117 protein-coding genes and 2 tRNA genes (2 of these 119 cut by a window edge) are annotated in these 110,753 nt (G+C 70.9%); 57 read left to right on the plus strand and 62 right to left on the minus strand.

What is annotated here, in order from left to right:
* The 7 genes from sufB to K8F61_RS03765 all read left to right on the plus strand — a co-directional run.
* Positions 1 to 471: the 3' end of a Fe-S cluster assembly protein SufB gene (gene sufB / locus K8F61_RS03735; RefSeq protein ID WP_067244536.1), read on the plus strand. The gene continues 948 nt to the left of window position 1, outside the view; 471 of the gene's 1,419 nt are visible here — the last part of the coding sequence; the start codon falls outside the window, past its left edge; the stop codon is at positions 469 to 471.
* Positions 472 to 1,674 carry a Fe-S cluster assembly protein SufD gene (gene sufD / locus K8F61_RS03740; protein WP_231820726.1) on the plus strand — a complete coding sequence of 401 codons (1,203 nt, stop codon included), beginning with the start codon at positions 472 to 474 and terminating at the stop codon, positions 1,672 to 1,674.
* The gene (locus K8F61_RS03745) at positions 1,671 to 2,006 is read left to right on the plus strand and encodes a non-heme iron oxygenase ferredoxin subunit (RefSeq protein ID WP_067244531.1); all 336 of its coding nucleotides are present in this window, start codon (positions 1,671 to 1,673) and stop codon (positions 2,004 to 2,006) included. The genes sufD and K8F61_RS03745 overlap by 4 nt, the downstream gene beginning before the upstream one ends.
* Before the next feature lie 54 nt (positions 2,007 to 2,060).
* Positions 2,061 to 2,831 carry a Fe-S cluster assembly ATPase SufC gene (gene sufC, locus K8F61_RS03750; protein WP_067244529.1) on the plus strand — a complete coding sequence of 257 codons (771 nt, stop codon included), beginning with the start codon at positions 2,061 to 2,063 and terminating at the stop codon, positions 2,829 to 2,831.
* A gap of 9 nt (positions 2,832 to 2,840) precedes the next feature.
* Positions 2,841 to 3,170, plus strand: coding sequence for a metal-sulfur cluster assembly factor (locus K8F61_RS03755; RefSeq protein WP_067244526.1), 330 nt, complete (start codon positions 2,841 to 2,843; stop codon positions 3,168 to 3,170).
* Between the two features lie 98 nt (positions 3,171 to 3,268).
* Entirely contained in the window at positions 3,269 to 4,429 is a 1,161-nt protein-coding gene (locus K8F61_RS03760; RefSeq protein ID WP_231820727.1) for a MalY/PatB family protein, read from the plus strand.
* A gap of 13 nt (positions 4,430 to 4,442) precedes the next feature.
* The gene (locus K8F61_RS03765; protein ID WP_231820728.1) at positions 4,443 to 5,816 is read left to right on the plus strand and encodes an MFS transporter; all 1,374 of its coding nucleotides are present in this window, start codon (positions 4,443 to 4,445) and stop codon (positions 5,814 to 5,816) included.
* Here the strand turns inward: K8F61_RS03765 and K8F61_RS03770 are convergent.
* Positions 5,785 to 6,393 (minus strand): TetR family transcriptional regulator, encoded by a 609-nt coding sequence (locus K8F61_RS03770; RefSeq protein ID WP_231820729.1) that lies wholly within the window; start codon positions 6,391 to 6,393, stop codon positions 5,785 to 5,787. The genes K8F61_RS03765 and K8F61_RS03770 overlap by 32 nt on opposite strands.
* Positions 6,394 to 6,478: 85 nt before the next feature.
* Here K8F61_RS03770 and K8F61_RS03775 point away from each other — a divergent pair, with 85 nt between their 5' ends.
* The 4 genes from K8F61_RS03775 to K8F61_RS03790 all read left to right on the plus strand — a co-directional run bounded on the left by K8F61_RS03775 (position 6,479) and on the right by K8F61_RS03790 (position 10,046).
* A complete protein-coding gene (locus K8F61_RS03775) occupies positions 6,479 to 7,066 on the plus strand; it encodes a biotin transporter BioY (RefSeq protein WP_231820730.1) in 588 nt (195 codons plus the stop codon).
* Positions 7,056 to 7,733 (plus strand): energy-coupling factor ABC transporter ATP-binding protein, encoded by a 678-nt coding sequence (locus K8F61_RS03780; protein ID WP_231820731.1) that lies wholly within the window; start codon positions 7,056 to 7,058, stop codon positions 7,731 to 7,733. Before K8F61_RS03775 ends, K8F61_RS03780 begins: the two co-directional genes overlap by 11 nt.
* A gap of 25 nt (positions 7,734 to 7,758) precedes the next feature.
* On the plus strand, positions 7,759 to 8,355 hold the full coding sequence (locus tag K8F61_RS03785; RefSeq protein WP_231820732.1) for an energy-coupling factor transporter transmembrane protein EcfT: 597 nt from the start codon (positions 7,759 to 7,761) through the stop codon (positions 8,353 to 8,355).
* 92 nt (positions 8,356 to 8,447) lie between these two features.
* Positions 8,448 to 10,046 (plus strand): ABC-F family ATP-binding cassette domain-containing protein, encoded by a 1,599-nt coding sequence (locus K8F61_RS03790; RefSeq protein ID WP_067244511.1) that lies wholly within the window; start codon positions 8,448 to 8,450, stop codon positions 10,044 to 10,046.
* Positions 10,047 to 10,088: 42 nt separating this feature from the next.
* Here K8F61_RS03790 and K8F61_RS03795 read toward each other — a convergent pair whose 3' ends face one another.
* The 4 genes from K8F61_RS03795 to K8F61_RS03810 are packed head-to-tail and all read right to left on the minus strand — an operon-like array spanning position 10,089 to position 12,147.
* A complete protein-coding gene (locus tag K8F61_RS03795; RefSeq protein ID WP_067244508.1) occupies positions 10,089 to 10,934 on the minus strand; it encodes an SURF1 family cytochrome oxidase biogenesis protein in 846 nt (281 codons plus the stop codon).
* Complete coding sequence (locus tag K8F61_RS03800) at positions 10,931 to 11,128, minus strand: hypothetical protein (protein WP_231820733.1); 198 nt, start codon at positions 11,126 to 11,128, stop codon at positions 10,931 to 10,933. The genes K8F61_RS03795 and K8F61_RS03800 overlap by 4 nt, the downstream gene beginning before the upstream one ends.
* Positions 11,125 to 11,502 (minus strand): DUF3099 domain-containing protein, encoded by a 378-nt coding sequence (locus K8F61_RS03805; RefSeq protein ID WP_084344429.1) that lies wholly within the window; start codon positions 11,500 to 11,502, stop codon positions 11,125 to 11,127. Before K8F61_RS03805 ends, K8F61_RS03800 begins: the two co-directional genes overlap by 4 nt.
* 36 nt (positions 11,503 to 11,538) lie before the next feature.
* On the minus strand, positions 11,539 to 12,147 hold the full coding sequence (locus K8F61_RS03810; protein ID WP_231820734.1) for a DUF4190 domain-containing protein: 609 nt from the start codon (positions 12,145 to 12,147) through the stop codon (positions 11,539 to 11,541).
* A gap of 116 nt (positions 12,148 to 12,263) precedes the next feature.
* Here K8F61_RS03810 and K8F61_RS03815 point away from each other — a divergent pair, with 116 nt between their 5' ends.
* A complete protein-coding gene (locus K8F61_RS03815; protein ID WP_067246278.1) occupies positions 12,264 to 12,974 on the plus strand; it encodes a beta-ketoacyl-ACP reductase in 711 nt (236 codons plus the stop codon).
* 54 nt (positions 12,975 to 13,028) lie between these two features.
* Here the strand turns inward: K8F61_RS03815 and K8F61_RS03820 are convergent, their stop codons facing one another.
* The 3 genes from K8F61_RS03820 to K8F61_RS03830 all read right to left on the minus strand — a co-directional run bounded on the left by K8F61_RS03820 (position 13,029) and on the right by K8F61_RS03830 (position 15,724).
* Positions 13,029 to 13,736, minus strand: coding sequence for an alpha/beta fold hydrolase (locus K8F61_RS03820; RefSeq protein ID WP_231820735.1), 708 nt, complete (start codon positions 13,734 to 13,736; stop codon positions 13,029 to 13,031).
* Positions 13,737 to 13,809: 73 nt separating this feature from the next.
* Positions 13,810 to 14,445 (minus strand): phosphoserine phosphatase SerB, encoded by a 636-nt coding sequence (serB, locus tag K8F61_RS03825; protein WP_067246284.1) that lies wholly within the window; start codon positions 14,443 to 14,445, stop codon positions 13,810 to 13,812.
* 34 nt (positions 14,446 to 14,479) lie between these two features.
* Positions 14,480 to 15,724 carry a glucose-1-phosphate adenylyltransferase gene (locus K8F61_RS03830; protein WP_067246286.1) on the minus strand — a complete coding sequence of 415 codons (1,245 nt, stop codon included), beginning with the start codon at positions 15,722 to 15,724 and terminating at the stop codon, positions 14,480 to 14,482.
* Positions 15,725 to 15,770: 46 nt separating this feature from the next.
* Here K8F61_RS03830 and glgA point away from each other — a divergent pair, with 46 nt between their 5' ends.
* The 3 genes from glgA (at position 15,771) to K8F61_RS03845 (ending at position 18,118) form a co-directional block, all read left to right on the plus strand.
* Positions 15,771 to 16,955, plus strand: coding sequence for a glycogen synthase (glgA, locus tag K8F61_RS03835; protein ID WP_231820736.1), 1,185 nt, complete (start codon positions 15,771 to 15,773; stop codon positions 16,953 to 16,955).
* Between the two features lie 17 nt (positions 16,956 to 16,972).
* A complete protein-coding gene (locus K8F61_RS03840; RefSeq protein ID WP_231820737.1) occupies positions 16,973 to 17,773 on the plus strand; it encodes an ABC transporter ATP-binding protein in 801 nt (266 codons plus the stop codon).
* A gap of 93 nt (positions 17,774 to 17,866) precedes the next feature.
* Positions 17,867 to 18,118 (plus strand): type B 50S ribosomal protein L31, encoded by a 252-nt coding sequence (locus K8F61_RS03845; RefSeq protein ID WP_231820738.1) that lies wholly within the window; start codon positions 17,867 to 17,869, stop codon positions 18,116 to 18,118.
* A 149-nt stretch (positions 18,119 to 18,267) separates the two neighbouring features.
* Here the strand turns inward: K8F61_RS03845 and K8F61_RS03850 are convergent, their stop codons facing one another.
* The 3 genes from K8F61_RS03850 to K8F61_RS03860 all read right to left on the minus strand — a co-directional run bounded on the left by K8F61_RS03850 (position 18,268) and on the right by K8F61_RS03860 (position 19,840).
* Positions 18,268 to 18,684: a hypothetical protein gene (locus K8F61_RS03850; RefSeq protein ID WP_231820739.1), complete on the minus strand. Its 417-nt coding sequence runs from the start codon at positions 18,682 to 18,684 to the stop codon at positions 18,268 to 18,270.
* 77 nt (positions 18,685 to 18,761) lie between these two features.
* Entirely contained in the window at positions 18,762 to 19,082 is a 321-nt protein-coding gene (locus tag K8F61_RS03855; protein WP_231820740.1) for a hypothetical protein, read from the minus strand.
* 53 nt (positions 19,083 to 19,135) lie between these two features.
* Positions 19,136 to 19,840, minus strand: coding sequence for an exonuclease domain-containing protein (locus tag K8F61_RS03860; RefSeq protein ID WP_067246301.1), 705 nt, complete (start codon positions 19,838 to 19,840; stop codon positions 19,136 to 19,138).
* A 62-nt stretch (positions 19,841 to 19,902) separates the two neighbouring features.
* Between K8F61_RS03860 and K8F61_RS03865 the strand changes: the two genes are divergently transcribed.
* On the plus strand, positions 19,903 to 20,811 hold the full coding sequence (locus K8F61_RS03865) for an alpha/beta fold hydrolase (protein WP_231820741.1): 909 nt from the start codon (positions 19,903 to 19,905) through the stop codon (positions 20,809 to 20,811).
* Here the strand turns inward: K8F61_RS03865 and K8F61_RS03870 are convergent.
* Complete coding sequence (locus tag K8F61_RS03870) at positions 20,783 to 21,274, minus strand: Lrp/AsnC family transcriptional regulator (protein WP_067246307.1); 492 nt, start codon at positions 21,272 to 21,274, stop codon at positions 20,783 to 20,785. The two genes, K8F61_RS03865 and K8F61_RS03870, sit on opposite strands and share 29 nt — an antisense overlap.
* A 163-nt stretch (positions 21,275 to 21,437) precedes the next feature.
* Between K8F61_RS03870 and pdhA the strand changes: the two genes are divergently transcribed.
* From pdhA to K8F61_RS03885, 3 genes are read left to right on the plus strand one after another with little or no spacing between them, the layout of a single operon-like run.
* Positions 21,438 to 22,550 (plus strand): pyruvate dehydrogenase (acetyl-transferring) E1 component subunit alpha, encoded by a 1,113-nt coding sequence (gene pdhA / locus K8F61_RS03875; protein WP_231820742.1) that lies wholly within the window; start codon positions 21,438 to 21,440, stop codon positions 22,548 to 22,550.
* Between the two features lies 1 nt (position 22,551).
* Positions 22,552 to 23,604, plus strand: coding sequence for an alpha-ketoacid dehydrogenase subunit beta (locus K8F61_RS03880; protein ID WP_231820743.1), 1,053 nt, complete (start codon positions 22,552 to 22,554; stop codon positions 23,602 to 23,604).
* Positions 23,601 to 25,043: a dihydrolipoamide acetyltransferase family protein gene (locus K8F61_RS03885; RefSeq protein ID WP_231820744.1), complete on the plus strand. Its 1,443-nt coding sequence runs from the start codon at positions 23,601 to 23,603 to the stop codon at positions 25,041 to 25,043. The genes K8F61_RS03880 and K8F61_RS03885 overlap by 4 nt, the downstream gene beginning before the upstream one ends.
* Positions 25,044 to 25,091: 48 nt before the next feature.
* Here the strand turns inward: K8F61_RS03885 and K8F61_RS03890 are convergent, their stop codons facing one another.
* Together K8F61_RS03890 and K8F61_RS03895 are read right to left on the minus strand one after the other, a co-directional pair.
* Entirely contained in the window at positions 25,092 to 26,363 is a 1,272-nt protein-coding gene (locus K8F61_RS03890) for an MFS transporter (RefSeq protein WP_231821508.1), read from the minus strand.
* Positions 26,364 to 26,485: 122 nt separating this feature from the next.
* On the minus strand, positions 26,486 to 27,106 hold the full coding sequence (locus K8F61_RS03895; protein ID WP_067246320.1) for a TetR/AcrR family transcriptional regulator: 621 nt from the start codon (positions 27,104 to 27,106) through the stop codon (positions 26,486 to 26,488).
* 147 nt (positions 27,107 to 27,253) lie between these two features.
* Here K8F61_RS03895 and K8F61_RS03900 point away from each other — a divergent pair, with 147 nt between their 5' ends.
* The 5 genes from K8F61_RS03900 to K8F61_RS03920 are packed head-to-tail and all read left to right on the plus strand — an operon-like array spanning position 27,254 to position 33,297.
* Positions 27,254 to 28,813 carry a carboxyl transferase domain-containing protein gene (locus K8F61_RS03900; protein WP_231820745.1) on the plus strand — a complete coding sequence of 520 codons (1,560 nt, stop codon included), beginning with the start codon at positions 27,254 to 27,256 and terminating at the stop codon, positions 28,811 to 28,813.
* Between the two features lie 4 nt (positions 28,814 to 28,817).
* Entirely contained in the window at positions 28,818 to 30,803 is a 1,986-nt protein-coding gene (locus K8F61_RS03905) for an ATP-binding protein (RefSeq protein WP_231820746.1), read from the plus strand.
* On the plus strand, positions 30,793 to 31,983 hold the full coding sequence (locus K8F61_RS03910; protein ID WP_418888070.1) for an acyl-CoA dehydrogenase family protein: 1,191 nt from the start codon (positions 30,793 to 30,795) through the stop codon (positions 31,981 to 31,983). Before K8F61_RS03905 ends, K8F61_RS03910 begins: the two co-directional genes overlap by 11 nt.
* A 10-nt stretch (positions 31,984 to 31,993) precedes the next feature.
* Positions 31,994 to 32,497, plus strand: a complete 504-nt coding sequence (locus K8F61_RS03915) for a MaoC family dehydratase (protein WP_231820747.1) — start codon at positions 31,994 to 31,996, stop codon at positions 32,495 to 32,497.
* A complete protein-coding gene (locus K8F61_RS03920; RefSeq protein WP_231820748.1) occupies positions 32,494 to 33,297 on the plus strand; it encodes an HpcH/HpaI aldolase/citrate lyase family protein in 804 nt (267 codons plus the stop codon). The genes K8F61_RS03915 and K8F61_RS03920 overlap by 4 nt, the downstream gene beginning before the upstream one ends.
* Before the next feature lie 26 nt (positions 33,298 to 33,323).
* On the opposite strand, the gene K8F61_RS03925 is transcribed toward K8F61_RS03920, so the two are convergent.
* Both K8F61_RS03925 and K8F61_RS03930 read right to left on the minus strand, forming a co-directional pair.
* Complete coding sequence (locus K8F61_RS03925) at positions 33,324 to 33,920, minus strand: histidine phosphatase family protein (protein WP_231820749.1); 597 nt, start codon at positions 33,918 to 33,920, stop codon at positions 33,324 to 33,326.
* Positions 33,917 to 34,744 (minus strand): Sir2 family NAD-dependent protein deacetylase, encoded by an 828-nt coding sequence (locus K8F61_RS03930; RefSeq protein WP_231821510.1) that lies wholly within the window; start codon positions 34,742 to 34,744, stop codon positions 33,917 to 33,919. Before K8F61_RS03930 ends, K8F61_RS03925 begins: the two co-directional genes overlap by 4 nt.
* Before the next feature lie 123 nt (positions 34,745 to 34,867).
* Between K8F61_RS03930 and K8F61_RS03935 the strand changes: the two genes are divergently transcribed.
* On the plus strand, positions 34,868 to 35,710 hold the full coding sequence (locus K8F61_RS03935) for a TrmH family RNA methyltransferase (RefSeq protein ID WP_231820750.1): 843 nt from the start codon (positions 34,868 to 34,870) through the stop codon (positions 35,708 to 35,710).
* Here the strand turns inward: K8F61_RS03935 and K8F61_RS03940 are convergent.
* Entirely contained in the window at positions 35,697 to 36,527 is an 831-nt protein-coding gene (locus K8F61_RS03940) for an SGNH/GDSL hydrolase family protein (protein ID WP_219086802.1), read from the minus strand. The two genes, K8F61_RS03935 and K8F61_RS03940, sit on opposite strands and share 14 nt — an antisense overlap.
* A gap of 112 nt (positions 36,528 to 36,639) precedes the next feature.
* On the opposite strand from K8F61_RS03940, the gene K8F61_RS03945 reads away from it, so the two are divergent.
* The 3 genes from K8F61_RS03945 (at position 36,640) to K8F61_RS03955 (ending at position 40,347) form a co-directional block, all read left to right on the plus strand.
* Complete coding sequence (locus K8F61_RS03945) at positions 36,640 to 38,382, plus strand: DEAD/DEAH box helicase (protein ID WP_067243412.1); 1,743 nt, start codon at positions 36,640 to 36,642, stop codon at positions 38,380 to 38,382.
* 152 nt (positions 38,383 to 38,534) lie between these two features.
* Positions 38,535 to 39,623: a VIT1/CCC1 transporter family protein gene (locus K8F61_RS03950; RefSeq protein ID WP_219084658.1), complete on the plus strand. Its 1,089-nt coding sequence runs from the start codon at positions 38,535 to 38,537 to the stop codon at positions 39,621 to 39,623.
* Positions 39,624 to 39,702: 79 nt separating this feature from the next.
* Positions 39,703 to 40,347 carry a hypothetical protein gene (locus tag K8F61_RS03955; protein ID WP_231820751.1) on the plus strand — a complete coding sequence of 215 codons (645 nt, stop codon included), beginning with the start codon at positions 39,703 to 39,705 and terminating at the stop codon, positions 40,345 to 40,347.
* Positions 40,348 to 40,374: 27 nt separating this feature from the next.
* On the opposite strand, the gene K8F61_RS03960 is transcribed toward K8F61_RS03955, so the two are convergent.
* The 10 genes from K8F61_RS03960 to K8F61_RS04005 form a co-directional block, all read right to left on the minus strand.
* Positions 40,375 to 41,103 (minus strand): aldo/keto reductase, encoded by a 729-nt coding sequence (locus K8F61_RS03960; protein ID WP_336246452.1) that lies wholly within the window; start codon positions 41,101 to 41,103, stop codon positions 40,375 to 40,377.
* Positions 41,104 to 41,129: 26 nt separating this feature from the next.
* A complete protein-coding gene (locus K8F61_RS03965; protein ID WP_231820752.1) occupies positions 41,130 to 41,354 on the minus strand; it encodes an aldo/keto reductase in 225 nt (74 codons plus the stop codon).
* A 66-nt stretch (positions 41,355 to 41,420) separates the two neighbouring features.
* Positions 41,421 to 42,173, minus strand: a complete 753-nt coding sequence (locus tag K8F61_RS03970) for an ABC transporter ATP-binding protein (RefSeq protein ID WP_067243408.1) — start codon at positions 42,171 to 42,173, stop codon at positions 41,421 to 41,423.
* Complete coding sequence (locus K8F61_RS03975; protein ID WP_231820753.1) at positions 42,170 to 43,006, minus strand: ABC transporter ATP-binding protein; 837 nt, start codon at positions 43,004 to 43,006, stop codon at positions 42,170 to 42,172. Before K8F61_RS03975 ends, K8F61_RS03970 begins: the two co-directional genes overlap by 4 nt.
* Complete coding sequence (locus K8F61_RS03980) at positions 43,003 to 43,824, minus strand: ABC transporter permease (protein ID WP_231820754.1); 822 nt, start codon at positions 43,822 to 43,824, stop codon at positions 43,003 to 43,005. Before K8F61_RS03980 ends, K8F61_RS03975 begins: the two co-directional genes overlap by 4 nt.
* Complete coding sequence (locus K8F61_RS03985) at positions 43,821 to 44,783, minus strand: ABC transporter permease (protein WP_067243405.1); 963 nt, start codon at positions 44,781 to 44,783, stop codon at positions 43,821 to 43,823. The genes K8F61_RS03980 and K8F61_RS03985 overlap by 4 nt, the downstream gene beginning before the upstream one ends.
* 78 nt (positions 44,784 to 44,861) lie before the next feature.
* A complete protein-coding gene (locus K8F61_RS03990; protein WP_067243404.1) occupies positions 44,862 to 46,361 on the minus strand; it encodes an ABC transporter substrate-binding protein in 1,500 nt (499 codons plus the stop codon).
* A 39-nt stretch (positions 46,362 to 46,400) separates the two neighbouring features.
* Positions 46,401 to 47,156: a DUF1684 domain-containing protein gene (locus tag K8F61_RS03995; RefSeq protein WP_219084665.1), complete on the minus strand. Its 756-nt coding sequence runs from the start codon at positions 47,154 to 47,156 to the stop codon at positions 46,401 to 46,403.
* A gap of 126 nt (positions 47,157 to 47,282) precedes the next feature.
* Positions 47,283 to 48,065, minus strand: coding sequence for an ABC transporter ATP-binding protein (locus K8F61_RS04000; RefSeq protein ID WP_231820755.1), 783 nt, complete (start codon positions 48,063 to 48,065; stop codon positions 47,283 to 47,285).
* A 67-nt stretch (positions 48,066 to 48,132) separates the two neighbouring features.
* The gene (locus K8F61_RS04005; RefSeq protein ID WP_219084667.1) at positions 48,133 to 49,074 is read right to left on the minus strand and encodes an ABC transporter substrate-binding protein; all 942 of its coding nucleotides are present in this window, start codon (positions 49,072 to 49,074) and stop codon (positions 48,133 to 48,135) included.
* Between the two features lie 39 nt (positions 49,075 to 49,113).
* Here K8F61_RS04005 and K8F61_RS04010 point away from each other — a divergent pair, with 39 nt between their 5' ends.
* The 3 genes from K8F61_RS04010 to K8F61_RS04020 all read left to right on the plus strand — a co-directional run bounded on the left by K8F61_RS04010 (position 49,114) and on the right by K8F61_RS04020 (position 52,014).
* On the plus strand, positions 49,114 to 50,163 hold the full coding sequence (locus K8F61_RS04010; RefSeq protein WP_231820756.1) for a FecCD family ABC transporter permease: 1,050 nt from the start codon (positions 49,114 to 49,116) through the stop codon (positions 50,161 to 50,163).
* Positions 50,160 to 51,197 (plus strand): FecCD family ABC transporter permease, encoded by a 1,038-nt coding sequence (locus K8F61_RS04015; protein WP_231820757.1) that lies wholly within the window; start codon positions 50,160 to 50,162, stop codon positions 51,195 to 51,197. Before K8F61_RS04010 ends, K8F61_RS04015 begins: the two co-directional genes overlap by 4 nt.
* A 73-nt stretch (positions 51,198 to 51,270) precedes the next feature.
* Complete coding sequence (locus K8F61_RS04020; RefSeq protein WP_231820758.1) at positions 51,271 to 52,014, plus strand: siderophore-interacting protein; 744 nt, start codon at positions 51,271 to 51,273, stop codon at positions 52,012 to 52,014.
* A 66-nt stretch (positions 52,015 to 52,080) separates the two neighbouring features.
* Here the strand turns inward: K8F61_RS04020 and K8F61_RS04025 are convergent.
* Positions 52,081 to 52,165: transfer RNA gene (locus K8F61_RS04025), tRNA-Leu, on the minus strand.
* 121 nt (positions 52,166 to 52,286) lie between these two features.
* Between K8F61_RS04025 and K8F61_RS04030 the strand changes: the two genes are divergently transcribed.
* Both K8F61_RS04030 and K8F61_RS04035 read left to right on the plus strand, forming a co-directional pair.
* Positions 52,287 to 53,588, plus strand: a complete 1,302-nt coding sequence (locus K8F61_RS04030; RefSeq protein WP_067243397.1) for a M20/M25/M40 family metallo-hydrolase — start codon at positions 52,287 to 52,289, stop codon at positions 53,586 to 53,588.
* Between the two features lie 51 nt (positions 53,589 to 53,639).
* Positions 53,640 to 54,464 (plus strand): undecaprenyl-diphosphate phosphatase, encoded by an 825-nt coding sequence (locus K8F61_RS04035; protein ID WP_231820759.1) that lies wholly within the window; start codon positions 53,640 to 53,642, stop codon positions 54,462 to 54,464.
* A gap of 19 nt (positions 54,465 to 54,483) precedes the next feature.
* Here the strand turns inward: K8F61_RS04035 and K8F61_RS04040 are convergent, their stop codons facing one another.
* Positions 54,484 to 55,341 (minus strand): PAC2 family protein, encoded by an 858-nt coding sequence (locus K8F61_RS04040; RefSeq protein ID WP_067243395.1) that lies wholly within the window; start codon positions 55,339 to 55,341, stop codon positions 54,484 to 54,486.
* A gap of 142 nt (positions 55,342 to 55,483) precedes the next feature.
* Here K8F61_RS04040 and K8F61_RS04045 point away from each other — a divergent pair, with 142 nt between their 5' ends.
* From K8F61_RS04045 to lnt, 9 genes are all read left to right on the plus strand, one after another.
* Positions 55,484 to 56,146 carry an HAD family hydrolase gene (locus K8F61_RS04045; RefSeq protein ID WP_067243419.1) on the plus strand — a complete coding sequence of 221 codons (663 nt, stop codon included), beginning with the start codon at positions 55,484 to 55,486 and terminating at the stop codon, positions 56,144 to 56,146.
* Between the two features lie 68 nt (positions 56,147 to 56,214).
* The gene (locus K8F61_RS04050; protein WP_233459703.1) at positions 56,215 to 57,156 is read left to right on the plus strand and encodes a tRNA (adenine-N1)-methyltransferase; all 942 of its coding nucleotides are present in this window, start codon (positions 56,215 to 56,217) and stop codon (positions 57,154 to 57,156) included.
* 10 nt (positions 57,157 to 57,166) lie between these two features.
* A complete protein-coding gene (locus K8F61_RS04055) occupies positions 57,167 to 58,138 on the plus strand; it encodes an FKBP-type peptidyl-prolyl cis-trans isomerase (RefSeq protein ID WP_219084686.1) in 972 nt (323 codons plus the stop codon).
* Complete coding sequence (locus tag K8F61_RS04060) at positions 58,138 to 59,142, plus strand: helix-turn-helix transcriptional regulator (RefSeq protein WP_231820760.1); 1,005 nt, start codon at positions 58,138 to 58,140, stop codon at positions 59,140 to 59,142. The genes K8F61_RS04055 and K8F61_RS04060 overlap by 1 nt, the downstream gene beginning before the upstream one ends.
* Positions 59,139 to 60,122, plus strand: coding sequence for a helix-turn-helix transcriptional regulator (locus tag K8F61_RS04065; RefSeq protein ID WP_231820761.1), 984 nt, complete (start codon positions 59,139 to 59,141; stop codon positions 60,120 to 60,122). Before K8F61_RS04060 ends, K8F61_RS04065 begins: the two co-directional genes overlap by 4 nt.
* Positions 60,123 to 60,156: 34 nt before the next feature.
* Positions 60,157 to 60,411 carry a twin-arginine translocase TatA/TatE family subunit gene (gene tatA, locus K8F61_RS04070; RefSeq protein WP_231820762.1) on the plus strand — a complete coding sequence of 85 codons (255 nt, stop codon included), beginning with the start codon at positions 60,157 to 60,159 and terminating at the stop codon, positions 60,409 to 60,411.
* 59 nt (positions 60,412 to 60,470) lie between these two features.
* Positions 60,471 to 61,232, plus strand: coding sequence for a twin-arginine translocase subunit TatC (tatC, locus tag K8F61_RS04075; RefSeq protein WP_219084688.1), 762 nt, complete (start codon positions 60,471 to 60,473; stop codon positions 61,230 to 61,232).
* Positions 61,229 to 63,703: a DEAD/DEAH box helicase gene (locus tag K8F61_RS04080; RefSeq protein ID WP_231820763.1), complete on the plus strand. Its 2,475-nt coding sequence runs from the start codon at positions 61,229 to 61,231 to the stop codon at positions 63,701 to 63,703. Before tatC ends, K8F61_RS04080 begins: the two co-directional genes overlap by 4 nt.
* Before the next feature lie 9 nt (positions 63,704 to 63,712).
* Positions 63,713 to 65,332, plus strand: coding sequence for an apolipoprotein N-acyltransferase (gene lnt / locus K8F61_RS04085; protein ID WP_231820764.1), 1,620 nt, complete (start codon positions 63,713 to 63,715; stop codon positions 65,330 to 65,332).
* A 23-nt stretch (positions 65,333 to 65,355) separates the two neighbouring features.
* Here the strand turns inward: lnt and K8F61_RS04090 are convergent, their stop codons facing one another.
* From K8F61_RS04090 to K8F61_RS04105, 4 genes are all read right to left on the minus strand, one after another.
* The gene (locus K8F61_RS04090; protein ID WP_067243387.1) at positions 65,356 to 65,739 is read right to left on the minus strand and encodes an RNA polymerase-binding protein RbpA; all 384 of its coding nucleotides are present in this window, start codon (positions 65,737 to 65,739) and stop codon (positions 65,356 to 65,358) included.
* Between the two features lie 124 nt (positions 65,740 to 65,863).
* Complete coding sequence (locus tag K8F61_RS04095) at positions 65,864 to 66,652, minus strand: glycerophosphodiester phosphodiesterase family protein (RefSeq protein ID WP_231820765.1); 789 nt, start codon at positions 66,650 to 66,652, stop codon at positions 65,864 to 65,866.
* Positions 66,649 to 67,575: an SPFH domain-containing protein gene (locus K8F61_RS04100; protein WP_067243385.1), complete on the minus strand. Its 927-nt coding sequence runs from the start codon at positions 67,573 to 67,575 to the stop codon at positions 66,649 to 66,651. The genes K8F61_RS04095 and K8F61_RS04100 overlap by 4 nt, the downstream gene beginning before the upstream one ends.
* A 20-nt stretch (positions 67,576 to 67,595) precedes the next feature.
* Positions 67,596 to 68,072, minus strand: coding sequence for an NfeD family protein (locus tag K8F61_RS04105; RefSeq protein ID WP_067243384.1), 477 nt, complete (start codon positions 68,070 to 68,072; stop codon positions 67,596 to 67,598).
* Positions 68,073 to 68,210: 138 nt separating this feature from the next.
* Here K8F61_RS04105 and K8F61_RS04110 point away from each other — a divergent pair, with 138 nt between their 5' ends.
* On the plus strand, positions 68,211 to 68,975 hold the full coding sequence (locus K8F61_RS04110; protein ID WP_231820766.1) for an SDR family oxidoreductase: 765 nt from the start codon (positions 68,211 to 68,213) through the stop codon (positions 68,973 to 68,975).
* A 62-nt stretch (positions 68,976 to 69,037) separates the two neighbouring features.
* Here K8F61_RS04110 and K8F61_RS04115 read toward each other — a convergent pair whose 3' ends face one another.
* Positions 69,038 to 69,634, minus strand: a complete 597-nt coding sequence (locus K8F61_RS04115; RefSeq protein ID WP_231820767.1) for an HdeD family acid-resistance protein — start codon at positions 69,632 to 69,634, stop codon at positions 69,038 to 69,040.
* A 137-nt stretch (positions 69,635 to 69,771) separates the two neighbouring features.
* Between K8F61_RS04115 and K8F61_RS04120 the strand changes: the two genes are divergently transcribed.
* Genes K8F61_RS04120 through K8F61_RS04135 form a run of 4 tightly spaced genes read left to right on the plus strand, consistent with a single transcriptional unit; the run spans position 69,772 to position 73,833 of the window.
* The gene (locus tag K8F61_RS04120; RefSeq protein WP_231820768.1) at positions 69,772 to 70,209 is read left to right on the plus strand and encodes a helix-turn-helix transcriptional regulator; all 438 of its coding nucleotides are present in this window, start codon (positions 69,772 to 69,774) and stop codon (positions 70,207 to 70,209) included.
* Between the two features lie 10 nt (positions 70,210 to 70,219).
* The gene (locus K8F61_RS04125) at positions 70,220 to 70,630 is read left to right on the plus strand and encodes a VOC family protein (RefSeq protein ID WP_067243380.1); all 411 of its coding nucleotides are present in this window, start codon (positions 70,220 to 70,222) and stop codon (positions 70,628 to 70,630) included.
* Positions 70,631 to 70,659: 29 nt separating this feature from the next.
* Positions 70,660 to 73,014, plus strand: a complete 2,355-nt coding sequence (locus tag K8F61_RS04130; protein ID WP_231820769.1) for an ATP-binding cassette domain-containing protein — start codon at positions 70,660 to 70,662, stop codon at positions 73,012 to 73,014.
* A gap of 6 nt (positions 73,015 to 73,020) precedes the next feature.
* Positions 73,021 to 73,833, plus strand: coding sequence for a TrmH family RNA methyltransferase (locus tag K8F61_RS04135; RefSeq protein ID WP_231820770.1), 813 nt, complete (start codon positions 73,021 to 73,023; stop codon positions 73,831 to 73,833).
* A gap of 36 nt (positions 73,834 to 73,869) precedes the next feature.
* On the opposite strand, the gene K8F61_RS04140 is transcribed toward K8F61_RS04135, so the two are convergent.
* Positions 73,870 to 74,583, minus strand: a complete 714-nt coding sequence (locus tag K8F61_RS04140) for a tyrosine-protein phosphatase (RefSeq protein ID WP_231820771.1) — start codon at positions 74,581 to 74,583, stop codon at positions 73,870 to 73,872.
* A 405-nt stretch (positions 74,584 to 74,988) separates the two neighbouring features.
* Between K8F61_RS04140 and K8F61_RS04145 the strand changes: the two genes are divergently transcribed.
* The 3 genes from K8F61_RS04145 (at position 74,989) to K8F61_RS04155 (ending at position 76,636) form a co-directional block, all read left to right on the plus strand.
* A complete protein-coding gene (locus tag K8F61_RS04145) occupies positions 74,989 to 75,375 on the plus strand; it encodes a hypothetical protein (RefSeq protein WP_231820772.1) in 387 nt (128 codons plus the stop codon).
* Positions 75,376 to 75,486: 111 nt separating this feature from the next.
* Positions 75,487 to 75,969, plus strand: coding sequence for an NUDIX hydrolase (locus tag K8F61_RS04150; RefSeq protein ID WP_231820773.1), 483 nt, complete (start codon positions 75,487 to 75,489; stop codon positions 75,967 to 75,969).
* 232 nt (positions 75,970 to 76,201) lie between these two features.
* The gene (locus tag K8F61_RS04155; RefSeq protein WP_231820774.1) at positions 76,202 to 76,636 is read left to right on the plus strand and encodes a GNAT family N-acetyltransferase; all 435 of its coding nucleotides are present in this window, start codon (positions 76,202 to 76,204) and stop codon (positions 76,634 to 76,636) included.
* Between the two features lie 291 nt (positions 76,637 to 76,927).
* On the opposite strand, the gene K8F61_RS04160 is transcribed toward K8F61_RS04155, so the two are convergent.
* Positions 76,928 to 77,281 (minus strand): ArsR/SmtB family transcription factor, encoded by a 354-nt coding sequence (locus tag K8F61_RS04160; RefSeq protein ID WP_231820775.1) that lies wholly within the window; start codon positions 77,279 to 77,281, stop codon positions 76,928 to 76,930.
* Between the two features lie 19 nt (positions 77,282 to 77,300).
* On the opposite strand from K8F61_RS04160, the gene K8F61_RS04165 reads away from it, so the two are divergent.
* The 3 genes from K8F61_RS04165 to K8F61_RS04175 all read left to right on the plus strand — a co-directional run bounded on the left by K8F61_RS04165 (position 77,301) and on the right by K8F61_RS04175 (position 79,953).
* Entirely contained in the window at positions 77,301 to 78,686 is a 1,386-nt protein-coding gene (locus K8F61_RS04165) for an FAD-dependent oxidoreductase (RefSeq protein ID WP_231820776.1), read from the plus strand.
* Positions 78,687 to 78,767: 81 nt separating this feature from the next.
* Positions 78,768 to 79,166, plus strand: a complete 399-nt coding sequence (locus K8F61_RS04170; RefSeq protein WP_231820777.1) for an arsenate reductase ArsC — start codon at positions 78,768 to 78,770, stop codon at positions 79,164 to 79,166.
* A gap of 241 nt (positions 79,167 to 79,407) precedes the next feature.
* Positions 79,408 to 79,953 (plus strand): GNAT family N-acetyltransferase, encoded by a 546-nt coding sequence (locus tag K8F61_RS04175; protein ID WP_231820778.1) that lies wholly within the window; start codon positions 79,408 to 79,410, stop codon positions 79,951 to 79,953.
* Between the two features lie 22 nt (positions 79,954 to 79,975).
* On the opposite strand, the gene K8F61_RS04180 is transcribed toward K8F61_RS04175, so the two are convergent.
* Positions 79,976 to 80,719: a formylglycine-generating enzyme family protein gene (locus tag K8F61_RS04180; protein ID WP_231820779.1), complete on the minus strand. Its 744-nt coding sequence runs from the start codon at positions 80,717 to 80,719 to the stop codon at positions 79,976 to 79,978.
* 60 nt (positions 80,720 to 80,779) lie between these two features.
* On the opposite strand from K8F61_RS04180, the gene K8F61_RS04185 reads away from it, so the two are divergent.
* Entirely contained in the window at positions 80,780 to 81,280 is a 501-nt protein-coding gene (locus K8F61_RS04185; RefSeq protein WP_231820780.1) for a DUF2127 domain-containing protein, read from the plus strand.
* A 191-nt stretch (positions 81,281 to 81,471) separates the two neighbouring features.
* On the opposite strand, the gene yczE is transcribed toward K8F61_RS04185, so the two are convergent.
* The 5 genes from yczE to polA all read right to left on the minus strand — a co-directional run bounded on the left by yczE (position 81,472) and on the right by polA (position 88,445).
* Positions 81,472 to 82,125 carry a membrane protein YczE gene (gene yczE, locus K8F61_RS04190; RefSeq protein WP_231820781.1) on the minus strand — a complete coding sequence of 218 codons (654 nt, stop codon included), beginning with the start codon at positions 82,123 to 82,125 and terminating at the stop codon, positions 81,472 to 81,474.
* Positions 82,122 to 82,898, minus strand: coding sequence for an SGNH/GDSL hydrolase family protein (locus K8F61_RS04195; RefSeq protein ID WP_231820782.1), 777 nt, complete (start codon positions 82,896 to 82,898; stop codon positions 82,122 to 82,124). Before K8F61_RS04195 ends, yczE begins: the two co-directional genes overlap by 4 nt.
* Before the next feature lie 73 nt (positions 82,899 to 82,971).
* Entirely contained in the window at positions 82,972 to 84,012 is a 1,041-nt protein-coding gene (locus K8F61_RS04200) for an LLM class flavin-dependent oxidoreductase (RefSeq protein WP_219084700.1), read from the minus strand.
* A gap of 93 nt (positions 84,013 to 84,105) precedes the next feature.
* A complete protein-coding gene (locus tag K8F61_RS04205) occupies positions 84,106 to 85,791 on the minus strand; it encodes a DUF885 domain-containing protein (RefSeq protein ID WP_231820783.1) in 1,686 nt (561 codons plus the stop codon).
* Positions 85,792 to 85,811: 20 nt separating this feature from the next.
* Entirely contained in the window at positions 85,812 to 88,445 is a 2,634-nt protein-coding gene (polA, locus tag K8F61_RS04210; protein ID WP_231820784.1) for a DNA polymerase I, read from the minus strand.
* 45 nt (positions 88,446 to 88,490) lie between these two features.
* Between polA and K8F61_RS04215 the strand changes: the two genes are divergently transcribed.
* Complete coding sequence (locus K8F61_RS04215; RefSeq protein WP_219084703.1) at positions 88,491 to 88,919, plus strand: hotdog fold thioesterase; 429 nt, start codon at positions 88,491 to 88,493, stop codon at positions 88,917 to 88,919.
* A 13-nt stretch (positions 88,920 to 88,932) separates the two neighbouring features.
* Here K8F61_RS04215 and K8F61_RS04220 read toward each other — a convergent pair whose 3' ends face one another.
* From K8F61_RS04220 to K8F61_RS04230, 3 genes are all read right to left on the minus strand, one after another.
* Complete coding sequence (locus K8F61_RS04220; protein ID WP_231820785.1) at positions 88,933 to 89,265, minus strand: hypothetical protein; 333 nt, start codon at positions 89,263 to 89,265, stop codon at positions 88,933 to 88,935.
* 71 nt (positions 89,266 to 89,336) lie between these two features.
* Entirely contained in the window at positions 89,337 to 89,873 is a 537-nt protein-coding gene (locus tag K8F61_RS04225; RefSeq protein WP_231820786.1) for a GNAT family N-acetyltransferase, read from the minus strand.
* A gap of 2 nt (positions 89,874 to 89,875) precedes the next feature.
* Positions 89,876 to 90,502, minus strand: coding sequence for an ANTAR domain-containing response regulator (locus tag K8F61_RS04230; RefSeq protein WP_067243365.1), 627 nt, complete (start codon positions 90,500 to 90,502; stop codon positions 89,876 to 89,878).
* A 93-nt stretch (positions 90,503 to 90,595) separates the two neighbouring features.
* On the opposite strand from K8F61_RS04230, the gene K8F61_RS04235 reads away from it, so the two are divergent.
* Positions 90,596 to 91,105 carry a GNAT family N-acetyltransferase gene (locus K8F61_RS04235; RefSeq protein WP_231820787.1) on the plus strand — a complete coding sequence of 170 codons (510 nt, stop codon included), beginning with the start codon at positions 90,596 to 90,598 and terminating at the stop codon, positions 91,103 to 91,105.
* 560 nt (positions 91,106 to 91,665) lie between these two features.
* Positions 91,666 to 92,796, plus strand: a complete 1,131-nt coding sequence (locus tag K8F61_RS04240) for a radical SAM protein (RefSeq protein ID WP_231820788.1) — start codon at positions 91,666 to 91,668, stop codon at positions 92,794 to 92,796.
* Between the two features lie 107 nt (positions 92,797 to 92,903).
* Here K8F61_RS04240 and K8F61_RS04245 read toward each other — a convergent pair.
* The 17 genes from K8F61_RS04245 to fmt all read right to left on the minus strand — a co-directional run.
* Positions 92,904 to 92,986: transfer RNA gene (locus K8F61_RS04245), tRNA-Leu, on the minus strand.
* 84 nt (positions 92,987 to 93,070) lie between these two features.
* On the minus strand, positions 93,071 to 94,519 hold the full coding sequence (gene pyk, locus K8F61_RS04250) for a pyruvate kinase (RefSeq protein ID WP_067243363.1): 1,449 nt from the start codon (positions 94,517 to 94,519) through the stop codon (positions 93,071 to 93,073).
* 59 nt (positions 94,520 to 94,578) lie between these two features.
* Complete coding sequence (locus tag K8F61_RS04255; protein WP_231820789.1) at positions 94,579 to 96,045, minus strand: glutamate synthase subunit beta; 1,467 nt, start codon at positions 96,043 to 96,045, stop codon at positions 94,579 to 94,581.
* The gene (gltB, locus tag K8F61_RS04260) at positions 96,038 to 100,558 is read right to left on the minus strand and encodes a glutamate synthase large subunit (protein WP_219084737.1); all 4,521 of its coding nucleotides are present in this window, start codon (positions 100,556 to 100,558) and stop codon (positions 96,038 to 96,040) included. Before gltB ends, K8F61_RS04255 begins: the two co-directional genes overlap by 8 nt.
* 136 nt (positions 100,559 to 100,694) lie before the next feature.
* Positions 100,695 to 101,693, minus strand: coding sequence for a prolipoprotein diacylglyceryl transferase (gene lgt, locus K8F61_RS04265; RefSeq protein ID WP_231820790.1), 999 nt, complete (start codon positions 101,691 to 101,693; stop codon positions 100,695 to 100,697).
* An 18-nt stretch (positions 101,694 to 101,711) separates the two neighbouring features.
* Positions 101,712 to 102,500, minus strand: a complete 789-nt coding sequence (trpA, locus tag K8F61_RS04270) for a tryptophan synthase subunit alpha (protein WP_231820791.1) — start codon at positions 102,498 to 102,500, stop codon at positions 101,712 to 101,714.
* Entirely contained in the window at positions 102,497 to 103,711 is a 1,215-nt protein-coding gene (gene trpB / locus K8F61_RS04275; protein ID WP_231820792.1) for a tryptophan synthase subunit beta, read from the minus strand. Before trpB ends, trpA begins: the two co-directional genes overlap by 4 nt.
* A 31-nt stretch (positions 103,712 to 103,742) precedes the next feature.
* Positions 103,743 to 104,549, minus strand: a complete 807-nt coding sequence (gene trpC, locus K8F61_RS04280) for an indole-3-glycerol phosphate synthase TrpC (protein ID WP_067243414.1) — start codon at positions 104,547 to 104,549, stop codon at positions 103,743 to 103,745.
* Between the two features lie 2 nt (positions 104,550 to 104,551).
* Positions 104,552 to 104,782: a DUF6704 family protein gene (locus K8F61_RS04285; RefSeq protein WP_067243358.1), complete on the minus strand. Its 231-nt coding sequence runs from the start codon at positions 104,780 to 104,782 to the stop codon at positions 104,552 to 104,554.
* A 95-nt stretch (positions 104,783 to 104,877) separates the two neighbouring features.
* The gene (locus K8F61_RS04290; RefSeq protein ID WP_231820793.1) at positions 104,878 to 105,465 is read right to left on the minus strand and encodes a Trp biosynthesis-associated membrane protein; all 588 of its coding nucleotides are present in this window, start codon (positions 105,463 to 105,465) and stop codon (positions 104,878 to 104,880) included.
* Positions 105,462 to 105,833: a phosphoribosyl-AMP cyclohydrolase gene (gene hisI / locus K8F61_RS04295; RefSeq protein WP_231820794.1), complete on the minus strand. Its 372-nt coding sequence runs from the start codon at positions 105,831 to 105,833 to the stop codon at positions 105,462 to 105,464. The genes K8F61_RS04290 and hisI overlap by 4 nt, the downstream gene beginning before the upstream one ends.
* The gene (gene hisF, locus K8F61_RS04300; protein ID WP_231820795.1) at positions 105,830 to 106,591 is read right to left on the minus strand and encodes an imidazole glycerol phosphate synthase subunit HisF; all 762 of its coding nucleotides are present in this window, start codon (positions 106,589 to 106,591) and stop codon (positions 105,830 to 105,832) included. The genes hisI and hisF overlap by 4 nt, the downstream gene beginning before the upstream one ends.
* Positions 106,591 to 107,433 (minus strand): ATP phosphoribosyltransferase, encoded by an 843-nt coding sequence (hisG, locus tag K8F61_RS04305; protein ID WP_231820796.1) that lies wholly within the window; start codon positions 107,431 to 107,433, stop codon positions 106,591 to 106,593. The genes hisF and hisG overlap by 1 nt, the downstream gene beginning before the upstream one ends.
* 40 nt (positions 107,434 to 107,473) lie before the next feature.
* The gene (locus tag K8F61_RS04310) at positions 107,474 to 107,737 is read right to left on the minus strand and encodes a phosphoribosyl-ATP diphosphatase (RefSeq protein WP_231820797.1); all 264 of its coding nucleotides are present in this window, start codon (positions 107,735 to 107,737) and stop codon (positions 107,474 to 107,476) included.
* Complete coding sequence (gene rpe / locus K8F61_RS04315) at positions 107,734 to 108,435, minus strand: ribulose-phosphate 3-epimerase (protein ID WP_219084712.1); 702 nt, start codon at positions 108,433 to 108,435, stop codon at positions 107,734 to 107,736. The genes K8F61_RS04310 and rpe overlap by 4 nt, the downstream gene beginning before the upstream one ends.
* A 59-nt stretch (positions 108,436 to 108,494) precedes the next feature.
* On the minus strand, positions 108,495 to 109,976 hold the full coding sequence (locus K8F61_RS04320; protein ID WP_418888071.1) for an RsmB/NOP family class I SAM-dependent RNA methyltransferase: 1,482 nt from the start codon (positions 109,974 to 109,976) through the stop codon (positions 108,495 to 108,497).
* Positions 109,973 to 110,753, minus strand: the 3' portion of a protein-coding gene (fmt, locus tag K8F61_RS04325; protein WP_231820798.1) for a methionyl-tRNA formyltransferase. 134 nt of this gene lie beyond the right edge of the window; 781 of the gene's 915 nt are visible here — the last part of the coding sequence; its start codon lies off the right edge, out of view; it ends in the stop codon at positions 109,973 to 109,975. Before fmt ends, K8F61_RS04320 begins: the two co-directional genes overlap by 4 nt.

Below are 110,753 nucleotides of genomic sequence, written 5' to 3' on the forward strand. Positions count from 1 at the left end.
AAGGGCGAGACCCTCTCGGTCGCGTTCGCGGGCCCGGGCCAGCACCAGGACGCCGGCGCGAAGATGATCCACATGGCGCCCTACACGCAGTCGTCGATCGTCTCGAAGTCGATCGCCCGCGGCGGCGGACGCGCGGGGTATCGCGGCGAGGTCCGCGTGGACGCGAACGCCCACCACTCGGCGAACACGGTGCGCTGCGACGCTCTGCTCGTGGACACGAAGTCCCGCTCCGACACCTACCCGGCGATCGACATCCGGGTCGACGACGTGCAGCTCGGGCACGAGGCCACGGTGTCGAAGGTCAGTGAGGAGCAGCTCTTCTACCTGCAGTCCCGCGGCATGCCCGAGGACGAGGCGATGGCGATGATCGTGCGCGGCTTCATCGAGCCGATCGCGCGGGAGCTGCCCATGGAGTACGCGATGGAACTGAACAAGCTCATCGAGATGGGCATGGAAGGATCGGTCGGCTAGATGACGGCCTCGACGACGGCGCCCTCTGCGGCGCAGGACACGCACGCCCACATCGACCCCGCGGCACAGGTCGCCGCGGCGGGGAGCTTCGTCCCCGTCCAGACCCGCTCGGAGCGCCCGCACTCGTTCGACCCGGCGGACTTCGACGCTCCGACGGGCCGCGAGGTCAACTGGAAGCACACGCCGGTGGAGCGCCTGCGCGCGCTGCTGGCGGACGAGCCGGGCGACGAGCACGCGGTCTCGATCGATCTCGACGCGGCGGAGGCCTTCCTCGTCCCCGACGAGGAGGACGCGTACGGGCAGTTCTTCCGTCCGGAGGACCGTGTCAGCGCCCTCGCCTGGAGGCACGCCCGCCGCGGTCTGCACCTGCGCATCGAGGAGGGCGACGAGGTGGCGGAGCCGGTCGTGCTCCGCATCGACGGGACGGGCGCCGGCAAGCGCGCCTTCGGCCAGCTCCTCATCGAGGCGATGCCGAACGCGCAGGCCACGGTCGTGCTCGACCACCACGGCTCGGCGCAGTACGCGCAGAACGTCGAGATCATCGCGCGGGAGGGATCCCGCCTCACGGTGGTCTCCGTGCAGCGCTGGGCGGACGACGCGATCCACGCCGCGGCGCACCAGGCGCGGGTGGACCGCGATGCGGCGCTCACGCACTTCGTGGTGAGCTTCGGCGGGGGCGTCGTGCGCGTCAACCCCAGCCTGGAGCTCGCCGGCGCGGGCTCCGAGGGCCGTATGTACGGGCTCTCCTACGCGGACGCCGGTCAGCACCTGGAGAGCCAGGTGTACCTGCACCACAAGGGCCCGCACACGACCGGCGACGTTCTCTACAAGGGCGCCCTCCAGGGGGAGAGCGCCCACAGCGTGTGGATCGGCGACGTCCTGATCGGCCCGGACGCGACCGGCACCGACTCGTACGAGGCGAACCGCAACCTGGTCCTCACCGAGGGCGCCCGCGCGGACTCGATCCCGAACCTCGAGATCGAGACCGGCGACATCCTCGGTGCGGGGCACGCGAGCGCCACGGGGCGTTTCGACGACGAGCAGCTGTTCTACCTCCAGGCCCGGGGCATTCCGGAAGAGGAGGCGCGCCGGCTGGTCGTGCTCGGCTTCCTGAGCGACATCGTGCAGCGGCTGCGCATCCCCGCCCTTGAGGAGGAGCTGCTCGCCGCGATCGAGGCGGAGCTCGCCGAGGTCTCCGCATGAGCGCCCAGCGCGCCTGCGGAGTGAGCGACCTCGAACAGGACACCCCGCTGCGGGTCGAGCTCGACGGCGTCCCGATCGCCGTCGTGCTCGACGCGGAGGGCACGATCCACGCGATCGGCGACACCTGCACGCACGGCGACATCTCGCTGTCCGAGGGGTTCGTCGAGGGGCAGACCCTCGAGTGCTGGGCGCACGGCTCGGCGTTCTCGCTGTGCACGGGCAAGCCGCTCAACCTCCCCGCCTACGAGCCCGTCCCCGTCTACGTCGTCGAGATCGACGGCGACGACGTGCTCATCGACCCCGCCGTCACGAAGGACGTCTCCGCGCTCTGACCAGCGCGCCGTCCCGACGCACCACGACGTAAAGAACCGACGAAGGAGAACAGAATGTCTGTCCTCGAGATCCGCGACCTCCACGTGACGGTCGAGACCGATGCAGGGACCACCCCGATCCTCAACGGGATCACCCTGACCATGCGCACGGGCGAGACCCACGCGATCATGGGCCCCAACGGCTCCGGGAAGTCCACGCTGGCCTACACGATCGCAGGCCACCCGAAGTACACCGTCACGAGCGGATCGATCACGCTCGACGGCGAGGACGTGCTGGAGATGAGCGTGGACGAGCGCGCCCGCGCGGGCCTGTTCCTCGCGATGCAGTACCCCGTGGAGATCCCCGGCGTCACCGTGACGAACTTCCTGCGCACGGCCAAGACCGCCCTCGACGGCGAGGCGCCGTCGATCCGGCAGTGGACCAAGGACGTCAAGGCCGCGATGGCGAACCTGCGCATGGACGGCAAGTTCGCGCAGCGCAACGTCAACGAGGGCTTCTCCGGTGGCGAGAAGAAGCGCCACGAGATCCTCCAGCTCGAGGTGCTCAAGCCGAAGATCGCCGTGCTCGACGAGACCGACTCGGGCCTCGACGTCGACGCGCTCAAGATCGTGTCGGAGGGCGTCAACCGCGCCAAGGCGGAGACGAACCTCGGCGTGCTGCTCATCACGCACTACACCCGGATCCTCCGTTACATCCGCCCGGACTTCGTGCACGTGGTCGTCGCGGGCAAGATCGTCGAGGAGGGCGGCCCCGAGCTGGCCGACCGGCTCGAGGACGAGGGCTACGACCGGTTCCTCGACCCCTCCGCGCCGATCGAGGCGTAGGCTGAAGCCATGACCGCGACCCTCACCGAGGAGAAGTACGACGAGGTCACCGAGGCGCTCAAGGACGTCATGGATCCGGAGCTCGGGATCAACGTCGTCGACCTCGGACTCATCTACGACCTCGCCTGGGACGACGAGAACGACGCCCTCGTGATCCACATGACGCTCACGAGCGCCGGCTGCCCGCTCACGGACGTGCTCGAGGAGCAGACCGCGCAGGCACTGGACTCGGTCGTCGAGCGGTTCCGCATCAACTGGGTGTGGATGCCGCCGTGGGGCCCGGAGCGGATCACCGACGACGGACGCGACATGATGCGCGCGCTCGGCTTCGCGATCTGACCCGGCCCTGACGAAGGCCCGACGCCGCCTGGGCGTCGGGCCTTCGTCATGCTCCGTCCGCGCGGTCGCGACCGCTCCCGGATCGCTAGGCTCGGAGGATGACGTCCGCTCCGCTCCAGGCCCTGCCGATCGACCAGCTCCGTCAACGATCCAGCACCAAATGGCGGACGTATCCCGATGACGTCCTGCCGCTGTTCGTCGCGGAGTCCGACTTCCCCCTCGCCCCGGCGATCACGGAACGCCTCATGCGCGCGGTGGAGCGGGGCGACACGGGCTACACGCCGCCGGACCCGGGCGTCCGCTCCGCGTTCTCCGCGTTCGCGGCGCGCCGATTCGGCTGGACCGTGGACCCGACGCAGGTCCGCACCACGGGCGACGTGATGATGGGCGTCGTCGAGATCCTCCGCGCGGCGCTGCAGCCGGGCGACCGCGTCGTGATCGCACCGCCGGTCTACCCGCCCTTCGTCGACTGCATCGAGGAGTCGGGGGCGGTCGTCGAGCCGGTGCCGCTGCGCGACACGGGCGACGGATGGGAGCTGGACACGGCGGGCATCGAACGCGCCCTCGCCGGCGGGGCGCGGGCGGTGCTGCTCAGCAACCCGCACAACCCGACCGGCACCGTGCACGCGCGGGAGGCGCTCGCACGGGTGGCTGAGATCGCGGCCGCGCACGGTGCGATCGTCGTGAGCGACGAGATCCACGCGCCGCTGGTGCAGCCGGGCGTCGGGTTCACACCGTTCCTCGCCGCCTCCGCGCAGGCGGCGGAGGTCGGCTTCACGGTCACGAGCGCGAGCAAGGCGTACAACCTCGCAGGACTCAAGTGCGCCGTGATGGTGACCGCGGGGGAGCGCCCCGCAGCCGTCGTCCGGGGTCTTCCCGCCGAGGTCGAGTGGCGGACCGGCCTTTTCGGCGCGCTGGCCGCCGTCGCGGCGTGGGCGCCGGAGAGCGACGCCTGGCTGGACGGACTCCTCGCGGCGCTCGATCAGAACCGCCGACTCCTCGCGCGCCTGCTGACCGAGCTGCTGCCCGAGGCGGAGTACCGCATCCCGGATGCCGGTTATCTCGCCTGGGTCGACCTGCGCCCGCTCGGCTGGGGCGACGACCCGGCCGGACGGATCCTGCGGGAGGCGAAGGTCGCCCTGAACCGCGGCCCGACCTTCGGCGCGGAGGGCGCCGGACACGTCCGGATCAACATCGCCTGCTCTCCCGAGGTGCTGACCGAGGCCGTCACGCGGATCGCCGCGCTGCGGTCGTCATGAGCACGAGGGCGTCGTGACGGCGGCCGAGGCCGCGCCCCGCGCGGACTCGATCTGGAGCGCGCGATACGCCGGCGTCACGCTCGGGGCCGTCGCACTGATCTTCCTCGCCGCGATCGAGGCACTCGCGGTCACGACGGTGATGCCGGTGGTGAGCGCCGAGCTGCACGGCGAGTCGCTCTACGCCGTCGCGTTCGCCGGGACGCTCGCGACCGGGGTGATGGGCATGGTCGCCACGGGCGCCTGGTGCGATCGCGCCGGTCCCCGCCTCCCGGTGTACACGGCGACCGCGCTGTTCGTCGTCGGGCTCGTGATCGCCGGATCCGCGACGGACATGACGGTGTTCCTGATCGGCCGCCTCGTGCAGGGGCTCGGCGCCGGAGGCCAGACCGTGGCGCTGTACGTGGTGGTCGCGCGGCTGTACCCGTCGAGACTGCACGGGGCGATCTTCGGCGCCTTCGCCGCCGCGTGGGTGGTCCCCTCCATGATCGGTCCCTTCCTGGCGGGCGCGGTGACCGAGTACCTGCACTGGCGCTGGATGTTCCTCGGCGTTGCGGTCCTCGCGCTGCTGGCGCTGCTCCTGGTGGCGCTCCGCCTGCACGGCGTGGACCTCGGGCAGGGGGAGGCGGAGGGGACCCGAGGGATCGGGTCCCGGCTGATGCTCGCGGTCGTCGTCGCGGTCGCCGCCGTCGCGGTCGGGCTGGCCGTGGACGCGCCGCCGCAGTGGCGCTGGCCCGGGGCCGTCCTCGCCGTCGCCGTGATCGGGGCCGCGATCCTTCCCCTCCTGCCGCGGGGGACCCTGCGAGCCGGGAAGGGACTCCCCAGCGTGATCCTCATGCGCGGGCTCGTCGCCGGGGCGTTCTTCGCCGCGGAGGCCTACATCCCGTACGCCCTGATGGACCGCTTCGCGTTCCCACCGACCCTGGCCGGGCTCGCGCTCACCGGGGCGGCGCTCGCGTGGTCGGGGGCGTCCTGGCTCCAGGGGCGGATCGGGGATCGGCTGGGCAGCACGCGCATCGCGGTGATCAGCCTCGCCGCCGTGCTTGCGGGCGTCCTCATCGTTCTCGCGACGGTGAGCGTGCCGCTGCCGCCGTGGCTCATCGTCGTGGGCTGGACCTTCGCCGGCGGAGGCATGGGCCTGGTCTATCCGCGCCTCAACGTGCTCATGCTCGCGTACTCCACCCGAGGGAACGAGGGCTTCCACTCCTCAGCGCTGTCCATCGCCGACTCGACGGGATCGGCGGTGGCGTTGGCGGTCGCCGGCCTGCTGTTCGGGGCTGCCGCGGCCGGCGCTGCCGCGTTCTCGGCCGTGTTCCTGCTGTCGATCGCGATGCTCCTGATCGCGCTCCTTCCCGGGCTCAGGCTCGGGAATCCGCCGCTGCGGGACTGACCGCCGAAGCCGCCTCGCCTCGGAGACCCGCGCCGAGCATCCGGATCCCGAGGTCGAAGACGACGGCGTCGGCGGCGGAGCCGTCGTGCTCCGCCGCCGCACCGTGGCTCTCGGCGTGCATGCGCTGCTGGACGAGCGTGGTGTGCCCGAGGATGAACTGCAGGATCGCCGTCGCGGCCGGAGCGTTTCGGGCGTCGACCCCCGGGAGGGCGTCGACGATGGCGTCGTGCGCGCGGGAGGCTCCCCGTCGCATCGCCGCCGTGCTGAGGACGACCTCGGCGCCGTCGCGACAGGCGAGCAGCGCGTCACGGATGCCCCGGGCGACCGTGAGGAGCCGGTCGTCGGGCCCTGCGCCCGGAGGCGACGGCGGAAGCGGCCGTTCGAGGATGCGGTCGGCCACCGCAGCGAGCAGGTCCTGCTTGCTGGCGAAGTGCCAGTACAGCGCGCTGGCCTGAACGTCCAGCTCTCCGGCGAGTCTCCGCATGGTGAGGTCGGGGAGTCCCACCCGGTCGAGGAGGTCGACGGCGACCGAGACGATGCGCTCCCGGTCGTGCCGCCCGGGGGAGGGAGGGGTCATGCCCCTTACTATACTGAACAGCGTTCTAGTGAACGCTGTTCAGGAGATCGCCTCTCGCGATCCGCATCCGAGTCGAGGAGGAATCATGACCTCACCCACCCGTCCGCTGGGGGCCGAGGCCGCACGCATCGCCGTCTTCGCCGCTCTAATTGTCGCGCTCGGCCTGGTCATCGTGCCACTGCCGGCAGGCGTGCCGATCACGGGACAGACGCTCGGCGTCATGCTCGCCGGGCTGGTGCTCGGTCCGCGGGTCGCACCGTTGGCGGTGCTGACCGTCCTCGCCCTGGCTGCGGTCGGCCTCCCGGTGCTGGCCGGAGGACGAGGGGGACTCGGCGTGTTCGTCGGCCCGAGCGCCGGATACCTGCTCGGGTGGGTCGCGGGCGTGGTCACGATCGGCCTCATCGCCGGAACGGGGCGGCGGAGCGTCTGGCGGACGGCCCTCGCGACGCTCGTCGGCGGCGTCGGGGTGGTGTATCTGTTCGGGATCCCCGTCCAGGCCCTGGTCACGGGGGTGCCGCTCGGGGCAACGGCGCTGGCGTCGCTGGCCTTCCTCCCGGGCGATCTGCTGAAGGCGGTGGCCGCGACGGCGCTCGCGCTCGCGCTCCGCCGGGCGTACCCCCGTGCCTTCGCTCCCTCGCCGAGGCACCCGGACGCGCCCGCCCATGTCGGCTGACATCCGGCTCGACGGGGTCGGGGTCCGCGCGGACGGCCGGTGGATCCTCCAGGACGTGAGTCTCCGCGTGACCGCACCGCGCACCGCCGTCCTCGGCGCGAACGGATCGGGCAAGTCGACGTTCGCCCGCCTGCTGAATGGTCTGCAGCACGCCACGACCGGGTCGGTGCGCGTCGGAGGGCTCGATCCCGTCCGCGACGCGCGGGAGGTCCGGCGTCGGGTGGGATTCGTCTTCGCCGATCCGGAGGCGCAGATCCTCATGCCCACGCCCGCGGAGGACGTCGCCTTGTCCCTGCGCGCCGGACGGCGAGGGGCCGCCGATCCCCGCGTCGGCGCCGTTCTCGACCGCTACGGCCTCGGGGGCCTGGCCGACGCCCCGGCGGCCGAGCTGTCGGGCGGCGAGAAGCAGCTGCTCGCGCTGGCGGCGGTGCTCGCGACGGAGCCGGACCTCGTCGTCGCCGACGAGCCCACGACGCGTCTCGATCTGCGCAACACCCGGCGGATCGCCGAGCTGCTCCTCGAGCTGCGCCAACCCCTGGTGCTGGTCACGCACGACCTGGACCTGGCGCTCCGGTGCGACGAGGCGGTCCTCTTCGAGGACGGGCGGGTCGTCGCCGTCGGATCGCCGGATGCCGTCGTGTCCGCCTACGTCGCCCAGTGCGCATGAGCACCGGCGAGAGGAGGGACCGCCCGTGAGACAGCTCTATCGCCCGGGCCGGAGCATCGTGCACCGTACGCCCGCCGGGGCCAAGATCGCGCTGCTCGCCGGCGCGGCGCTCCTGCTCGCCCTCCTGCCGCTGAGCGCCGTCGGCGTCGGCGGCGTCCTCGTGCTCGTCTCGCTGCTGTACCCGCTCGCCCGGCTTCCGCTGTCGGCGCTGGGCGCGGCGTGGTGGCAGCTGCGCTGGATCGTCGTGGTGCTCGGCGGCGCGCTCGGTCTGCTCGTCTCCTGGGAGGCGGCCGCCGTCAGCACCGGCCGAGTGGTCGCGCTCATGCTCCTTGCGGAGCTGGTCACGGCGACCACGACGATGGCGGCCGTGACCGAGGTGCTGCGCAGCGTCCTGACGCCGCTCCGTGCCATGGGCGTCGACCCCCATGCGGCCGCCCTGGTTCTCGCCCTGACGATCGCCACGGTGCCGGTGGTGTCCGGATTCGTCCAGCAGACGCGCGACGCCCACCGGGCGCGGGGCGTGCGGATGGGTCCGCGCGGTGCGGTGCCGATCCTGGTGCGGACCCTGCAGCATGCGGACGCGGTGGGAGAGGCGCTGACGGCGCGCGGCCTCGCCCCCTGACCGCGGACCGGTCGGCGTCCGCACGGCGCGGCGCCCTATACTGGGAGGCTGGCCATCCGGCCGCTCACCCTCTTCCAGAACGGACGTCTGCTGTGCTCGCCGTGCACGACCTCGAGATCCGCGTCGGAGCGCGCCTGCTCATGGAGAACGTCTCCTTCCGCGTCGCCGACGGTGACAAGATCGGCCTCGTCGGCCGCAACGGCGCCGGCAAGACCACGCTGACGAAGGTGCTCGCCGGGGACACGCTGCCGTCCGACGGCCGGGTGGACCGCAGCGGCGAGATCGGCTACCTGCCCCAGGACCCGCGCTCCGGGGACCCGGAGATGCTCGCGCGGACCCGGATCCTGGACGCCCGCGGGCTGGGATCGCTGACCCTGGGCATCCGCGAGGCCTCCGAGCTGATGGGCTCGGACGACCCGGCGGTGGCGGAGAAGGCCATGCGTCGCTTCGGGAACCTCACCGAGCGGTTCGAGTCCCTCGGCGGCTACGCCGCGGAGGCGGAGGCCGCGTCCATCGCACACAACCTCTCCCTGCCGGACCGCATCCTCGACCAGCCGCTGAAGACCCTCTCCGGCGGACAGCGGCGGCGCATCGAGCTCGCACGGATCCTGTTCTCGGACGCGGACACCATGATCCTCGACGAGCCGACCAACCACCTCGATGCCGACAGCGTGGTGTGGCTGCGCGAGTTCCTCAAGGGCTACAAGGGCGGCCTGATCGTGATCAGCCACGACGTGGAGCTCGTCGGCGAGACCGTCAACCGCGTGTTCTACCTCGACGCGAACCGCCAGGTCATCGACATCTACAACATGAACTGGAAGAACTATCTGCGTCAGCGCGTCGCCGACGAGGAGCGGCGCAAGAAGGAGCGCGCCAACGCCGAGAAGAAGGCGACCCAGTTGCAGCTGCAGGCGGCGAGGTTCGGCGCCAAGGCGTCGAAGGCCGCCGCGGCGCACCAGATGGTCGCCCGCGCCGAGAAGCTGCTGTCCGGGCTGGAGGAGGTCCGGCAGGTGGACCGCGTGGCCAAGCTCCGGTTCCCGAAGCCGGCGCCCTGCGGCAAGACCCCGATGAAGGCCTCGGGGCTGTCGAAGTCCTACGGGTCGCTCGAGATCTTCACCGACGTGGACCTGGCGATCGACCGCGGGTCCAAGGTGGTCGTCCTGGGGCTCAACGGTGCGGGAAAGACCACCCTGCTGCGGATCCTCGCCGGGGTGGATCAGCCCGACACCGGTCAGCTGGAGCCCGGGCACGGCCTGAAGATCGGGTACTACGCCCAGGAGCACGAGAACCTCGACGTGTCACGATCCGTGCTGGAGAACATGGTGTCGGCCGCGCCGGACCTGACGGAGACCGAGGCGCGCAAGGTGCTCGGGTCGTTCCTCTTCACCGGAGACGACGTCCACAAGCCCGCGGGCGTCCTCTCCGGAGGGGAGAAGACGCGGCTGTCCCTCGCGACCCTCGTCGTCTCCTCGGCGAACATGCTGCTGCTGGACGAGCCCACGAACAACCTCGACCCCGCGTCCCGCGAGGAGATCCTCGGCGCCCTGGCCCACTACGAGGGAGCCGTCGTCCTCGTCTCCCACGATCCCGGTGCGGTGGAGTCCCTGAACCCCGAGCGGGTGCTCATCCTCCCGGACGGCGTGGAGGACATCTGGAGCCGCGAGTACCAGGACCTCATCGAGCTCGCCTAGGGGCGTGCGCGCTCGGGTCCGCCCCTTTCACCGTCGGTACGGTCAGCGGTGGCCGGCCGCGTCGAGGAGCTCGTCCTCGTCGTGCATGTCGCGATCGCGTCGGCGGCGCGGCTCGCGGGCGGGCCGCCCCTCCGCCTCCTCGCGGTGCTTCACGACCTCGGTGCGGATGATGTACCCGATGAAGATGAAGCCCATGAGGGCGAACAGGATCCACTGGATCGCGTAGGACAGATGCGGCCCCGGGTCCTCGGACGGCGCATCGAAGCCGTGCGGTCGTGCGGACGGTGCGGGGTCCTCCGACACGAGCGCTCCGTACGCGCCGGCGTCGACCGGGGCGGACGGGTCCTGAAGGCCCTCCGACTCCAGGAGGTCGGCGACGAAGCCGAGGTTGATGCTGGGGACCTGCCCCTCCGGCGCGCCGCGGCCGGAGGGCGGCAGGGGCTCCTGCGGGCGCAGACGCACGACGGCCTCGACGGGCCCCGTCGGGGCGGCGGGGACGACGTCGGGAACCTCGCCCTCGCCGGGGGCGACCCACCCGCGGTTCACGATGAGGGTCCGGCCGTCGTCCGTGCGGAACGGCACGAGCACCTCGAACGCGCTGGTGCCGCCGTGCGGACGGTTCCGGACGAGGAGCTGACCCTCGGGGACGTACTCGCCGCGCAGGAGCACCGGGCGCCACTCGTCCTCGGGGTCGAGGGCGGCGCCGGCCGGCAGCAGATCACCCAGGGGCACCGCCGGGGCGTCATAGTTCTCCTCGACGAGGCGGATCTGCGTCTCTCGCCCTTCGTTGCGCGCGAACTGCCACTGGGAGAGCAGGACGCAGACGACGGCGAAGACGAGGGCGACGGCGACGTACCCCGCCCATCGCAGGAGCCGACGGCGCATCATGAGAACCCCTTCCGCACGTCCACCGGGAAGTCCCGGGCACGCAGGTAGTCGCTGAGGAACGCGACGTGCTCGTCGCAGGCCGTCCACACCTTCTGCCGATCCGGGGCGTGGATGCGCGGATTGCGCCAGAGCACGCGGTGGGTGGCGACGGAGCGGCACCCCGCGCGCGAGCACTCGGGGACGGCGTCCGTCATCGGGCGGCTCCGGGATCGGGGTCCGCCGGCGTCGATCCGGTCTCCTGGATCCTCAGCGTGGGGCGGCCCTCGTCCGAAGCCGGGGGAGCGGGCTCGGTCGGCGCGGCGGTGATCCCGAGCTGGGGCGACTCGATGACGGTCTCGGTCGAATCGTCCCCGGCATTGGCGAACACCACGGCGATGTAGGGCAGCACGATCGCGGCGAGCGCGAAGAGCCAGGTGTACCAGCCGTACGGGGTCACGACCACCATGAGCAGCAGGCAGGCCACGCGGATCGACATCGTGACGATGTACTGGCGGGCTCGCCCCTTGGCCTCATCGCGCGGCGCGCGCGGCAAGGAGGTCAGCGAGGGGGCGGTGCGGGACTTTCTCACGGTGAGTCCAGCCTACGCCGCCGCACCGCTCTCGGATCACGACATGAGCGGGATCATCGACAGCGAGAACGCGCCGAAGAAGAGGAAGCTGATGATCGACAGGGCCACGATCACGATGAGTCCCGCCACCCCGATGTAGCCCAGGATCAGCCCGGCGATCGCCATGCCCCGTCCGCCCAGCTGCGGGTTGCGCTTGCACTGGCCCAGGGCGATGTGTCCCGTGATGACGGCCGCGATGGAGGCGAGCAGCGGGACGACCACCCAGATCAGCACGAGGCCGGCGATGCCGAGGATCATCGAGGTCACGGCGAGCCCGCTGGTCGGCGCGGGCGGAGCATACGGCGCCGCGTACCCGTACGCGGGCGGCGTGCCGTACGCCCCGGGCCCGCCGTATGCCGACGGGGCGCTGGGCGAGGCCGGGGGGACCGTCGGCGTCGGCGCCGCGAAGGGCGTCCCGTGCTCCGGCGCGGCCGGGGCGCCGTAGGTCGGGAACGCCGGAGAGACGGGCGCGGGCACGATGGCGGCGGCGGGCGAGGCGGCCGCGCCGTCCCACGGGCCGGGCGGCGGCGGGGCGGGCTGCTCGGGTGCCGGCGGCACGGGGGGCCGCGGAGGCTGCTGCTCTTCGGCGTTGGTGTTGTCGCTCACGATGTCCGTCTCCCTGGTCGTCCCCAGACTCCCGGCAGGGCCGTCGGATGTCAATTCCCGCCGCGCTGCTCTGGATAGGCTTGCGAGGCTGGAGAACCTGAGAGTGGGAGTCTGTGATGAGCACTGACCGTGTCGTCCTCGTGACCGGTGGCAACCGCGGCATCGGCCGCGCGATCGCGGAGCGCTTCGTGCGCGACGGCTACCGGGTGGCGGTCACGGCGCGCAGCGGCGAGGGGCCGGACGGCACGCTCACGGTGCGGGCGGACGTGACGGACGCGGAGGCCGTCGACGCCGCGTTCACGGAGGTCGAGCAGAAGCTCGGCCCCGTCGAGATCGTCGTCGCGAACGCCGGGATCACCAAGGACACCCTGCTCCTGCGCATGAGCGAGGACGACTTCGACAGCGTCGTGGCCACGAACCTGGGCGGCGCGTTCCGCGTCGTCAAGCGCGCGTCGAAGGGCATGCTGCGTGCGCGTTTCGGCCGCGTCGTCCTCATCTCGAGCGTGGTCGGCCTCTACGGGTCGGCCGGTCAGATCAACTACGCCGCCTCGAAGAGCGCCCTCGTCGGCTTCGCGCGTTCGCTGACCCGTGAGCTCGGCGGCCGCGGCATCACCGCCAACGTCGTCGCCCCGGGATTCATCGAGACGGACATGACCGCCGAGCTCCCGGAAGAGACGCAGAAGCAGTACAAGGCGAGCATCCCGGCGGGGCGGTTCGCGTCGGCGGACGAGGTCGCCGGGGTCGTGACCTGGATCGCCTCCGATGACGCCGCGTACATCTCCGGCGCGGTGATCCCGGTCGACGGCGGCCTCGGGATGGGGCACTGACGGGCGCCGTCGATACCCGCCGCGAGCAGGCACCCGCCGCAGTGCGGGGAACGGTCAGCGTCCTGCTGAGCGATCGATCGCGGCCACGAGGAGCTCGGCGAGCCGATCGGGCACGGAGAACTGCGGCCAGTGTCCCGACCCGATCCGGACGACCTCGGCGTCCCGGATGCGGCCGTACTCCTCGGCGTAGTCGCCCCACTGCCGGATCTGCTCGCCGAACTCCGCTTCGGTCATCCCGCCCATCAGCAGGGTCACCGGCACGTCGTATCGTCGCGGGTCCGCCAGACGGATGGGATCGGTCGGGACCCGTGCCGGCACGCTCCGGGTGAGCGGGGCCGTGCGCGCGCGTGTGGCCTCGTCGAGGTCCGAGACGTCCTCGTCGGGGAAGAAGCCCCACCCGGGGAACGGGACCACGCCGTCCACGATCTCGAACTCACTGATCCCGTACCCCGGCGCGGGCGGCGCGGTGTCCACGAAGACGACGCGCGCCACTCGCTCCGGGCGGGCGTCCGCGGCTCCCCACACCACGTTGCCGCCGCCGGAGTGGCCGACGGGCACGACGGGGGCCTGGGCGCGGTCGATCTCGGCGACGACGGCGTCGACCCAGTCGGCGATGCCGACCTCCGTGGACGACGCGCCGGGCTCGCCGACGGCCGGCAGGGTGAGGGCATGGGGCCGGTGCCCGGCCGCGACGAGACCGGGGAGGATCGAATCCCACGAGGAGGCGTCGAGCCAGAGGCCCGGAACGAGGATGATGTCCATGTCCCGACGCTAGTGCCGGCCGCCGACATCCTGAAGGGACGGGGATGGGGGTGCGGGCAGGGGGGATCGCGCCTCAGGGCAGGAGCGGGATGACCTCGCGGAGATCCTGCGGCCCGACGACGAGGTTCGCCGCGGCGCGCACGGCCGGCTTGGCGTTGAAGGCGAGACCGAGCCCCGCCGCGTCCATCATGCGCAGGTCGTTCGCACCGTCGCCGATCGCGACCGTGCGTCGCCGGGGCACGCCGAGCTCGTCCGCCCAGGCGAGGAGGGTCGCGGCCTTCGCCTGCGCGTCGACGATCTCGCCGTCCACGGTTCCGTCGAGGGCGTCTCCCGCGAACGCGAGGCGGTTCGCACGCCAGCGGTCGACGCCGAGACCGGGGGCGAGGTGATCGAGCACCTCGTGGAAGCCTCCCGAGACGACGCCGACCACGCCGCCGCGTGCGTGCACCGCTGCCGTGAGCTCGGTCACGCCCGGGGTCGGTCGCACGCGAGCGCGCACCCGGTCGAAGGCGGCGGACGGCACACCGGCGAGCGCCTCCACGCGGGAGCGGAGGCTCGTGGCGAAGTCGACCTCGCCGCGCATCGCCGCCTCCGTGGCCGCCTGCACCTCCGCACGGCGACCCGCCTCATCCGCGATCAGCTCGATCACCTCGTCCTGTAGGAGCGTGGAATCGGCATCGAGGACGACGAGGAAGCGCGCAGCGGTCACGCGACGAGCGTAGCGGCTCCTCGGGGCGGGCCGATCACGGCTCGATCAGGACGCCCTTGCCGACCACGGTGATGCCGGACTCCGTCACGGTGAACCCGCGGGCGAGGTCCCGCTCGCGATCCACGCCGACCGTCGCTCCGTCCAGGAGCACCACGTTCTTGTCGAGGATCGCCCGGTGCACGCGCGCGCCCTGTCCGACCCGGACGCCGTCGAACAGGACGGAGTCGGTGATCGTGGACCCGCCGCCGGCGAGGGTCCACGGGCCGACGACGCTCCGCTCCAGATGGGTCCCCGACAGGACCGAGCCGAGGGAGACGATCGAGTCGATCGCGTTGCCGATCCGCCCGACCGAGTCGCGGACGAACTTGGCCGGGGGAGAGTTGACCGCCTGGGCGTGGATCGGCCACTCCATGTTGTAAAGGTTGAACACCGGGAGCGTCGAGATGAGGTCGCGATGGGCGTCGTAGAAGGAGTCGATGGTCCCGACGTCGCGCCAGTAGGCCCGGTCCCGCGGGGATGAGCCGGGCACGTCGTTCTGTCGCATGTCGTAAAACCCGGCCTCTCCACGCTCGACGAAGAAGGGGACGATGTCCCCGCCCATGTCGTGGCTCGACGTGGCGGACTCCCCGTCGGCCTCGACCGCGGAGATCAGCGCGTCCGCGTCGAAGATGTAGTTGCCCATCGAGGCGAGGACCTCGTGCGGGGCGTCCGGGAGGCCGGTCGCATCCGTCGGCTTCTCGAGGAACTGGTGGATCCGTCCTGATCCGTCTGTCGCGACGTCGATCACGCCGAACTGCGAGGCCAGCGCGAGCGGCTGACGGATGCCGGCGACGGTGGCCTTCGCCCCCGAGGCGATGTGCGCCTCCAGCATCTGGCGGAAATCCATCCGGTACACGTGATCGGCGCCGATGACGACGACGATGTCCGGCTTCTCGTCGTTGATGAGGTTCAGGCTCTGCAGGATGGCGTCCGCCGAGCCGGAGAACCACCGCTTTCCGAGCCGCTGCTGGGCCGGCACCGAGGTGACGTACGAGTCGAGCAACGCGGACATCCGCCAGGTCTGGGAGATGTGCCGGTCGAGGCTGTGCGACTTGTACTGCGTCAGCACGACGATCTGGCGCAGGCCCGAGTTGATGAGGTTCGATATCGCGAAGTCGATCAGCCGGTACTGGCCGCCGAAGGGCACCGCGGGCTTGGCCCGGTCCGCGGTCAGGGGCATGAGGCGCTTTCCCTCGCCACCGGCGAGGATGATCCCGAAGACCTTCTTTGGTGCCGACATGGCTCCACCATAGATGCCCTGTGAGCGCTTGTACTAGCGTGCAGTCATGCGCGTCGACATGATCACCAGGGAGTATCCGCCGGAGATCTACGGCGGGGCGGGCGTCCACGTCGCCGAGCTCGTCCGCGCGCTCCGGGAGGCCGTCGACGTGCGCGTGCGCGCGTTCGGCGCGCCGCGCGGCGAGGCGGGAACCACGGCGTATCGCACGCCCTCGGAGCTGGACGGCGCGAACCCCGCGCTGCAGACGCTGGGGACGGATCTCGTGATCGTCCCGGACGTCGCGGGCGCGGACGTCGTGCACAGCCACACCTGGTATGCGAACTTCGCAGGACACCTCGCTTCGCAGCTGCACGGCATCCCGCACGTCCTGACGGCCCACAGCCTGGAGCCCCTCCGTCCGTGGAAGGCGGAGCAGCTCGGCGGCGGATATGCGGTCTCGAGCGGGATCGAGCGGCTGGCGTACGAGAACGCGGCCGCGATCGTCGCGGTGAGCGCCGGGATGCGCGCCGACATCCTGCGGGCGTACCCCCAGGTCGACCCCGCACGGGTGCGCGTCATCCACAACGGCATCGACGTCGACGCGTGGCACCCCGTCGACGACGACGCGTTCCTCCGCGCGGAGGGGATCGACTCCGCGCGGCCGTCTGTCGTCTTCGTCGGGAGGATCACGCGCCAGAAGGGGCTGCCGTACCTTCTGCGTGCCGCCGCGGAGCTGCCCGCCGACGTGCAGGTGGTGCTCTGCGCCGGCGCGCCGGACACCCCGGAGATCATGGCGGAGGTGCAGGGGCTCGTCCGCGGTCTGCAGCAGTCCAGGGACGGCGTGGTCTGGATCGAGCGGATGCTGCCGCGGCGCGAGCTGTCGGCGATCCTGACGGCCGCGACGACCTTCGTCTGCCCCTCCGTGTACGAGCCGCTGGGCATCGTGAACCTCGAGGCGATGGCGTGCGGCGCCGCCGTCGTCGGCACGGCGACGGGCGGCATCCCCGAGGTCGTCGACGACGGGGTCACCGGCCGGCTGGTGCCGATCGAGCAGGTCCAGGACGGGACGGGGACGCCCGTGGATCCGGAGCGGTTCGTCGCGGATCTGGCGCGGGTGCTCACCGAGGTCACCGGCGATCCCGCCCGTGCCCGCGACTACGGTCGGGCAGGGCGCGACCGGGCTGCACGCGAGTTCAGCTGGGCCGCCATCGCCGACACGACCCGTGTGCTCTACGCGGAAGTCGTCGGCTGAGCCGATAGGCTGGCGGCATGCCTGACGACTCCGATCTCACGGTGCTCGATCTCACGGATGTCGTCGTCCGTCGGGACGGGCGGAACATCGTCGACCATGTGACCTGGTCGGTGACCGACGACCAGCGGTGGGTCATCCTCGGGCCGAACGGCGCCGGCAAGACCACGCTGCTCCAGCTCGCGGACACGCTGATGCATCCGACCTCCGGCCGCGTGGACATCCTGGGGGAGACCCTGGGGCGCACCGACGTGTTCGAGATCCGCCCGCGGATCGGCTTCGCGTCCAGCGCCATGGCCCGCCGCATCCCGCGCGAGGAGACGGTGCTCAACACGGTCATGACCGCGGCCTACTCGGTGATGGGGCGGTGGAACGAGGACTACGACGGCGTCGACGAGCGTCGCGCGATGCGGGTGCTGGAGCAGTGGCACCTGTCGCACCTGGCGGATCGGCTGTTCGGGACCCTCAGCGACGGCGAGCAGAAGCGCGTCCAGATCGCCCGCGCGGTGATGACCGACCCCGAGCTGCTGCTGCTCGACGAGCCGTCGGCGAGCCTCGACCTCGGGTCCCGCGAGGAGCTGCTGGCGCTGCTGAGCGGCTACGCGCAGTCGCCCACCACGCCGGCGATGGTCATGGTGACCCACCACGTCGAGGAGATCCCCGTGGGCTTCACGCACGTCCTCCTGCTCCGGGAGGGCCGCGTGGTCGCCGCCGGGCCGATCGCGCAGACCCTGACCGCCGAGACGCTGAGCGAGGCGTTCGGCATGCCCATCTCCCTCGACCGGGTCGACGGCCGCTACGCCGCGCGTGCCGCGTCCTGACGCGCTCGTCTGCTAGAATCGATCCTTGGTGTTTTCCGCACCGCAGACTTCCCTCGCCCCTGGCAGAATCCAGGGCACCACGTAAGGAATCCCATGAAGACTGACATCCACCCCGACTACCAGTCCGTCGTGTTCCGCGACCTCGGCTCGGGAGAGACCTTCCTCACCCGCTCCACCGTCACGAGCGACAAGACGATCGAGCTGGACGGCGTGGAGTACCCCGTCATCGACGTCGAGATCTCCTCCGCCTCGCACCCGTTCTACACGGGCAAGCAGCGCATCATGGACTCGGCCGGTCGAGTCGAGAAGTTCAACCAGCGCTTCAAGAACTTCGGCGCGAAGTAACGCCCAAGTCAACAAACGCAGAAGGCCCCCGGCTCGGGATGAGCTCGGGGGCCTTCCGCTGTGCGGCCGGGGGCGTCGCACGGCGAATGGCCATGACGATCGGCGCCCGACGGGGAAGCCTCGGGACTCGGCCCGCCGTTCAGGAGTCGCTAGGCGTCCCGGCCGGCCGCACGGTCGCGGAGGCTCTGCCAGCCGGAGAGTCCGGACGTGTCGGCGGCGGAGACGAGGAACTCCGTCGCGGACGTGTCCAGCGCCTTCCACCCCGCGCCCTCGCACAGCGCGACGATGCGTCCGACGATCTCGTCGCCGGCGCGGACGTGGAGCATCAGGTGCTCCAGCGGGGCGTCGCCGTCCCTGCCCAGACTGAACTCGATCGAGCCCTCGAGGCCGCGCCAGATGCCCCAGCGCGGATCGGACCAGTCGGTGTCGGGGAACGTCGCGTCGATGTGTCGCCGGACGTCCTCGAGCGTGCCGAGGGGCAGCATCGGGTCACTCTCGCACGCCGACAGATCGTCGTAGGTCTGGATCTCCTGCGGAAGCCGCATGATCAGCACGTCCCAGCTCATGACGGCGAGTCTAGGTCCACGGACAATGCCACGTTCGCTCTTCGTCGGGTCGGCGGAGCCGTGCCGCCCCGGAGCGGTCAGCGTTCGGGGGCGACGTCGATCCGGATGCGCGTCGGCGCGCCGCCGGCTCCCCGGCGCATGATCCAGTCGGGATCGGGCGTCGGGGCGGGGATCGCGCGCCGGGTCTCGCGATCGCGCTCCATCCCGGCCTCGTGCGCGCTGGGCGACCAGACGCTGTCGAACACACCGACGAGGCCGCCGCCCGCGCCGCGGTAGCGCTCCTCGATGGGCCTGCGCGAAGCCGCGTGTGCGACTCCGGTGACGATGAGCACGATCGGCAGGACCAGCACGAGCGCGACCGTGCCCCACCCGAACACCGTGCCGATGACCGCATCCATGATCACAGGCTAGCCACGGTCCCGACGTGCGGCATCCCTCCTGAGGGGGATCGTCAGCGGACGGGCCAGGCGCCGTCGAGCGTCTGTTCGGGCTCGAGACGGCCGATGCGGATGAAGTACTCCGTGAGGCTCTCGGCCTGGGCGCGGGCCCATCCGATCTGGCGCGTGTGCAGTTCCGCGGCGGAGTCCGGGAGCGTGAAGCGGCGGGCCAGGGCCTGCGCCACGCGTCCGGCCGCGATGGCGTCCGCGGATGCCTCGTGCGCGGCGTCCAGCACGACCTCATAGTGCGCGGCGACGACTTCGAGGGTGCGCTTTCCTGGCCGGTACCGGTCGTAGGCCTTGTCGATCACCAGTGGATCGATGACCGGCGAGGGGGCGTCCAGCGGCTCGACGGCGTATCGGCGGGCCTCGTGCGCGAGAAGCGAGAAGTCGTAGGAGGCGTTGTACGCGACGATCGGCACGCCCTGGCCGAGGAGGGCGCGGAGCGCTCTGGTCACCTCCGCCACGACCACGGCGGCGGGCGCGCCGTGGCGGCGTGCGTGATCGGTCGTGATCCCGTGGATCGCGGACGCGCCCTCCGGGATCGGCACGCCCGGATCGGCCAGCCAGCTTCTCGACGCGAGCTCGCGCCCCTCTCGGTCGAGCACCCCGATGTAGGCCGTGACCACCCGGTCCCCGGCGACGTCGACGCCGGTGGTCTCCAGATCGAACACCCCGACGCGATCGATCCAGGCGGGCAGCGCACGATCCGTGGTCATGGCACCCACGGTAGGACGCGGCGCCGACATCGCCGTACGAGACGCGCCCGTAGACTCGAGGGGTGACCGTCGCCTCCCCGTACGCCGACCGACTGCAGCGCATCCCCGTGGAGCGGCGCGAGGTCGAGATCGCCGGGGGACGGACGGCGTACTGGGTCTACGGGGACGAGACGGTCTCGGCCGACGCCCCCGCCCTCATCGCCGTGCACGGCTTCCGCGGGGAGCACCACGGCCTCGAGCCCGTGGTGGCGTATCTGCCCGGCATGCGAGTGATCATGCCGGACCTGCCCGGCTTCGGGGAGACGCCGGCGCTCCCGGGCAGGACGCACGACATCGAGGCCTACGCCTCGTGGCTGCGTGCGTTCGCGGCCGAGGTGGCGCCCGGCGCGGTGATCCTCGGGCACTCGTTCGGCTCCATCGTCGCCGCGGCGGCCGTGGCCGGGGGCCTCGCGACGCCGCGCCTGATCCTGGTGAACCCCATCGGGGCGCCGGCGCTGGAGGGCCCGAAGGGCGTCATGACCCGGCTGGCGATCCTGTATTACGCGCTGGGAGCGCGGCTGCCGCGTGCTCTGGGGACGGCGCTCCTGCGCAACCCGCTGATCGTCCGGGTGATGAGCATGGCGATGGCGAAGACGAAGGATCCCTCCCTGCGGCGCTTCGTGCACGACCAGCACGACACGTACTTCTCCCGGTTCGCGGACCGCGACGTCCTGAAGGACGCGTTCGTGGCGAGCGTCTCGCACGACGTCAGGGAGTACGCGGCGTCGATCGACGTCCCCGTCCTCCTCGTCGCTGCGCAGCGCGACGACATCACCCCGATCGAGGCGGAGCGGCGGCTCGTCCGCCTGTTCCCCGACGCGCAGCTCGTCGAGATCGCGCACGTCGGCCACCTGATCCACTACGAGACGCCCGCGGAGGCCGCCGGCGCGATCGAGCGCTTCCTCAGGCCTCTCGGCGCGCCATCCCGATGAGGCCGGCGACGCGGAACGGGATGATCTCGCCCATCGCGAGGGAGGTCTCGGTCCTCTCCACGCCGTCGATCGAGAGGATCCGGGCGTCCGTGTCGAAGAGGTGGCGCGCGTCGCGGCACGCGACGCGCGCGAGGATGTCGACCGAACCGCTGAGCCCATGCGCCTGGACGACCTCGGGCACGCGGGACAGCTCGGTGATGATGCGCGGCAGCTCGGTCTGACGCACGCCGATGCTGACGAACGCCTGCAGCGGGAAGCCCAGGACGGCGGGGGAGTAGGCGCGCTCGTACGGCAGGAACACCCCCGTCTGCTCGAGCCTGGTCATGCGGGCCTGGATCGTGTTGCGCGAGAGCCCGAGCCGTTCCGCGAGGGCGACCACCGTGATCCGCGGCTCGGCGGCGAGCGCGTCGAGCAGGTCGAGGTCGATGCGGTCCAGGGCGGCGGGACGTTCCGAGGCGGGCATAGTGCCAAACCGTAGCAGGCTCACGTGACGCCTGTCTTGGCAACATGCTCAAAAGCCGTTCCAATGCTTGAGCCAGATGCTGAGCGGACGTAGCCTCAAGGCAACGGCAAGGAAGCCCACGGAACGTCGCCCCACGAAGGCGGCTCCGACAAGGAGGACGACGATGTCACCCAGCATCACCCCGATCGCCGACACGGAGACGGATCTCGCGCTCACCGAGCAGCTCATCGCCCCGGACGGCACCCGCCGGGCCAATCCGCTCCTCGATCCCTTCGTCCAGGACGTGAGTCCCACGGACCTGCTCGCCCTCTTCCGCGACATGAGCGTGGTGCGCCGCATCGACAGCGAGGGGATTGCGCTGCAGCGCCAGGGCCAGCTCGGGCTGTGGGCGCCGTGCCAGGGCCAGGAGGCCGCGCAGGTCGGAACCGCGCGGGCGCTCCGCGAGGACGACGTGGTGTTCCCGAGCTACCGGGAGACGGGCGTGATGTACGTCCGGGGAGCGGACCCCGGCGACTACACGCGCGCCTGGCGCGGCGAGGAGGGCGCGTCCTATGATCCCGCCGTCATGCACATGGCGCCGCTGCAGATCATCATCGGCGCGCAGACGCTGCACGCGGTCGGCTACGCGATGGGCATCCGCGCGGACGAGTCGGACCAGGTCGCGGTGACGTACTTCGGCGACGGCGCGACCAGCCAGGGCGACGTCAACGAGGCCATGGTCTTCGCGTCGTCGTACCGACTTCCCGTCGTCTTCGTGTGCCAGAACAACCACTGGGCGATCTCCGAGCCCGTGGCTGTGCAGTCGCAGTTCCCCATCGCGGGACGCGCGCCGGGATTCGGGATCCCCAGCCTCCGCGTGGACGGCAACGACATCCTCGCCTGCGTGGCGGCCATGCGCTGGGCGACCGAGCATGCGCGGTCCGGCAAGGGCCCGGCCTTCATCGAGGCGGTCACCTACCGGCTCGGCCCGCACACGACGGCGGACGACCCGACGCGCTACCGGGACCCGGCGGAGCTCGAGGCCTGGCGCGGACGCGATCCGCTGCTTCGGCTCGAACGACTGCTCCGCGCGGAGGGCGTGCTCGACGACGCCCAGGCGGCGGAGATCGCCGCGGCGGCGGACGAGGCGGCGCGCACCCTCCGCGCCACGTGTCTCGCCATGACCACGCGCCCGGCGCTGGCCGTGTTCGACAACGTGTACGCGACCCCGCACACGGGCCTCTCGGAGCAGCGCGCCGCGTACGCCGACTACCTCGCCTCGTTCGAAGGGGTCTGACATGACGACCCTCACGATGGGCAAGGCCCTCGGCGCTGCGCTGCGCCGTTCCCTCCAGGACGACGAGAAGGTGGTGCTGCTCGGAGAGGACATCGGAAAGCTCGGCGGCGTCTTCCGGATCACGGACGGCCTGCTCGCGGAGTTCGGTGCCCGACGGGTGATCGATACCCCGCTGGCCGAGTCCGGCATCGTCGGGACGGCCGTGGGGCTGGCCATGCGCGGCTACCGCCCGGTCGTGGAGATCCAGTTCGACGGGTTCGTCTATCCCGCGTTCGACCAGATCGTGTCCCAGGTGGCGAAGCTGCACTACCGCACCCAGGGGCGGGTGCCGATGCCGATCACGATCCGCATCCCGTGGGGCGGCGGCATCGGCGCGGCCGAGCACCACTCCGAGTCTCCGGAGGCCTACTTCGTGCACACGGCAGGGCTCCGGGTCGTGGCGGTCTCTAACCCGCAGGACGCGTACGTCTGTCTGCGTCAGGCGATCGCGAGCGACGATCCCGTGATCTTCTTCGAGCCCAAGCGGCTGTACCACGCCAAGGGCGAGGTCGACGAGGAGACCCCGCTCGCCGACGCCGCGCCGATGGGGCTCGCGCGTGTCGTGCGCCCCGGCGCGGATGCGACCGTGATCACGTATGGGGCCATGGTCGGCACGGCCCTGGCCGCCGCGGAGGCGGCAGAGGACGAGGGACGCTCGCTCGAGGTGATCGATCTTCGCTCGCTGTCTCCGGTGGACTACGACACCGTCTGCGCGTCGGTGCGCCGGACCGGCCGAGTCGTCGTCGCCCACGAGGCATCCCGGGAGGCGGGGGTGGCCGCCGAGGTGATCGCGAGCATCACGGAGAAGTGCTTCACCTGGCTGGAGGCGCCGCCGCTGCGGGTGACGGGTCACGACATCCCGTACCCGCCCGCCAAGCTGGAAAAGCACCACCTCCCGGACCTCGACCGCATTCTCGACGCCGTCGACCGCGTCCTCGGCGACGACGCGCTCGCGCCGGGAGCGGGGCTCGGCCGCAAGGACGACGCGCGTCCGGTGACAGGAGCAGAGCGATGACCCAGGAGTTCCGTCTTCCCGATCTCGGCGAGGGGCTGACCGAGGCCGAGGTGGTCCAGTGGCTGGTCGCCGAGGGCGACTCGGTCGCCCTCAACCAGACGCTCGCCGAGGTGGAGACCGCGAAGGCGGTGGTGGAGCTGCCGTCGCCGTACGAGGGCACGGTCACGGCGCTGCATGCGGCGGCGGGGGACACCGTCGCCGTCGGAGCGCCTCTGATCGCCTTCCGCCTGCCCGGCGAGGAGGACGAGGACCCCGCTCCGCCGGCGGACGCAGTGAGCCCCGCGTCGGCGACGGCCGGTTCGTCCGGATCGGAGGAGGCGGACGACCAGGGCCCGGAGGCCGAACGGGACGCCGGGGAGACGGCGCAGCCCAACCTCGTCGGCTACGGCGCCGCCCCTGCGGCGGCGGGGAGACCGGCGCGCCGCGCCCGACGCACGGTCACGGCCGCCCGGACAGCGGACACGACGGTGCTGGAGGCGGCGCCCCACGACGCGGTGGTCTCCGAGGCGCCGTCGCACACGACGGTCGAACGGCCGCGATCGACGCCGCCCGTGCGCGCGTACGCGAAGGCCCAGGGAGTGGACCTCGCCCTTCTCGCCGCGACGGTGGGGGACCGGGTGATCACGCGCGCGGACGTGGACGAGTACCTCGGCACGGTATCCACGCGTGAGGAGGAGATGTCCGCCCGCGAGGGGAAGGTCTCCGGTCTCCGCTCGGGCGGGTACGACGACGGCGCGGCGCGCGTCACCCGGACGCCGGTCCGAGGGGTGCGCAAGCGCACGGCGGAGGCCATGGTGGCGAGCGCGTTCACCGCCCCGCACGTCACGACCTTCCACACCGTCGACGTCACCGCGACGATGGAATTCATCGCGGCGCTGCGCGAGGACCGGACTCTCGACGGAGTGCGGATCGGCCCGCTGGCCGTGGTGGCGAAGGCCGCGTGCCTGGCACTGTCCCGGTTCCCGGGCCTGAACTCCTCCTGGGACCAGGAAGCCGGCGAGATCGTGGAGCACCACTTCGTCGACCTGGGCATCGCCGCCGCCACGGATCGCGGGCTCATCGTGCCCGTGATCCGCGACGCGGAACGGCTGTCTCTCCCTGACCTCGCACAGGCGCTCAGCGCGCTCACGGCGACGGCACGCAGCGGGAAGACCCCGCCGGCGGACCTGCTCGGCGGCACCTTCTCCCTCACGAACATCGGCGTGTTCGGCGTGGATGCGGGGACGCCGATCCTGCCGCCGGGGCAGACGGGGATCCTCGCCTGCGGCGCCGTGCGCCGACTGCCGTGGGAGCACCGCGGCGAGGTGGCGCTCCGTCAGGTCATGACGCTGAGCCTGTCGTTCGACCATCGCGTCGTCGACGGCGCCGAGGGAGCGCAGTTTCTCAAGACGGTGGCGGATCTGCTGGAGAATCCCGCGCGGGCGATGCTGCTGGCGTGACCGGGGCCTGGCCCGTCGCGTCGCGGCGGGCCAGGCTCCTCGCCGCGCTCAGCGTCGGGAAAGACCCAGGACGCGTCGGGTGAGACGGCGCTCGCGGAGGATGAACGCGCTCCCGATGAGCCAGAGCGGCACCTGGGTGAGGAACGCCCAGCGGAACGCGTCGAGCGAGTAGCTTCCGGGAGTGCCCGATCCCTGGAGGTCCAGTGCCAGCCCGATGAGGAAGATCGCCACGAGCGCGGCGAGGAAGCCTCCGCCGTTGACGATCCCCGTCGCAGTGCTGAGCCGGTGCTGCGGGTTGTGCGTGCGCGCGTGGTCGAAGGCGACCATCGACGCCGGGCCGCCCGAGGCGAGCGCGACGGCGAGGACGACGAGCAGCCAGATCGGCGCGGGCCCCGGCCATGCGATCACCGCCACCCAGGCGGCGAGCTGGACCGCGACGGTCGGCAGGACGAGACCGAGCGAGCGGCTCGTGGGACGCCGCGCCGAGAGCGCGCCGATGAGGGGACCGAACAGGACACCGCACACGACGTAGACGGTGGTTACGAGCGAGGCGCCGGCGGTGCTCAGCCCCTGGCCGGCGGTGAGGAACGGGATCCCCCAGAGCATCATGAAGGCCGTGCCGGCGAACGGGGTGGTGAAATGCGTCCAGAACCCGAGCCGGGTTCCTGGATGGGACCAGGCGGCCCGCAGCGACACGCGCAGGTCCGCGCGAGAAGTCACGACGCGGATCGCCCCGGTGTCGGTGTTCACCGACACGTCCGCGGCGAACTCCGGGGGACGGTTGCGGATGACTGCGAACACGAGGACCGCGAACAGGACGCCGATCCCGGCGAGGCTGCCGAACGCGACCGACCAGCTCGTGGCGTGCAGCAGGGCTGCCATGGGGACGAGGGCCAGGAGCTGCCCGAACTGGCCGACGATCCCGGTGAGCTGCGCCATGAGCGGGCCCCGCTGCGCCGGGAACCAGGTCGCGACCACACGCAGCACCCCGGGGAAGATCGCCGCGTCGCCGGCCCCGAGGAGCATCCGCGCCACGATGGCGATGCCGACGTTCGGCGCGAACGCCATGACGAGCTGCCCGGCCGCCATGAGCACCATTCCCGCCACCATGACGGGGCGAGAGCCGTAGCGGTCCAGCAGGATGCCCACCGGCACCTGCATGAGGCCGTAGACGGCGAGCTGGAGGACGGCGAAGAGCGAGAGCGTGGAAGCGTCCGCCTGGAAGATCTGCGCGGCGTCCACGCCGACCGCGGACAGCGAGGTGCGGTTCGTCACCGACAGCAGATAGGCGGTGACGCCGACCGACCAGATCAGCCACATCCGACCGGTGTCCCAGCGCCCGACGGCGACGGGGGCGGTGGTCACAGCGGGCTCCTCAGAGGGCGGGCGGGATGGGATCCCAGCCTACTCCCGGCTGCGTCCGTCGCCGTGTCCGACCGCTCTCACCGGGACGGCGCCAGCAGCGCGGCCGTCGCCATCGCGCGGAGGACGTGCGCGGTCTCCGCGGAGGCGCGCTCGGCGGCGCGGGTGCTGTGCGGAGTCGAGTTGATGAGCCCGAAGCACGCCTGCACCCGCAGCCGCAGCTGGTCCGCGCCGGCGTCGAGCAGCGCGGCGAGCGTCTCCTGCCACAGGTCGATGTACGCGCGCTGGAGGCGGCGGACGCGGCGGAGATCCTCGTCGCCGAGGTGGGTGACGTCACGGTCCTGGACACGGATGACGTCGGGATGGCTCAGGGCGAAGTCGACGTGGAAGCGGATCAGGGCGTCCATGCGCTCCGCGGGCGCGTCGCCGGAGGATGCGACGGCGCGGCCGCCCGCGACCAGGTCTTCGCTGACCTCGACGAGCACGGCGCCGAGAAGCGCCTGCTTTCCGGCGAAGTGGCGGTAGACGGCGGGGCCGCTCACTCCCGCGGCCGACCCGATGTCCTCCAGGCTGACGCCGGCATAGCCGCGACGGGCGAACTGCTCCGAGGCCGCGTGGAGCAGAGCGGCACGCCGGCTCTGTTTGGCGCGGTCGCGGGCCGTCGCCGACTCCTGCGTCGGGACCGGCGGGGTCCTTGTCATGTCAGTTAATCCTCGCTAACCTGGATCCGTTGGTTAATGAACACTAACCGGTTTCCCGCTCCGGCACCACGCACGCGTCGTGTCCGCGCGGGGTCGATGGTCGTGGGTCGAGGAGGACGACACGATGGCGAGCGGACGGCCGAGCCGATGACGGACACGATCACGCAGCGCACGCTGGGGGCGTCCCTTCGAGAGCGCATCGCCCGCGCCGCCGACGGCGGTCCCGAGCACGCCAGGGAGCGTCACGTCGCCCGGGGCAAGCTCCTTCCGCGGGAACGCGTGCGACGCCTGCTGGACGAGGGCAGCCCGTTCCTGGAGGTGGCTCCGCTGGCCGCCGAAGGCATGTACGACGGCGAGGCACCCGGTGCCGGGCTGATCACCGGGATCGGCCTCGTGCACGGCCGGGCCGTGATGGTCATCTGCAACGACGCCACGGTCAAGGGCGGCACGTACTTCCCGCTCACCGTGAAGAAGCACCTGCGCGCGCAGGAGATCGCCGCGGAGAACCGTCTGCCGTGCATCGCGCTGGTGGACTCGGGCGGCGCGTTCCTGCCGATGCAGGACGAGGTCTTCCCCGATCGCGACCACTTCGGGCGCATCTTCTACAACCAGGCCCGGATGTCCGCGGAGGGCGTGCCGCAGATCGCCGCGGTGCTGGGCTCGTGCACGGCCGGAGGCGCGTACGTCCCGGCCATGAGCGACGAGACGGTGATCGTCCGGAACCAGGGGACGATCTTCCTGGGCGGGCCGCCCCTGGTGAAGGCCGCCATCGGGGAGGTCGTCACCGCCGAGGAGCTCGGCGGCGGCGAGCTTCACGCGCGGACCTCGGGCGTCGTCGATCACCTGGCCGAGGACGACGAGCACGCGCTGGAGATCGTCCGCGACATCGTCGCCACCCTTCCGCCGCCGCGCACCCCCGCGTGGGAGGTCCTGCCGTCGGTCGACCCCGCCGAGTCCTCGTCGCTGTATGACGTCGTCCCGGTGGACGTGAACGAGCCCTACGACGTGCACGAGGTGATCGTCCGGCTCGTCGACGCGGGGTCGTTCACGGAGTTCAAGCCGGACTACGGCACGACCCTCGTCACCGGGTTCGCGCGTCTGCACGGTCACCCGGTGGGGATCGTCGCGAACAACGGCGTGCTCTTCTCCGAGTCGGCGCTCAAAGGCGCGCACTTCATCGAGCTGTGCGATCAGCGAGGGATCCCGCTGCTGTTCCTGCAGAACATCACCGGGTTCATGGTGGGCCGGGACGCGGAGGCGGGCGGCATCGCCAAGGACGGAGCGAAGATGGTGACGGCCGTCGCCACGACCCGGGTGCCCAAGCTCACCGTCGTGATCGGCGGCTCGTTCGGCGCGGGCAACTACTCCATGTGCGGCCGGGCGTACTCGCCGCGGTTCCTCTGGACGTGGCCGGCCAGCCGCATCTCCGTGATGGGCGGGCCGCAGGCCGCCTCCGTGCTCGCGACGGTCAAGGAGGAGCAGCTCGTGGCCCGCGGAGAGGCGTGGACCCCCGAGGAGCGCGAGGCGTTCGAGGAGCCGATCCGTGCGCGCTACGACGCACAGGGCGAGCCCTACTACGCCACCGCCCGGCTCTGGGACGACGGCGTCGTGGACCCCGAGCAGACGCGCGATCTCCTCGGCCTTGCGCTCGACGTCGTCTCCCGTGCCCCACTGCCCGAGACCCGTTTCGGCCTCTTCCGGATGTGATGCCATGACCGCTTCAGCCCCATCGCGCTCCGAGGGCGTCGCGCCCCTGTTCGACACGGTCCTCGTGGCCAACCGCGGCGAGATCGCCCGCCGCGTCATCCGGACGCTGCGCCGTCTCGGGATCCGCAGCGTCGCGGTCCATTCCGACGCCGACGCGTCGGCGGCGCACGTCCGCGAGGCGGACGAGTCCGTGCGGATCGGACCGCCGCCCGCCGCGGAGTCATATCTGGACATCGACGCGGTGATCGCCGCCGCGCTGGCCACGGGCGCCCAGGCCGTGCACCCCGGATACGGCTTCCTGTCCGAGAACCCCGCCTTCGCCGAGGCGTGCGCGGCGGCCGGCCTGGTCCTCGTGGGGCCGGGGCCACAGGCGCTCGTGGTCATGGCGGACAAGATCCGCGCCCGGGAGCACGTCGCTGCGCACGGGGTCCCGATCGTGCCCGGCTTCAGCGCCGCGGGCATGTCGGACGAGGAGGTCGCCGCGGCCGCCGACGCCGCGGGCTACCCGCTGCTCGTCAAGCCCTCGGCCGGCGGCGGCGGGAAGGGCATGCAGGTGGTCCGGAACCCCGCGGAGCTGGCTGAGGCCCTCGCGACGGCGCGCCGCGTTGCGCGGGCGAGTTTCGGGGACGACACCCTCCTGCTGGAACGGCTCATCGATCGGCCGCGGCACATCGAGGTGCAGATCCTGTCCGACGCGCACGGCCGGACGATCCACCTGGGCGAGCGCGAGTGCACCCTCCAGCGGCGGCACCAGAAGGTCGTCGAGGAGGCGCCGTCCCCGATCGTCGACCCGGGAACGCGGGAGCGGCTGGGCGCGGCGGCGATCGCGACCGCCGCGTCCGTCGACTACCGCGGCGCGGGCACGGTGGAGTTCCTCGTCTCCGCGGAACGGCCGGACGAGTTCTTCTTCATCGAGATGAACACCAGGCTCCAGGTCGAGCATCCGGTGACCGAGCTCGTCACCGGGATCGACCTCGTCGAGCAGCAACTGCGGATCGCGGCGGGGGAGTCGCTGCAGATCGCGCAGGAGGACGTGCGCCTCGAGGGCCATGCCATCGAGGCGCGCGTCTACGCGGAGGCTCCCGCGCGCGGCTTCCTGCCCGCCGCCGGCGAGGTGCTGGCGTGGGCGGAAGCGCCCGGCGTGCGGACGGACTCCGCCGTGGAGACCGGCAGCGTGGTCTCCGCCGACTACGACCCGATGATCGCCAAGGTGATCGCGGTCGGACCGGACCGGGACGAGGCGCTGCGTCGCCTGGACGCCGCCCTGGCGCGGACCGTGCTCCTCGGCGTCGAATCGAACATCGCGTTCCTGCGCACGCTGCTCGCTCAGGACGAGGTGCGCCGCGGCGATCTCGACACCGGCCTCATCGATCGGCTCCCGCCGTTCGCCGACCCGGCGCCGTCGTCCGCGGCGCTGCGGGCCGCTGCACGCACCGCGGGGGCGGAGCCGGAGCGAGAGCCGGGATCCGCGCACGCCTCGCCGCCATGGACGACGCGGAGAGGATGGCGCCTGGGAGCGGATCCGGTGCCCGGCGAGATGCGTTTCCTCTGGGGCGACGCGCTCCTGACCGCCGAGGTCGCCCCGGACGAGGACGACGAGCTCGTCACGGTGCCGACCGCGCGCGCCGAGGACGGCACGGTGTGGGTGCACGCGGACGGCGTGGCCACCGCTCTCACCCCCATCGGCCGACGAGCGGCATCAGAGCGCCGACGGGCGGAGCGCCGCGGCGACGTCGCTGCCAGGGCGCCGGAGATGCGGGCGCCCATGCCGGGCGCGGTGGTGGCCGTGCACGCACCGGACGGGTCGGCGGTCGCCGCCGGCGACCGGATCCTCTCGATCGAGGCGATGAAGATGGAGCACCCCGTCCTCGCGCCCCGGGACGGCATCGTCCGCGTGTCGGTGTCCGTCGGAGACCAGGTGCGTCGCGACCAGATCGTCGCGCGCATCGAGCAGACCCCATCCCACGAGGAGGACGACGATGACCGGTGAGGGACTGTCGGAGACGATGGCGCTCGAGATGAGCGAGGAGGAGCGTGAGCTCGCGGGCATGGTGCGGGAGTTCGCCGAGACCGTGGTGGCCCCGCGGTCCTACGAAGCCGACCGCGCGCATGAGCTGCCGATGGACGTGGTCGCCCAGATGGGGGAGATGGGCCTCTTCGGACTGCCGTTCCCCGAGGACGTCGGCGGTCAGGGCGGCGACTACTTCGCGCTGTGCCTGGCCATCGAAGCGCTCGGGCGCGTGGATCAGTCCATCGCCATCACTCTGGAGGCGGGCGTCAGCCTCGGGGCGATGCCCGTGTACCGGTTCGGCTCCGCCGCGCAGCAGGAGGAGCACCTGCCGGACCTGCTGGCAGGGAAGGCCTTGGCGGGGTTCGGGCTGACCGAGCCGGAGGCCGGCAGCGACGCCGGCGCCACTCGGACGACCGCGCGGCTCGACGGCGACGAGTGGGTGATCGACGGCACCAAGCAGTTCATCACGAACTCGGGCACCCCGATCACCCGATTCGTGACCGTGACGGCGGTCACCGGGCAGAGCGAGGCGGACGGCCGGGTCCGCAAGGAGATCTCCACGATCATCGTTCCCAACGGCACGCCGGGCTTCACGGTGCAGCCCGCGTACGACAAGGTCGGCTGGAACGCCTCCGACACCCACCCGCTGACCTTCGACGCCGTGCGGGTGCCCGCCTCGAACCTGCTCGGAGAGCGCGGGCGCGGCTTCGCGAACTTCCTCAGCATCCTCGACGAGGGCCGGATCGCGATCGCCGCCCTGGCGACGGGAGCGGCCGAGGGCTGCCTGGAGGCGGCCGTGGACTACGCCAAGAGCCGGACCGTCTTCGGCTCCTCGCTGAGCACGCGTCAGAACGCCCAGTTCACGCTGGCGCGGATGCGCGCCCGCGTGCACACGGCGCGGCTGGCGTGGCATCACGCCGCCCGGCTCCGAGACGCCGGACGACCGTTCGCGGAGCAGTCCGCGATCGCGAAGCTCGTCGCCGGGGAGGCCGCGATGGACAACGCGCGCGATGCGACCCAGATCTTCGGGGGGAACGGGTTCATGAACGAGTATCCCGTCGCCCGGCACTACCGCGATTCGAAGATCCTCGAGATCGGCGAGGGGACGACCGAGGTGCAGCTGCTCGTGATCGCGCGGGCGCTGGGGCTGGCCGGGTAGCGTGACGGACATGACCGAGGAGGCGGGATCCGGGACGCAGGACATCGTCCAGCGCGGGCTGTACTTCGAGGAGTTCGTCGTGGGCGCGCGCTACCTGCACCGGCCGGGACGGACCGCGACGGAAGCCGACAACGTCCTGTTCACGACGCTCACGATGAACACGCAGGCCCTGCATCTGGACGCCGCGTTCGCGGCCGCGCAGGAGCCGTTCGGCCAGCGGCTGATGAACTCGATGTGGACGCTCTCGACGATGGTCGGGGCCTCGGTCGCCCAACTGACGCAGGGGACGTTGGTGGCCCAGCTCGGGCTCGGGGAGATCGCCTTCCCCCATCCGCTGTTCGCGGGGGACACGCTCTACACGGAGAGCGTGGTGACGGACAAGCGCCTCTCCGCGTCGCGGGCGGGCCAGGGGATCTGCACGATCGCGCACACGGGCCGGAACCAGGACGGGGTCGTCGTGGCGACGGCGTCGCGCACCGTCCTCGTGCGCTGCGCCGGGGCGGAGGAGCGATGAAGACGCTCGATTTGGGGCCCGCGCTGCTGTTCTGCCCGGCGGATCGCCCGGAGCGGTTCGCCGGCGCGCGGGAGAAGGCGGATGCCGTGATCCTCGATCTCGAGGACGCGGTGCTGCCCGAGGCCAAGGCGCAGGCGCGGCGGAACATCGCGTCCGCGGTGCAGGAGGCGGATCGGGTGATCGTGCGCGTGAACGCGCCCGGAACGGCGGACTTCGCCGAGGACCTCGCGATGCTCGCGGACACGCCCGTGCGCACGGTGATGGTCGCGAAGGCGGAGGATCCGGCGGCCCTGGACGCGCTCGGCGACCGGGATCTCATCGCGCTGTGCGAGACCGCGCGAGGCGTCGTCCGCGCGGCCGAGCTCGCGTCCCATCCGCGCGTCGCCGCCCTGATGTGGGGCGCGGAGGACCTTGTCGCCTCGCTCGGCGGCACCTCGAGCCGCAGGGCGGACGGACGCTATCGCGACGTCGCCCGTGAGGCGCGCTCCCGCGTGCTCCTGGCGGCCGGCGCGCACGGGGCGGCGGCGATCGACGCCGTCCACCTGGACATCGCGGACGACGAGGGGCTGGCCCGCGAGGCCGAGGATGCAGCCGCCTCGGGCTTCCGAGCCACCGCGTGCATCCACCCACGCCAGGTGCCGGTGATCCGGGCGGCATACCGGCCCGACGAGGAGACGGTCGCATGGGCGCGGGCGGTGCTCGCGGAGGCGGCGGATCAGCGCGGCGTCTTTCGGTTCCAGGGTCGGATGGTCGACGAACCGGTGCTGCGTCACGCCCGGTCCGTGCTCGCCCGGATCTGAGCATCTGAGCGGAACGGACCCCGCGATCAGAGAGGTGCGGAGACGCCCACTTCGGTGAGCAGACGGATGCCGCCGCGCTCGGCGACGAACCGGTGGACCGAGGCGTTGCTGAGCAGGTCCCCGTCCCTCGGGAGGGTGCCGCCAGAGGCGTGCAGGAGCAACGCCCGGATGACCCCTCCGTGCGTGGCGACGAGGACGGACTCGGCGCGCGGGGCGGAGCGCTGGCGCGCGGCGCGGGCGATCCGTTCCAGCGAGCGCAGCGCCCGTTCAGTGACCTGTTCCAGCGTCTCCGCGCCCGGGACCTCGCCGTGCCAGGATCCGTACTTCTCGAGAAAGTCCGCGACGAGGAGTCCTTCGCCGTCGCCGAACTCGCGCTCCCGCATCCCGCGGGTCGTGAGCGGCGCCGGCAGCCCCAGGTGCGCCGCGATGATGGCCGCCGTCTCGTGGGCGCGCACGAGCGGGCTCGCGTACACGTGGTCGAACCGTTCACCCCGCAGCATCGCCGCCGCGTCGGCGGCCTGGGCGCGCCCCGTCTCGTTCAGGGGGATGTCGGTGGATCCTTGGATCCGGCGCGCCAGGTTCCAGTCGGTCTGGCCGTGGCGGATGAGGGTCAGCAGGGTCACGTGAGCAGCTCCTGAAGGGCGGGCAGGGCCTCGCCGGTCCGCGCGACGACGGTCGCGTCGGCCCAGGCGTCGGCGCGGGTGGCTTCGAGGTTGACGATGACGAGGGGGAGCGCCCGGCGTCGGGCGCGTTCGATGATCCGGATCCCGGAGTTGACGACGAGCGAGGAGCCGGCGACCACGAGCGCCTCGCAGGAGGCGAGCAGCGACTCGGCGGTCCGGAAGCGCTCCCGCGGCACGAACTCGCCGAAGAAGACGACGTCCGGCTTCAGCATGCCGTCGCAGACGGTGCACGTCGGGAGGACGAACCCCTCGGTCGTGCGCGGCGAGACGTCTCCGTCCGGGTTCAGGACGACGTTCTCGGGCACGGAGAGCCAGGGGTTGCGCTGGTCGATCTGCGCGGCCACGGCGTCGCGCGCAAGATGCTGACCGCAGTTCAGGCAGACGACGCCGCGCATGGTGCCGTGCAGCTCCACGACCCGGGCGGAGCCGGCCTGCAGATGAAGCCCGTCGACGTTCTGAGTGACGACGCCCCCGGACAGGCCGAGCCGTTCCAGCTCGGCGATCGCACGATGGCCGGCGTTCGGCGAGACGGCGCGGAAGGAGCGCCAGCCGAGGTGCCCGCCGACCCAGTACCGGCGGCGTGCCGCGTCCGAGCCGAGGAAGTCCTGCAGGGTCATCGGCGCGCGCCGCGGCGGGGCGTCGACCCCGCGATAGGCGGGGATGCCCGATTCCGTGGAGATCCCGGCCCCGGTGAGGAAGGCGAGTCGACGGCTTCGGAGGACGTCGGCGGCGTCGCGCAGCTGCGCGCTCTGCGCCGCCGTCATCGTGGTCACGGATCCTCCCGCCCTCGAGTCTACGGCGAGCCGACGGAGCGGAGACCGGCGGACGACGACCCACGACCACGGGCACCGGGGTTCGATGGCACAGTTCGATGGCACAGTGGAAGCATGAATCTCGTGCCGGTCGACGACCCCGCCGACCCCCGGCTGGACGACTTCCGGGGGCTGACGGACGTCGCCCTGCGGCAGCGGAGCGAGCCCGAAGGCGGCCTGTACATCGCCGAGTCCGAGAAGGTGATCGCCCGGGCGATCGGCGCCGGCCACCGGCCGCGTGCGATTCTCACCCAGCGGCGATGGCTCCCCGGCATCGAGGCGCTGCTCGGAGCCGATGGGCGGACGCCGGTCTACCTCGTCCCCGACGAGGTGGCCGAAGGGGTCACGGGATACGCCGTGCATCGCGGCGCGCTGGCCTCGATGCACCGCCCCGCCCTGCCGTCGCTCGACGCGGTGCTGGCGACGGCGCGCACCGTGCTCGTCCTGGAGGACGTGCGGGATCACACGAACGTCGGGGCGGCCTTCCGGGCCGCTGCGGGTCTCGGAGCGGACGCGGTGCTCGTCTCGCCGCGATGCGGCGACCCGCTCTACCGGCGGAGCGTCCGCGTCAGCATGGGGACGGTGTTCCAGGTGCCGTGGACGCGCTTCGACTCCTGGGAGCAGCTGCGGGGCGGGCTCGACGGCATCGGTATGGGGCTCGCTGCCCTCGCCCTCGATGAGACCGCTGTGCCGCTGGACGTGTACGCCGCCTCCCGCCCGTCCCGGGTCGCGCTCGCCTTCGGCACGGAGGGTGACGGGCTGTCCCGATCCGCGATCGCCGCCGCGGACGCGGTCGTCACGATCCCGATGTCCGGCGGCGTCGATTCGCTGAACATCGCCTCGACGGCCGCCGTCGTCCTGTGGGCGCTCGGGCACCCGCCTGCGCCGCAACAGGGCGGCGGGATCAGTCCGGGCTGACGGGGGAGGCCACCGGGGCCGGCGCGGGACGCTTCGCCTCGATGTCGTCGCCGGAGGACTGGTGCCGCAGCCGCCGGAGGACCCAGGGGACGAGGTGCTCCCGTGCCCAGACCAGATCGCCCGCCCGGGCCTCGCGCCAGGTGCGCACCGGGAGCGGGTCGGGCTGCATGGCCTGGAGGTCGTTGGAGACGTTCAGCGCGCGCAGCACCATGCGCGCCACCTCGTGGTGCCCCAGGGCGTTCAGGTGCAGGCGGTCGTCGGCGAAGAACCGCGTGTCCTGGATCGCCTTGAGCCCCCACTGGTCGGCGACGATGCAGTCGTGGCGGTCGGCGATCGCGCGCACGTTCTCGTTGTAGATCGCGACCTTCCCGCGGAACGGGCGGAACACCGGGGTGAAGTCGGTGTCGATCCCGGTGAACAGGATCACGGCGGCGCCGGTGCGCGACAGCCGGGTCACGACGTCGTCGAGCTGGGCGGCGATCTCGTCCGGATCCGTCCGGGGACGGATCACGTCGTTCCCGCCCGCGCAGACGGAGATGAGGTCGGGGCTCAGCGCGATCGCGGGCTCGACCTGCTCGTCGCTGATCTGCGCGATGAGCTTGCCGCGCACCGCGAGGTTCGCGTAGGCGAAGTCGTCGACCTGCGACGAGAGCACCTCGGCGACGCGGTCCGCCCATCCCCGGTGACCGCCGGGGACGGAAGGGTCGGGGTCGCCGATCCCCTCGGTGAACGAGTCTCCGACGGCGACGAATCGACGCCACGGGTGAGGCGTCTCGTTCTCGACGAACGGGGTTCGGGGCGGTTCCTGCACGCTCATGCGCTGCCTCCAGGGGGATATCGGCACCGGGATCACCGGCCGCGGGAACGAGCCTAGCGGGGCGCCGGGGCTGGTGCGTGGATGTCCCCGGGCTCGTCTATCGTGGAATCCCATGCTCTCTCCGTCCTTCCCTCAGCGCGCGCCCTGGGGGACCGCCGACAAGCTGCGCGCCTGGCAGCGGGAGGCGCTGGAGGAGTACTTCCGGGCGGACAAGCGCGACTTCCTCGTGGCGGCCACGCCCGGCGCAGGAAAGACGACGTTCGCGCTCACGCTCGCGGTGGAGCTGCTGCGCACGAACGAGGTCAACCGTGTCATCGTCGTCGCGCCGACCGAGCACCTGAAGACCCAGTGGGCTGACGCCGCCGCGCGGGTGCACATCCGCCTCGACCCCCGGTTCCGGAACACCCATTGGGCGCCGTCCCGCGAGTACCACGGCGTGGTCGTCACCTACGCCCAGGTCGCGGCGAAGTCCTCCGTCCACCGTCATCTGACCGAGGACGCACGGACCCTGGTGATCCTCGACGAGGTCCATCACGGCGGTGACGCGTTGAGCTGGGGCGATGCGATCCGGGACGCGTACACCCCGGCACGACGACGGCTGCTGCTGTCGGGGACGCCGTTCCGCAGCGACACCGCGCCGATCCCGTTCGTCGACTATCTCCCCGACGAGTCCGGGTCCCGGGTGTCGAGCACGGACTACCGCTACGGGTACGGACGTGCCCTCGCCGACGGCGTCGTGCGCCCGGTGCTGTTCCACATGTACGCGGGGAAGATGCGCTGGCGCACCAGCGCCGGCGACGAGCTCGAGGCGCACCTCGGCCAGGACAACACCAAGGACGTCACCTCGCAGGCCTGGCGCACCGCCCTCGACCCGGAGGGCGAGTGGATGCCAGCGGTGCTGTCGGCCGCGGATCGCCGGCTCACCGAGATCCGCCACCACGTCCCGGACGCCGGGGGCCTGGTGATCGCCACGGATCAGACGGTCGCCAGGGCGTATGCGCGCATCCTGCGGGAGCTGACCGGGGAACGGCCGACGGTGGTCCTCTCCGACGAGGCCGAGGCGTCGCAGCGCATCGAGCAGTTCAGCCAGGGGACGAGCCGGTGGATGGTCGCGGTGCGCATGGTGTCCGAGGGCGTGGACGTGCCCCGGCTCGCGGTCGGCGTCTATGCGACGTCCTCGTCCACGCCGCTGTTCTTCGCCCAGGCGATCGGGCGCTTCGTCCGTGCGCGCCGGCGCGGCGAGGCCGCCAGCGTGTTCCTGCCGAACGTCCCTGTCCTGATGAAGCTGGCCAACGAGATGGAGCGCCAGCGCGACCACGCGCTGGACCGGAAGACGAAGGACGACGACGGACTCGACGACTCCCTGATCGACGCCGCCAACCGGGAGGAGGAGGCGTCCGACGCCCTGACCCAGGAGTTCAGCTACCAGGCGATCTCCTCCCTGGCGCACTTCGATCGCGTGGTCTTCGAGGGCAAGGAGTTCGGTCAGCTCGCGGAACCGGGAACGCCCGAGGAGGAGGAGTTCATCGGGATCCCGGGGCTCCTCGAACCCGAGCACGTCCACGAGCTCCTCATGCAGCGCCAGGCCCGGCAGTCCCGGCTGCGCGAGGCGCGCGAAGCGCATGCGGGACCGGAGCAGACCACGACCCTGCCCGCGCCGCTGCACCGCACCCTCCGGGAGCAGCGGCAGCTGCTGAACAGCCTCGTCGGCCTCTACGCACGGCAGAGCGGTGAACCGCACGGGGCCGTCCACGCGGAACTGCGCCGGATCTGCGGAGGCCCCGCGGTGGCCCAGGCGACCGTCGCACAGCTGCAGGCGCGCATCGACGTGCTCCGTCGTCGCGTGCGCTCCTGAGCCGCGCGGTCGCGGGCGTCGTCCCGGCGGGCGGCATGCCCGGGAGCCGCGGATGAGGAGGCCCGAAATGCTGTCAATCCGCGTTCTGACGCGGTTCCGGTCTCCCTTCCTCAGTAGCGTGGAACGGTCGTCCTTATCCCCGGAGGCCTCGCATGACCACTCAGCTCGAACCGACCTCCGCCGACCGTCGGCGCTGGGCGCGCTACCTCGTCGAGGAGCGTGCGGAAGGGCGGGTGTACCAGCGCCTGGCGTCCCGGCGGGAGGGAGAGGAGAAGCAGATCCTGCTCTCGCTCGCCGATGCGGAACGGCGCCACGAGCAGCACTGGCTCGACCTGCTCGGGGAAGAGCCCTCGCGCCTGCCGCGCGCCGGTCTGCGCTCTCGGATCCTCGGCTGGATGGCGGGCCGGTTCGGCTCCATCTTCGTGCTCGCCCTCGCGCAGAACGCCGAAGCACGGTCTCCGTACGACGCCGAGGAGTTCGCGACGCCGGCCATGCGTGCGGATGAGAAGGTCCACTACGAGGTGGTGCGCGGTCTCGCCGCCCGAGGGCGCCGTCGTCTGTCCGGCTCCTTCCGCGCCGCCGTCTTCGGCGCCAACGACGGTCTGGTCAGCAACCTCGCCCTGGTGATGGGGATCGGCGCGACCGGGGTCAGCGGCGGGTTCGTGCTGTTCAGCGGGATCGCCGGGCTGCTGGCCGGGGCGCTGTCGATGGGAGCGGGGGAGTTCGTCTCCGTGCGGTCCCAGCGGGAGCTCCTCGCCGCCACCGAGGCGAACGACGACGCGGCGGCCGCCGCCGGCGATCTCGACATCGACGAGAACGAGCTGGCGCTCGTCTACCGCGCCCGCGGCGTGGCGCCCGCCGAGGCGCTGGCGAAGGCGCACCGCGTCGTCGAGGCCGCGAAGATCGGCGCCCGCCAGGCCACGACGGGGCCGGTCGGCACCCGCGCTGCGGACCACGAGGTGGTCGGCAGCGACTGGGGCGCCGCGGTGTCGAGCTTCCTGCTCTTCGCCTCCGGCGCGATCATCCCTGTCCTGCCGTGGCTGTTCGGCATGGACGGCATCGCCGCCGTCGTGACGGCACTGGTCCTGGTCGGCGTGGCGCTGCTCGGCACCGGGGCGATGGTCGGGATCCTCTCCGGAGGACCTCCGCTCCGCCGCGCTCTCCGGCAGCTCGCCATCGGTTTCGGGGCCGCGGCCGTCACCTACGCGCTGGGCCTCCTCTTCGGCGTCGGCGTCGCCTGACCCGCTCGGGCGACGCCTCGTCCGCGGAAGATGAACCCCCTCGCGGTTCCGGGTATGGTCGGGATCGTCGAGGAGGATCATGAGCACCCTGGTTTTCCGCGTCAGCGCGGTCGTCGGTTCGTTGGTGGTCGTCGGCATCATCATCTGGGTGGACGTCGCCACCTCGGTGTGGCAGAACTATGCCGTCGTTTCGGGACTCGCCGGAGGGCTGGTCACGTTCTTGCTCACCGCGGCGGTGGTCGACAAGGTGATCGCCCGTTCGATCCACGAGCGCTGGGCCCCGGTGACCCGTCTCGCCCTGGGCGACCTGCGTCGCAGCCTTGCCGCTGACCCCCGTGATCCTGCGGCCGGCATGCGCCGTCTGCCGGATCCCGACCCCGCCTCCGCGCGTGCGCTCGTCGATGCGGCCGCGGAGGAGCGCGACGCCATCGCGGCGGCCCTGGGCCGCTGGTCGTCCTTCCTCGCGGCCAGCGCCGACGTCGCCGGGGTCATGGACGCGCTGGCGGAGCTCGCCGAGCGTCTGGACCGCATCGACGAGCACGCGCGACGAATCGACGCGGGCCCGGCTGGCTCCGCCGCACTCCTGGTCGAGCTCCGCGGAGAGATCGCGGGCTATCGCGCCGCCGGCGACGCCCTGTTCCACCACCTCGGCGCCGCGCTGGACGGCTACCGGTTCCCGCGGCGCACCGGCTCGCGCCGGGCAGCCATCGCACAACCGGGCTGAGAACCGGAGCGGGGTGGGCGGTCCGGGTCAGTTCGCGCCGTCCAGGCGCTCCCGTTGCGCGGACGTCAGCTCCAGGTCCGCGGCGGCGAGATTCTCGTCCAGCTGTCCGACGCTGGATGCGCCGATCAGCGGGATGAAGGGGACGTCGCCTCCCATGAGCCAGGCCAGGACGACCTGGTTCGGCGTCGCCCCCGCCTCCGCGGCGACCTCCTGCAGCGCGATCCGACGCGCGTCGTTGCCCGGGTGCCGGTAGAGCTCGCCGGGGTCGATGTCGCGGGCGTAGGCGCCGCGCAGCAGGGGCGAGTACGCGACGGGGGCGAGTCCGGGCTGATCGCGGAGGTAGGCGAGCAGATCGGGAGACACGACGCCGATCTGCCCGTCGGGGGAGCGGCGGCTCGGGTGGTCGACCCGCGAGCGGAGGTAGCTGTGGTGATGCTGCAGCACCTGCACGGCCGGAAGGCCCTCCGCCGCGGCCAGGGTCCGCGCGCGCTCGATCTGCCAGGACCAGTGGTTGCTCAGCCCGATGTGGGTCGCCCGCCCCTCGGCCGCCAAGACCCCGAAGGTGCGGATCTGCTCGTCGAACGGGGTGCGGGGGTCCGGGACGTGCGCGTAGAACACGTCGACATGATCGCGGCCCAGGTTCTTCAGGCTCCGGTCGAGGCCGCGCCGGATGACGTCCGCGGAGAGCCCTTCGATGTCGTCGGCGAGCGCGGTGGCCGCCTGCGCGGGACGACCGCCGACCTTGGTTGCGACCACGACCTCGTCGGTGAGTCCTCGATCGCTCAGCCAGCGCCCGAGCAGACGCTCGCTCTCGCCGCCGCGGGTGCCGTTGACCCAGTAGCGTAGTTGTTCGAGGTGTCGATGAACGTGCCCCCGGAGGCGAGGAACCGGTCAAGGATCGCGAACGAGGTCTCCTCGTCCGTCGCGGTGCCGAACATCATGGCACCGAGCGCGATGGCGGAGACGGGCGTGGCGCGGTCCCCGCCGCCGATGGTGCGTGTCCTCATCCGACCATGCTGGCACGTGCGGGCCCGCGCGTCACCGGGTTCGTCCTGATCGACCGGCCGGCACGGTCAGGGCAGGCGGGGGATCGCGGCCACGAGGCGGCGGGTGTACTCCTCGGCGGGCGCGGTGAGCACGGTTCGCGTGTCGGCGGCCTCGACGATGCGCCCGCGCTCGAGGACGACGGTCCGATCGCAGACCGCCGCGACCGTGCCGAGGTCGTGCGACACCATCACGAGAGCAAGCCCCGTCTCCGAGCGCAGGTTCCGGAGCAGGTCGATGACCTGCATCCTGGTGCTCATGTCCAGCGCGCTCACCGGCTCGTCGGCGATCAGGACCCGGGGACGCACGACGATGGCGCGCGCGATCGCGATCCGCTGGCGTTGACCGCCCGAGAACTCGTGCGGATACCGTCGGGCGGCGTCCTCGGGCAGTCCCACCGACGCGAGTGCCGCCCGCACCGGTTCGCGGGTCGCGGCCCCGCGCGCGATCCCCAGCGACTCGAGGGGCTCGGCGATCGTCCGATCGATCCGCTGCCGGGGGTCCAGGGACGAATAGGGGTCCTGGAAGACCGCCTGCACCGTCTGCCGGAACCGCCGCATCAGGACCCGATCGCGAAGCCGGAGCGGCACACCCTCGAACAGCACGTCGCCGCGCGCCGGAGCGGCGAGGCCGAGCAGCAGGGACAGCAGCGTCGACTTGCCGGCCCCCGACTCCCCGACGATCCCGACGGATTCCCCGGCCCCGACGGCGAGGTCGATGCCGACGAGGGTCGGGCGCCCGCCGTAGGAGAAGGACACATCGCGGGTCTCGAGCACGGTCATGATCGTCCCTCCTCCGGGGAGCCGGTTGCGGGAAGACCCCCGTCGAGGGCGCCGTCGAGCGCGCGAGCGTGTGCGATCAGCGCCGCCGTGTACGGGTGTCGAGGGACGCGGAGCACATCCAGGACGGGGCCGTCCTCGACGGCGCGGCCCCCCTGCATCACGACGACCCGATCCGTCATGCGGGCCACGACGGCCAGGTCGTGACTGACGAAGAGGAGACCCATGCCCCGCTCGACGACCAGCCGGTCCAGCAGATCGAGGATCCGCGCCTGCACGGTGACGTCCAGAGCGGTGGTGGGTTCGTCGGCGATCAGCAGGCGCGGGCGGGCGGCCAGCGCGATCGCGATCGCCACCCGCTGCCGCTGGCCGCCGGACAGCTCGTGGGGATAGGCGCGGCGGAGGCGCGGTTCGTCGAGGCCGACCTCCTCGAAGGCTTCGGCGACGGCGTCCCGCAGCGCGGACCCGCGGAGTCTCCGGTGCCGCCGGAGCGGCTCCGCGACCTGCCGCTCCACCCGCATCAACGGGTCCAGGGCGGTCAGCGGTTCCTGGAAGACCATTCCGGCCACCGCGCCGCGCAGGCTCCGCAGGGTCGCGTCCGTCGCACCGATGGTCTGGACTCCGCCGAGCCGGACGGATCCCGCGCTGCGCAGCGGAGCGGGGAGGAGGCCGGTGAGGGCGAGCGCGCTCACGGACTTGCCGGACCCGGACTCGCCGATGATCCCGAGCCGTTCGCCGGGCGCGATGCGGAAGGACAGGTCAGTGACGAGATCCCGGTCCGGCGCATGGACGGACAGGCCGGACACCTCGAGGAGGTCGTCGGATCCGGGGCTCACGCGGGCCTCCTTCGACGGCGGGTCGGGTCCGCGGCGTCGCGGAGGCCATCGGCGACGAAGTTCACGCCGAGGACGAGGACGACCAGGGCCAGGCCGGGCGCGATGGCTCCGGCCGGGGCGATGAGCACCGTGCCCTGGGCCTCCTGCAGCAATCGCCCCCACGAGGCGTTCGGGGGAGGGGCGCCGAGCCCGAGATACGACAGGCTCGCCTCGGCGAGCACCGCCGCGCCGAACTGCAGCGCCAGCGTCACCGCGAGTGTGGGCGCCATGTTCGGCAGCAGATGCCGCCGCACGATGCCGAGCGTGCCCGTCCCGCTCGTCCGCGCGGCGACGACGTACGGCGAGCCGACCTCGCGGCGCGCGAGGATCCGGGCGACGCGCGCCACGACGGCCGACATCGCGAGCCCGATCGCCAGCACGGCGGAACCGAGGGACGGCGGCTGGAGGGCGACGATCAGCATGGCGGTGAGCAGCACGGGGAAGGCGATGGCGACGTCGATGAACGCGGAGACGGCGTCGTCGATCCAGGGCGCCGCAAGAGCCGCGGCCAGGCCGATGAGCACGCCCAGGACCGCCGCGATCGCGACCGAGCCCGTGCCGACCGCCAGGGCGATGCGTGCGCCCACCATGAGCTGGCTCAGCAGGTCGCGACCGAGCTTGTCGGTTCCCAACAGGTGCTCGGCGCTCGGCGGCGAGAGCCGGCCGCCGGTGGTGTCGTCCAAGGGGTAGGGCAGCCAGACCAGGGACACGAGCGCCACGACGAGGACCGCTCCGACCAGCAGCGCCCCGATCCCGAGCGTCGCGCGACGCCGGTTCACGAGGCGACTCCGATGGAGCGACGCAGGCGCGGGTCCACGAGCCGTTGACTCAGATCGGCGACGAAGCCCACGAGCAGCACGATGAGCGTGGTGACGACCAGCACTCCCTGGATCGCCGCGAAGTCGTGGCGCGCGATGCCGTCGACGAGATATCCGCCGAGACCGGGGAGCGCGAACACGCTCTCCACGACGACGGCGCCGAGCAGGGTCGACGCCAGCTCGATGCCGAGCACGGAGATCACCGGCACGGCGCCGTTGCGCAGGCCGTGACGCCACAGCGCCTCACCGAAACCGGATCCGTGGGCGCGTGCCGTGCGCAGGTAGTCGCTGCCGAGGACGTCGAGCGTCGCGGAACGGACGTACCGGGTGAGGGAGGCGCCCATGACGATCGCGATGGTGATGGCGGGGAGCATCAGCGACGCGACGGCGCCGGCGGGGTCGCCCCAGTCGTCGGCGGGGAACCCGCCCGTCGGGAACCATCCGAGCCCGAGTCCGAAGAGCCAGACGAGCACGATCCCGACCCAGAACACGGGAACGGCGATGCCGAGCTGCGCGATCCCGGACAGGACCGTTCCCCACCACCGGTCGGCGTGCACGGCGCTGACGATGCCGGCGATCAGGGCGCCGACCACGGCGAGGCCGAAGGCGATCAGGGTCAGCGGCGCCGTCACCTGCAGGCGCCGGGCGATGTCCGGGCCGACCGGGGCGCCGGTGAGGAGGGACTCCCCGAGATCCAGACGGATCATCTGCCCTGCCCAGGTGACGAACTGGACGAGCAGCGGCTGATCGGATCCGACCTGTTCGCGCGCCGCGGCGATCTGCTCGGGCGTCGCGTCGACGGACAGCAGGGCATTGGCGGGGTCGCCGGGAAGCAGGCGCAGCAACACGAAGATCAGCACCATGGCGATGGCGAAGGAGCCCACGAGAAGGGCTCCGCGACGCAGTGCGTAGCCGAGCATGCGTTCCCCTCCGTCGTCTCTTCGTCGCCCCGTCACCGGGGATTCGGTCGCGCGGCTCGAACGGGCCGCGCGACCGCGTCACTCCTTGACGATGCCATAGACGAAGAACTGGGAGTTGAGGCCGTTCACGGGGAAGCCGGACACCGCGTCGGACGCGACGACGATCTGCGGGTAGAGATAGAGCCACGCGCTGGCCGCGTCGGTCGCGATCTGCCGGTTGGCCTGGGCCAGGAGGGCGGTCTGCTCCTCCTCGGTCGTCGCGCGCTCGGCGTCGGCGATCCACTGCGCCACCTGCGGGTTGTCGTAGCCCCAGTAGAAGTCCGGGTTCCCATACCAGACGACGTCGCGATCGTTCACGTGCTCCTGCAGCGTCGCCTGGAAGTCGTGCTCCTTGAAGACCTTCGAGTACCACTCGTCGGCGCTGATCGTGTTGATCTCGACCGTGATGCCGACCTTCTTGAGCTCCGACTGCAGGAACTCCGCCACGGCCGGGTGCGGGTCGTAGCTGGGCGTGTCGAGCGTGAACGTGAAGCCGTCGGCCAGCCCCGCCTCGGTGAGGAGCCGCGCGGAGCGCTCGGGGTCGTAGGGGTTGAGGTCGGTGAGATCCTCGTACCAGGGGTCGCTCGGCGGGACCATCGACCCGATGAGCGTGCCGTAGTCGCCCCAGATCGCGTTCAGCAGCTTCTCCCGGTCCACCGCCGAGTACACGGCCTGGCGCACGCGCGGGTCGTCGAACGGGGCCACACGGTCGTTGAACGCCAGGAGCTCCTTGGTCGTGGAATCGCCCTCGCTGATCGTGAAGCCGGCGCTGTCGAACTGCGGCAGGGAGTCCGGGTTCTGCACCGAGGTGATGAGATCGATCCGGCCGCTGCGCAGTGCCGTGTCCTCGGCGGCGGCGTCGGTGAAGTAGGAGAAGACGACACCGGCGTTCTTGGCCGGCTCGCCCCAGTAGTCGTCCCACCGGTCCAGCGACAGCGTGCTGCCGCGCTTCCACTCGCCGAGGGTGTACGGCCCCGTGCCGTCCGCGGTGGTCTCCCGATCGGTCGCATCGGCGTTCACGATCCAGACGTAGGAGAGGAGGTAGGGGAAGGAGACGGATCGGTCGCTGAGGGTGACGACCACGGTGTGCTCGTCCGGGGTCTCGACACCCGCCACCACCGACAGGCTCGACTTGCGTGCGGACTGGGAGTCCGGTGCCAGGACGGCCTCGATGCTGGCCTTCACGTCCGCGGACGTGAGCGCCTTGCCCGAGTGGAACGCGACATCGTCGCGGAGCGCGAACGTGTAGGTCAGACCATCCTCGGAGACCTCGTATCCGGTGGCGAGGAGGGGCTCCACCTCGCCGTCGTCGGTGAGCCGGAAGAGGCCCTCGTAGACGTTGCCCGTGAGCGCCTCGGTCACGCCCTGCCCGCCGCCGGCGGTGTTGCTCAGGTTGACGGGCTCGTAGAGCGAGCCGATGCGGATGATCGCGTCGTCGCCGGTGGCGCCGCCTCCGGAGGGCGCGCAGCCGGAGAGGGCGACGGCCGCGACCGCGAGGCCGCCGATGACGAGGGAGAAGGACTTCTTCAGGGAGCGCATGGGCGTGTCTTTCGAGGGAGGCGAGGAACGGAAGATCGGTCAGGCCGTGTAGATGTCGAAGCCGTCGCGGAAGCGGACGAGGCGCTCACCGGCCAGCACCGGCCACGGGAAGCGGTTCTGCGGCGGAGGCATCGGGCAGTTGTACTGGGCGGAGAACCCGCACGGCGGGACGAAGGCGCGGTTGAAGTCGAGCCGGACCGTGCCCGCGTCGCCGAACCCTCCGGCGTCGTCGCGCTCGACGAAGAGGAACCGCCCGGATCCGTAGGTGCCCGTCTCGTCGTCCCGGCCGTTGGTGGGATCGCCGAAGACGAGCAGGAGCGTCCCGCCGTCGTCGAACGCGGCGAGGGTGAACGTCTCGCCGTCCCGCTCGAAGACGATGTCTCCGGGCACGACCAGGTTGCGGGACCCGCCGGCGTCGCGGATGTGCTCGAACGGGATCGTGCGGTCCGCGGACACGGGAGCGAACCGGGCATCGATGACCCAGTCGGGGTCGTAGGGGAAGGCGACGATGTCCTCGAAGGCGCGGATCGCCGGCGAGTCCGCGTCCCAGACACGGAGGCCGTGCTCGGGCGCGCCCGTGTCGATCCCGGTACGCGACAGGGCCGTGACCGTGACGCCCGCGGGCGACGCAGCGCGCTCCGCCGCCACGAGCGCCTCCGCCTGCTCCGGGGTCGTGTCGGTCGGGAACCACCGCGTCTCGACGAGGCTCAGGTTGCCGGTGGGCGCGGTGACCGCGGCGCGGCGGCGCGCACGCCAGCCGTCGTGGGCGGCGGCCGCGGGGTCTGCGTTCGTCATGGATGTTCCGTCCTGCTCGGAGCCCCGGGCGCTCGGGTAGGCGCGCGGGTGCCCCAGATATCAAGTCTGCGGCATCCGGAATCCTTCCCGGCAATCGGGGGCGACACGGTCCGTAACAGCGCGCCGCTATCGGCGCACGACCATCGGGGTCCCCGTCACGGGGTCCGCGGTCACGAGCGCGTCGATGCCGAAGACCTCGCCGATGCGATCCGCCGTGAGGAGGCCCTCCGGCGCTCCCGTGGCGACCACGCGGCCGCCCTTCATCAGCACGAGGTGATCGGCGTACCGCGCGGCCTGGTTGAGGTCGTGGAGCACCGCGACCACCGTCTTGCCCTGCCCGTTGAGCGTGCGGAGCAGATCCAGCAGCTCGTACTGGTGGGCGATGTCGAGGAACGTCGTCGGCTCGTCCAGCAGCATGACCGGGGTCTGCTGCGCCAGGAGCAGCGCGACCCACACCCGCTGGCGCTGCCCGCCGGAGAGCTGATCCACGGGTCGATCCGCGAGGTCCTCGGTCCCCGTGGCGCGCAGGGCCTCCGTGGTCGCGGCGTCGTCGGCGCCGGTCCACCGCTGCAGAGCCGTGTGGTGCGGATGCCGGCCGCGCGAGACCAGGTCGGCGACGCGCATGCCCTCCGGCGCGACGGCGTCCTGCGGCAGCAGCCCCATCCGGCGCGCCAGCTCCTTCGAGCCGTACTCCGCCAGGGCGCGGCCGTCGAGCAGCACCTGACCCGTCTTCGGGCGCAGGACCCGCGCGAGCGCGCGCAGCACGGTGGACTTGCCCGAGGCGTTCGGGCCGAGGATGACCGTGAACGAGCCGCGCGGCAGGGCCAGATCCACACCGTGGACGACCACCTGCCCGTCGTAGCCGATCACCAGGTCCCTGGCCTCGATCGCCGGAGTGTGCGTGGTCATGTCTTCTCCCAGGGAGGCGGTGCGAGGCGGGCCGTCCGATCGGCCGCACCCCGCACCGGGCGGGCGCTCAGCCGAGCAGGTCCTCGACCTGGTCGATGACGAGGTTCGCGCCGATGACGCCGATGCCCACCATCCAGGTGTCGTCCTCGACCTCGAACGCGCTGCCGCCGGACACGCCGGGCAGAGCTCCCCACAGGCCGGTGATCCGGGCCTGCGTGGTCGCCGCCGGGTCGCCGCCCGGGCTCATGTAGAAGACCGCTTCGCCGTCGATCTGCTCGTAGAGCTCGGGGCTGAGCTCCATCATCGAGTACTCGTTCCAGTCGCGGTCGGCTCCGAGGTCGAAACCCATCTCCGTCAGCAGCGAGCCGGAGAACGTGCCGGGGCCGTACAGGCGGAAATTGTCCGAGCGGAAGCGGACGATCGAGGCGGTCGTGCCCTGGGCGCCGACCGTCTTTCCCACGTCGGCCGCCCTCTTCTCGACGCCGGAGATGAGCTCGTCCATCCTGTCGGACTGGTCGACGGCGCGTGCCGTCAGCTCGGCCTGTTCGGTCCAGTTCGTGCCGGTGTCCTCGGAGAACACGGTCGGCGCGATGGCGGAGAGCTCGTCGTACAGCGCCTCGTGGCGGACCTTCGACCCCAGGATCAGATCGGGCGCGAGGTTCGCGATGGCGTCGACGTCCGGTTCCGCGATGAAGCCGATCGGCTCGGTGTCGGCGAGCTCGTCGGCGAGATAGGCGGGGAACCCGCGCCCTGCGCCGATCTCCGGAGCGCCCACCGGGGTGATCCCGAGGGCGACCAGGGCGTCCATCTGCGGCGAGTCCAGAACGACGATGCGCTCCGGCACCGTCTCGAACTCGGTCTCGCCCATGGCGTGCTCGACCACGTATCCGGCGGTCGGGTTCGTGGACTCCTCCGGTTCGGCGGCGCCGCAGCCGGTGACGAGCAGCGCGATGCCGGCGAGGGAGGCGACGGCGAAGAGGAGGGTCCGGGGGCGTTCGGGTCTGTTCACATCCACGAACGCTAGCAACATTGGTTAGGCTCACCAAACATGAACATCGGGACCGCGATCGTCGAGCCCGCACGGACGCCCTTCGCCGTGCGGCCGTCGCGCACAGCGTCCGTCATGCTCGGCGCCTCACTGATCCTGGCCCTCTCCGTGGTGCTGAGCCTGGCGGTCGGGGCACGTTTCATTCCGCTCCACGAGGTCGCGCTGGCCCTCGTCGGCGCCGGTCACGAGAACGTGCTCCACATCGTGGGCGAGCTGCGGGTCGCCCGGACGGTGAACGCGCTGATCTGCGGCGTCGCGCTCGGGGTCGCGGGGGTCCTGATGCAGGCGATCACCCGCAATCCGATCGCCGATCCCGGGATGCTCGGGGTCAACGCCGGCGCCTCGTTCGGCGTGGTCGCCGGGCTCAGCGTGTTCGGCGCCCTCGGGGTGGGCGGGACGGTGTGGCTCGCCCTGGCCGGCGCCGCCGCAGCCTCGGCGGTGATCTTCTGGTTCGCCGGTTCCCGGTTCGCCGAGGCGTCGCCGGTGCGCCTGATCCTGGCGGGCGTGGCGTTCTCCGCGATCCTCGGAGGCGCCACCCAGGCGCTCGTGCTGTCGGACGAGACCCTGCTGGATGCGTTCCGGTTCTGGCGGGTCGGCTCTCTGACGGCGCGTCCGGTCGACGAGGCGTTGCCGCTGGTCGCGCTCGTCGTGGTCGGTGCCCTCCTCGCGCTGGCGCTGGCGCCCGCGCTCAACGCGATGTCGCTCGGGGACGACAGCGCGATCTCCTTGGGCGTCCGTCCTGGCGTCGTGCGCGCTCTGGCCCTCGCCGCCGTCGCACTGCTGTGCGGAACCGCCACCGCCATCGCCGGGCCGATTGCGTTCGTCGGACTGGTCGTGCCGCACCTGGTGCGGCGCGCGGTCGGGCCGGACCTCCGGATCGTGCTGCCCGCCTCCGTGCTCGCCGCCCCGGCGATGCTGCTTCTCTCGGACACGCTGGGCCGGATCATCGGAGGCGGCGGCGAGGTGCAGGTCGGCATCGTCACGGCGTTCGTCGGAGGCCCCCTGCTCATCGCCTTCGTGGCGAGGCGGCGCGGGACGAGGCTGTCGTGACCGGTCTCTCCACGGATGAACGTGTGGTCGCCGCGCATCGGTGGTCGTTCCGCTATCGACCCCGGAGCGTCCTCATGGTCGCCGCCACGGCCGGAGCGCTCGTGGTGCTGTGCGCGGTGGCGCTGATGGTGGGGGAGTACGTGGTCAGCCCGCATGCCCTGCTGCGGACCCTCGCCGGTGATCCTCCGGAGCGGCTCGACGGGTTCTTCGTGCTCGGGCGCCGCCTTCCTCGGGCCCTCGTCGCGATCGTCGTCGGGGCGAGCCTCGCGGTGGCCGGTGCGGTGTTCCAAGCGCTGACCCGCAATCCCCTCGCAAGCCCGGACGTCGTCGGCATCAGCAGCGGCGCGTCCGTCGGCGCCGTGGCCGTGTTCCTGATCTGGGGCGGATCGATGGACCAGGCCGCGCTGGGCGCCGTGGCGGGGGCTCTCGCAGTCGCTGGCGTGATCGTGCTGCTCACGGTGCGGACGGGCCTGCACGGCGTCCAGCTGATCCTCACCGGCGTCGCCCTCTCGGCGATCGCGATGGCGGTGGTCGACTACGTCCTGACGCAGGTCTTCGTCGCGAGCGCCACCACGGCGCAGACCTGGCTCGTGGGCTCTCTGCAGGGTCGAGGGTGGGACGACCTGATCCCGGCCGGCATCGCGCTGGCCCTCATCACGCCGCTGTTGACCTGGGCCGCGCCGCAAGTGCGGATGATGGAACTCGGCGACGGCATGGCGACGTCGCTGGGCGTGCGCATCGTCCGCCTCCGGTGGCTTCTGCTGCTCGCGGCGACGCTCCTCGTCGCGGTGGCGGTGGCGACCGCCGGGCCGATCTCCTTCGTGGCCCTCGTCGCCCCGCACATCGCCCGTCGGCTCTCCGGGGCGACCGGATTCCTCGCCGCCGGGCTGGTCGGCGCCTTCCTCCTGCTCGCGAGCGACCTGCTCGCGATGTACGCGTTCCCGGCCCCGATCCCGGTGGGCGCCGTCACGATCACCCTCGGCGGCGGGTTCTTCCTCTGGCTGCTCTGGAGAGAGGGGGCTCGCCGTGCCTGAGCGTGCGAAGACACCGGACCGGTCGGGACCTCGTCCGCGGCCTCCGCAGCGGAGCCGGCGGCAGGATGCGCGCGTGTTCGCCGCGACGGTCGTGGCCGTCCGGGAGGTCACCCCGCACATGCGACGGATCACGGTCACGGCGCCGGAGGTCGCCGGGTACGCACCGCTCGGGCCCGATGAGTACCTCGGGCTCCTGATGCCGCGGGACGACGAGGCCCCGCTGGTTCTCCCCGCGGAGGACGGCGGGGACAACATCCGGGCCGCCGTCGCGGCGATCCCCGAGGAGCACCGCCCCGATCTCCGTTGGTACACGCTGCGCGCGCACCGGCCCTCCGCGGCGGAGATCGACATCGACATGGTCGTCCACGGCGACGAGGGGCCGGGCACCCGCTTCGCGCGCCGGGCGCACCCCGGTTCCGTGCTCGGGATCCGCGAGGCCGCCGCACTGTATGCACCGGCGCCGGACGCCCGCACGCGGCTCCTCGTCGGCGATGAGTCGTCCCTTCCGGCGATCGCCCGGATCCTCGAGACGACAGGCTCCGTGAGGACGGCCGTGTTCATCGAGATCGCGGACGAGAGGGAGCGCCAGGACCTCCCGGGCGACGTCGTCTGGGTGCCGCGGGGGGATGAGCGTCCCGGCGCGCCGCTCGCGCGCGCGCTCCGCACGGCCGTGCTCCCGGATCCCGTCGACTACGCGTGGGTGTGCGGCGAGCGGGGCGGCGTGCAGGAGATCCGCCGCCAGCTCGTCGAGCACGGGGTGCCGAAGGACCGGATCACCTTCTCGGGCTATTGGCGCCTCGGTGAGCCTCGCGGGTGACCGTGATGCGACCGGGAACCGAGAAGGCCGGGCCGCTCCGTCTGGAGCGACCCGGCCTTCTCACTGTGCGCGAGGGGGGACTTGAACCCCCACGCCCTATGCGGGCACTAGCACCTCAAGCTAGCGCGTCTACCTATTCCGCCACCCGCGCTGGTGTTTTCGGCTGTTTCCAACCGAAGAATGAGATTAGCACGATCCCGGGGTGCGCTCGAACCCGGGCGTCCGCCGGGCGCGTCGATCGGGCCTCTTCCCGTGTTCGATACGCTGGACCCATGTCTGCGCCCGAGGTCGATCTGCCCGAAGTCGCCCGGCTCGCCGCCGATCTGATCCGGTTCGACACGTCGAACTTCGGAGGCGGGGACGCGCGGGGGGAGCGCGAGGCAGCCGAGTACGTCGGCGCCTACCTGGAGAGCCTGGGGCTGCGCACCGAGTACTACGAGCCGATCACGCGGCGCACCAATGTCATGGCGCGCGTGCCGGGACGCGACCCGGACAAGCCTGCGCTCGTCGTGCACGGGCACCTCGACGTCGTCCCGGCGATGGCGGACGACTGGAGCGTGGATCCGTTCGGCGGCGTCGTCCGGGACGGGATGCTGTGGGGCCGAGGCGCCGTGGACATGAAGAACATGGACGCGATGATCCTCACCTCGGTGGCGGATCTCCTCCGTGCCGGCGAACAGCCCGAGCGCGACCTCGTCCTCGCTTTCTTCGCCGACGAGGAGAACGGCGGGGTGGAGGGCTCGGCCCTCGTGGTTCGGGAGCGCCCGGAGTGGTTCGCCGGCGCCGGCGAGGCGATCAGCGAGGTCGGCGGCTACTCCATCGACGTGGCCGGACGTCGTGCCTACTTGCTTCAGGTGGGGGAGAAGGCCCTGATGTGGATCCGCCTGGTGGCCCGCGGGCGCGCGGGGCACGGCAGCCGCCTGCACCCGGACAACGCCGTGACACGGCTGGCCGAGGCGGTCGCCGCACTCGGGCGCACGCAGTGGCCGGTGCGGCTGACGCCGACGACCAGGGAACTGCTCGGACGGCTGTCCGATCTGACGGGCCTGCCCGCGGACGACCCGGACGCGCTGGCGGCGACGGCCGGGCCGGCCGAGGCGTTCCTCCGCTCGACCTTCCGAACGACGACGAACCCGACGGTCCTCGCGGCCGGGTACAAGCACAACGTCATCCCCGAGCGGGCCGAGGCGCTGGTCGACGTGCGCGTGCTCCCCGGCACCGAGGACGCGGTGCTGGCCCAGCTCCAGGAGATCGTGGGCGACGACGTCGAGATCGAGATGGTGGTGCGCGACATCGGCATGGAGACCCCGTTCCAGGGCGCGCTCGTCGATGCGATGGTCGGGGCGCTCGGGCGGCACGATCCCGGTGTTCCGGTGATCCCGTACCTGCTCGGCGCCGGGACGGACAACAAGGCCCTCGCCACCCTCGGCATCACGGGCTACGGGTTTGCGCCGCTGCGCCTGCCCGCCGATCTCGACTTCACAGGCATGTTCCACGGGGTGGATGAGAGGGTTCCCGTAGACTCTCTCGTCTTCGGGCAGCAGGTGCTGACCGACCTCTTCCGGACGTACTGACGCCTCAGCGTCGCGGCACGACGCCCTCCGCCTGACCCGAAAGCACGACGCATGCATCTGCTCGAAGCCCTGTTCCTCGGCCTCGTGCAGGGACTGACCGAGTTCCTGCCGATCTCCTCCAGCGCCCACCTGCGCATCGTGGGTATCTTCCTTCCCTCGGCGCAGGATCCCGGCGCCGCATTCACCGCCATCACTCAGATCGGCACCGAGACGGCCGTGATCGTGTTCTTCTGGCGGGACATCGTCCGGATCATCAAGCACTGGGCGCTGGCGCTGGTCGGCAGGATCCCGCGCGACGACAAGGACGCGCGCCTAGGCTGGCTGATCATCATCGGCAGCATCCCGATCGTCGTCCTCGGGCTCCTGTTCCAGGACCAGATCGAGACCGTCCTGCGGTCGATGTGGATCGTCGCGATCATGCTGATCGTGTTCGGCCTGCTTCTCGGCGTCGCCGACGCCGTGGGTGCCAAGAGGCGCTCACTCGACGAGATCACCGTGCCGCACGGCGTCGTCTACGGCCTCGCGCAGTCGCTGGCGCTGATCCCCGGGGTGTCCCGTTCTGGCGGGACGATCACGGCCGGGCTCTTCCTGGGCTACGAGCGCGCGGCGGCGGCGCGGTACGCCTTCCTGCTCGCCATCCCGGCGGTGATGGGGTCGGGGTTCTACCAGGTGTTCAAGAGCATCGGCGAGCCGAGCGTGTTCTCGGCGGGGGAGACCCTCGCCGCGACGGGCGTGGCCTTCGTCGTCGGGCTCGGCGTCATCGCGTTCTTCATGAACTGGATCTCGAAGCGCAGCTTCCTGCCGTTCGTGATCTACCGCGTGCTGCTCGGCGTCGTGCTGCTGGTGCTGCTCGGGATGGGCGTGATCCACCCCTGACGGGTTCCGGCCCCCGGGCTCAGCGCTTGTGCTCGCCCGGGCCGTCGCCGTTGTTGCGGCGCAGGTAGCGCTCGAAGGCCTGTGCGATCGCGTCGCCGGAGGCGTCGGGCGAGTCCCACGTGTCCCGCGTGCGCTCGAGCTGATGGATGTAGTCCGTCATGTCCTCGTCCTCGGCCGCGGCGGCGTCGATGGACGCCTCCCAGGCGGCGGCCTCGGTGCGCAGATGCCCCCGCGGCACGTCCACCCCGGACAGCTCGTGCAGCCGGTCGAGGAGGGCGAGCGTGGCCTTGGGCGACGGCGTGGCCGAGGCGACATAGTGGGGCACGCTCGCCCAGAGGCTGGCGGTCGGGATCCCCGCGGACTCCGCGGCATGCTCGAGCACGCTCAGGATCCCCACCGGGCCCTCGTAACTGGAGCGTTCCAGCCCCAGCCCCTCGCGGATCTCCTCGTTCTCGCTCGACGCGAAGATCGAGATCGGTCGGGTGTGCGGCACGTCGGAGAGCATCGCGCCCAGGGTGACGAAACCCGTCACGTCGTCCGCCAGAGCGGCGTCGACGAACTCGGCGCTGAACGCCTGCCAGGCGCGCGCGGGCTCCGCGCCGGTGAGGAGCCAGAACCGTGTCCGGTCGGTGTCGTCGTCGCCGACCGGGCGCCACAGCGTCGCCTCCGGCCAGCGCAGCCGCCTCCGGCCGTCGGCATCGAGCCCCACGGCCGGCCGCGTGTACTGGTAGTCGAAATAGAGCTCCGGATCCACCGAGTGCGCACGCTCGTACTCGCCGCTGCTCCGCAGCAGTTCGACTGCGGAGCTCGCGGCTTCGCCGGCGTCGTTCCAGCCGTCGAACGCGGTGATCACGATCCGGGGTCCGAGAGCCTGCACCTCGCTCCTCTCCGCGACGCCCGTCGCGCCGCTGGATCCCCCCAGGCTAGTCGCCCGGCGGCGGACCGGGGCGGCGGGCGGCGCGCGGTGCCGCGGCTACGATGGAACAGTGACCCACCTTCCTCGCGCCGTCCTCTGGGACATGGACGGGACCCTCGTCGACACCGAGCCCTATTGGATGGCCGCCGAGACCCCGCTCGTCGAGTCCTACGGCGGGTCCTGGACCCATGAGCAGGCGCTCCAGCTCGTCGGCAACGGGCTGGAGGACAGCGCGCGGATCCTTCAGGCCGCCGGCGTGCGGATGGGGGTCACCGAGATCATCGACCACCTCACAGACAGCGTCCGCCGACAGCTCGTGGTCGACGGCGTCCCCTTCCGACCCGGCGCCCGCGAGCTCCTTCGCGAACTGCGGGATTCAGGCATCCGGACGGCGCTCGTGACGATGTCCATGCGACGGATGGCGGAGGACATCGTCTCTCTCATCGACTTCCCGGCCTTCGACCTGATCGTCGCCGGCGACGACGTCGAGCGCCCCAAGCCGTACCCCGACCCGTACCTGCAGGCGGCCAGGGAGCTCGGCATCGACGCCTCCGAGGCGGTCGCGCTCGAGGACTCGGCCACGGGACTGCGCTCCGCCGTGGCCGCAGGCACGGTGGCGGTGGGCGTGCCGCACATCGTCCCGCTCGACGGCATCGGCGCGCACGAGCTCTGGCCGACGCTGGACGGACGCGGCGTGGCGGACATCGTCACGGCGTTCGCGGATCACCGCGCCGTGCGCGCACCGGAGATCGGGGCGGACGCGTGACGGCGACGCGCCCCCGCGGTCCCTTCCGTGAGGGGGATCGCGTCCAGCTCACCGGGCCGAAAGGACGCATGCACACCATCACGCTCCGCGCCGAGGGCGAGCTGCACACGCATCACGGGGTGCTGCGCCACCGGGACCTGATCGGTCTTCCCGACGGATCCGTCGTCGCGAACAGCTCCGGACACGAGTACCTGGTGCTGCGACCGCTGCTGCGCGATTTCGTGATGTCGATGCCGCGCGGCGCGGCGATCGTCTATCCGAAGGACGCCGGCCAGATCGTCGTCCAGGCCGATGTCTTCCCCGGCGCCACCGTCGTGGAGGCCGGGGTCGGCTCCGGAGCGCTGTCCCTGTCCCTCCTGCGGGCGATCGGCGACGAGGGGCGCCTGCTGTCCTTCGAGCGCCGCGAGGACTTCGCCGAGGTCGCCCGGGCGAACGTCGAGACGTTCCTCGGAGAGCTGCCGCCGACCTGGGACGTGATCGTCGGCGACCTCGTCGAATCACTGCCCGAGGCCGTGGCCCCCGGCACGGTGGACCGCGTCGTGCTGGACATGCTCGCCCCGTGGGAGTGCATCGACGCCGTGGCCGAAGCGCTCGCCCCCGGCGGGGTCGTGCTCTGCTACATCGCGACGGCCACACAGCTCTCCCGGGTCGCGGAGTACATCCGCGGCACGGGGCTGTTCACGGATCCGGAGTCCAGCGAGACCATGGTCCGCGGCTGGCACGTCGAGGGGCTCGCCGTGCGGCCGGATCACCGCATGGTCGCGCACACGGGCTTCCTCATCACGGCCCGCAGGCTCGCACCCGGCGCCGTTCCCCCGGATGTCAAGCGTCGGGCGGCGAAGAAGGCCAGCTACGGCGACGAGGATGTCGAGCTGTGGACACCGGGCGCCGTCGGCGACCGCGAGATCACGGACAAGAACCTCCGAAAGAGGGTGCGCGAGGCCCAGCGTGCCGCCGGCGGCGCGCGGCTCGCGGCGGAGGGGCGGAGCGAGCCGGGCGCGTCCGCATAGACTGGAGCGCGTGCGTAAGACTGCCGCTGCCCTGATCACCCTCGGCCTCGCCTCCGTCGCGCTGGCCGGATGCACGAGCGCCCCCGCCTTCGACGGGGCGGCCTGCGTTGCTCCGTCGTCGGGCGACCTCGCCCGGGTGGCGACGGTCACGGGCGACCTCGGCACCGAGCCGGAGGTCGACCTGCGCACTCCCATGAAGGAGTCGTCCCTCACCGTCGACAAGGCGATCGTTGGGAAGGGCCAGGCCGTGAGTGCCGGCGACCAGCTGCTGTCCATCGATGTGGCGCTCTACAGCGGCACGACGGGGGAGCGTCTCGTCGCGACGGAGTTCAACGGCGACACCACTCGTCTCTCGAACGTCAACTCGTGGGACAGCCAGGTGCCGGGCATCGCGAAGGCCCTCACCTGCGCCACCGAGGGTTCGCGGCTCCTCGCCGGGATCCCCGCCGACGACCTCGGCGCCCAGACCGCCCAGGGGCTCGGCGTCGACAAGGACGAGACCGTCTTCGCCGTCATCGACGTCCTCAAGGTCTACCTCCCGCACGCCGAAGGCGCGCTCCAGTACAACGACGCACTCGGACTGCCCACCGTCGTCCGTGCGCCCGACGGACGACCGGGGATCATCGTCCCCGACGCGAAGGCGCCCACCGAGCTCGTGGCTCAGACGCTCATCAAGGGCGATGGCGAGAAGGTGACCGGCGACACGCCGATCCGCGTGCACTACACCGGCGTGACCTGGGCCGAGCGCACCGTCTTCGACAGCACGTGGGGAAGCAACCCGACGAAGTTCGACCTCGCGCAGGTGATCCCCGGCTTCGCCGAGGGACTGAAGGGTCAGACCGTCGGATCCCAGGTCCTCCTCGTCATCCCGCCGGAGAAGGGCTACGGCAGCCAGGCGCAGGGCGCGATCCCCGCCGACTCGACGCTCGTGTTCGTGGTCGACATCCTCGGTGTGGATCCCGACACCGGTACGGGACAGTAGTGGCCGGACGCATCCCTCCTGAAGAGCGCCTCACCAACCTCGTCGTGGCGCTCATGGCGACCGAGGTCGGTCTCACGAAGCAGCAGATCCTCGAGAACGTCTCCGGGTACCGGCAGCGGCAGGAGGCCGGGGCCCGTGCGGATGCGCTCGAGAAGATGTTCGAACGCGACAAGGACGATCTGCGCGCCCTCGGCATCCCGATCGAGACGCTCGGCGACCACGCCGACCCGAACGATCTGCGCGAGGCCCGCTATCGCATTCCCAAGGCGGAATACGATCTTCCTGTCGACATCGAGTTCACCCCGGCCGAGCTGGCGGTGCTCCGCCTCGCCGGAGGTGTCTGGAGCGAGGGTTCCCTGTCCGGCGAAGCGCAGGCCGGTGTCCGGAAGATCCGGGCCCTGGGCATCGACGTGGACGAGCCCATCATCGGGTTCGCTCCCCGCATCACGGCCCGCGAATCCGCGTTCGCCCCGCTCCAGGAGGCGATCGAGCGCAGCGTCGCCGTGGTCTTCGACTATCTCAAGCCGGGGGAGGAGGCTCCCCGGCGCCGACGGGTGAATCCGCTGGCTCTCCTGGAGTACGAGGCGCGATGGCACGTGTTCGGGATCGATCGCGATGCGGACGGCGAGCGGATGTTCCTGCTGTCGCGCATCGTCGGCGACGTGACCGTGACCGCCGAGTCGTTCCCGGCGGCGCTGCGTCAGGACGCCGGGGACCGCGCGCTCGCAAGCCTGGAGGCCGTCGCCGCCGCCCACTCCGCGTTGCTGGAGATCACTCCAGGGACCGAGGCCGCGCTGCGGCTCGGACGCCGCGCCACCCCGGCGGCGCAGGGGATCCGCCTGCCGTACGTCGACCTCAATATCCTGGCGGACGAGCTGGCCTCGTACGGTCCGGAGGTGCGCGTGGTCGAGCCCGCCGACCTCCGGGACGCCGTCATCTCGCGGCTGCGCGCCGTCGTGGCCGCCCACGAGTCCACGACCGGCGGAAAGGGGACGTCCTCGTGAACGCACGGCGACCGCTGCTCACCTCCGACCGCGTCCGCGCCTATCTCACGCTCGTCCCGTATCTGCTCGAGCGCGGCGAGGTCTCGCTGGAGGAGGCGGCGTCGGACTTCGACGTCACCGTCCCCCAGATGCGCTCGATGGTCGAGAAGCTCACCCTCATCGGCCTGCCGGGGGACGAGGGCTACTGGCAGCAGCCCCAGGAGCTCTTCGACATCAACTGGGACCTCCTGGACGAGCAGGGGATCATCGAGCTCACGAACGACGTCGGCCTGCGTCGAGCTCCGCGCCTCACCGCGCGGGAGGCGGCAGCGCTGCTCGCGGGTCTGCAGCTCACAGCCGCCGTGCCGGCCGTGGCGGAGTCCGGGGTGATCGCCGGGCTCATCGCCAAGCTCTCCCGCGGCGCCGCCGGACTGCCCGCCGACGTCATCGTCGCCCCCGGGCCCGTCGACGAGGTGCGCTCCCTGGTGTCGCGCGCGCTGCAGGACGGCGTCGCGGTGTCCTTCACCTATCGCGCCCCTGACGCCCCGGCGATCACGCGCACCGTCGATCCCGTGAAGGTCCTGATCACCAACGGCCAGTGGTACCTCCAGGGCTGGTGCCACCTGCGGCGCGCGATGCGGACGTTCCATCTGGACCGGGTGAGCGACCCCCGGCTGACGGACATCCCGATCGAGCACGGTGAGGAGCCCGTCCCCGAGCTCTTCGCGGTCGGCGGCGACGGCGAGGCCACGATCCGCCTTCCTGAGCGGATCGCTCCGCTTCTCAGCGACTATCTCGAGCGCGCGGAGGCCGAGGTGCACGACGGCGTGGTCACCGCCCGCCTGCGCGTGGGAGATCCGTTGACACTGAAAAGGCTGGCGGCACGCTACGGGGGACAGGTGGAGCTGCTGGCCCCGCATGCGGCGCGAACGGCCGCGCACGACTGGGCTGCGGCGGGACTCGCTCTGTACAACGAGGATTCCGCGTCCTCCGCACGGTAGACTGACCGGAAATCCCCGACTTGAGGAGACGAACATGTTCGCTGGACTGAATGGGTGGCACCTGCTCATCCTCCTCGCCGTCATCCTCCTGCTGTTCGGAGCGGCGAAGCTCCCGGCGCTCGCCAAGAGCATGGGCCAGTCCGCACGCGTCTTCAAGGGCGAGATGAGCGCCATGAAGGAAGAGGACGCCGCGCGCGCCGAGCAGCGCGAGGCCGACAAGGACGACAAGGGCGAGGGCTCCACCGGCACGGGCCAGGGCACCTCGTCCGACCCTGAACGACCCCGCTGATCCGCGTGGCAGCGGTCGATTCTGCGACCGCCGGAGGCAAGCCTCGGCGCGATCGCACCATGTCGCTCGCCGCGCACCTCGTCGAACTCCGCAAGAGGCTGATCATCGCCGCTGCGGCGCTGGTGCTCGGCATGGTCGTCGCGTTCCTGGTGACGGACCCGATCATGAACTTCGTGACCGGCCCGATCCGGGCGGTGGCGGAGAAGCGAGGAGCCGACCTCGTCGGCTTCACCTTCACCTCGGTGACCGCGCCGTTCGATCTGCGGATGCGGATCGCGTTCTCGATCGGCATCTTCCTGTCCGCTCCCGTCTGGCTGTGGCAGATCTGGGCCTTCATCATGCCGGGGCTGACGCGGAAGGAGATCCGCTACACGATCTCCTTCGTCGCCGCCGCCGTCCCGCTGTTCTTCGCGGGCTGCTATGTGGGGGTCATGATCGTCCCGCACATCATCGAGCTGATGGCCGGATTCACCCCGGACGGGGCGCAGAACCTCTACACCGCGCAGGAGTACTACGACTTCGTCTTCAAACTGATGCTCGTCGTGGGTATCTCGTTCATCCTGCCCGTCTTCCTCGTCGCGCTGAACGTGGCGGGAGTCATGTCCGGCAAGGCGATCCTGAAGGGGTGGCGCGTCGCCGTGCTGATCGCGACCGTGTTCTCCGCGCTCGCGACCCCGGCGGCCGACGTCATCAGCATGCTGCTGCTCGGCGGCATCCTGGTCGTCCTGTTCTTCGCTGCGGCGTTCCTGTCCATGCTCTTCGACCGGCGCAAGCGCAAGCGGCAGGATGACCTGGGCCTCCCGCTGGACACCACCGGATGACCTCGCACGCCGATCGCTACTCCGCCGCCCGGGAGTCGCGGGACTACCCCCAGACGGCGGCGTTCGCCGCGCGGCAGCGGTTCGAGCTGGATCCCTTCCAGGTCGAGGGGTGTCGTGCGCTGGAGCGCGGTCGCAGCGTCCTGGTGGCTGCGCCGACCGGCGCCGGCAAGACGATCGTCGGGGAGTTCGCGATCCACCTCGCGATGGCGGGGCCGGGGGAGAAGGCGTTCTACACGACGCCCATGAAGGCCCTGTCCAACCAGAAGTTCCGGGAGCTGGTCGACGTCTACGGCCCGGACGACGTCGGGCTCCTCACCGGGGACGTGAACATCAACGGCTCCGCCCGCATCGTGGTCATGACCACCGAGGTGCTGCGGAACATGATCTACGCGGACTCCTCGGCGCTGCGGGGCCTCCAGTTCGTGATCATGGACGAGGTGCACTACCTCGCCGACCGATTCCGCGGGGCCGTCTGGGAAGAGGTCATCATCCATCTGCCGGCGGCGGTCCGCCTCGTCGCGCTGAGCGCCACCGTGTCGAACGCGGAGGAGTTCGGCGACTGGCTCGACACCGTGCGGGGCGACACCGAGGTCATCGTCTCGGAGACGCGCCCCGTGCCGCTGGAACAGCACGTGCTGGTCCGCGACGACCTGCTCCCGCTGTTCGACGACCGCGCGGGCGTCGCGACGGCCCAGGTCAACCAGGAGCTGATGCGGATCCGCTCGTTCACCGGCTCCCGCTACGACGAGAACCGCCGAGCCCAGGAGTACGGCAGCCGACGGCACGCCGGCGCCTACGCGCCTCGCCCGAAGAAGGGCGGTCGCCGCCCCGTCCGTTCCTCGAACGTCCGCCGGATCGAGCGTCTGGACCGTCCGCAGGTCGTCGAGCTCCTGGACCGGGCGAACCTGCTACCGGCGATCTTCTTCATCTTCAGCCGCGCCGGCTGCGACGCCGCGGTGCAGCAGGTCCGCCGGTACGGGATCCGTCTCACGACCGCCGAGGACCGGCAGGAGATCCGCCGGACGGCCGAGGAGCGGATGCGGACGCTCCGCGACGAGGATCTCGGCGTGCTGGGCTACTTCGAGTGGCTCGACAACCTCGAACGCGGCATCGCCGCCCATCACGCGGGTCTGCTCCCGGCGTTCAAGGAGGTCGTCGAGGAGCTGTTCCAGAGGCGCCTGCTCAAGGTGGTCTTCGCCACGGAGACGCTGGCACTGGGGATCAACATGCCGGCGCGCACGGTCGTCCTGGAGCGGATGGAGAAGTTCAACGGCGAAGCGCGCGTCGCGATCACCTCGGGGGAGTACACCCAGCTGACCGGCCGCGCGGGGCGCCGGGGCATCGACGTCGAAGGCCATGCGGTCGTCCAGTGGACCGAGGGGATGGATCCGCAGGCGGTCGCCGCACTCGCGTCCCGCCGCACCTATCCGCTGAACTCCAGCTTCCGGCCGACGTACAACATGGCGGTGAACCTGCTGGATCGCTTCGGGCGCACCCGCTCGCGCGAGGTCCTCGAGTCCTCGTTCGCGCAGTTCCAGGCGGACCGGGCCGTCGTCGGCCTCGCGCGGTCGGTGCGCGAGGCCGAGGAGTCCCTCGCCGGCTATCTGCAGGCCATGACCTGTGAACGGGGAGACTTCCCGGAGTACTCGAGCATCCGGCGGGAGCTCAGCGACCTCGAGAAGAAGAACCGGTCGGACGCGAGTGCGCCTCGCACGGTGCGGGACAAGCGTCTGCGCAAGATCGAGTCCCTGCGCCGAGCCATGCAGCGCCATGCGTGCCACCGGTGCCCCGATCGCGAGACGCACGCCCGCTGGGCCGAGCGCTACTGGAAGCTCAAGCGCGAGACCGACCGCACGCGTCGCCAGATCGAGAACCGCACGGGGACGGTGGCGCGCGTGTTCGATCGCGTGATCGACGTCCTACAGGCGATGGAGTACGTGACGGGCGACGGCGACGACCTGGTCCTCACGGACGCCGGCCGCTCGATGCAGCGCATCTACGGCGAACGCGACCTGCTCGTCGCGGAGTCGTTGCGGCAGGGACTCTGGGACGGTCTCGACGCCGCCGGACTGGCGGCGATGGCCTGCGCGCTCGTGTACGAGCCCCGCCGGGACGACGGCTCCGTGGACCCCCGCGCTCTCCCCCGCGGACGGTTCCGCGAGGCGTGGGACGCGACCCTGACCCTCTGGGCCGAGCTGGACGATCTGGAGAAGGATCACCGTCTGCCCGGATCCGAGCCGCCGTCGGCCGCTCTCGCGCCGGCCATGCACGCGTGGGCCCGCGGCGGTGCCCTCGACCGCGTCCTCGACGAGGCGGACCTCGCCGCGGGGGACTTCGTGCGCTGGTGCAAGCAGACGATCGATCTGCTCGACCAGCTGTCGATCGTCGCCGGGTCCGCGGAGCTGGCCCGCACGGCACGAGCGGCGCTGGACGGCGTGCGGCGAGGAATCGTCGCCTATTCCGCGATGTGAGCCGACCGAATGAGCTCTCGACCGATGCGCGACCGCAGCGCGCCCGACGACACCGCGCCTGACGACTCCGCGCCCGCGGATCGCGCCGAGGCCCCGCCGGTGCCGCTGTGGCTCGCCGTGGTCCTCGCCGCGTGCGCGGGCGGGCTGCTCACCCTCGCCTTCCCTCAGCCGGCGGTGTGGGGGCTCTCCTTCGTCGCCGTGGCCATGCTGCTCGTCGCGCTCATCGGGCGACGGACGTGGTCGGCCCTGCTCGTCGGGTCCGTCTTCGGGATCGTCTTCTTCGTGCTGCTGGTCTCCTGGACCGGCACGTACCTCGGCCCGATCCCGTGGGTCGCGCTCGGCGTGCTGGAGGGCGTGTTGACGGGCGTCGGCCTCATCCCGGTCACCCTGGCGTACCGCTGGATCCCCCGGGCCGTCGGCCGGCCCGCCGTACGCGCGCTCGCTCTCGCGGGGACCGTGGGAGCGCTGTGGATCGGCCGCGAGCTGTTCGTGGGCACCTGGCCCTACGGAGGATTCCCGTGGGCGCGCATCGGGCTCACGATGACCGACACGAACGCGGCGCACCTGGCGTCCTGGGTCGGAGTCAGCGGGCTGGGCTTCGTCGTGGTCGCATTCGTCGCGCTCGTCGTCGAGATCGTGCGCGATCGACCGCGAGCCGCCCCGCGCCCCCGACTCCTGCCGACGCTATCGTCGCTCCTGCTCCTGATCCTGCTCGTCGCCGTGCCGCTGTTCCCGACGACGCCGGCGGGAAGCATGCGGATCGGGGCCGTGCAGGGCAACGGACCCGCCGGGTTCTTCGACGAGCGCGAGCCGTACGCGGTCATCGACGCGCAGATCTCTGCCACTCGTGAGCTGCGCGGCGAGGACATGGATCTGCTCGTCTGGCCCGAAGGCGGCGTCGACGGCGATCCGTTCGAGAGTGCCGCCCTGGCCTCGGCGTTGAACCAGGTCGTCCGCGGAGTCGACGCCCCGCTTCTCGGCAACGCGGCGACGGGGAAGGGCGAGCGGTTCTACAACACGTCGTTCCTCTGGCCGAAGGACATGACGGGGACACCGTCGCGGTCGGAGACGCAGACGCACGCGAAGCGGCACCCTGTCCCGTTCGGCGAGTACGTGCCCGACCGCGCCTTCTACAACGCGATCGTGCCGGATCTCATCGGGCTGCTGCAGCGTGAGTACACGCCCGGCGACGATGCTCCGCTGGTGCGGGTGGGGGAGCGGACGGTCGGTCTCGCGATCTGCTTCGACGTGATCTACGACGAGGTCATCCGCGAAGGGATCTCCGGTGGAGCCGAGGTCTTCGTCTTCCAGACGAACAACGCGGACTTCCGCGGGACGGCCGAGAACCTCCAGCAGCTGGCGATCGCACGCATGCGAGCGATCGAGACCGGCCGGTCCGTCGTGAACATCTCCACGGTCGGCACCAGCCAGATCATCCGCCCGGACGGATCCACCGTGTCGACCGTGGACGCCGATCGCCCCGGTGTGCTGCTCGAGGATGTCGAGCTGCGCACCGGGGCGACCGGGGGCGTCGTCGTGGGACCGTATCTGGAGCAGCTCCTGCTCTGGGGCGGGCTGCTCGGCGTGGTTGTCGCCGGGCTGTCGGCGCGGCGGCGCCGCGTCGGCTGAGCCTCAGCGGCAGGGGCGTCTGATCAGGCGCCGATCTTCTCGCGAGTGGGGTCGTCGCCGGCGCCGCGGCGGGCCCGGACGTAGGCGAGGCGCTCCTCCAGGAGCTCCTCGAGCTCGGCGCGCGTGCGGCGCTCGAGCAGCATGTCCCAGTGGGTGCGGGCGGCCTTGTCGTCGCCCTCCTCGACCTCGACGGACTTGCCGTCGACCTGGAGGCGCGCCTCTGCGCCGCAGGAGCGGCACTCCCAGGTGGTGGGGGGCTCGGCGTCGGCCGCGAACATGAGGGTCGTCTCGTGTCCGCAGGTGTCGCACGAGTACGTGGTCTGACGGCGTTCCATGAAGACGACGCCCTCTTCGCTCTGTAGGCTCTGGGCGCCGAGTCGGATGCCGCGAAGGCTGCGATCTGCCATTGTGTGGTCCTCTCGTCAGCACTCAGGTATAGCGGGTCAACCTGTGCACGTGATGCGAGGGGTCTGAACGCGCGCGACATTCACAGTCGATGCCCAGCGCCGGTTTCCGGCCGCCGCGCCAGGGTCACGACGGGGCGAGCACGCGCAGCGCGAGGTCGGCGCGATCGGTGACCACGCCGTCGGCGCCGGCGGCGACCAGAGCCGTCATGTCCGCCGCCTCGTTGATCGTCCACACATGTACCTCGACGCCGGCGGCGCGTGCCGCGCGGACGAGGGTGGGGGAGAACACGGGGACCCTTCCGTACCGGACCGGAATCTGCAGCGCGTCGATCCCCGCGAGGACCCGACCGGCGATGCGGTCTCCCGGAAGGGCCGCGAGCGCCCGGGCGCGCGCGATGCCCGAGCGGCCGGGGGAGGCTGCAGGGGCGATCTCGGCACCGGCGTCGACGGCGGCGGCCACGGCCCGTCGTCTCGTCGCATCGGAGAAGCTCGTGAGGAGCACCCGGTGGGCGTGCGGGGAGACCGCGGCTCCCGCCGCCTCCGCCGCTGTCGCGTCCTTGACGTCGATGTTGAACCGCAGGGTGGGGAAGGACTCCAGCGCCTCCCGCAGGGTCAGCAGTCCGCCGTGCTCGGCGAACAGGGCCGCGAGCTCGGCGGTCCGCACGGACGCCACCGGACGGGGATCGCCGAACAGGCGGGACAGATCTGCGTCGTGAAAGAGGACGACATCGCCGTCCGCGGTGCGGCGGCAGTCGGTCTCGATGTACGCGACACCGCACGCATGGGCCGCGGCGATCGCCAGGGCGGAGTTGTCGTACACGGCATGCGAAGGGTCCTCGCCCTCCGCGATCGTGAGACCGCGATGGGCGAGGACCCTCGGCCAGGGCGCCCCGTCGAAGTACGGGTGCGTCACGCGTTCGTCGACGGCGGGGGAGTCTGTCCGTTGCGTGCCGTGAAGGCGCTGCCGATCCCCTTGAGCGCCTCCGTGAGCTCGCTGGGGATGATCCAGAGCTTGCTGGACTGGCTCTCACTGATCTTCGGCAGCATCTGCAGATACTGGTAGGCGAGCAGCTTGTCGTCCGGCTGGCCCTGGTGGATGGCGTTGAAGACGTTCTGGATCGCCTCGGCCTCACCCTGGGCGCGCAGGACCGCGGCCTGCTTGTCGCCCTCGGCACGGAGGATCTCCGCCTGCCTGCGCCCCTCCGCCTCGAGGATCTGCGACTGCTTGGATCCCTCAGCGGTCAGGATCGCGGCGCGACGGTCACGCTCGGCGCGCATCTGCTTCTCCATCGAGTCCTGGATGGAGACGGGCGGGTCGATCGCCTTGAGCTCCACGCGCGAGACGCGGATGCCCCACTTGCCCGTGGCCTCGTCCAGGACCACGCGCAGCTGTCCGTTGATCTCGTCGCGGCTGGTGAGCGCCTCTTCGAGGTTCAGACCGCCGACGACGTTTCGCAGCGTGGTCGTGGTGAGCTGTTCGACGGCCCCGAGATAGTTGGCGATCTCGTACGTCGCCGCCCGCGCGTCCGTGACCTGGAAGTACACGACCGTGTCGATCGACACGACCAGGTTGTCCTCGGTGATCACCGGCTGCGGGGGGAACGAGACGACCTGCTCGCGCATGTCGATCAGCGGTCGGAGTCGGTCGATGAACGGGACGAGCAGATTGAGCCCGGGGGTGAGTGTCTTGTGGTACCGGCCGAGTCGCTCGACGATGCCGGCGGTCGCCTGCGGGATGATCCGGATCGAGCGGGCGACCGTGACCAGCACGAAGATGATGACGGCGATCGCGAGGATCCACCCGATCGCGGTCGGGATGAAGGATGCGTCGTCCATGAAGGCCTGCTCCTGCTTTCTTAGTCGTGGGCGGAACGGACGTAGGCGGTGGCGCCCTCGATGCGGCTGACCACCACGGGTGCGCCGGGCGCCAGAGGCGTGGTGACGGGCGCGTCGGAGGCGAGCCGTGCCGTCCAGGTGTCGCCGTTGCTCAGCTTGACCTGTCCGGTGAGCGTCGAGACCTCCAGGAGGACGACGCCGCTGAGCCCGAGGAGGGCGTCGACGTTGCTCTTCGCCGGGTCCTCGTTGCGATGAAGGCGACGCAGCAGAGGTGGTCGCAGCAGGAGGATGAATGCGGCCGCGGCGATGGCGGCGATGATCACCTGCGCCCACAGCGGCAGGCCCGTGAGGTCGGAGACGAGGCCGACCGCGCTGCCGAGGGCGAGCATGAGGAATGTGAAGTCGAGCGAGAGCATCTCGATCACGAGGAAGACCGCGATCAGGACCAGCCAGCCGATCCAGGCCCAGTCCTCGAATCCCTGCAGAATCGCTTCCATGCGCGCGTGCCCCTCCTTTCCGTCAACCTACCACGCGGGTCCCGTCCGCCCGGGGCGTCCCGGACGCCGGGCGAGAGGCGGTTGGTAAAGTTCAGGGGTCCGTCCGCGCGCCCGAGCGCGCCCGTCCGAGGAGTCATCGTGTCCCAGCCCCTTCCCGCCGAATCGCTGACCGGAAAGGTCGCCCTGGTCACGGGGTCGTCCCGCGGGATCGGAGCCGACACGATCCGCCTGCTCGCGCAGGCCGGTGCCGACGTGGTGATCAACTACCGGAACAAGGCGCCGCGGGCGGAGAAGCTCGCCACGGAGATCCGCGAGCTCGGTCGCCGCGCGCTCGTCGTGGGCGCGGATCTCACCGATCAGGGATCCGTGTCCGACATGATGAGCGCCGTCGAGGCGGAGTACGGGCGCATCGACGTCCTCGTCCTCAATGCCTCCGGAGGCATGGAGTCCGGTCTCGGCGAGGACTACGCGCTGCGGCTGAACCGCGACGCCCAGGTGAACGTGCTGGAGGCGGCGCGCCCGCTCCTGACAGACGGGGGCCGGGTCGTCTTCGTCACCAGCCACCAGGCGCACTTCATCCGCACGACGCCGACGATGCCGGAGTACGAGCCCGTCGCGCTCTCCAAGCGCGCGGGCGAGGATGCGCTGCGCGCCCTCATCCCCGGGCTGACCGACCAGGGCATCGAGTTCGTGGTCGTGTCGGGCGACATGATCGAGGGCACGATCACGGCGACGCTCCTTGAGCGCGCCAACCCCGGCGCGATCGCACAGCGCCGCGAGTCTGCGGGCCGTCTCTACAACGTGGCCGAGTTCGCGGCCGAGATCGCCGCGGCGGCCGTGGAGCCGGTGCCGAACGACCACACCCGCCTCATCGGCGACGTCAGCAGCTTCGGCGTCGAGTAGGACGGGCGCAAGAGACAGGGGCATCACCGTGCGGTGATGCCCCTCTCTCGTCGCCGGCGCGATCAGACCGACTCGTCGCGCAGGGCCGCCGAGACGTCCTTCGCGTCCTTGCCGATCGTGATCGCGCGGATGATCTGCACCAGACCGATCGCGACGAGGGAGATCCCGAGGACCCACCACAGCACCACCGCCGCGAACAACGGGGAGAAGAGGACCACGACGCCGGCGGCGATGCTCAGGAGCGCATAGAGCAGCGTCCACACCTTCGTGCCGTCGGTGCCGAGGAGCGACAGCGACACGATGCCGTCGAAGATCCAGCTCACACCGATGAAGATGGCGACCACCAGGGCGAGTCCGAGCGTACCCGCCTCCGGATTGAGGAAAGCAACAACGCCCGCCGTGACATACAGAGCGCCGAGAAGGACGTGACCGGCGCGTGCCCATCCGCGTCCCATGCCGCTTGTGAACAGACCCAAGCCGATATAGACCAACCCGGCGATTACGAGGAACACCCCGAAAATCCCGGTAACGACAACTGCAGACTTGGCTGGCCAGATCAGAATCGCGAGGCCGGACAGGAGGGCGATGACGCCCGAGACGGCCAGGAACACGCGGAGCGAACGCACGAGGCTCTTCGCATCCGAAAGTGCGTCGGACATGTGGTGGACCCCTTTCTGAGAAGATCCTGTGAGGGATGAGGCTCAGCGTAGCGCCGCGATCCGTCGCGGGGGAGAGGACCTGCCGACGGCGCCCGCCGATTCCCGTGGATGTCCGCGGCGCATGCGAGGATTTCCCCATGCCGCCGAGCTCCGACAGCGACCGACTGCGCGACCTCGTCGCCCTGCGCAGAGTCCGCGACAGGATCGACCGGGAGTACGCCCAGCCGCTCGATGTGGAGGCCTTGGCGCGCGGTGCGCACATGTCCGCCGGTCACCTCACCCGCCTGTTCAAGGCGGTCTACGGCGAGCCGCCGTATTCGTACCTGATGACCCGACGTATCGAGCGGGCGATGGCACTGCTGCGGCGTGGCGACGTGTCGGTGACCGACGCGTGCTTCGCGGTCGGGTTCCAGTCGCTGGGGACGTTCAGCACCCGGTTCTCGGAGCTGGTGGGGGTGTCGCCGCGCGCCTATCGGAGCGATCCGGGCCTGGGAGCGGGGATCCCGTCGTGGATGGAGAAGCAGGCGACCCGACCGATCAGGAATCGAGAAGCGAGCGTGCGCGCGGATGGGTAGCGTCAGCGGCATGGACATCACGATCAACGCCAGCTTCCTTCCGCACACCGATGCCGAGGAGTCCCTGGCCTTCTACCGCGACGTGCTCGGGTTCGAGGTCCGCAAGGACGTCGGCTATCAGGAGATGCGCTGGGTGACGGTGGGCCCGATCGGCCAGCCGGACACCGCCATCGTCCTGCATCCGCCGGCCGTCGATCCCGGCATCACCGACGACGAGCGGCGCACCATCCTCGAGCTCATGGCGAAGGGGAGCTGGGGCGGCATCGTCCTCGCGACGGACGACGTGGACGCCGCCTTCGCCGAGATCGAGGCGAAGGGGGCCGACGTCGTCCAGGAGCCCATCGATCAGCCCTACGGAATCCGCGATTGCGCGTTCCGCGACCCTGCGGGCAACATGGTGCGTCTGCAGCAGACCGCCTGACCGGCGTCATCACCGAGGAGAGGACGAGGATGCGCGACGAGCACATCGCTGATTCGCACGACACCATCCGGGTGCGCGGCGCCCGGGAGAACAACCTGAAGGACGTCGACGTCGACCTTCCCAAGCGTCGTCTCACCGTGTTCACCGGGGTGTCCGGATCGGGGAAGAGCTCGCTGGTCTTCGACACGATCGCCGCCGAGTCCCGGCGAATGATCGATGAGACCTACAGCGCCTTCCTCCAGGGCTTCATGCCCTCGGTGCCGCGCCCGGACGTCGACGTACTGGAGGGGTTGACGACCGCGATCATCGTGGATCAGGAACGGCTCGGCGCGAACCCGCGCTCCACCGTGGGCACGGTGACGGACGCGAACGCCATGCTCCGGATCCTGTTCTCGAAGCTGGGGGAGCCGCACATCGGCGGTCCGACCGCGTTCTCCTTCAACATCCCGACGCAGAGGGCCAGTGGCGTCATGACCGGCCCGGGCGGGGAGAAGAAGATCGTCAAGGATGCGATCTACCTGGGCGGGATGTGCCCGCGCTGCGAGGGCAGGGGAGCGGTCTCCGACATCGACCTGTCGCAGGTCGTCGACGAGTCGAAGTCCCTCGACGAGGGCGCGATCATGGTGCCGGGCTACACCGCCGACGGCTGGATGGTGAAGGGCTTCTCCCAGTCGGGCTTCTATCCCGCAGACAAGCCGATCGCGGAGTTCACCGAGAAGCAGCGGCACCTGTTCCTCTACGGCGAGGTGACCAAGGTGAAGATCTCTGGGATCAACATGACCTACGAGGGGCTGATCCCGAAGATCACCAAGTCCATGCTCTCGAAGGACCTCGACGCGCTCCAGCCGCACATCCGGGCCTTCGTCGAGCGGGTCGCGACGTTCACCACGTGCCCGGAGTGCGAGGGGACCCGGCTCACGGAGGGCGCGCGCTCGTCGAAGATCGAGGGCATCAGCATCGCCGACGCGTGCCGCATGCAGGTCACCGATCTCGCGGCCTGGGTCCGCGGGCTCGACAAGCCCGAGGCCGGACCGCTTCTGTCCGCTCTGAGCGCGAACCTCGACGCCTTCGTCACACTCGGTCTGGGATATCTCAGCCTGGATCGGCCGTCGGGAACCCTGTCCGGGGGAGAGGCGCAGCGGATCAAGCTGCTGCGGCATCTCGGGTCGTCCCTCACCGACGTCACCTACGTCTTCGACGAGCCGACGATCGGTCTTCATCCGCACGACATCCAGCGGATGAACGGTCTCCTTGAGCAGCTGCGCGACAAGGGGAACACGGTCCTCGTCGTCGAGCACAAGCCGGAGACGATCGCGATCGCGGACCACGTCGTCGATCTCGGCCCGGGCGCGGGCAGTGCGGGAGGGACGATCTGCTTCGAGGGCACCGTCGACGGGCTGCGTCGGAGCGGGACCCTCACCGGCCGCCATCTGGACGATCGTGCCGCGCTCAAGGCGGAGGTCCGTGCCCCTGTGGGCGTCCTGGAGATCCGCGGCGCGAACGAGAACAACCTGCAGGACGTGGACGTCGACGTGCCTCTCGGGGTCCTCACGGTCGTGACGGGCGTGGCCGGCTCGGGCAAGAGCTCGCTCATCCACGGCTCCGTCGCCACGCGGGAGGGCGTCGTGTCGGTCGACCAGAGCGCGATCCGGGGATCCCGGCGGAGCAATCCTGCGACGTACACGGGCATGCTGGAGCCGATCCGCAAGGCGTTCGCGAAGGCGAACGGCGTCAAGCCGGCGCTGTTCAGCGCGAACTCCGAAGGCGCGTGCCCCACGTGCAAGGGGGCCGGTGTGATCGTCACGGAGCTCGGCTTCATGGACACGGTCGAGTCGCCGTGTGAGGACTGCGGCGGAAAGCGCTTCCAGGCGGCTGTGCTCGACTACAAGCTCGCAGGCAAGGACATCACCGAGGTGCTGGACATGCCGGTGACGGAGGCGAAGGAGTTCTTCGGCGGGGGAGAGGCGCGGATCCCCGCCGTCTCGTCCATGCTGGAGCGCCTGGCCGATGTGGGGCTCGGCTATGTGACGCTCGGGCAGCCGCTCTCGACGCTCTCCGGCGGGGAGCGACAGCGGCTCAAGCTCGCGATCCAGATGGTGGACGGCGCCGACGTCTATGTCCTGGACGAGCCGACCACGGGTCTGCACCTCGCGGACGTCGAGAACATGCTCGGACTGCTGGACCGCCTCGTGGACGCGGGCAAGTCCGTGATCGTGATCGAGCACCACCAGGCGGTCATGGCGCACGCCGACTGGATCATCGATCTCGGCCCCGGTGCCGGTCACGACGGCGGCAGAGTCGTGTTCGAAGGGACGCCCGCCGAGATCGTCGCGACCCGGTCGACGCTGACGGGGGAGCACCTGGCCTCCTACGTGGGAGCCTGACGACGAATGGGCGATCTCCGGATCACGGTGCGCAACGCACGGTTCCAGCTCATCGAGGCGCTGGTGCACAATCGCAACCGGCGCCTGCGCGAGCGGCGCTTCGTCGTCCAGGGCGTCCGGCCGATCAGCCAGGCCATCGCTCACGGCTGGACGATCGAGACGCTCATCCGCGATGGAGAGCGTCCCCTGTCGGAATGGGCGTCGGAGACTCTGGATCACGCGGGCGAGGTGATCCGGATGAGCGGCGAGCTGCTCGCGGAGCTCTCCGGGAAGGAGGCCGGCGCGAGCGAGCTCGTCGCCATCGTGACGATGCCGGACGACGCCCTGAGCCGGATCCCCGTGCCGGAGGACTTCCTCGGCATGGTGTTCGACCGTCCGACGCAGCCGGGGAACATCGGCGCCATCCTGCGGTCCATGGATGCGTTCGGCGGTCACGGCCTCGTGGTGTCGGGCCACGCCGCCGACCCGTACGATCCGAAGTCCGTCCGCGCGTCGACGGGCTCCCTGTTCGCGACACCGGTGGTGCGCGCGCCGGCTCAGGGGGCGGTCATGGAGTGGGTCGCGCAAGCGCGGGCGTCGGGCACTCCGGTGACGCTCGTCGCGACCGACGAAGACGGCGACGTCGACATCTGGGACCACGATCTGACCGGGCCGACCCTCGTGCTGATCGGCAACGAGACGACGGGGCTCGCCCGAGGCTGGCGCGAGGCAGCGGACGTGACGGTCCGGATTCCCATGCGCGGCTCGGCGAGCTCGCTCAACGCCGCCAACGCGGCGTCGCTCCTGCTCTACGAGGCCGCTCGCCAGCGGGCCCGCTGACAGAAGGCGGGGGAGCACGTCTCTCGCGGGTGTCGGTCACCGCCCGGCGACGGAGCCTCGCCAGGTCTCGATGGCGGTCCGCGATTCCGGCGCGAGATGTCCGCGGGCGAACCACGCGTCGAGGTCCAGGTTCTCGTACATCTCACGGAACGCGGAGCTCGCGGTGTGGCCGAAGCGGCGGAGGACCTCGCGACGTTCATCCGCGTGGAACGGGCGCCCGTGGAGGGCCGCCATGGCGTCGGCGTTTTCGAAGGAGCCGAGGTAATCCGAGACGGCCGCATCCGCCGTGACATCGAGGGCTCGAAGCAGCACCGCGGCGACGAGACCGGTCCGGTCCCAGCCGGCCGCACAGTGGAAGAGCACGGCGCCGTCATCGGCGGTCGCGATCGTGCTCAGGACAGAGGCGAGCCTGTCCGGAAGCGTCCGGAGGTGGTCGAGATAGTAGAGCGGCGTGCCCCAACGCCCGTCTTCTTCGTAGGCCTTCCAGAAGGCGGCGTCGTCCCCGTCGAGGTCCACACGGAGGTGGTTCATCCTCGACGGGACATACCCGGTGTGCTCATCAGGGCGCCGCAGATCGATCACCGTCCGCACGCCGTGCGCGTGAAGCGCCGCCCAGCCCGCGTCATCCAGACGATCGAGCGCCTCGGTGCGCACGAAGACGCCCGTCGGGGTGATCGTCCCGTCGGCGCGGGCAAGGCCCCCGAGATCTCGGGCGTTGGCGAGTCCAGGGATTCGCAGGCGGCACGGCATGCACACCAGTCTGTCATCGTCGGCAGAGCGTCCGCTGATGTCACGGACCGACCGTCGACGGGACGACGGACTCTCCGCGGCGGGGAACCCGGCTGCAGAGGCGGCGCGTCAACGAGCGGTTCTCTTCTGAGGGATACGATCGATCGATGCGGGGACCTGATCAGGAGAGCATCGACGCTCGCATCCAGCACTATTACAACGACCTCTTCGATGAGGACACACGATTGACGACCCGGTCTGCGCAGGGGCCGCTGGAGTTTGAGCGAACCCAGGAACTCATCCGGCAGCACGTCTCAGGAGGGCGGGTGTTGGACGTGGGCGGCGGCACCGGCGTCCACGCGCGTGCGCTGCTATCACCTGTCGGCGCGCGAGGATCGTCGGCAGGCACTCCAGGAGGCCGCACGGGTGACGCGTTCCGAAGGTGTGGTGTTCGCGTCGGCCCTTTCGCGTTATGTCGCGTTCGGGGCGTTGTCCTTGACAGAATCCATCCCCGAGGAGCTCCCGGATGATTGGGCAGCGCTGATCACCCAGGGCATCCCCAGCCCGGACACACGGTTCCCTGCCGGGCACTTCCACTCAGCGGAAGAGCTGGAGGAAGAACTGATCGATGCTGGCTACACGGACGTCGTGGTGCACGGCGTGGAGGGGCCGGCAGGTTTGATGCTGGAAGTTGCGCGCGACCTACCGGACGAGGTTCGCATCGCCGCGCGGACGATCGCCCGTGCCGCCAGCGATTGCCCGGGCATCCGCGATCAGAGCGCACACCTCCTGGCGATCGGCGTCGTCCCGTAGTGCCCCGCCGCGCCACGAGAGGGGAGGGGCGGGGCAGAGGGGCGTTGACGGGCGTCGTGAACTTCACTGACTGCGAAACCCGATGGGCTTCCAACCCGGAATGATAAGGCTATGCCAGCTGATCGCTCCTACATCCGAGTGAAGGCCATGATCGTCGCGCCGAATGATGACGGCTCTCGCCACCTTGTGAGCAGAAACGCCCCGACCAGTGAGAATCCGCTGGGCTATCACCGTCTGATCGGCGGCAGTGTCGAACTGGGGGAGACACACCAGGAAGCGATAATCCGCGAGGTGGATGAGGAACTTGGAGCCCGCATTCTCAACCTCACCCACCTGGGCATAGTCGAGAACATCTTTCGCTACAACGGCGAGCTCGGGCACGAAATCGTCGCTCTTTACACCGGCAAATTGGAGCCGGCACCGGCTGACGAAGGTGGGACGCTTACGGAGTCGGACGGCTCAGTCGTTCCCGTTGTTTGGCGGCCATTCGAGGACACCAACGTGGCAGTACCGCTTTACCCTGCAGGGGCAAACGATTGGATTCGCGAGCGGTTCCGTCTTACCGCGCGAGGTCAAGACCCGGCCTGCGAGTAAATCGCGACCCTGCCTGACGGCCGTGTACGTCACGTGTCTGCGGAGGAACGCCGAAGGCGCGCCGGCAAGGAGCAAAGTGCGCACGTTCGCGCCAGGCGGGATACGAGCGGAGCACCGTGGAAACCCTCGCCGATTCGTGCTACATGCTGGTGTTCAATCGAGGCCCTAAAGGGATCGGTGCAAGTTGCTGGGGCGGCTGGAACGCCGTCAAGCTGTCGGCTAGCCTCGGTGCATGACAGATGACCTTCGCCCCGGCGTCCTCACCAAACTCACCGATGCGGACGCATCCGCCATTAGCGGGTTGCTCGGGCAACTGTCCTCATCCGCGACGTTTGACCGCGCTCGAATCCAGTCGATGATCACGCACGATGCGACGGAGCTCGTGGTGGTACGTCAGGGTGAGCGGATCGTGGGCATGGCGACTCTGGTCACGTTTCCCTTGCCGACAGGACTACGCGGGTTTGTCGAGGATGTGGTGACCGATGAGTCAGTTCGTGGACAGGGAATTGGAAGGCTGTTGCTGACGGCGATGACGGAGATCGCCGTCACGCGCGGTTTGCGCTCGTTGGACCTGACCACCCGTCCGTCACGTGCGGCTGCGCTGCGTCTCTACGAGGCGGTGGGGTTCGTGCGTCGGGACACGAACGTCTTGCGCTTCGTTCCCTGAGATCACGGCCCCTTCGAGCCGGCGCACATCGATCGCCGAAGCTCCGATAATGCACATTATGTCAGTTTGAAGATGGCTTGTTCTCGCCGGCTGCGAATACGACACCCGCTGCAACTTCCCTACTCCAGCCCTGAAACGCAGCATGCACGATGAGATCTAGGACTCCGTCGGGTGGGTTAGCGCCGTGTCGAGCCCCGCCGGTATCTATCCGTTGATCTGGGACTCTTGGAAGCGACTTGCGACGCGTTCGCGAGACGAGCGAATCATTCGCACTTCATGCGAGAGCTGATGTCAGGTGGTCTCCAGCATGCGCGTCACACCGTCCAGTGCGTCCGACACCAGCCGGTAATACGCCCAGGTCCCCCGCTGGGACCGCGTGAGGAAGCCCGCGGTCATGAGGACCTTGAGGTGATGGGACACGGTCGGCTGCGACAGCCCGACCGGGTCGATCAGGTCGCACACGCACGCTTCCTGGCCCTCGCTCGATGCGACGATCGACAGCAACCGCAGCCGGGCCGGATCCGCGAGCGCCTTCAGTCGCGCGGCAAGCTGCTCAGCGTCCTCTTGGCCGAGCGGTTCCTTCACGAGCGGCGCGCAGCACGCGGTCGTTGCGGTGACATCGGTGACCTCGAGCATCGTGACCATGCATCGATACTAATCGATATTGACAGTCGTCGATAGATGCGGTCATACTTGCATCGACGTTCATCGATATGTGGAGGTTCTGATGGTGACGATGCTGGATCTGACCCCGAGAGTCGCGGTCTCGGATCGGCTGGCGACGCTGCCGGTCGTGATCATCGGCGCGGGCCCGATCGGGCTCGCCGCGGCGGCGAACTTGGCCGAGCGGGGCATCGATTTCACGATCCTCGAAGCCGGCGACCGGATCGCACACTCGATCCAGCTCTGGGGCCACACCCGCCTGTTCTCCCCCTGGAAGCACCTCGTCGACCCCGCGTCTCGCCGGCTGCTGGAAGCGACGGGTTGGGTGATGCCGGCCGCGGAGGGGCGCGCCCCGACGGGGCAGGAACTCGTCGACGACTACCTGATCCCGCTCGCGGATCTTCCCGAGATCGGGTCGCGGATCCAGTTCGGCGCCCGGGTGGTCGCCGTGTCGCGGGAGGGCATGGACCGCACCCGCACCGCGGGGCGCGCGCAGGCCCCGTTCCTGCTGCGCATCCAGCACCAGAACGGACAGATCACCGAGGCGACGGCCCGGGCGGTGATCGACGCGTCCGGCACCTACACGTCCCCGAATCCGCTCGCCTCGTCCGGGCTCGCCCCGCTTGGCTTCGACGAGGTCTCCGACGGGGTCCTGCATGCGCTCCCCGATGTCCTCGGCGCGGACCGAGCACGGTTCGCCGGCCGGCACACGGTCGTGGTCGGGGCGCGGCATTCGGCGGCGAATACGCTCATCGCGCTCGGGAAACTCGCCCGCGAGGAGCCGGGCACCGAGGTGACCTGGGCGATCCGCAACCCCTCCGCGATCCGCGTGTCCTCGTCTCCCGATGACGAGCTGCCGGACCGGGCGAAGCTCGGCACCCGCACCGAACGCCTCATCGCCTCAGGTCTCGTGACTGTGGTCGATTCGTTCGAGATCTCCCGCGTCGAATCCCAGGGTGACGGAATCCGCCTGATCGGCGCCCGCCACGGGGAGCCCACGATGCTGGACGCGGACCTGGTGGTGAACGCGACCGGGTTCCGTCCCGACCTGCACATGCTGCGCGAAGTCCGGATCGACCTGGACGACATCGTCGAAGCCCCGCGCCAGCTGGCGCCGCTGATCGACCCGAACGTCCACTCCTGCGGCACGGTCGAGCCACACGGGTTCCGAGAGCTCACGCACCCGGAGCCGGGGTTTTTCATCGTCGGGATGAAGTCCTACGGCCGCGCCCCCACGTTCCTGCTCGCTACCGGCTACGAGCAGGTCCGCTCCGTCACCGCCTGGATCGACGGCGACCTGGCCGCCGCGTCCCGAGTCGCTCTCGCCCTTCCCGCGACCGGGGTCTGCTCCACCAGCGACACCACCGCCGGATCCTGCTGCTCATGACCCAGATCAGCCCCATGGCCGCGCCTCCCCGCGACAGCACCCCCTGACCACTCCCCTCGCCTGCCGGAACGAAGGAACCCCATGTCCAGGCCCACCGTCCTGTTCGTCTGCGTCCACAACGCCGGCCGCTCTCAGATGGCCGCCGGCTACCTGCAGCACCTCGCCGGCGAACGCGTCGATGTCCGCTCCGCCGGATCCGAGCCCAAAGACCAGATCAACCCGGTCGCCATCCAAGCCATGGCAGAGGAAGGCATCGACATCACCGCGAACGCGCCGAAGCTGCTCACCGTCGACGCGGTAAGACAGGCCGACGTCGTGATCACGATGGGCTGCGGCGACGCCTGCCCGGTCTTCCCCGGCAAACGCTACGAGGACTGGGAGCTTGACGATCCCGCCGGGCAGAACATCGACGCCGTCCGCTCCATCCGCGACGAGATCCGCGCCCGCGTGAGCGTCCTCGTCGATGAGCTGCTTCCCTAGCGGGTTCGCCGTTCGGGAGTTCGCATTCACGCCACCAAGGGTCAGGAGACCGCTCCTCTGACGCGGGATGGTCTGTGGCCCGGCCGCGAACGGTTCGCGGCCGCTGCGCGCCACTGCCCCGCCGTGAGCTCGGCGTCTACAGCTTCCGAACGCTCGCCTCTATGCGACGGATGTCCGAGCGCAGCCCCGAACGACATAAGACGCCGAAAGGGCGCTTCTCCCCTGCTTCGAAAGGACGCACATGGCGCATGCTGAGCCGGACGCCCCCGGACGGCGGATCCATGTCACGACGGCGGCGCCGACGGAGCGGCACGCGCGATCCATATGGGACTGCTACCGCACGGTCTTCGGCGACGCGCCGGACTACTCGGTCTGGGTCGAGGAAACGCTCCGACGGCATGCGCGCCGCGACGGTTTCCGCCTGGTGAGCGCGACGGACGGCTCCGCGGTCACAGGCTTCGCCTGGGGATATATCGGTTGTCGAGGTCAGTACTGGACCGATCTCGCCGCAGGCGCCCTGTCTCCGGATGTCGCGGCGACGTGGCTCGGCGGGCACTTCGAGTTCGTCGAGCTCGGCGTCGCACCCGAGCGACGCCGGCACGGCCTCGGCCAGGCGCTGCACGACGCTCTTCTCCAGGGCGTCGATCGGCCGTGCCTGCTGAGCACGATCGACGAGCCGTCGGATCCCGCGGTGCGCCTGTACGTCCGATCCGGGTGGCGACGCCTGGGCGTCCTGACCCCGGGCCGCCTGATCATGGGACGCATGCCGGAGCGGACGCCCCGCTGACCGCAGCTTCGACACCATGGTGTCAACGGCGCGGGGTCCACCCCATCGGGAGCGCACCAGAAGTCTCGGCACGTTCCCGGTCGGCACGTGCCGACCAGCCCTGAGCTTCGTCCTCGCCGTCGAATCCGCCTCGGGCGACGCGGAACCCCACGTCCTCATGGTGCATGCGCGGCGCCCCTCCCCGCCTCGTGGACGCCCGCACGCTCCAGGCCTCGTCGGCGAACCCTCCCCCACGGAACACGCGATAGTCGTCGTATCGCGCCGGATCGAGGAGATCCCAGCACCATTCCCACACGTTTCCGAGCGTGTCGAAGAGGCCGAACACGTTGGGCATCTTCCCACCCACGTCCTGCGGGGTCCGGACTCCGTCGAGGGCCGTCCAGGCGACGTCGGCGAGCGGGCCGTGGTGCGGGCCGACGGAACCCGCACGGCAGGCGTACTCCCACTCGGCTTCGGTCGGCAGGCGGAACCCGTCGGACGACACATCCCAAGAGACGAGCTCGCCATCGAAGCGATACGCGGGCTCGATCCCTTCCCACTCCGACGCGGCGTTGCAGAACCGAATCGCGCGCAGCCAGGGCGCATCGACCGCGGGCCGTCGCGGATGCCGGGCGACGATCCCGAGGATCTCTCCCAGCTGTTCCTCGGTCACCGGGAACGTGCCGATCTCGAAGGACGCCAGTTCCACCGTCCATCGACGGCGTCGACGCTGGTCGTGCAATTCCACCCTGCCGGCCGGAAGAGCGGTCATCTCGATGTCGGGCACCCCGGAACCCTATCCGACAGGCACGTACGGGGTCGTCACCGGTGTCGATACCATCGCGCTATGAAGGTCTCCCCGCAGCATCGCGTGCTCGACCGGGTGTTCGAGGTCAGCATCATTCTCAAAGGGATCAACGGGGTCCTCGAGCTGGTGGGCGGGATCGCCCTGCTGTTCATCGATCCCGTGTGGGTGCGCACGTGGTGGACCGGGCTCACGGCTCACCTGGTCGTCGGGCATGAGCACTCGCCCCTGTGGCAGTGGTTCGTTCATCTGGCGGATGCGCTGGACACGAAGGCCACCGTGTTCGCCGCGGTGTACCTGCTCCTGCACGGGATCATCAAGGTGGTCCTCGTCTGGGCGCTGCTTCGGGAGAAGCTCTGGGCCTACCCGTGGATGATCGTCGCCCTGGGGCTCTTCATCGCGTATCAGTGCTACGAACTCGCCGTCCACTTCAGCTGGTGGATGCTCGCGCTGACCGTGTTCGACCTGTTCATCATCGCGCTGACGCTGCGGGAGTGGCAGCTGCGCCGCCGCCGGGTGACCGCCGCCGTGATCGCGGGCTGACCGGCCGGAGCACTACGGGAGCTGGGCGAACTGCTCCGCGCCACTGTACATCCTCGGCGTTCACGCCCCGGACGGTTGGCGCGAGGACGCGGCACTCGCCCGCACGGAGGGACCTCGCTCCGACGGACCGCATCCGGTGCGTCGTCCGCCGGGACGCGCGATCAGCGCGGCGACGACCAGCGCGAAGAGTGTCAGGCGGGCCGCGGTGCGCCGGGAGCGCCGTCGGTCCCGGGCACTCCCCCGGCGAGCCGCACTGTGAACATGCGGAGGAAGAGCTGGCAGAACGGCCCGACGAGCAGCGCGAACGCCACCGTCCCGGCGCCCACTGTGCCGCCGAGGACCCAGCCGATCGCGACCACGGCCACCTCGATTCCGGTGCGCACGATCCAGATCGGCCAGCCCGTGCGACGGTGCAGCCCGGTCATCAGCCCGTCTCGGGGCCCGGGACCGAAATGCGCACCGATGTAGAGCCCGGTGGCCGCCGCCAGCACCAGCAGACCGACGAGGAACAGGAGGATCTGCACCCACAGATCCTTCGCGACGGGGATCACCAGGAACCCGACGTCCGCGGCGGGCCCCACCAGGAGCGCGTTGAGCAGGGTGCCGATCCCCGGGCGCTGGCGGATCGGGATCCACAGCAGGAGGACGACGATGCTGACGAGGATCGTGATGGCGCCGAACGTCAGCGGCACGTGATGCGACAGCCCCTGGCTGAGCACGTCCCACGGTGCGGCGCCGAGGCCGGCGCGGACGATGAACGCGATGCCGATCCCGTAGAGGAACAGTCCGACGACGAGCTGGGTGATCCTGCGCGGGAGTCGTCGACCGGCGAACCGGGCGGTCACGCCGCATCCGTGCGGCCGTGCGGCGTGACCTCCACCCAGGAAGGGTGCTTGGGCGGGCGGCCGTCGCCGGAGGATCGCCCGGTGAGGCGGCGACCGATCCACGGGCCGACGTGCGCCCGATAGTACTGCCAGGACGTCATCGCCGCGCGCGCCGCAGCGTCCGAGGGGCGCCACCAGGACTCCGGCGGTTCGATTCCCAGAGCCTCCAGGACGCGGGCGGCCACGCGGTGATGGCCGTACGAGTTCATGTGCAGGCGGTCGTCGGCCCAGTACTGCGACGCGCTGAGCTCCCGATCCGGCCAGTTCAGAGCGCGGATCACGTCCGGGCGATCCTGGATCCTCCGGAGGACCGCGGCGGAGAGCTCGTCCCCGCGGCGCTGGATCAGGTCCCCCATCGGCAGCTGCCCCGACGGATTGGCTCCGGACAGGACGATCAGCGTCGTCCCCGTCTCGTCGCATCGGCGCAGCACGCGGGTGAACGCGTCCGCAATGTGCTCGACGTCCGTCCGGGGACGCAGCATGTCGTTGCCGCCGGCATTGAACGACAGATGCGTGGGTCCCAGCGCCAGCGCCGGCTCCAGCTGCTCCTCCACGACGGGCCACGCGAGCTTTCCGCGGATCGCGAGGTTCGCATAGGAGATCGGTGCGCCGATCTGATCCGCCCATCCCTGCGCGACGAGATCCGCCCAGCCGCGCACTCGGCCGTCCGGCAGCTCGTCGCCCACCCCCTCGCTGAAGGAGTCTCCGATGGCGACATAGCGGACGGCGCTCATCCTCTCAGCCTACGGCGTGGGAGGAGCCTAAGGATGCGCGCGGCGCCGGTCGCTGGGCGCCGTCCGCGCCCGATCAGGCGTCCGCGAGAAGACGCCGGACCCGAGGGATGACCTCGGTCCCGTAGAGCTCGATGCTGCGCATCATCGCCTCGTGCGAGAGCGTCCCCGTGGCGTACTTGAGGTCGAACCGACCGATCCCCAGCGTCGTGATCGTGTCCGCGATCTTCCGCGCGACGCGATCCGGAGAGCCGCTGTAGACCGCGCCCGCGGGACCCACCTCCTGCTGGAACTGCGCCCTGCTGTACGGACCCCAGCCGCGTTCCGCCCCGATGGTGTTGCGCATCTCCTCGAAGCCGGGGTACGCGGTGTCCCAGGCCTCGTCGTCCGTGTCCGCGATGTGGCCGGGCGAATGCACGGAGACGGGGTGCTCGGTCGTGCCGAAGCTGCGCACGGAGCGGTGGTACAGGTCGACGAACGGGCGGAACCTCGCCGCCGGCCCACCGATGATCGCCAGCATCAGACCGAGGCCATGACGCGCGACCCGGACCACGGACTCCGGACTGCCGCCCACGCCCACCCAGGTGCGCAGCCCGTTCGCGGTCTTGGGGTGCACGTCGGCGTTCTCCAGCGGGGCGCGCATCGTCCCCGACCAGGTCACCGGCTCCTCCTTGAGGAGCTCGACGAACAGCTCCAGCTTCTCCTCGAACAGGGTGTCGTAGTCACGCAGGTCGTAACCGAACAACGGAAAGGACTCCACGAACGATCCCCGGCCCAGGACCACTTCCGCACGCCCGTCCGACAGCGCGTCGAGTGTGGCGAAGCGTTCGTAGACGCGGACGGGGTCGTCCGACGAGAGCACGGTGACGGCGGTGCCGAGGCGGATCCGGGAGGTCCGAGCGGCGATCGAGGCCAGCACCATCTCGGGCGACGACACCGCGAACTCCGGGCGATGATGCTCCCCGATGCCGAAGAAGTCCACGCCGACGGCGTCGGCGAGCTCGGCCTCGGCGACGATGTTGCGGATGGTCTCCGCAGCGGTGAGCAGCTCCCCCTCGGGAGTGCGGGTCACGTCTCCGAACGTGTCCAGCCCGAACTCGATGTCCTTCGCGTCCATGGATCGCCCTTCCTATTCAGGTGCATAAACCTCGGGAAGGGCCCGCGCATTCCCGCTGCCGGCGGTGAGTCCTGGCAGCGGGAACGCATCGGCTCACCCCGCGTCGAAGACCGAGCGCAGGGTGTCGAGGCCGACCCCGCCGATGTCGAGCGCCCGCTTGTGGAACGCCTTGATGTCGAACGCGTCGCCCTCGGCCGCCTTGACGTGATCGCGGACCTGCTCCCAGATGCGCTGGCCGACCTTGTAGGAGGGCGCCTGCCCGGGCCAGCCGAGGTAGCGGTTCACCTCGAACTGCCGGAACTCGTCCGACATGTTCACGTTCCGGCGCATCATGTCGAGGGCGTAGTCGTGGTCCCAGACGCCCTCGCCGTCCAGACGAGGCTTGCGCAGGTGGACGCCGATGTCGAGGACCACGCGCAGGGCCCGCATTCGCTGTCCGTCCAGCATGCCCAGCCGATCGGCCGGATCGTCGAGGTAGCCGAGCTGCTCCATGAGCCGCTCGGCGTACAGCGCCCAGCCCTCCGCGTGGCCGGATGTGCCCGCGAGCACCCGGCGCCAGGTGTTCAGCTCGGCGCGATTGTAGGTCGCCTGCGCGATCTGCAGATGATGGCCGGGAACGCCCTCGTGGTACACCGTGGTGAGCTCGCGCCAGGTGTCGAACTCGGTGACGCCCTCGGGGACGGACCACCACATGCGGCCCGGACGGGAGAAGTCGTCCGTCGGACCGGTGTAGTAGATGCCGCCCTCCTGAGTCGGCGCGATCATGCACTCCAGCCGTCGGATCTGCTCCGGGATGTCGAAGTGCGTCGCCCCGAGCTCGGCGATCGCCCGGTCGCTCGTCTCCTGCATCCAGCGCTGCAGAGCCTCGGTGCCGACGAGCTTGCGCGCGGGATCCGCCTCGAGGTGCGCGACGGCCTCCTCCACGGTCGCGCCGGGCAGGATCTCGTGCGCGATCGCCGTCTGCTCGGCGATCATCCGATCGAGCTCCTCGCGCCCCCATTCGTAGGTCTCGTCCAGGTCGACCGTGGCCCCCAGGAACCGCCGGGACGCGAGCGCGTAGAGCTCCCGGCCGACGGCGTCATCGTCTGCCGCGACCGGTGCGAGCTCCGTCGTGAGGAACGTGCGCAGCTCGTCGTAGGCCACGCGCGCGGCGGCCGAGCTCTCCCCCAGCTCACGGGCGAGGGACGCCGGAAGCTGCCCGGTCTCGGGCGCCGCTTCGGCGACGAAGCCCGCGAAGAAGCCGTCGTCGGCCGTGTAGCGGGCGATCTGGGTGGCCACCTCGACGACCTGTCGACGCGCGGGGACGACGCCCTGCGCGATCCCTTCACGCAGGGTCGCCACATATCCGCCGAGCGCTTCGGGGACGGCGGACAGACGCTCGGCGATCACCGCCCAGTCATCCGCCGTGGCCGTCGGCATGAGGTCGAACGCCTGACGGAAGTCCTGCGCGGCCGACGCGATGACGTTGAGGTCGCGCAGGTGCCACCGGGCGGCGTCGAACTCGAGTTCGAGGCGCAGCTCGGCGCTCAGGTCCGCTTTCGTGACCTCGTCCACGTGGTCCGCAGGCTCCAGGGCCTCGAGCGCGTCGAGGGCGCGCCGAGTCTGTTCGATCGTGTGCGCGTGACCGTCGGGGCTCAGATCGTCCAGCCGGCCGTTGGCCTCGTTGCGGCCGATGTAGGTCGCCAGGGTCGGCGAGAGCTCGACGAGCGTGTCCACCCACTTCTCGGCCACCTGGTCGATGGCCGAAGGGGTGCGCGGGGCGGGTGTCTGTTCCGTCATGGACACGAGCGTAGCGCCGGTCAGTGCGCGGCCTCGTTCCAATCCGCTCCGCGTCCGACCTGCACGTCGAGGGGTACCGACAGCGTCGCAGCGCCGCTCATGCGGTCGCGCACGATCTCCTCGACCGCGTCCCACTCCCCCGGCGCGATCTCGACCACGAGTTCGTCGTGGATCTGCAGGAGCACGCGGGATCCGAGCCCACGGTCGAGGAGATCCGCGTGGATCCGGAACAGTGCGATCTTCATGATGTCGGCGGCGCTGCCCTGGATGGGCGCGTTGAGGGCGGCGCGCTCGGCGTTCTCGCGCAGGACGCGGTTGGGGCTGGAGAGGTCGGGGAAGGGGCGGCGGCGGCCGAAGATCGTCTCCGTGTACCCGACCTCCTTCGCCGCCATCACCGACGCGCGAAGGTAATCGCGGACCGCGCCGAAACGGGCGAAGTACTCGAGCATGAGCTGCTTGGCCTCGGCCTGCTCGATGCGCAGCTGCTTGGACAGCCCGAACGCGCTCAGACCGTACACGAGGCCGTAGGACATCGCCTTGACTTTGGTGCGCATCGCAGCGGTCACATCCTGCGGATCGACGCCGAAGACACGCGCGCCGACGAAACGATGCAGATCCTCGCCGGAGTTGAACGCCTCGATGAGCCCCTCGTCGCCGGAGAGGTGCGCCATGATCCGCATCTCGATCTGCGAGTAGTCCGCGGTGAGCAGCGACTCGAATCCGTCGCCCACTTCGAACGCGGCGCGGATCCGGCGTGACTCCTCGGTGCGCACCGGGATGTTCTGCAGGTTCGGGTCCGTGCTCGACAGGCGGCCCGTCTGGCTCCCGGTCTGCACGTAGGTGGTGTGGATCCGCCGATCCTCACGGATCGCGGTGTCCAGCGACTCGATGATCTGGCGCAGCTTCGTGGCCTCGCGATGCTGCAGAAGCAAGCCCAGGAACGGGTGCGGGTTGACCTCCTGCAGGTCGGCGAGGACCGCCGCGTCCGTGGAGTAGCCGGTCTTCGTCTTGCGGGTCTTCGGGAGCTGAAGATCCTCGAAGAGCACCTCCTGCAGCTGCTTCGGGGAACCCAGGTTCACCTCCCGCCCGATGATCCCGAAGGCCTCCTGGGCGATGCGGTCGGCCCGCTCCCCGAGCTCCTTCGAGAACGACGACAGCTTGTCGTGGGAGACCGAGACACCGGCCAGTTCCATGTCCGCCAGCGCCAGCAGCGTGGGCAGCTCGATCTCCCGCAGCACGCGGTCGACATCGTCAGGGAGGTCCTCCCGCAGGGCGGCGATGACCCGCTGAGTGAACCACGACAGCTGCGCGGGTGTGGCGCCCTCGGTCTCCGGGACGAGCTGGCTCGGATCCGCGACGGGCAGCTTCTCGCCCAGGTAGCGGTCCACGAGGTCTGCGAGGGTCTTGTCCGGGAAGCTGGGGCGAAGAAGCCACCCGGCGAGCCCCGCGTCGTAGGCGAGGCCCCCGAGCCGGACGCCCGCGGTCCGCAGCGCCTTCACCTGCGGCTTCGCGTCATGGAAGAGCTTCGGCGCGTCGGATTCCAGCCAGGGCTGAAGGGAGGCCTGCACAGCATCGCTCCAGTCGGTCTCCACGAGGTCGTCACCGGAGGACAGGCCCACGCGCGACGGCACACCGGCGGCGGCGGTCAGCGTGACGGCGACCTCGCCGCTCACCCCGGAGATCCAGTCGGCGAGCACAGCGGCGTCGACCTCGCGGGCCGCAGGCACGCTGACCTGCGTGGCCGGGTCCTCGTGCGACTCGCCGTCCGTCATCGCCTCGAAGACGCGCGGGAGAAGAGTCCGGAACTCCAGGCGCGCGAAGATGTCCCGCACCGCCTGGGCATCGATGGGCGTGACCGCGAGGTCCGCGGGGCCCACAGGCAGCTCGACGTCGCGGAGCAGTCGATTCAGCCGGCGGTTGCGCCGGACGTCGTCGATGTGATCGCGGAGGTTCCCGCCCACCACGCCCTTGATCTCGTCCGCCCTGCGGAGAAGCTCGTCCAGCGAGCCGAACTGCGTGAGCCACTTGACCGCGGTCTTCTCGCCCACTTTGGGCACCCCGGGCAGGTTGTCGCTCGTCTCCCCGACCAGGGCGGCGATGTCCGGATACTGCTCCGGGCGGACGCCGTAACGCTCCTGGACGGTGACGGGGTCGTAGCGCTTGAGCTGCGAGACCCCCTGCACCGAGGGATACAGCAGCGTCACCTCGTCGGTGACCAGCTGGATCGTGTCCCTGTCGCCGGAGACCACGAGCACGTCATAGCCCTGCTCGGCTCCCTGCGTCGCCAGCGTGGCGAGGATGTCGTCCGCCTCGAACTGCTCCTTCGTGAGCACGGGGATCGACATCGCGGCCAGGCAGTCCTGAAGAAGCGGGATCTGACCGCGGAACTCCTGCGGCGTCTCGGAGCGGGTCGCCTTGTACTCGGCATACTCCTCGGTGCGGAAGGACTGGCGGGACGTGTCGAAGGCGATCGCCATGTGCGTCGGCCGCTCGGCCTTGATGAGGTTGACCAGCATCGAGAGGAAGCCGTAGATGGCGTTGGTGTGCTGGTTGTCCTTGGTCGTGAAGTTCTCGACCGGGAGCGCGAAGAACGCGCGGTAAGCGAGCGAATGGCCGTCCACGACCATGAGGGTAGGCTTTGCGGAGTCCGTCACCCTGCCAGCCTAACGAGGAGCACGGACACCCGCCGAGGAGGAAGAATGACCGACGCCGCCACCAGCGAGGGACTCGAGTGGGCGACGGCCCGGGGCATGGGGGCGCTCGCCGAGAAGATGGGGATGCGGTTCACGGAGTTCTCGCTCGAGCGCTGCGTAGCCACGATGCCGGTCGAGGGCAACACGCAGCCGGTGGGGCTCATGCACGGGGGCGCGTACGTCGTCCTCGGCGAATCGCTCGGCTCGATGGCCGCCAATCTCCACGCCGGCCCGGGGCGTCTCGCGGTCGGCGTCGACATCAACGCCACGCACACCCGCTCGGCCACGAGCGGTGTCGTGACCGGGGTCTGTACACCGGTGCACCTCGGGCGCAGCATCACGGTCCACGAGATCGTCGTCACGGACGATCAGGGCCGCCGCTGCTCGACCATCCGCATCACGAACATGATCAAGGACGTGCCGGGAGAGGCGTGATCTCTGATCGCGGCTACGCGTTCCCGGACGGCGTTCTGAGGATCGCGATCACCTCGCTCAACTGGGCGGTCATTCCGTCCAGGTGGGTGTCGATCCCGTCCAGGTGGGTGTCGATCCCGTCCAGACGGGTGTCGATCCCGTCCAGACGGGTGTCGATCCCGTCCAGACGGGTGTCGATCCCGTCAAGGCGGGTGTCGATCCCGTCAAGGCGCTTGTCGATCCCGTCAAAACGAGCGTCGTGAGCCTCCAGCCGTTTGTCCACTGCAGCGAGGAGCTCGTACAGGTCGTCGATGTCGTTCGAGTGACGATCGATCAGAAGGTCCTTGTTCGAGGGGGCGGCGGGCATGTCCCGACGATACACCGAGCGGCGGGCGGCTTCCCGGGTGCGAGAGCGCTCTGTGGACAAGTCACACACCGTCAGCGCGAGGCCTCGAGCAAGCGCTGGAACAGCAGGTGGTCCTGCCACTCCCCCGCGATCCGCAGGTAGCGGGGAGCCAGGCCGATCCGCCGGAATCCGTTGACCTCCAGGACGCGCTGGGAGCCGACGTTGTGCACCAGCGTCGCGGCCTGGATCCGGTGCAGCCCCAGGTGCTCCTGCGCATGCGCGCGCACGTGGGAGACAGCGCGGCGCATGATGCCGCGTCCCGCGAGCGATGCGTCGATCCAGTAGCCGAGATCGGCACTGTGGAACGCGCCGCGGACGATGTTGTTGAGGTTGACCCGCCCGAGGACGCGTCCCCCGTCGTCGAAGAGGAGGAACCTCGCGCTGCGCCCCTCGGCCGCTTCGCGCAGCGAAAGCCCGACCTGCGCCTCCTGGTGCTCGGCGGTGAACGCCGGAGCGCGAACCGGATCCCAGGGCTCCAAGTGCGCACGGTTTCGCGAATAGGCCTTCGCGAGCTCGACGCCGTCGCCGGGACGGATCAGCCGGAGCCGGAGTCCGTCACCGAGATCCACCCCTACTTCTTGGGGGCGAGCTGCTCGATGATCGCCTTGGCGACGTCCTGCATCGTCAGGCGGCGATCCATCGACGCCTTCTGGATCCAGCGGAACGCCTCGGGCTCGCTCAGGCCCATCTTCTCGTTGAGGAGGCCCTTCGCGCGGTCGACCAGCTTGCGGGTCTCGAAGCGCTCGACCATGTCGGCGACCTCGGCCTCGAGGGTGATGATCTGCTCGTGGCGGGCCAGGGCGATCTCGATCGCGGGGAGGAGATCGTTGGGGGTGAAGGGCTTCACGACGTAGGCCAGGGCGCCGGCCTCGCTCGCCCGCTCCACGAGCTCCTTCTGGCTGAACGCGGTGAGCAGCACGACCGGGGCGATGTTGCCCTTGTGCAGTTTCTCCGCCGCGCTGATCCCGTCCAGCTGGGGCATCTTGACATCCATGATGACGAGATCGGGGCGCAGCTCCGTGGCGAGCTGGACAGCCGTCTCGCCGTCCCCCGCCTCGCCGACGACGTCGAAGCCGTTGTCTCGGAGGATCTCGACGATGTCGAGGCGGATCAGCGATTCGTCCTCCGCGACGACGACACGGCGGGGCGCGGTGGACGTCGGGGTCTCGGGCTGCTCAGGCTGTGCTTGCTCGGTCACGGATCCATTCTAGGGGACGCCTCTCCCTCCCGGCGGTCGCGCGCCCCGCGTCGGCCGGATCGCCGCCTGACCGTTTCGGCTATCGTTTCGATCGTGACCGGCTCCCTCCGTTCCTCGACCGCGCCGCTGACGGTGCGCCGGTTCCGGCGCTCGGACTGGGGCTGGGTCCAGCGGTGGTTCGAGGACGAGACGCTCGACCGCGAGCTCGGTCCCCTCGACGAGGAATGGCTGGACCATGTGCTGACCGAGACCGACGGGGTCGAGCTCGTCGTCGAGGAGCCCGGTGCCGATTCCGGCACGGGCGCGCCCGTGGCGCTGATCGGGATCGTGTGGGGCGGCGCCGACCACGGGGCCGCCGGTCTCCCCCACGCCGTCACGGACCTCGCCGTGGATCCGGCGCGGCGCCGCAGCTCCCTGGGACGCCGCGCACTGGACGCCGCGCTCGCGTGGCCGGGACATCCCGCGAACGACGCGTGGGTCGCCTACGTGGACCAGGAGAACCCCGGCGCCTTCGCGTTCTTCACCGCCGTCGGGTGGTCCCATCAGGGCCTCGATCCGGATCCGTCCGACGAGGACGCGATGCACCGGTTCACCCGGACCTGACGACGCGGGCCTCGCCGAGAAGCGAGCGCCCGGTGCCGGTGCACCGCCGGCGGGGAAGGGCGCCGAACGCCATCACGGACATCGCGACGCCGGTATGATCGGGGCCGTGGAGATGATCGAGGTCGACAGAGCCTAGCCGCCGAGCATCGGTGGCTCCTCCCCGTGCGGGCATCTCCCGCGCGCGTGATCGACCCTTCTCCGTCGCGCACAGACCCGCTCCGCGAGGCACGGATGCGTGCGTGGTGCGGTAGCCACCGGCATGTTCGGCCTGCCCGACGTCGCTTCCGTGCGGGACGCCCCGCGCGGGGCTCTCTCGCGCCGCGCGCCTCATCGGACCCCGGTCCTCCCGCCGTTGCCGCGCCCCAGAGTGCGCTCCGTCTCACGGTTCCGTCGTCGGTTGCCCTGCCAGTCCCCTGGCGCCCGCTCTCGCCGATGAAAGGCACCGCCATGCACGACCGCACCTCTCTCCCCGCCCCACGACCCGGACGCGCCCCGGGCACGACGCCGCCTCCCGGCCTGTCCCGGCCCTACGAGATCCAGCTCCGAAAGGACGGTGGAGCATGGGCCTGTCGTTGACCACGCGGAGCCGCTGGATGCGGATCCGCGACCACCTCGCACAGTCCGGCGAGCCGTCGTTCCGGTTCGCGCAGCTCATCACCGCATGGAAAGGATCCACCGCGGAGACCTTCGCCGATGTCCACGCCCTCCCTCTCCGCCTGCGTCAGGAGCTGACGGAGACGTTCGGCGCCCTGCTGCACCCCCTCCGGGTCCTGGATCGCCAACGCGACGAACAAGTGGAGAAGGTGCTGTTCGCATCGGAGAGCGGCGCACGCATCGAGACCGTGGTCTCGCACTATCGAGACGGCTGGGACTCGATGTGCATCTCTTCCCAGGCCGGCTGCGGCCTGGGATGCACGTTCTGCGCCACCGGTGCTGTCGGGCTGATCCGCAACCTCAGCGCCGACGAGATGGTCGCTCAGGTCATGCATCCCTGGTGGACCAGGGCCGAGCTGCCGAGACCGGCCAGCGTGGCCTTCATGGGGATGGGCGAGGCGCTCGCGAACCCGCACCTCTTCGATGCGCTGACGCTGCTGACGGACAGCGCGTACGCCGGCATGTCGGCGCGGAGGATCACCGTGTCCACGGTGGGGTTCGCACCGAACCTGGAGCGTCTGGTCACCGAGCATCCTCAGCTGACGATCACTCTGTCGGTGCACTCGGCGTACCCGGAGCAGAGAGAGGGGATCATCCCCCTCGAGCGGCGATTCCCGCTCGCACAGAACCTCGACATCCTCGATCGGCACGTCGCTCTGAGCCGTCGCAAGGTCTATCTCGCGTACCTGCTGATCGCCGGTGTCAACGACAGCGACGACCATGCCCGCGCGCTGGTCGAGCTGGTGTCCGCCCGTGCGCGGCCGGAGCTGTTCCACGTGAGCGTCATCCGCTACAACGAAGCGGCCGGCGCCGCTCCCGAGTACCGTGCGCCGTCGTCTCGCGATGTCGACGCGTTCGTCGAGACGCTGACCGCCCACGGCGTCCACGCGACCAGGCGACGGCAGCTCGGTTCCCGAATCGATGCGGCCTGCGGTCAGCTGCATGCGAGATATCTCGCCCCCGGCGGCCGGGGTACGGGTGGGGGCGCCGCGTCCTCACCGGTGATCCCGCTCGCCGTCGGTCGCGGGAACGGGTGAACGCCGCCCATCGCACCGTCCGACACCGGCGGCACGCTCCCCGTCCGTGAGGGGCGGCGTGACGATGGGCCGCGATCCCTGCAGGGTTCGCGGCCCATCGCCGTCGGTGCCGGCGGTGGGACTCGAACCCACACGCCCTTTCGGACAAAGCATTTTGAGTGCTCCGCGTCTGCCATTCCGCCACGCCGGCCCGCAGACGAGCCTATCGCAGCGATGCCGGCCGCTTCGCAGGACGACGGAGGGGCGGAGCCGAAGCCCCGCCCCTCCGGACGAATCACGCCTGCGCTTTGTAGACCGGCGCCGCGCCGCCCACCGCGTCGCCCACCTTGTGGACGCGGATGTCGTTGGTCGAGCCGATGATCCCGGGAGGCGATCCGGAGATCACCACCACCTTGTCGCCCTCCGCGGCGAGTCCCTGGCCGAGAAGGTACTCGTCGACCTGGTGGAACATCATGTCCGTGTGCTCGACGACGTCGACCAGAACCGAGCGGATCCCCCAGGTGATCGCAAGGCGACGCCGGATGCTCGGCTCCGGGGTGAAGGCGAGCATCGGGATCCGGGAGCGGAGGCGGGACATACGTCGCGCCGAATCGCCCGACTGCGTGAACACGCAGATGTACTTCGCGCCGACGAACTCGGCGACCTCCTCGCCGGCGAGCGTGATGATCCCGCCCTGGGTGTGCGGCTTGTTGGTGAGCGGAAGGATCCGCTCCAGGCCGTGCTCCTCGGTGGACTCGATGATGCGCGCCATCGTCTCGACGACGACGACGGGGTACTCCCCCACGCTCGTCTCGCCGGACAGCATCACGGCGTCCGCGCCGTCCAGGACCGCGTTGGCGACGTCCGACGTCTCCGCGCGCGTGGGCACCGGGCTCGAGATCATCGACTCCAGCATCTGGGTCGCGACGATGACCGGCTTCGCGTTCTGGCGCGCGAGCTCCACGGCGCGCTTCTGCACGATCGGCACCGCCTCGAGCGGAAGCTCGACACCCAGGTCGCCGCGGGCGACCATGATGCCGTCGAAGGCCGCCACGATCTCCTCGAGGTTGTCCACCGCCTGGGGCTTCTCGATCTTCGCGAAGACGGGGACGCGGAAGCCCTCCTCCGCCATGATCTCGTGCACGCGCTCGACATCCTGCGCGTTGCGCACGAAGGACAGGGCGATCAGGTCGGCGCCCGAGCGCAGGCCCCAGCGCAGGTCCGACTCGTCCTTCTCGCTGAGCGCCGGCACGTTCACCGCGACGCCCGGAAGGTTGATGCCCTTGTTGTTCGAGACGGCGCCGGCGACGACCACGCGCGTGGTGACGACGGTGCCGTCGGTCTCGACGACCTCGACGCGCACCTTTCCGTCGTCGATGAGGAGGAAGTCCCCGGGCTTGACGTCCTGCGGCAGACCCTTGAACGTCGTGCCGGAGATCTCCCGGTTGCCGATGATGTCCTCGGTCGTGATCTTGAAGATGTCCCCGACCTCGAGCTCGTACGGGCCGCCCTCGAACTTGCCGAGCCGGATCTTCGGGCCCTGCAGATCCACGAGGATCGCGACGGCTCGCCCCGCGTCCTCTGCGGCGCGACGCACGTTCGCGTAGTTGTTGTCGTGGACGGAGTAGTCGCCGTGGCTGAGGTTCAGTCGTGCGACGTCCACCCCCGCATCGATGAGGGCCCGCACGGTCTCATACGTCGAGGTCGCGGGTCCGAGTGTGGCGACGATCTTGGCACGTCTCAAAGCTGTGTCTCCGAGTGTTCGAGGGGGATGGATGTTGCGGCCACGCTGCCGGCCCCAGCCTACGCGGGCTGGAGGCCGATAGCGAGATCGGTCGGTCGGACCGGGGCCGGCAGCACCGTCTCCCCCATCAGATAGCGGTCCACACCTGCCGCGGCGGCCCGCCCCTCGGCGATCGCCCACACGATGAGCGACTGGCCGCGGCCGGCGTCACCGGCCACGAACAGGCCGCTCTCCGTCGATGCGTACTCGTCGTCGCGCGCGAGCACCCCGCGCTCCGTGAACCGCGGCCGCGTGTCGCCGCCGAACCGGTCCTGCTCCGGACCGGTGAAGCCCATCGCGATGAGGACGAGGTCCGCGGGGATCTCCCGCTCGGTCCCGCTCTTCGGGACCCGGCGACCGTCGACGAACTCCGTCTCCGCCACGCGCAGGGCTCGGACCTCGCCGGCGTCGTTGGCGAGGAACTCCACGGTCGAGGCGAGATAGACGCGCTCCCCGCCCTCCTCGTGGGCGGACTGGACCTCGAACACGGTCGGCATCATGGGCCACGGCTGGTGCTCGGGCCGCGCCGTGCCCGGCTGACGGCCGATCGCCAGGTTCGTGACGCTGAGCGCCCCCTGCCGGTGAGCCGTGCCGATGCAGTCCGCTCCGGTGTCGCCGCCGCCGATGACGACGACGTGCTTGCCCTCCGCGGTGATCTGGTTCTGCACCGGGTCGCCCGCGACGGCCTTGTTCGACTCCACCAGGTACTCCATGGCGAAGTGGATCCCGTCGAGGTCCCGTCCCGGGATCGGCAGGTCGCGCGGGACCGTCGATCCGGTGCAGACCACGACCGCGTCGTAGCGGGCGCGCAGGTCGTCCCAGGAGATGTCGACGCCGATCTCGACGCCCGCACGGAAACGCGTGCCCTCCTCCTGCATCTGCCGGAGACGGGTGTCCAGGATGCCCTTCTCCATCTTGAAGTCGGGGATCCCGTAGCGAAGCAGGCCGCCGATGCGGTCGTCGCGTTCGAAGACCGCCACCGTGTGGCCCGCGCGGGTCAGCTGCTGTGCGGCGGCGAGTCCTGCCGGGCCCGATCCCACGACCGCGACCGTCTTCCCGGTCAGGCGCGCCGGAAGCTCCGGTTCGATCCAGCCCTTGGCGAAGGCATCGTCGGCGATCGAGACCTCGACCTGCTTGATCGTGACGGCGGGCTGGTTGATGCCGAGCACGCAGGCGCTCTCGCAGGGTGCCGGGCACAGCCGTCCGGTGAACTCCGGGAAGTTGTTCGTGGCGTGGAGGCGCTCGCTCGCCGCGCGGCCTTCGCCGCGCCAGGTCAGGTCGTTCCACTCCGGGATGAGGTTGCCCAGCGGGCAGCCCGAGTGGCAGAACGGGATGCCGCAGTCCATGCACCGGCCGGCCTGGCGTCGCAGCACCGCGGTGTCGCCGGGCTGGTACACCTCCTTCCAGTCCATGATGCGGACGGGGACGGGACGACGAGCGGGAAGCTCCCGCTCCGTCACCTTAAGGAAGCCCTTGGGGTCAGCCACCGGTCACCTCCAGGATGCGGTTCCACACGATGTCGCCGTCGGGGTCGAGCCCCGCGGCCTCGGCCTCCTCGCGCGTGCGGCGCACGGCCGCGAAGTCGCGCGGGAGAACCTTCACGAACTCGGACGCCTCGCGCTCGAAGTCCGACAGGATCTCCTCGCCCAAGGGCGAGGAGGTGCGCTCGACGTGTTCGACGAGCAGACTCCGCAGGACCTCCAGATCGGCGCGATCCAGCGGCTCGAGCGTCAGCTCTCCCGTATCGAGGGACTGCGCGTTGACGCTGTCGGCGCGCAGCCCCCGCACGTAGGCGACGCCCCCCGACATGCCCGCTCCGAGGTTGCGGCCGGTGCGTCCGAGGATGACGGCGACGCCCCCGGTCATGTACTCGAGCGCGTGGTCGCCCACGCCCTCGACGACCGCGGTGGCTCCCGAGTTGCGCACGAGGAACCGCTCGCCGACGACGCCCGAGATGTACATCGTCCCGCCGGTCGCACCGTATCCGATGACGTTGCCGGCGATGACGTTGCGGTGCGGAGCGAACGTCGCCTCCCGGGGCGGTCTGATCGTGATGTCGCCGCCTGAGAGCCCCTTGCCCACGTAGTCGTTGGCGTCGCCCTCGAGCCGCAGGATGATGCCGTGCGGCAGGAAGGCCCCGAGGGACTGTCCTGCGGTCCCGTGCAGGGTGATGTCGATCGTCTCCCTGGGCAGGCCCGCCGCGCCATGGCGAGCGGTCACGGCATGGCCGAGCATGGTGCCGACCGCGCGCTCGGTGTTGCGGATCGGCAGCTCCAGCACGACCGGGGACTTGTCCTCCAGCGCCTCGGCGGCGATCTCGAGCAGCGCGGCGTCGAAGTGCTTCTCGAGCTCGTGGTCCTGCGCGCGTGCGCTGCGGCGCGGCTCGCTCGCGGGGAACTCCGGACCCTCCAGGATCGGGGCGAGGTCCAGTCCCTCCGTCTTCCAGTGCCGGACCGCTGCATCCGTGCGCAGCAGGTCCGTGCGTCCGATGATCTCGTCGAGCGAGCGGAATCCGAGCTGGGCGAGGATCTCGCGGACCTCCTCGGCGATGAACTCCATGAAGTTCACCACGAACTCCGGCTTGCCCGTGAAACGCTCCCGCAGCACGGGATTCTGGGTGGCCACGCCCACCGGGCAGGTGTCCAGGTGGCAGACCCGCATCATGATGCACCCGCTGACGACGAGCGGCGCCGTGGCGAAGCCGAACTCCTCCGCGCCCAGCAGGGCGCCGATGACGACGTCCCGGCCGGTCTTGAGCTGGCCGTCGACCTGGACGACGACACGGTCGCGCATGCCGTTGAGCATGAGCGTCTGCTGCGTCTCGGCGAGACCCAGCTCCCAGGGGGTGCCGGCGTGCTTCAGCGAGTTCAGCGGGCTCGCGCCCGTGCCACCGTCATGACCGGACACGAGGACGACGTCGCTGAGCGCCTTGGCGACGCCGGCGGCGACCGCCCCGATGCCCGACTGGCTCACGAGCTTGGTGTGGATCCGGGCCGTCGGGTTCGCGCGCTTGAGATCGAAGATCAGCTGCTTCAGATCCTCGATCGAGTAGATGTCGTGGTGCGGAGGCGGGGAGATGAGTCCCACGCCCGGCGTCGCGTGCCGGGTCCGCGCCACCCAGGGGTACACCTTCTGGGGCGGCAGCTGGCCGCCCTCCCCGGGCTTGGCGCCCTGCGCGAGCTTGATCTGGATGTCGTCCGCCTCGGTGAGGTACTGGCTCGTGACGCCGAACCGGCCGGAGGCGACCTGCTTGATGGCGCTGCGGCGCTCCGGATCCACCAGGCGCTCGGGGTCCTCCCCGCCCTCGCCGGTGTTCGACTTGGCCCCCAGACGGTTCATCGCGATCGCGAGCGTCTCGTGCGCCTCCTGCGAGATCGAGCCGTAGCTCATGGCGCCGGTCGAGAAGCGCTTCACGATCGACGAGACGGGCTCGACCTCGTCGAGCGGCACGGCCGGGCGCTCGCCCGTGCGCAGCTCGAAGAGCCCCCGCAGGGTCTTGAGCTCCCGCGACTGATCGTCCACCAGCTTCGTGTACTCACGGAACACGTCATACCGGCGGGTGCGGGTGGAGTGCTGCAGCCGGAAGACGGTCTCGGGGTTGAACAGATGCGGCGACCCGTCCCGGCGCCACTGGTACTCGCCGCCCGTCCACAGGCGCTCATGCGCCCGCGCGGCGGCGTCCTCCGGGTAGGCGAAGTCGTGGCGCGCCTGGTTCTCGGCGAAGACGTCCTCGATCCCGATCCCGCCGAGCTTCGTCTCGGTGCCGGTGAAGTACGCGTCGACGAACTCCTGACTCAGCCCGACGGCCTCGAACACCTGCGCGCCCGCATACGAGGACACGGTGGAGATGCCCATCTTGGACATGATCTTCAGCACGCCCTTGCCGAGCGCGTAGATGAGGTTGCGGACCGCCTTCTCCGGGGTCAGGCCCGTGATGAAGCCCGTGCGCACGAGGTGCTCGACCGTCTCCATCGCCAGGTAGGGGTTCACCGCGGACGCGCCGTAGCCGATGAGGGTGGCGACGTGATGCACCTCGCGGACGTCGCCCGCCTCGACGATCAGGCCGACCTTCATCCGGTTCTCGTTCCGGATGAGGTGGTGGTGCACGGCCGCGACCATCAGCAGCGACGGGATCGGCACGAGATCCTTGTTGGAGTCGCGGTCCGAGAGGATGAGGAACTCGGCGCCCCGCGCGATCGCCTCGTCCGCCTCGGCGCACATCTGCGCCAGGCGCTCCTGCATCGTGTGCGCGCCGGCGTCGAAGTGATAGAGCCCCTTGATGGTCGCGCTGGACCGGTCGGGAAGGGCCTTGTCGATGTGACGGATCTTCGCAAGCTCGTCGTTGTCGATGACCGGGAAGTCCAGGGTCACGGTGCGCGCGTGCTCGGGGCTCCAGCTCAGCAGGTTCCGCTCCGGGCCGAGACCGAGGCGCAGGCTCGTCACGACCTCTTCACGGATCGCGTCGAGCGGCGGGTTCGTGACCTGTGCGAACTGCTGGACGAAGTAGTCGAACAACAGCCGGGGCCGCTTGCTGAGGACGGCGATGGGCGTGTCGCTGCCCATCGCGCCGAGCGGCTCGGCACCGGTCTGCCCCATCGGGGTCAGCAGGATCCGCACCTCCTCCTCGGTGTAGCCGAAGGTGCGCTGGCGGCGGGTGATGGATGCCGGCGGATGCACGATGTGCTCCCGCTCGGGGAGGTCGGCCAGCCGGACGGACCCGGCATCCAGCCACTCCTGCCACGGGTGCATGCGGGCGAGGTCGCGCTTGACCTCCTCGTCCTCGACGATGCGCCCCTGGGCGGTGTCGACCAGGAACATGGTTCCCGGCTGCAGCCGGCCCCGGCGCTTGATGCGCTCCGGTGCGAACTCCAGGACGCCGGTCTCGCTGCCGATGACGATGAGGCCGTCGGTCGTCTCCGTCCATCGGCCCGGCCTCAGGCCGTTGCGGTCGAGGGTCGCGCCGACGAGAGTGCCGTCGGTGAAGATGAGGGCGGCGGGACCGTCCCACGGCTCCATCTGGTTCGAGTGGTACTCGTAGAACGCGCGCAGCTGCGGGTCGATGTCGGCCTGCTTCTCCCAGGCGGCCGGCACCATCATCATCACGGCGTGCGGAAGGCTCCGTCCGGTGAGCGTCAGCAGCTCGAGGACCTCGTCGAACGAGGCCGAGTCGCTGGCGCCGTCGGTGCAGATCGGCAGCAGCGGGCGCATGTCCCCGAGGAGCTCGGACTCGAGCTGCGACTGACGGGCGCGCATCCAGTTGCGATTGCCGCCGACGGTGTTGATCTCCCCGTTGTGGGCGAGCATGCGCAGCGGCTGCGCCAGCGGCCACGACGGGAAGGTGTTGGTCGAATAGCGGGAGTGCACGACCGCGAGCTCGGACGCGAACCGCTCGTCCTGCAGGTCCGGGTAGAACGGCTCCAGCTGGAGGGTCGTGACCATGCCCTTGTAGCCGAGCGTGCGGCTCGACAGCGAGACGAAGTAAGCGTCCAGCTCATGCCCGGCGCGCTTGCGCAGACGGTAGGCGAGACGGTCCAGGGCGATCCCGGAGGGGGCCTCGCCGGCATCTCCGGCGGGAGCGGAGACGAAGAGCTGCTCGAAGGCGGGGCGGGCCTCGTCGGCGAGCTTGCCGAGGTGCTCGTTCGCGGTCGGGACACCGCGCCAGCCGAGGACCGTCAGCCCCTCCTCCCGGGCGATCCGCTCGATCCCCGCCTTCTGCTGACGTCGCGCCCCGGAGTCCCGGGGCAGAAAAGCGAGGCCGGCCGCGTACTCCCCCGCATCGGGGAGAGCGAACGGCACGACCTCGCGAAGGAAGGCATCCGGCATCTGCGTGAGGATGCCCGCGCCGTCCCCGGTTCCCGCGTCGGAGCCGATGGCCCCGCGGTGCTCCAGGTTGCGCAGGGCCTCCAGAGCCAGCGCGATGATGTCGTGACCCGGCGTGCCGCGGAGCGTGGCGACCATGGCCAGGCCGCACGCGTCCTTCTCGAACGCGGGGTTGAACATCCCCTGCTTCGGGGGGTATGCGCCGGAGGCGCCGTAGGGAGGCTGGAAGTACACCAGTTACCGTCCTCAGATCTCGAGATGACCCGGGGACGTCATTGGCCGGGCAGAGGGGGATGGAGTCCTCACGGACGTGCGGCTAACGGGTGCCTTCCGCGTCCGTGGGAGCGGTGCTTGTGGCTGAGGCTCCTGCGGTGACCTCGTCGGACGGAGGAGCGCTCACGTCGACGAAGTCCAAGCTGTCCGCCGATTCTACATCAGCGTCCTTGCGTCCTCGGCCGGGCATGTACGGCGAGGGCTCGATGCCCGGGTGGCGGCGGGACTGGACCACGAGGATCACGATGCCGACGACGACGCCGATGATCGCGGCCCAGACGTTGGTGCGCAGTCCGAGGTAGATCTCGCTCGGATCGATCCGGATCGACTCCCAGACGATGCGTCCTGCGCCGTACCAGATGAGGTAGACCGCGAAAAGCCTGCCCCACTGGAAGAAGAGCTTGCGGCCGAGCCACAGCAGGACGATCACGCCGAGGCTGTTCCAGATGACCTCGTACAGGAACGTCGGGTGGAACAGCGTGGCCTCGGCCAGGCCCGCCGGGAACGCTGGGTTCGTGGACTCGATCTCCAGCCCCCAGGGGAGGTCGGTCGGCAGGCCGAACAGCTCATGGTTGAACCAGTTGCCGAAACGGCCGATCGCCTGCGCGAGGAGAAGGCCGGGCGCGAGGGCGTCCGCGAACGTCCAGAACCGGATCCCGCTCCACTTGCACCCGAGCCACGCCCCGATCGCGCCGCCGATGAGGGCGCCGTAGATCGCGATGCCGCCCTCCCAGATGTAGAAGACGGCCCAGATGTTCTTGCCCGGCCCGAAGTAGAAGCCGGGGTGGGTCAGCACGTGGAAGATGCGCGCCGCGATGATCGCCAGCGGGACGGCGAGGATGGCGATGTCGATGACGACCCAGGGCTCCGCCCCGCGCTTCGTGAGGCGGTGGTTCGTGATCAGCACGGCCAGGATGATGCCGGTGATGATGCAGAGGGCGTAGAAGTGGATGCGCAGCGGACCCAGGTCGATGAAGCTGACCGGCGGGCTCGGGATGCTGGCGACCACGCCCGAGAGGGCGTTCTGGAGCGCGAAGGACATGCGAACGAGTCTACGGGGTCACTCGGCGCGACGCGTTCCGGCCGCCAGGGCGCGCGCGGTCTCCGCCAGCCCCTCGACCCCGCCGTCGCGGAGCGCCCGGACGAGCGCCGTGCCGACGATCGCGCCGTCGGCGTACTCCAGGACACCCGCCACCTGCTCGGCGTTCGAGATGCCGATGCCCACGCACGCACGGTGCGCGCCGTGTGCCCGCAGACGCTCGACGAGCGTCCGCGCCGCGCGGTCGAGCTCGGCGCGCTCTCCCGTGATCCCCATGGTCGAGACCGTGTAGACGAACCCGGTGGACGCGCCGACCACGAGGTCGAGTCTCTCGTCGCTGGAGGTCGGTGCCGCCAGGAAGATCCGGTCGAGGCCGGTCCGCGTGCTCGCGTCGATCCACTCCTGCGCGGCCTCGGGGGTGATGTCCGGAGTGATCAGCCCGGCGCCGCCCGCGTCGCGCAGGTCGTCCGCATAGCGGTCGACCCCGTGCTGCACGACGGGGTTCCAGTAGGTCATGACCACGACCGGCACGTCGACGGAGGCAGTGATCGCCCGCACAGCCGTGAACAGGTCCCGCATGCGGAATCCCGCGGCCAGCGCGGCCTGCGTGGCCTCCTGGATGATGGCGCCGTCCATCACCGGGTCGCTGTAGGGCGGGCCGAGCTCGATGACGTCGGCCCCGTTCTCGGCGAGCGTGATCGCCGCACGGATGCTCGTGTCCAGGTCCGGGTAGCCCACCGGGAGGTATCCGATGAACGCACCCCGTCCCTCGGCATGGGCGCGCTGGATCGCTTCTTCCACGCGACTCATGCCGTGCCGCCCTCCTCGTCGTCGTACAGATCGAAGTAGCGGGCGGCCGTGTCCATGTCCTTGTCGCCGCGGCCGGACAGGCACACCGCGATGACGGCGTCCGGCCCGAGCTCGCGGCCGAGACGGATCGCGCCGGCCAGGGCGTGGGCGGACTCGATCGCGGGGATGATGCCTTCCGTGCGGCTCAGCAGGCGGAGAGCCTGCATGGCCTCGTCATCGGTCGCCGGGATGTACTCCGCCCGCCCGATCGCGGCGAGCCAGGCGTGCTCCGGCCCGACGCCCGGGTAGTCGAGGCCGGCGGAGATCGAGTGCGACTCGATCGTCTGGCCGTCCTCGTCCTGGAGGACGAAGGTCCGTGCGCCGTGGAGGACGCCGGGGCGTCCGCGCTCGATGGACGCCGCGTGCTTGTCGGTGTCGACGCCGTCGCCGGCCGCCTCGACCCCGTAGAGCCGGACGCCCTCGTCGTCGAGGAAGGCGTCGAACATGCCGATCGCGTTGGATCCGCCGCCGACGCAGGCGACCACCGCATCCGGAAGGCGCCCCGCCTCCTCGACCAGCTGCGCTCGGGCCTCTTCGCCGATGATCTTCTGGAAGTCGCGGACCATGGCCGGGAACGGGTGGGGACCTGCGGCGGTGCCGAAGATGTAATTGGTCGTCTCGACGCTGGCCACCCAGTCCCGGTAGGCGTCGTTGATGGCGTCCTTGAGGGTCCGCGAGCCGGTCGTGACCGGCACCACCTCGGCGCCCAGCAGTCGCATCCGCGCGACGTTCAACGCCTGACGCTCGGTGTCCACCTCGCCCATGTAGATCGTGCAGTCCAAGCCGAACAGCGCGGCCGCCGTGGCCGTCGCCACGCCGTGCTGTCCGGCCCCGGTCTCCGCGATCACGCGCGTCTTGCCGAGGCGCTTGGTCAGGAGCGCCTGGCCGAGCACGTTGTTGATCTTGTGGGACCCCGTGTGGTTGAGATCCTCGCGCTTGAGGAACACCCGGGCGCCACCGGCGTGCTCCGCGAAGCGCGGCACCTCCGTGATCGGCGACGGACGTCCGGCGTACGAGTGCAGCAGCGCCGTGAGCTCCGCCTGGAAGGCGGGGTCGGCGACGGCCTGTTCGTACGCCTCGGTGAGCTCGTCGATCGCGGCGATGAGCGATTCGGGCATGTACCGCCCGCCGAAGTCGCCGAAAAGGGGTCCGGGCTGGTCGCGCAGGCTCACGCCGTCGCCTCCGTCCGTGTCGCGCGGCGCCTCATGCGTCGCTCGGTCCGTGATGCGCCCGCCCCTCGCCGGCGGCGAGGAAGGACGCCAGGGTGGCCACCGGGTCCCCGGTGACGAGGGCCTCGCCGATGAGCACGACGTCGGCGCCGGCCTGCCGGTAGTGCCGGACGTCGTCGGGCGTCAGGACCGCGGACTCGGCGATCTTGACCGCGGAGTCCGGGATGCGGTCCACGAGCCGGCCGAACAGGTCCCGGTCCAGCTCCAGCGTGGTGAGGTCGCGAGCGTTGACGCCGATGAGATCGGCGCCGAGGTCGATGGCGATCTCGAGCTCCTCGGCGGAGTGCGTCTCCACGAGCGGCGTCATGCCGAGCTCGCGGATCAGGGCGTAGAGCTCCGCGAGGACGCGGCGGTCGAGCCCGGCGACGATGAGCAGCGCGAGATCGGCGCCCGCCGCCCGCGCCTCGAGCACCTGGTAGGGCGTGGCGATGAAGTCCTTGCGGAGAACGGGCAGCGACACCGCCGCCGTGACCGCCTCCAGGTCGGCGAGGCTGCCGCCGAATCGACGCTCCTCGGTGAGGACGCTGATCGCCGAGGCACCCCCGCGCTCATAGAGCGCGGCCTGCGCCGCCGGGTCCGGGATCTCGGCGAGCCGGCCCCGCGAGGGGCTCGCGCGCTTGACCTCGGCGATGATCTTGACGCGATCGGCCGGAGCGAGGGCCGCGCGCACGTCCGCGGCCGCAGGACGCGCGAGGGCATCGCGCTCCACGACCGCGAGCGGACGCTCCCGCTCGCGTCGGACCGCGTCCTCGACTGCGCCGGCCGTGAGGTCGGCGAGCACCATCAGTGCGCCTTCGGCGAGTACTTCGGGCCCTTCACGCCGTAACCGGCCTTGGCGAGGATCCAGCCCACGATCAGGCCGACGACGATGAGTCCGGCCGAGGCCCAGACGACGGCGGGGATGTCCAGGAAGAACGCGACGGTGCCGATCGTGAAGCCGAGCAGCATGATGACCACGGCGGTCCAGGCGGCAGGCGAGTGTCCGTGGCCGGGATCGGCGATGGGGTTGGTCATGTTCTCCTCCGAACGTGCTCTGGGATCCAGTCCAGTCTATCGGGATCGGCGGGCGGAGCCGTTCGCCCTGCCGGACGCGGGGATCGACGCCGCGGTCAACGAGTCGGGTCGCTCCCGTGGCTGAGCTCGTCCCAGGACTCGACCGCGTCGACGGGACCGTCCGCGGGCCGCGGACTCGTCTCGAAGCGCCGCCCGCCGGTGCGCCAGCGCCGCGACGTCAGGAGCACGAGGACGGCCGCGACCGCCAGCAGCGCCCAGGCGAGGCCGGCGAGCCACGGCCAGACCGTCGGGGCGATCCCCTGGACCACGGGACCGAGCGCGGCGTCGCCGGCGAGTCCCGTGACCTCGGTCAGCGCCGGCGCGACCGCAGACAACGGGCGCCGGATCACAATGGTCAAGGTCAGCACCTCGAGGACGATGGCGACGAGCAGACCGATCGTTGCGAACACGTAGCGCAGCACCGGGCCGACGAGGGCGATGGCCGCGCCGAGGGCGAGAACGGTGAGGCTCAGCGGCGCCAGCACCGGCACCGCCGTGGCACCGGCCACGGGGACCTCCGCCCCGCCGTCCGCGCGGGCCACCGAGAGCCACGTCTGGGTCGACGAGATGATGCCGATGCCGCCGGCGAGGACGATCAGCAGGATGCTGACGGCCTTGCCGGATCGCGACGTCGCGGCGCTCATCCGGCCTCGCCTCCGACACGGGGATGCAGGTCCGTCGAATCGAAGCACGTGCGGGTGCCGGTGTGGCAGGCGACGCCCACCTGATCCACCGCGAGCAGGACCGTGTCGCCGTCGCAGTCGAGTCGCGCGCCCCGGACGTGCTGCACGTGCCCGGACGTGTCGCCCTTGCGCCAGTACTCCCGGCGCGAGCGCGACCAATAGGTGGCACGGCCGGTGGTCAGCGTGCGACGCAGCGCCTCCTCGTCCATCCACGCGAGCATGAGGACCTCGAGACTGTCCCACTGCTGGACGACCACGGGGACCAGGCCGTCCTCGTTCCAGCGGACCGCCGCGGCGGACTCCGTCTCGACGTTCTCCTCGTCGGTCATCGCACCGTCACCCCCGCCTCGCGCAGCGCCTGCTTCACGTCGCCGACGGTGAGAGCCCCGGAGTGGAACACGCTCGCCGCGAGCACCGCGTCCGCCCCTGCGGCGATCGCCGGCGGGAAGTCCGCCACGGCGCCGGCACCGCCCGAGGCGATCACCGGGACGCTGGAGATCTCTCGCATCAGGGCGACGAGCTCCAGATCGAAGCCGTCCTTGGTGCCGTCGGCGTCGATCGAGTTGACGAGCAGTTCCCCGGCGCCGCGCTCGATCGCCTCGCGGGCCCATGCCGCCGCGTCGAGGTCGGTCTCGGTCCGTCCGCCGTGGGTGGTGACGACGAAACCCGAAGGCGTGCGATCGCTGCGCTTGACGTCGAGCGAGAGCACGAGCACCTGCGCGCCGAACCGGTCGGCGATCTCGCCGACGAGCTCCGGGCGCGCGATCGCCGCCGAGTTCACGCCGATCTTGTCGGCGCCGACGGACAGCAGACGGGCGACGTCCTCCGTCGTGCGCACTCCCCCGCCGACCGTCAGCGGGACGAACACCTGCTCGGCGGTGCGGCGCACCACGTCGTGGGTCGTCGCCCGGCCGTCGACCGTCGCGGTGACGTCGAGGAAGGTGATCTCGTCGGCGCCCTGGGCGGCGTAGTGGCGCGCGAGCTCGACGGGATCGCCCATGTCTCGGAGGTTCTCGAAGTTCACGCCCTTGACCACGCGGCCGTCCGCGACGTCGAGGCAGGGGATCACCCGGGCCGCGAGGGTCATCAGAGCCTCGCCGCGTGGATGGCGGTCACGAGGATCGCGCGGGCGCCGAGCGCGTACAGCTCGTCCATGACCTGGTTCATCCCGGCGCGCGGGATCATCACCCGGACGGCCACCCAGGCGGGATCGCGCAGCGGCGACACCGTGGGCGACTCCCGCCCCGAGGCGATCTCGGTCGCCTGGTCGACGAGGTCGGCGGGCAGGTCGTAGTCCAGCAGCACGTAGCGACGCGCGACCATCACGCCGCGCAGCCGCCGCAGCAGGGTGTCGGTGCCCTCGACCTCGCCGGGCCGGCTGATGAGCACGGCCTCGGACTCGATGATCACCGGCCCGAAGATCTCGAGTCCGGCCTGGCGGAGCGTGGTGCCGGTCTCCACGACGTCGGCGATCACATCGGCGACGCCGAGGCGGACCGCGGACTCGACGGCGCCGTCGAGCGGGACGAGCTCCGCCTCGACGCCGTGGCCGCGGAGGAAGTCGTCGACGAGACCGGGGTACGACGAGGCCACGCGCACGCCCGCGAGCTGCTCGATCGAGCGGTAGACCCCGGGCGGCCCGGCGAACCGGAACGTGGAGCGGGCGAAACCGAGCTGTTCGATCTCGCGTGCGTCCTCCTGCCGGACGTCGCGGAGCAGATCGCGTCCGGTGATGCCCACGTCCAGGGCGCCGGAGGCGACATACGTGGCGATGTCCCGGGGGCGGAGGAAGAAGAACTCGACACCGTTGTCGGCGTCGACGACGTGCAGGGTCTTGGAGTCCCGCCGACCGGCGTAGCCGGCCTCGGCGAGCATCTCGGCGGCGGTCTCGGACAGCGATCCCTTGTTGGGGACGGCGATGCGGAGCATTCTGGGGTCTTTCCTTCGGAGCGGATCGGACGGGATCGGCTCAGAGATGTCGGTACACGTCCTCGGTGCTCAGCCCCTTCGCGATCATCAGCACCTGAAGGTGGTAGAGCAGCTGCGAGATCTCCTCGGCAGCGGCGTCGTCGCTCTGGTACTCGGCGGCCATCCAGACCTCGGCCGCCTCCTCGACGATCTTCTTGCCGATCGCATGGACGCCCGCGTCGAGTTCGCGGACCGTGCCGGATCCCTCGGGGCGCTCCGCAGCCTTCCGGCTGAGCTCGGAGAAAAGGTCGTCGAAGGTCTTCACCCGTCCAGGCTACCGGCTCGTGCGAGCTCCCGGAGCCGCGTGACGGCAGCCTCGACGTCCTTCTGCCCGTAGACGGCGGAGCCCGCCACGAAGGTGTCGGCGCCCGCGGCCGCGGCCTGTGCGATGGTGGCGTCGGAGATGCCCCCGTCCACCTGGAACCAGACGTCCGAGCCACGCCGCCGCGCCTCGGCGACGAGGGCGGCGAGCTTCGGCATCGTCTCGGGCATGAAGCCCTGGCCGCCGAATCCCGGCTCGACGGTCATCACGAGGATCTGATCGAACTCGTCCAGGATGTCGTAGAGCGGCTCCCCCGCGGTACCGGGCTTGATCGCCACGCCCGCGCGCGCGCCGATCCCCCGCAGCGTCCGGGCGAGGGCGACCGGATCCTGCGCGGCCTCGAGGTGGAACGTGACGCTCGCGGCGCCCAGCTCCGCGTATCCCGGTGCCCAGCGGTCCGGATCCGTGATCATCAGATGGACGTCCAGCGGGATCGGGCTCGTCGCCTGGATCCGCTCGACCATCTGCGGACCGAAGGTGAGGTTCGGGACGAAGTGGTTGTCCATCACGTCGACGTGGGCGAAGTCCGCGGTCGCGATCCTGGCGAGCTCCGCCTGCATGTTGACGAAGTCGGCGGCGAGGATGCTCGGGTTGATCCGCGGAGCGGCGGGCAGGTCGGACGCGTCGATCGGAGAGGCCATGCCCCCATTATCCGGGTGGACGCTCCCTCGACCGGCCGCCGCGCACGCGCGGTCGCGCGTCAGGCGCGCTTTCGCAGGAGCGCCAGGAACATGGCGTCCGTGCCGTGACGGTGGGGCCAGAGCTGGACGTGCCCCCGGCCGGACGCGGGCTCGGGCAGGTCGATCGGCGACCGGGACACCGCTCGCACGACCGCACGCGCGTCGAGCTCGTCGATGTCCTCGCGTCGGCGCAGGACCTCCTCGACGACGCCGGCGGTCTCGGCGAGGTGCGGCGAGCACGTCACGTACGCGACGATCCCGCCCGGGGCGAGCGCGTCCAGCGCCGACGACAGCAGTTCCGCCTGCAGGTCCACGAGCTCCCCGACGTCGGCGGGCGTCTTCCGCCAGCGCGCCTCCGGCCGGCGGCGCAACGCGCCGAGGCCCGTGCACGGCGCGTCGACGAGGATCCGGTCGTAGGCCCCCGGGCGGTGCGCGGCGAGGACGCGCCCGTCCTCCTCCGCGACGGGGATCTCCGCGGGGATGGGCCGCAGCGCGCGGCGGACCAGGCCCGCGCGGGCGGGGACCACCTCGTTGGCCTCGAGCGAGGCGCCGCGGCGGAGGGCCTCCGCCGCGAGCAGGGCCGTCTTGCCGCCGGGACCGGCGCACAGGTCGAGCCAGCGCTCCCCCGTCCGCACCGGCGCTGCTTCGACGAGAGCCAGGGCGACGAGCTGGGACCCCTCGTCCTGCACGCGGACGCGCCCCTCATGCTCCTGGACCACGGACGCGGGATCGCCGCCCGGGGAGGCGAACGCGGTCGGGGCGTACGGGCGCCGCGGCTCCTGCGGTTCGGCGAGCCCGGGCAGGGCCACCAGCGTCACCTCCGGCGCGGCGTTGTCCGCGTCCAGGAGAGCCGGCAGCTCCTGTGCCCGTCCTTCCGCCGCCAGCGCGCGGCGCAACGCCCGGATGATCCACACCGGGTGGGCGCTACGCAGTCCCAGGCGCTCGTCGTCGGAGCGTGCGGTGCGATCCAGTTCCGTCTCCCACTCCGCCGCGTCGCGTCCGCCGATGCGCCGCAGCACGGCGTTGGCGAACCCCGCTGCTCCGCGCCCGGCCGCGCCCGCGACGAGGGTGACCGACTCGTTCACCGCCGCGTGCCGGGCCACCCGCGTCCCGAGGAGCTGGTGGGCGCCCAGACGCAGCGCGTCGAGCACGGCCGGGTCGATCTCGGTGACGGGCCGATCCGCCGCGTGCGCGATGACCGCGTCGTACGTCCCCCGGCGGCGGAGGGTCCCGTAGGCCAGTTCCGTGGCCAGGCCCGCGTCCTGCGCGGACAGGCCCGCCTCGCGGATCGCGGCGGGAAGCAGCAGGTTGGCGTACGCGTCCGAGTCGCTCACGGCCCTCAGCACGTCGTACGCGACGCGGCGGGCCGGCTGGACATCCCGCGCCTGCTCCCTGCGCGGGTTTCGTCCCGCGCTCGTGCGTCCGGCCGGCGTCGCGCCGGCCGGACGGGCCGAGTCCCGGGCTCGCGAGCGGCGGGAGGAGCGTCCGTCGCGGTCGCTCACGCGCCGGCCCTCGCATCCGTGCGCAGACCGCGGAACCAGTCCGGCGCGGCCATCGCGGCCTTGCCCGCAGGCTGGACGCGCGTCAGCAGGAGCGGATCGGTGGCGGTCCCGACGAGGACGCCGTCCTTGCGGAGGAGGAGCGCTCCGGGCTCCAGCCGGTCGGCGCCCGCCGCACGGCGCAGTTCGCGGACCTTCACCGGCACGCCCGCTACGAGCGTGTGCGCTCCGGGCTCGGAGGTCACGCCCCGGTAGCGGGCGAACACCTCCTCGGCCGGGCGCGTCCAGTCGAGCAGGCCGTCCGAGAGATCGAGCTTGGCGGCTGTCGTCGGCTCCCCCTGCTGCGCCTCCGCCTTCGCCGATCCCTCCGCGATCGAGGCCACCACCTCGCTGACCAGACCTGCGCCGTCGCGCGCGAGCGACGCCAATGCCTCGTCGGCCGTCGCGTCCGGCGGGACCGGGAAGGTCCGCGCCGCGAAGACGTCCCCCGCATCCAGGGCCGGGACCAGCTGGAACACGCTGGCACCGAGCTCCGGGTCGCCGGCGATGAGCGCGCGCTGCACCGGCGCCGCGCCGCGCCAGCGCGGAAGGATCGAGAAGTGCAGGTTGATCCATCCCGCCGTCGGCGTCGAGAGCAGGGGCTCGCGCACGAGGCCGCCGTACGCGACGATCACGCCGAGCTCCGGAGCCAGACCCGCGATGCGCGCCGTCGCCTCGTCGTCGAGCCGCGCCGCCCTGATCACGGGGAGGCCGAGCTCCTCCGCGGCCGCCGCGACCGGT

Source organism: Microbacterium resistens, from assembly GCF_021172025.1.
Classification (GTDB): Bacteria; Actinomycetota; Actinomycetes; order Actinomycetales; family Microbacteriaceae; genus Microbacterium; species Microbacterium resistens.

Coding starts and splice junctions, on each gene's coding strand:
- K8F61_RS03795 (WP_067244508.1), bottom strand. CDS start 10,934: ATGATGCGCCGTCGGCTCCTGCGATGGGCGGGGTACGTCGCCGTCGCC.
- K8F61_RS04200 (WP_219084700.1), bottom strand. CDS start 84,012: ATGGACGCGAAGGACATCGAGTTCGGGCTGGACACGTTCGGAGACGTG.
- K8F61_RS03935 (WP_231820750.1), top strand. CDS start 34,868: ATGAATCTCGTGCCGGTCGACGACCCCGCCGACCCCCGGCTGGACGAC.
- K8F61_RS04130 (WP_231820769.1), top strand. CDS start 70,660: ATGCGCGACGAGCACATCGCTGATTCGCACGACACCATCCGGGTGCGC.
- glgA (WP_231820736.1), top strand. CDS start 15,771: ATGCGCGTCGACATGATCACCAGGGAGTATCCGCCGGAGATCTACGGC.
- K8F61_RS04140 (WP_231820771.1), bottom strand. CDS start 74,583: ATGCCGTGCCGCCTGCGAATCCCTGGACTCGCCAACGCCCGAGATCTC.
- K8F61_RS03910 (WP_418888070.1), top strand. CDS start 30,793: ATGACCGGTGAGGGACTGTCGGAGACGATGGCGCTCGAGATGAGCGAG.
- rpe (WP_219084712.1), bottom strand. CDS start 108,435: ATGGCCTCTCCGATCGACGCGTCCGACCTGCCCGCCGCTCCGCGGATC.
- K8F61_RS03855 (WP_231820740.1), bottom strand. CDS start 19,082: ATGGATGCGGTCATCGGCACGGTGTTCGGGTGGGGCACGGTCGCGCTC.
- hisF (WP_231820795.1), bottom strand. CDS start 106,591: ATGACCCTCGCGGCCCGGGTGATCCCCTGCCTCGACGTCGCGGACGGC.
- K8F61_RS03940 (WP_219086802.1), bottom strand. CDS start 36,527: ATGAGCGTGCAGGAACCGCCCCGAACCCCGTTCGTCGAGAACGAGACG.
- K8F61_RS03850 (WP_231820739.1), bottom strand. CDS start 18,684: ATGAGCTGGGACGTGCTGATCATGCGGCTTCCGCAGGAGATCCAGACC.
- K8F61_RS03890 (WP_231821508.1), bottom strand. CDS start 26,363: ATGTGGCTGATCTGGTCGGTCGGCGTCACCGCCTATCTGCTGTCGGTG.
- K8F61_RS03915 (WP_231820747.1), top strand. CDS start 31,994: ATGACCGAGGAGGCGGGATCCGGGACGCAGGACATCGTCCAGCGCGGG.
- K8F61_RS03815 (WP_067246278.1), top strand. CDS start 12,264: ATGAGCACTGACCGTGTCGTCCTCGTGACCGGTGGCAACCGCGGCATC.
- K8F61_RS04105 (WP_067243384.1), bottom strand. CDS start 68,072: ATGGAAGCGATTCTGCAGGGATTCGAGGACTGGGCCTGGATCGGCTGG.
- K8F61_RS04290 (WP_231820793.1), bottom strand. CDS start 105,465: ATGAGCGCCGCGACGTCGCGATCCGGCAAGGCCGTCAGCATCCTGCTG.
- sufC (WP_067244529.1), top strand. CDS start 2,061: ATGTCTGTCCTCGAGATCCGCGACCTCCACGTGACGGTCGAGACCGAT.
- K8F61_RS04215 (WP_219084703.1), top strand. CDS start 88,491: ATGACCGACGCCGCCACCAGCGAGGGACTCGAGTGGGCGACGGCCCGG.
- pdhA (WP_231820742.1), top strand. CDS start 21,438: ATGTCACCCAGCATCACCCCGATCGCCGACACGGAGACGGATCTCGCG.
- K8F61_RS03775 (WP_231820730.1), top strand. CDS start 6,479: ATGACCTCACCCACCCGTCCGCTGGGGGCCGAGGCCGCACGCATCGCC.
- K8F61_RS04125 (WP_067243380.1), top strand. CDS start 70,220: ATGGACATCACGATCAACGCCAGCTTCCTTCCGCACACCGATGCCGAG.
- K8F61_RS03755 (WP_067244526.1), top strand. CDS start 2,841: ATGACCGCGACCCTCACCGAGGAGAAGTACGACGAGGTCACCGAGGCG.
- tatC (WP_219084688.1), top strand. CDS start 60,471: ATGTCGCTCGCCGCGCACCTCGTCGAACTCCGCAAGAGGCTGATCATC.
- K8F61_RS03990 (WP_067243404.1), bottom strand. CDS start 46,361: ATGCGCTCCCTGAAGAAGTCCTTCTCCCTCGTCATCGGCGGCCTCGCG.
- K8F61_RS04240 (WP_231820788.1), top strand. CDS start 91,666: ATGGGCCTGTCGTTGACCACGCGGAGCCGCTGGATGCGGATCCGCGAC.
- K8F61_RS03930 (WP_231821510.1), bottom strand. CDS start 34,744: ATGACGGCGGCGCAGAGCGCGCAGCTGCGCGACGCCGCCGACGTCCTC.
- K8F61_RS04045 (WP_067243419.1), top strand. CDS start 55,484: ATGGACGGGACCCTCGTCGACACCGAGCCCTATTGGATGGCCGCCGAG.
- K8F61_RS04160 (WP_231820775.1), bottom strand. CDS start 77,281: ATGGTCACGATGCTCGAGGTCACCGATGTCACCGCAACGACCGCGTGC.
- K8F61_RS04010 (WP_231820756.1), top strand. CDS start 49,114: ATGAACATCGGGACCGCGATCGTCGAGCCCGCACGGACGCCCTTCGCC.
- K8F61_RS03905 (WP_231820746.1), top strand. CDS start 28,818: ATGACCGCTTCAGCCCCATCGCGCTCCGAGGGCGTCGCGCCCCTGTTC.
- K8F61_RS03870 (WP_067246307.1), bottom strand. CDS start 21,274: ATGCCCGCCTCGGAACGTCCCGCCGCCCTGGACCGCATCGACCTCGAC.
- K8F61_RS04090 (WP_067243387.1), bottom strand. CDS start 65,739: ATGGCAGATCGCAGCCTTCGCGGCATCCGACTCGGCGCCCAGAGCCTA.
- K8F61_RS03955 (WP_231820751.1), top strand. CDS start 39,703: ATGAGCACCCTGGTTTTCCGCGTCAGCGCGGTCGTCGGTTCGTTGGTG.
- K8F61_RS04120 (WP_231820768.1), top strand. CDS start 69,772: ATGCCGCCGAGCTCCGACAGCGACCGACTGCGCGACCTCGTCGCCCTG.
- tatA (WP_231820762.1), top strand. CDS start 60,157: ATGTTCGCTGGACTGAATGGGTGGCACCTGCTCATCCTCCTCGCCGTC.
- K8F61_RS04080 (WP_231820763.1), top strand. CDS start 61,229: ATGACCTCGCACGCCGATCGCTACTCCGCCGCCCGGGAGTCGCGGGAC.
- K8F61_RS04050 (WP_233459703.1), top strand. CDS start 56,215: ATGCACACCATCACGCTCCGCGCCGAGGGCGAGCTGCACACGCATCAC.
- K8F61_RS04000 (WP_231820755.1), bottom strand. CDS start 48,065: ATGACCACGCACACTCCGGCGATCGAGGCCAGGGACCTGGTGATCGGC.
- lgt (WP_231820790.1), bottom strand. CDS start 101,693: ATGTCCTTCGCGCTCCAGAACGCCCTCTCGGGCGTGGTCGCCAGCATC.
- K8F61_RS03985 (WP_067243405.1), bottom strand. CDS start 44,783: ATGCTCGGCTACGCACTGCGTCGCGGAGCCCTTCTCGTGGGCTCCTTC.
- K8F61_RS04220 (WP_231820785.1), bottom strand. CDS start 89,265: ATGCCCGCCGCCCCCTCGAACAAGGACCTTCTGATCGATCGTCACTCG.
- K8F61_RS04035 (WP_231820759.1), top strand. CDS start 53,640: ATGCATCTGCTCGAAGCCCTGTTCCTCGGCCTCGTGCAGGGACTGACC.
- K8F61_RS03860 (WP_067246301.1), bottom strand. CDS start 19,840: ATGACCACGGATCGTGCGCTGCCCGCCTGGATCGATCGCGTCGGGGTG.
- K8F61_RS03965 (WP_231820752.1), bottom strand. CDS start 41,354: ATGAGGACACGCACCATCGGCGGCGGGGACCGCGCCACGCCCGTCTCC.
- K8F61_RS04030 (WP_067243397.1), top strand. CDS start 52,287: ATGTCTGCGCCCGAGGTCGATCTGCCCGAAGTCGCCCGGCTCGCCGCC.
- K8F61_RS04170 (WP_231820777.1), top strand. CDS start 78,768: ATGTCCAGGCCCACCGTCCTGTTCGTCTGCGTCCACAACGCCGGCCGC.
- K8F61_RS03820 (WP_231820735.1), bottom strand. CDS start 13,736: ATGGACATCATCCTCGTTCCGGGCCTCTGGCTCGACGCCTCCTCGTGG.
- hisG (WP_231820796.1), bottom strand. CDS start 107,433: ATGCTCCGCATCGCCGTCCCCAACAAGGGATCGCTGTCCGAGACCGCC.
- K8F61_RS03800 (WP_231820733.1), bottom strand. CDS start 11,128: ATGACGGACGCCGTCCCCGAGTGCTCGCGCGCGGGGTGCCGCTCCGTC.
- K8F61_RS04155 (WP_231820774.1), top strand. CDS start 76,202: ATGACAGATGACCTTCGCCCCGGCGTCCTCACCAAACTCACCGATGCG.
- K8F61_RS03780 (WP_231820731.1), top strand. CDS start 7,056: ATGTCGGCTGACATCCGGCTCGACGGGGTCGGGGTCCGCGCGGACGGC.
- K8F61_RS03895 (WP_067246320.1), bottom strand. CDS start 27,106: ATGACAAGGACCCCGCCGGTCCCGACGCAGGAGTCGGCGACGGCCCGC.
- lnt (WP_231820764.1), top strand. CDS start 63,713: ATGAGCTCTCGACCGATGCGCGACCGCAGCGCGCCCGACGACACCGCG.
- K8F61_RS03770 (WP_231820729.1), bottom strand. CDS start 6,393: ATGACCCCTCCCTCCCCCGGGCGGCACGACCGGGAGCGCATCGTCTCG.
- gltB (WP_219084737.1), bottom strand. CDS start 100,558: ATGTTCAACCCCGCGTTCGAGAAGGACGCGTGCGGCCTGGCCATGGTC.
- K8F61_RS03920 (WP_231820748.1), top strand. CDS start 32,494: ATGAAGACGCTCGATTTGGGGCCCGCGCTGCTGTTCTGCCCGGCGGAT.
- K8F61_RS04185 (WP_231820780.1), top strand. CDS start 80,780: ATGAAGGTCTCCCCGCAGCATCGCGTGCTCGACCGGGTGTTCGAGGTC.
- K8F61_RS04150 (WP_231820773.1), top strand. CDS start 75,487: ATGCCAGCTGATCGCTCCTACATCCGAGTGAAGGCCATGATCGTCGCG.
- K8F61_RS03995 (WP_219084665.1), bottom strand. CDS start 47,156: ATGACGAACGCAGACCCCGCGGCCGCCGCCCACGACGGCTGGCGTGCG.
- K8F61_RS03950 (WP_219084658.1), top strand. CDS start 38,535: ATGACCACTCAGCTCGAACCGACCTCCGCCGACCGTCGGCGCTGGGCG.
- K8F61_RS04285 (WP_067243358.1), bottom strand. CDS start 104,782: ATGACCAACCCCATCGCCGATCCCGGCCACGGACACTCGCCTGCCGCC.
- K8F61_RS03830 (WP_067246286.1), bottom strand. CDS start 15,724: ATGTCGGCACCAAAGAAGGTCTTCGGGATCATCCTCGCCGGTGGCGAG.
- K8F61_RS04115 (WP_231820767.1), bottom strand. CDS start 69,634: ATGTCCGACGCACTTTCGGATGCGAAGAGCCTCGTGCGTTCGCTCCGC.
- K8F61_RS04195 (WP_231820782.1), bottom strand. CDS start 82,898: ATGAGCGCCGTCCGCTATGTCGCCATCGGAGACTCCTTCAGCGAGGGG.
- K8F61_RS04205 (WP_231820783.1), bottom strand. CDS start 85,791: ATGACGGAACAGACACCCGCCCCGCGCACCCCTTCGGCCATCGACCAG.
- sufD (WP_231820726.1), top strand. CDS start 472: ATGACGGCCTCGACGACGGCGCCCTCTGCGGCGCAGGACACGCACGCC.
- K8F61_RS04135 (WP_231820770.1), top strand. CDS start 73,021: ATGGGCGATCTCCGGATCACGGTGCGCAACGCACGGTTCCAGCTCATC.
- K8F61_RS03885 (WP_231820744.1), top strand. CDS start 23,601: ATGACCCAGGAGTTCCGTCTTCCCGATCTCGGCGAGGGGCTGACCGAG.
- K8F61_RS03760 (WP_231820727.1), top strand. CDS start 3,269: ATGACGTCCGCTCCGCTCCAGGCCCTGCCGATCGACCAGCTCCGTCAA.
- K8F61_RS03900 (WP_231820745.1), top strand. CDS start 27,254: ATGACGGACACGATCACGCAGCGCACGCTGGGGGCGTCCCTTCGAGAG.
- K8F61_RS03745 (WP_067244531.1), top strand. CDS start 1,671: ATGAGCGCCCAGCGCGCCTGCGGAGTGAGCGACCTCGAACAGGACACC.
- K8F61_RS03840 (WP_231820737.1), top strand. CDS start 16,973: ATGCCTGACGACTCCGATCTCACGGTGCTCGATCTCACGGATGTCGTC.
- K8F61_RS03880 (WP_231820743.1), top strand. CDS start 22,552: ATGACGACCCTCACGATGGGCAAGGCCCTCGGCGCTGCGCTGCGCCGT.
- K8F61_RS03970 (WP_067243408.1), bottom strand. CDS start 42,173: ATGACCGTGCTCGAGACCCGCGATGTGTCCTTCTCCTACGGCGGGCGC.
- trpA (WP_231820791.1), bottom strand. CDS start 102,500: ATGAGTCGCGTGGAAGAAGCGATCCAGCGCGCCCATGCCGAGGGACGG.
- hisI (WP_231820794.1), bottom strand. CDS start 105,833: ATGACCGACGAGGAGAACGTCGAGACGGAGTCCGCCGCGGCGGTCCGC.
- K8F61_RS04100 (WP_067243385.1), bottom strand. CDS start 67,575: ATGGACGACGCATCCTTCATCCCGACCGCGATCGGGTGGATCCTCGCG.
- K8F61_RS03845 (WP_231820738.1), top strand. CDS start 17,867: ATGAAGACTGACATCCACCCCGACTACCAGTCCGTCGTGTTCCGCGAC.
- K8F61_RS03945 (WP_067243412.1), top strand. CDS start 36,640: ATGCTCTCTCCGTCCTTCCCTCAGCGCGCGCCCTGGGGGACCGCCGAC.
- K8F61_RS04175 (WP_231820778.1), top strand. CDS start 79,408: ATGGCGCATGCTGAGCCGGACGCCCCCGGACGGCGGATCCATGTCACG.